Raw genomic sequence first — 114,054 nt, 5'->3', positions numbered from 1 at the left:
CGGCGACGGTGATGTTGACCTCCACGACCTCCAGGCCGGTGCCGTGCTCCACGGCACGGGTCACATTGCCGCGGATCTGCTCGGCGACGTCGACGACGGCGGCGCCGTACTCGATGATGATGGTCAGGTCGATCGCGGTCTGCTTCTCGCCCTTCTCCACGGAGACGCCGCCGCTGACCTGGGTCTTGGAGCCGGGGATGCGCTCGGAGATGGCGTCGAAGGTGCGGCGGGCCGCGTTGCCCATGGCGTACACGCCGGGCACCTCGCGGGCGGCGATGCCGGCGAGCTTCTGGACCACGGTCTCCTCGACAGTGGTGACACCGTGCTCGGTGACCAGCGGGCTCTTGATGTCCTGGGTCGGCTTCGTGGCCTGCTCACCCTGGGCGTTGCGGTTCTGGTTCTGCGTGGTGTTCTCAGCCATCGGGATCTCCTCCTGTGGGATCAGTGTCACGGCTTGGTGTCATTCGCTGACACCCCTACAGACGAGGCCGGTGGCAGGATCCTCACGGTCCTCACGTGAATTTTTTCGGAAGAATCTGCGCTCAGGTCCCTCCGGTGGTCTTTTCAGCTCATAACGTCCCAGGTCAGGTGTAGGCTGACGCCATGTACTCCCGTGCGCACGTAGGGGCTGAGGAGGCGCTGGACGACGTCACGCTCGTCTGCCGTGTCCAGGACGGCGATCTGCGTTCCTTCGAGGTGCTCGTCGACCGCTACGAGGCTCAGGTCACCGGGCTGTGCCACCTGCTGACCGGTTGTGCTCCGTTCACCGCTCTGTGCGACGGCGGCGGATCAGTTGTTCGATGCCTGAGCCGGCCAGCAGCAGACAGGAGAGCCAGACGGCTCCACCGGCTCCGAGCGGTGCGGCTGCTGCGCCGGCGGCCAGCGGGACGGCGACCTGACCGAGCCGATTGCCGCTTAAGCGCAGTGCCAGGGCTGAGGACTGCCAGCTGCGGGGCACGGACTCGACCACCTGAGACATCGTCAGCGGTTGGCCCAGGCCGAGGAAGAACCCGGCCAGCAGCATCATGATGACGGAGAGCAGTGCGGAGCTGATCAACGCCGGTACCGGTGCTAAGGCCAGGGCGGATCCCAGCAGTGCGGCGACCACCAGCGCGGAGCGGCCGGTGCGCCGCCGCAGGGCCGGAAGCATGAAGCGCGAGGTGATCGTCGCGGCGGCTCGGATGGCCAGCAGTACACCGATCCAGGCGGGTGAGACACCGGCTTCAGCGCCGATCAGCGGCAGGAACGCGGTGAGGATGTCGACGGTGGCGACCAGGCAGAGGGAGGCGAGCATGGCCGATCCGATGCCGGGACGGGTGAGGATGGAGCTGATGCGCGGCTTGGTGGTGTCTTCCCCGTCTGAGGAGCTGCGTGCTGTGGATGTGCTGGGCTGTGCGGTGGTGGCGATGGTGCCGGTGTCACCGCGGCGGTGAGCGGGGCGTCGCAGCCATATCAGGAGGATGATCGCCGGGAGGCAGGCGGCGGTGCCGATCCATAGCGCGAGGTCGATCCGCGGCAGGGAGCCGGGGCCCGCGGTGCTGACTCCGTCGAGCAGCAGTCCGCCGACCAGCGGGCCGATCAGCTGACCGCCGGCGAAGCCTGCGGTGAACCATCCGAAGCCCTTATCCAGTTCGGCGCCGACGGAATAGCGGGCCACTGCCGACTGCCCGGCGATGATGAAGACTAGCTGCCCCATACCCATGACAGTGTTGCCCAGCGTGACCCCGGTGATGTGCGGGGCGAAGGCGACGACGGCGGCGCCGAGGCCGGTGGCTGCGGTGCCGCCGAGGAGGAGCGGTTTGAGGCTGGGGAGGCGCTGGGCGATCGAGCCGAGGCTCATCGCGGCCAGCAACGGCAGCAGTGAATAGGCCGCGGAGACGAGCCCGACCGTGGCGGCATCGGCGTCCAGCGCGATGAGCTTATACGTGGTGGTGGGGCGCACCAGGTGGACGGTGACCTGGTTCAGCAGAGCTGCGCCGATGAGGATCCACAGCCAGCTGAGGGTCTGGGGGCGCGCAGTCACGGGCAACCAGTCTACGCCCGTCAGAGATGGAGGGCCTTTCGTGTCGTGTTGAGAAGGTCATCATCGAGGCGGTGCCGCCAGTAGCGCTTCAGTGGGCCAACTCGCTGATTTCACAGGCCCAGGACGCGACTGCTAGACTCTTTCAGTCGCAATCCTCCATAGCTCAACGGCAGAGCACTCGACTGTTAATCGAGCGGTTGCTGGTTCGAATCCAGCTGGGGGAGCTCTCTGAGGCCCTCGTCCGCACCGTGGACGGGGGCTTTCTCATTGACCAGCGCGTCTCCCAGCAACTCGTGAAGCGAGATATCCAGCCACATAGCGGTCCTCAGTATTTCCACCTCCGGGAGTGGGCCCGCTCGCTTGGTCAGCGAAGGCGGGGCCGGACGACGCTCCAACGTCTCGCTGGGCGAGGTCAAGCAGGAGCTTGGACCTCCAACACGAGGGGAACCGTTGACCGCCCCACAGGATCAGTGCAGATGCACGCGTGCTCAGGGCCGTCCTAGGATAAGCCTGTGGATGACACCCAATACCGTCCCGACCGTGATGATGGTTTCCAAGAAGAAGCCGACGAGGCGCCTGTGGCAACTGGCGCGCTCATCCGAGTGGCGGCTGTCGTGCTCCGTGACGAGCAGGGGCGCGTCTTGACGGTACGCAAGAGCGGGACGCGTCGCTTCATGCAACCCGGTGGGAAGCCAGAACCCGGCGAGGGGGCCGTTGACGCGGGAATCCGCGAGTGTCATGAAGAACTGGGTTTGAGGCTGAAGGCTGGGCAGCTTGACCATATGGGCACTTTTCGTGCGGCAGCGGCTCACGAGCCGGGCCACGTGGTGGAAGCAGAAGTGTTCTGCAGCACCGAGAGACTGACCGAATCTCCCCAGCCTCGGGCGGAGATCGCGGAAATCCGATGGGTGGAGCCGGATGAAGGCCTGCCACGGGATGAGTACGCTGACCTGTTCCTCGATCACATCATCCCCGCGCTGAGAAGAAGCACCTGATGAGACCACGCCTGACTGTCTTCACCGGCTCCCGGTTCGGAGCTGACCCGCAGTATGCCGATGCCGCGGCGGCGCTGGGCCACCGGCTTGCGCAACGCGGCGTCGGACTCGTCTACGGCGGTGGTCATGTGGGCCTCATGGGGGTCGTTGCCGATGCTGCGGTTGCCGCCGGGGGAGAGGTCATCGGTGTCATCCCTGAGCACATGGTTGAGGAGGAAGACGGCCATGACCGCATCACTCGGCTCGAGATCGTCAACGATATGCACGCCCGCAAGACACGCATGGCGGAGCTCGGCGATGCCTTTCTGGCCATGCCCGGTGGCATCGGCACCTTGGAGGAGCTCCTCGAGATCTGGGCCTGGCGCCACCTCGGCCTCCACCAGGGACAGTTCGGAGTCTACGACGTCGGCGATTTCTGGCAGCCTCTGCTTCAGATGGCACAGCACATGGTCGAGACAGGATTCCTGAGTGAGGCGGCGCATCAGGTCCTCCACGTGTTCACGACGCCCGACGACGTGATCGACGGACTTCTCAGCCGCAGATGACCTCCTGCTATCCTCGCCGGACAGAGACCGCCGGATAAGCCCTGAGAGTGTCCCCTCTGTCCTCAGACAGGGTCTTTTCCGGCGCACAGATACACTCTTCATCGGCTCTCCGTCCGACCTTCTTCCAGGAGTGATATGCCCTCGGCAGACACCTCAACCACAGACCTCGCCCGGCTGATCATCAGCTGCCCTGACCAGCACGGCATCGTCGCGGCAGTCTCCGATGCGCTGACCACACTCGGCGCCAACATCATCACCTTGGACCAGTACTCCACCGGTGTGGAGGACGGGCGCTTCTTCCAGCGCACCGTCTTCCACCTGCCTGGCCTTGCGGCTCGGCGCCCCGAGGTCGAAGCCATCGTCAGTGAACACCTGGAACCGCGCTTCGGGATGCAGTGGCAGCTCACCGAAGTCGAACGGCCCAAGCGTGTCGCGATCTTCGCCTCGAAGACCGATCACTGCCTGCTGGATCTGCTCTGGCGCCACCGGCGCGGCGAGATCCCCATGGACATCACTATGGTCATCTCCAATCACCCCGACCTCGCCGCGGACGTGCGCTCCTTCGGGATTCCCTTCTTCCACGTCCCGGTGGACAAGGCAGACCGCTCCACCGCGGAGAACCAGCACCTGGAGATGCTGCGCGGCAACGTGGACCTCATCGTGCTGGCCCGGTACATGCAGATCCTCACCCCTGAGTTCCTGGAGCAGGTGGAGGTTCCGGTGATCAACATCCATCACAGCTTCCTCCCGGCGTTCATCGGCGCCGGCCCCTACCAGAAGGCCAAAGATCGCGGCGTCAAGCTCATCGGCGCCACAGCTCATTACGTGACCGAGGACCTCGACGAAGGCCCGATCATCGAGCAGGACGTCATCCGTGTCTCTCATGAGGACGACGTCGCCCAACTGACCCAGTACGGTGCCGACGTCGAGCGCGCAGTGCTCTCTCGGGCCGTGAAATGGCACTGCCAGGACCGGGTGATCCGGCATGCGAACACCACTATCGTCTTCTAGAGGCCTCAGGTGCATACTGGCTGAGCCTCATCACCGGGCCTCACCGCTGAGGCCTCGACTGACTCCGACCGGAGGAACCCATGGCCGACGCCGCGAAACCACCACGCAAACCCCGCGTCCAGCATGTGCTGGAGGTCCAGGATGCTTACCAGCTGACCCCGCACCTGCGGCGAGTAGTCCTGGGTGGACAGGGATTCGATGCCATCGAGTTCAAAGACGCGACTGACCAGTACATCAAGCTGCTCTTCGCTGATCCCGCACTAGGCCTGGAGCGTCCCTTCGACCTCGAGGCCCTGCGCCAGCAGCTGCCGCAGAAGGACATGCCGGTCACCCGCACCTATACGATCCGCCACATCGACCGCGACGCCCGGCAGCTCTGGGTGGACATGGTCGTCCACGGAGATGAGGGGCTCGCCGGCCCCTGGGCTCAGCGGGTCGAACCCGGTGAGCCCATCAGCTTCTTCGGCCCCGGAGGAGGGTACGCGCCCCGGCCCGAGGCAGATTTCCACCTGCTCGCCGGGGACGAATCAGCCTTGCCCGCGATCGCCGCCGCCCTGGAGTCGCTGAACCAGCACACACCCCAAGCACGCGGAGTGGCGCTGATCGAGGTGCACGATGCCGAGGAGGAGATCTCGCTTCAGGCTCCCGAAGGCATCGAGATTCGCTGGCTGCACCGCGGCGGCCCCTTCAGCCCGCAACGGGCACGCCTGGTCGACGAGCTCAGCGCCATGACGATCCCCGACGGTGACGTCCAAGCGTTCATCCACGGTGAACGTGGGGAGATGAAGCGTCTTCGCCGACTCCTGGTGAAAGAACGCGGCATGGACCGCAAAGCGATGTCGCTCTCGGCCTACTGGGCTGCCGGTCGTATCGAGGACGAGTTCCAAGCCGAGAAACGCACTCCGGTCGGCGCGATCGACGAGGACTGAGACCGCGGGGCATCGGAGCCTGCCGTTCAGCCGGAGGTCACAGCTGAGGAGGTCCCGATGACCAGCCCCAACACCAGGGCCAGTGCCACGAGCAGCACCGTGGCGGCCGCACACCGGCCGGCGTAGCGGGTATAGCCCTCAAGGCGGCGGTCTTCACGGTCACGCAGCGTGCCGGAGAGCAGCAGGAACAGGTCGATGAGCACCCAGGCCCCGAGGCCCCCGAGGCTCACCAGCTTCACCACAGCCGAGCCGGGGCGGCCCAGATAGAAGCGATCCGCACCGAGGAGGCCGAGGAACAGGCTGAGCAGCCACGCAGTGAGGAACCGCCGGTCAGAGACCGGCTGGTTCTCGAACTGGTGCCGGTCTTCGTCGGTATAGGTATTGGCGTAGAGCTCGTCGAGGTCGTAGTTCTCAGCCATGCCTCCATAGTAGAACTCCCGGAGTAGACCCCCGGGGAGATACAAGAGCTGGCACCAGCTGAGCTTGGACAGTCCCGGAGTTGGGCAGCCTCGGAGAAGGTCACCATGCGGCCGGGGTGGTAGTTTAGGCAAGGGTCCCTGATCGGGGCCTGACCACGTACGACGAGTGTTTCGCAGGAGGCGCTGTGGCGGCACAGCAAGGCTCAGGGCAGACCCGCACCGACACCGGACAGCCCTCAATGCTGGACCAGATCAAGGTTCTGCTGCGGCTGGGACCGAAGCAGGTCGCGGACGAGATGCAGCTGGCCCTCGGCCAGATGAAGTCCAAAGGTGTGACCGCCGGTGTGGCCGCCGGGCTGCTGGTCGGCGGCCTGTTGCTGCTGACCCTGCTGGTCATCGCACTGGTGGTGGCCGCCGTCGGGGCTTTCGCCCTGATCTTCGACATCTGGGCTGCCGCACTCATCGTCGCCGGCATCTTCCTGGTGCTGGCACTGATCCTGGCTCTCATCGGCTTCCTCGTCCTGAAGCGGGCTCTGCCGCTGAAGCCGGAGGACGCCGTCCGCGGTCTCCGGATGGACCTGGGCGTGCTGCGTGAGGGCAGCTCCTTCGATCCAGCGTCCCTGGACCGCGCTGATGAGGAGAAGCGGCGCAAGAAGGAAGAGGCGAAAGCCGAGGAGGAGCGCCTGAAGAAGGAGAAGAAGCCTGGTGAGGGTACACCGGATCCGGTGCCCTACCGCGAGCTGCTGCGCCGCACCGCACTGCGCCGCGATCACCTCGGCTCAGTGGTCGACGGCATCCGCACGCAGTCCGATGAGGAGATCGACGCCCACGAGAAGGCTTCGGCCGATCGCGGCTCCGAGAAGCACGATGGCTCCGCGCAGGCCTCCGGCACCGCAGCTGGTGGTCGTTCGGGCGGTGCGGAGGACTCCACCCTCGACGAGGTCAGTGAGTACGTCTCCACGCGCTGGCGCCCCCTGGCTGTACTCGGCGCCTCCACCGCAGCCGGTGCCGTGTTCCTCCGGGAGCTCGTCAGGAAGTGACCGCACGGTGCCCCCGTTCTCAAGGTCTGCAGAACATGCCGCAGGCAGCAGGCCAGCCCGCGGCGCAGCCTGAGTCCTGCCGGTCGCCTCGGGCGGAGGGGCGGGCGTGAGGATCATCGGAGCGGGGACCCGCGACGGCGTGGTCCCCACTCTCCAAGAGACGTTCTGGACCGTCCCCAACGTCATCACCGCAGTCCGCTTCGCCCTGGTCCCGGTATTCGTCTGGTTCGTCGCCGTCGGGCAGGAATGGACCGCGTTCTGGCTCCTGGTGATCCTGGGCAGCACGGACTGGATCGACGGCTATATCGCCCGGCGGTTCGACCAATCCAGTGTGGTCGGCCAGTGGTTGGACCCGTTGGCGGATCGGCTGTCGCTGATCATCGTGACACTGTCCCTGGTGATCTTCTCCGACGCCCCGATGTGGGTGCTGGTGGTCATCGTCACCGCGGACCTCATTCTCTTCCTCTACTCGTCGTTCGTCTTCGCGGGATCACCAGAGCTGCCGGTCTCCGTGGTGGGTAAACTGCGCACGGCCGCACTGCTGATCGCCGCGCCCTTGGTACTGTTGGGCCGGACGCCGCAGCTGCAGGACACCGCGGTCACCGCTGTCGGTGTGGTGCTGCTGTCCATCGGCTGCCTCATGCATGTGGGGGCGGCGGTGGATTATCTGGTCACGGCTCACGCCAAGGCGAAGCGCCTGCGCGGGGAGGGTATCACCCCGCGGGACAGGCCCAGATGGTCTGCCGTGGCGGCCGGCTCAGGGGGCGCCGGCTGACCGGGAGGTCGCGCGCGTCGACGAACGCTGGATGACGATGCGGGGCCAGAGGCCCCAGGGGGAGAGTGGATACGCTGATGCCAACGGATGAGAAGCCGCTGCGGATTCTGATCGCGGCGGATACCTACCCGCCTGATGTCAACGGTGCCGCTGTGTTCTGCCAGCGTCTGGCTCGTCATATGACCGCCCGAGGTCACGAAGTCCATGTCGCCGCAGCCCGGAACGAGGCCGGCCCGGACACTGTGCAGCAGCTCGACGAGGCCACCGTGCATCGTTTCCGGTCCTTCCCTGCGCCGACGCATGAGTATTACCGGTTGTGCCTGCCGTGGCAGGTAGAGCCGGCGATGGATCGACTGATCGCTGAGATCCAGCCGGATGTGGTGCATGTGCAGTGTCATTACATGGTGGGTAAGGCCGCGATCGATTCCGCGGTCCGCCGGCGCATCCGGCTGATCGCCACCAACCACTTCATGCCGGAGAACCTCGATCCTTTCCTGCCGTTCCCGGCGTGGTTCTGCCGGATCGTGGCGAAGAACTCCTGGCGGGACATGCGGCGTCTGATGAGCCAGGCGTCAGTGGTCACCACGCCGACTCCTCTCTCGGCGCAGACGATGCAGCGCAGAGGCGGGTTCGAGCGGGTGCTTCCGCTCTCCAACGGGATCGATGTGGACCACTATCGTCTGCGGCCCGGAGAGCAGATCGAACCGGCAGACCGCCCGACTGTGCTGTTCGTCGGGCGGTTGGCGGTGGAGAAGCATGTCGATGTGCTCATCGAGGCGGTCGCGGCGACGGACCCGAGCCTGGGCATCGGTCTGGACATCATCGGCGACGGCGAGCAGCGGGAGCTGCTGCGCCGGAAGATCGCTGAGCACGGTCTCCAGGAGCGGGTCCGGATGCTCGGGCATCTCGATGATGAGCAGCTGCGTCAGGCCTATCTGCGAGCTGACGTGTTCTGCCAGCCCGGCACCGCCGAGCTGCAGTCTCTGGTGTCTTTGGAAGCGATGTCAGCCGGGAAACCGGTGATCCTCGCCGATGCCCTGGCACTGCCGCATCTGGTCGATGAGGGGCGCAACGGCCACCTCTTCCGACCGAAGGACCCCGCCGATCTGGCGGCCAAACTCGAGGCCGTGTTCCGGCTGAGTCCCCAGCAGCGTCAGCAGATGGGGGAGCACAGCCGTGCTCAGGCAGAGCGTCATTCCATCGCAACCACGATGGAGGCCTTCGAGAGGCTCTACCGCGGTGCCGATGAGGTGGCCCCCGCACAGGACGTCCTCGAGGAGCCGGTAGACTGAGCCGGTGCTCGGGGCGTTAGCTCAGCAGGTCAGAGCAGAAGACTCATAATCTTTTGGTCGCGGGTTCAAGTCCCGCACGCCCCACCACCTCACCCACGTTTATCCGAAGTCTGTGGGAAATCCGGTCCCAATAGACGACGGATTCTGCACAGACTTCGGATAAACGTGGGTGGCTGCGGGGAGGAAGAGGTCGGTGTGGTCGATCTGCAGGTGCAGCGCGCCGAGGTCCAGCTGATGCAGACGCCTCTGAAGCCAATCCTGCACCGTTGTGAGTCCGCGACGATCATCTCGATGCCGCAGCTCCTCACCGGCAGCCTCGGCGCGGTCCCGGAGGAGTCGCGCCATCAGCTCGGTCTGTTGCGCTGAGGCTGAAGCACTCAGTCTCCAGGGAGTCGGCACTGCCCGGACGGGTATGCCGCGTGCGAGGGCCAGCTGCTGAGTGCGCTCCACAGCGTCCGGGCCGAGCCGGTCACCGTGGCGCTGATGGGCATCGAAGGCCTCACGGATCAGCTCGTCGACAGGGTCGCTCGGTTCCGCCACGAGACCACCGGTCACGGTCAGCGCGGCGATCAGCGGCACCCTGCGAACGGCCACGACGTCGAGCAGATCAGCCAGCTGCGGCTCAGTCAGCAGATCCAGCAGAGCCGAGGTGATGACCAGCGCCGAGCCTCCTTCAGCGCGCACTTCGTCCAGCACGTCACCGAGGCAGGAGAGATCATCGAGCACTTCGGTGATCTCCGCCTCCACGCCCGCCCGGCGCAGGCCGGCCGCCGCCGTGCCCAGCAAGGCCTGATCATGGTCGATGAGCACCCAGCGTTCATCGCCGTCGAGACACGAGGCCACCCACCGGGCCCCGGCTCCGGTGCCGGATCCGACATCGATGATGACCTCCGGCCGGTATGTCCCCACCAGATCGCTGACATCGGCTCGAGTGATCTGCCGTGCCTGGGCATCCGCCGGCTCGCGCAGGCTTAACCAGTCCGCAGGGATCGGACGAGCCTCATCCATCGGTGTGCGCTCTGCTGCCATGTCGTGAGCCTACCGCGCCGCTCGTCAACCGCGGTGCGCAGGGTATCCCGCTCACCAGGGTCGCTCAGCCACCTGTGCAGGGCTGAATACCAGTGACGCGGCGAATCAGCGGGTACGACGAGACCGGCACCGTCCAGGGCTTCCACCGCACCGGTGCCAGCGGACACGACCGACGGTATCCCTCGGGCCGCCGCCTCGGTGACCACCATCCCGTAGGTCTCCGCCCGCGAAGGCAGCAGCAACAGGTCCGTGGCAGCCCACAGCTCTTCCAGCTCGGACTGCTCCAGGGAGCCGTGAGCGATGATCCGTCCGGGCAGCTCCTGAGCGAGTTCGTCGAGAAGCTCACGCCCGAACACCGTCTCGGCCCCCGGACCCGCCAGATGCAGCTGCCAGGGATGCTCGAGCAACGCAGCCAGCGCCGGAATCAGCACCCGATGGTTCTTCCGCGGAGTCAGGGAGGCGACGACGGCGAAGCCCGGCACCGGATCTGCCGCACTGGAAGGTATGGCGGGACCTCCAGCCGGAGCTGCCGGGTCCACGCCGGGGATGATGACCCCTGCGCCGTCGCGCCCATGGGCCGTGCGCACCTGAGCCGCGGCCCAGCGGCTGGTCACCACGACCGCCGATGCCGCCCGCACCGCCTGACCCTCCGCCTGGATGAGCCGTTCATCGGCGCCGTCGAGAGCCACCGGCAGGTGCCACAGCAGCACATCTGCCAGGGGGTCCTCGCCTGACTCCGGGCCCTGATCACCGCCAGAGGCCCCTCCGGCGAACAGATCCGGCACTGCGGCACCGAGGAGACCATCGACGATCACCACAGCCTGCCGATGCTGCGCGCGTGCGGACGCGAGCTGATCCCGCAGTGCCGCTGCCTGCTCGGCGGAAGGAGACGGCCAGCTGCCGGGGACATCGAGACGCACAACGGCGACCCCCAGGCCGTCCAGGGCTTCGAGTACGCGCCGGTTATACAGCGTGCCGCCGCTGGGCTGCTCCGCCGCCGGCCCGACCCAGATGAGCTCGGCTGCGCCGCTGAGCTCAGAGCCCCGGATCACCGCCCCGTCAGCTCCATGCGGACGGCGGCCCGCGCTCGCGGGTTCTCATCGGCTTCGACTTCCACGGCGCTGAGCCCGTGGCCTTCGGGAAGCTCTGCGATGAGTCGCTGCGCGATGTAGGTGATGATCACCTCGGTGGTGCTGAGCTTCTCGACGAAGTCCGGGTGCTCGTCGAGGTTCCGGTGACGCAAGGGGTCCAGCACACGGGAGAGCATGGCGCTGGCTTCCCCGATGTCCAGGACCACACCGTGTCTCTCCAGGCCCACCCGGTGGAACACCGCGCGGATGTGCAGCGTGGCCCCGTGCAGCTGCTGGGCCGGACCGAAGAACTCATCGTCCAGGCTGTGGGCAATCATGATGTGATCATCGACGGCCAGGCGATAGGTGGGGGTCGGTGTCATGTCTCTCCTCGGGGTCGGTGGTCGATGACGGGGCACAGCAGCCCCGGCGGAAGGTCCCCTCGATCCAGCTGCCGCATGAGCGCGGGCAGTTCCTCCAGAGCGATCGGCGGTGCGAGCAGCGCATCGAATCGGGCATCCAGCAGCTCCAGTGCGCAGACCAGGCGTTGCCGAGGGGTTCTGCGCAGCCTGCGCGGCTGAGCCACCGCGCCGACCTGACTGCCCACGATCCGCAGCCGTCGGGCATGGAAATCAGCCCCCAGCGGCACTTCGGGGGATTGCTCGCCGTACCAGGACTGTTCGATGAGCACGCCGTCATCGCCGGTCAGTCGCATAGCCTCAGCAAGGCCCTGTGCTGTGGCGGAGCTGTGCAGCACGACGTCGGCGTCGCCCTCGGTGTCACCGGGGGAGACGACCTGCATTCCCAGAGAGGCGACCAGCTCGCGTCGCTTTGGGTCCGGTTCCACTACGGTGAGCCGGCTGAGCCCCATCCGAGAGGCCAGAAGGGCAGTGCTGAGTCCGATCAGCCCACCGCCGACGACGATCACGCGGTCGCCCAGCAGCACCGGCGCCTCCCAGAGGGCATTGAGCGCCGTCTCCGCTGGGCCGGCCAACAGCGCACGGGATGCAGGCATGGCCTCGGGCAGCACATGACAGTCCTCGATCGGCACGGTGAGATGCTCGCGGTGCCCGCCCAAGGTGAACACGAGACGACCCTTGAGCTGATCAGGGCCCTCCACGACGTCACCGACGTTGAGATATCCGTGGCTGACCGGATGGGGAAGCTCGCCGAGCTGGAACGGGGCACGCATGAGGTGCTGCACCGATTCGGGCACACCGCCGCGGTGGACCAGACGTTCCGTGCCCGGTGAGACGGCGGAGTAGCGCGTCCTGATCAGCGCCTCACCGGGCTCGGGCCGGGGGACTGGTGCCGTGCGCAGCTCGCCGTGGCCGGGACCAGCGGTCCAGTACTGGCGGGAACGCGCGGAGGAATCTGCCATAGTCGTATCATGCCAGGTCAGCGCCGTATGGCCGAGGGGCCGCTGAGTGCCCTGCCGTGGGGCGCAGCTGCTGTGCGATCCGGAAGCACCGGTCAACCCCGTACGCTCAGCTCGACAGGTAGGCCGGGCAGATAAGCCCGGTAGGCAGGTCTGCCCGGTTTCCCGGGCAGGCACAATGGAGCTGTGCTGAGACTGTTCTTCGACGCCCGCTACACCCGCACTCGGGTCCATGACGGCATCTCCCGGTTCACCGCAAGCCTCGTCGCCGCAGCCGCAGGACAGGCGGAGGTGACCATGATGATCAGCGATGTTCAGCAGCTGCGGCTGCTCCCGGACCTGCCGTTTTTGCAGCTCAGCGCCCCGACGTCGCCGCGCGAGCCGTGGATTGCCCATCAGCTCAATCCTCACCGGCCCGACGTCGTCTTCTCGCCGATGCAGACCATGGGCGGTACCGGACGCCGATACCCGCTGATCCTCACCCTCCATGACCTCATCTATTACCAGCACCGCACGCCACCGCGTGATCTGCCTGCTGCGGTGCGGCTCGGCTGGCGTGCCTACCACCTGAGCTACCAGCCGCAGCGGTGGGCGCTGAACCGGGCGGATGCCGTAGCCACCGTCTCGGAGACCACCCGAACATTGATCCGCGAGCACCGGCTCACCCGGCGTCCGGTCACCGTGATCCCCAATGCGCCCCAGCCGGTCGCCGTCGCACGAGACCCGGACACGGCACCGCAGCCCGAACTGGTCTATATGGGCTCCTTCATGGAGTACAAGAACGTCGAGGCGCTGGTCCGGGGAGTCAACCGGCTGCCCGGCTACCGGCTGCATCTGTGCAGCCCGATCTCCACGGCGCGGCAGGCGCAGCTGAGCGCGCTCGCTGATCGCCCGAATCAGCTCATCTTCCACGACGGCATCTCCGAGGAGGACTACACCGCCCTGCTGCGCCGGTCTCAGGCTCTGGTCACTCTCTCTCGGGCCGAAGGCTACGGTCTGCCGGTGGTGGAGGCGCTGGCTCAGGGGACACCGGTGATCACCTCGGACCTGGACATCTTCGCCGAGGTCTCCGGTGGTGCACGGAACGGTCTCGGAGCCCAGCAGGTGCCGACTGACGACGCTGCGGCCTTTGCCGCCGCCGTCGCCGCGCTGGAAGCCCCCGGCGTCTTCGCAGGGGCTTCGCGTGCGGCGCGAGACCGCGCGAGGACATTCTCCTGGCCGGACTCTGCCGCTCGCCTCATCGGCCTGGCCGAGCGCGTGGCCACGGCCTACCAGCGGCGTCGTCACCCCTGGGACTGACCAGGGAATGACCAGGGGACTGACCTGGGACTGAGCAACCCAGCAGAGCGGGACTGAGCATGTCAGTCGCTCGCCGGCAGCAGCACTGAGGGTTCTAGGTCACCGAGGAGCAGCAGCGGATTGATGTACTCCCCGTGCAGACGCACGCCCCAGTGCACACAGTCGGCGCCCTCGCTCGCACAGTGCCCTCCGGTGATCAGCTCCCCGAGCCCATCACCGGTGCTCACGGTGTCACCTGCCGCCAGCTCGGAATCGACCGGTTCGAAGGAGCTGACGAATCCGCCGCCGTGATCCACCGAGAGCACCGGGCGGTCCACCACGGTCCCGACGAAGCTGACCGTCCCCTCCGCCGGAGCGCTGATCGTAGTGCCCTGCGCCGCGGCCAGATCCACACCCCGGTGGCCTGCTCCCCAGGGAGACGGCGGCTCGACGAAGGGCCGGGCGACCTCCGGGACCTCGCCCGGTGTGGGGGAGGACCACGTCCCCGAGAGGTCACGAAGGTCCGCGGCCTCAAGGGTCATCCCTGGTGCCGGAGGCTGTCCCGGCTTCGTCTGGACTGCCGCTTCCTGTGCGGGGACCACGGCCACGGCTCGAGGTGGTTCTGAGGTGGTCATGCCGAGCAGTACGGAGAATGCCACAGCGACTCCGCAGAAGCGCCGCATCAGTGAACGTCGTCCGGTGCGGGTCCCCGCCAAGGGGGAGCGCAGCACAGTGTAGGTCAGCCCAGGAGGTTCCCGCGGTAGGGAATTCGCTCTCGGTACAGGAGGCTCTGCCGCGGCGGGCTCTTCCACCGGCACCGCGTCACCCGGCGCTGCCATGGGAGCTGTCCGTACCCCGGAATCCAGGTCAGCCCAGCCCGGCTCGGCCCAGCCCGGTGGTGTGGAAGTCGAGAGCGTCGTCATAGAAGATGAGTCTGCTCGGTGTCGTGCCACGGCGCATCGGCTTACCGCTCTCCTGTGGAAAAGCTTGATCGGCACCCTGAGAATAGGCAGTTGTGGAGGAACCGGCCCGGCATCGCACCGGTGCTGTCCATGGGCTCGCACCATCGCAGATGGCCTGTGGCGGTGTGGTGGCTGGTGCGGCGGCTGCATCGGACGTAGTACACTGAACCGCAGCAGCATTCGCTGGACGTCTTCTTGTGCCCACTTCAGGGTAGAGCCGTGCGTGCGGTGAGCGCTGACTACGCGCAGAGCAGGTCGTCTCTCAGCTCCGGTCTCACCGGACTGTCAGGCGTACGGGCCCGTTCGGTCCGCAGAGCACACCGTCCGCGGTGGTCTCGGCGGTACGGGCCTGTGGGGTCTCAGCCTCCCGGCTCAGCCAGGAACCCCGGAGAACGGGGATGCACACCAATCAACCGAAGAAGCCGCCGGCGCTGCGCGGTCTGTGACGGACGCCCCGTGGAGGGGCCATGTCTCCGCGTCCTCTAAGCCCGGCATCGAAAGGAACACCCATGCCCGTCGTCACCATGCGCCAGCTGCTGGACAGCGGAGTCCACTTCGGACACCAGACCCGCCGGTGGAACCCGAAGATGAAGCGCTTCATCTTCACCGAGCGCAACGGCATCTACATCATCGACCTCCAGCAGTCGCTGTCCTACATCGACCGCGCCTACGACTTCGTCAAGCAGACGGTGGCCCACGGCGGCACCATCCTGTTCGTCGGCACCAAGAAGCAGGCGCAGGCCGCCATCGAGGAGCAGGCCACCCGCGTCGGTCAGCCCTACGTCAACCACCGCTGGCTCGGCGGTATGCTCACCAACTTCGCCACGGTCTCCAAGCGTGTCCAGCGTATGAAGGAGCTTGAGGAGATCGACTTCGACGACGTCGCCGGCTCCGGTCACACCAAGAAGGAACTGCTGCTGCTGCGTCGCGAGCTCGACAAGCTGCAGGCCAACCTCGGCGGTATCCGCAACCTGAGCAAGACCCCGTCGGCGGTCTGGATCGTGGACACCAAGAAGGAGCACCTGGCCGTCGACGAGGCACAGAAGCTGGGCATCCCGGTCATCGCTGTGCTGGACACCAACTGTGACCCGGATGAGGTCGAGTACCCGATCCCGGGCAACGACGACGCCATCCGCTCCGTGGAGCTGCTGACCCGCGTGGTCGCCGACGCCGTCGCCGACGGTCTGATCGCCCGCGACGAGAAGCGTTCCGGCGGCAACTCCGCCGCCGAGCCGATGGCTGAGTGGGAGCGTGAGCTCCTCGAGCAGCACAACACGGAGCAGCAGGCCGCCGAGAACCCCGGCGCCGGAGTGCCCCAGGAGGGGCAGACCTCCGTCGGCCAGGTCGAGGCTGCTGAAGCCGGCGAGCAGGCTGAGCAGACCGTGCAGGCTGAGCAGACCGAGCAAGCTGAGCAGACTGAGGCCCCCGCGGCCGACTGAGCCCCGCACCGACCACTCACCACCGCAACTGCCACCACTTGGAGGAGCAGACATATGGCGAACTACACTGCCGCTGACATCAAGGCACTGCGCGAGCGCACCGGTGCCGGCATGATGGACGTCAAGAAGGCCCTGGATGAGGCCGACGGCGACTTCGACAAGGCCATCGAGGCCATCCGCATCAAGGGCATCAAGGGTGCGGCCAAGCGCGAGGGTCGCTCCGCGGCCGAGGGCCTGGTGACCGCCAAGGTCGTCGACGGCACCCGCGGTTACCTGCTCGAGATCAACGCCGAGACCGACTTCGTCGCCAAGTCCGAGAAGTTCGTGGCTCTGGCAGACAAGGTCCTCGACGTTGCGGTGACCCAGGACATCGCCGAGGTCGAGGCGCTGCTGCAGGCCGACGTCGACGGCAAGCCGCTGGCCGACTTCGTCACTGAGGAGGCCGCCCTGCTCGGTGAGAAGGTCGTGGTTCGCCGCCTGGCCAAGGTCGAGGGCGCCTTCGTCGACGCCTACCTGCACAAGACCGCCAAGGACCTGCCCGCGCAGGTCGGCGTGCTGGTCGCCGTCGACGCGGACTCCGCTGAGGCGCAGACCGCGGCGCACGATGTCGCCGTCCACGCTGCGGCCATGAGCCCGCAGCACCTGACCCGCGACGAGGTCCCGGCTGAGACGGTGGAGAACGAACGTCGTATCGCCGAGGAGACCGCCCGGGCCGAGAACAAGCCCGAGCAGGCGATGCCGAAGATCATCGAAGGCCGCGTCAACGCGTTCTTCAAGGACAACGTCCTGGTCGACCAGCCCTTCGCCAAGGACCCGAAGCAGACCGTTGCTCAGGTCCTGCAGACGGCCGGCACCAGCGCACAGGGCTTCGTCCGTTTCCGCGTCGGCGCCTGAACGTGCCTGATGCCCAGTACACTGGGCACGACCAGGTGATCTGAGACCTTCAGGGGGTGGCCACTTCTTCTGTAAGTGGCCACCCCCTTCTCATGCCCGCCTGACCTGTGCCGCACGCCCGCCGCCGAAAGGACCAGGAGCCGATGTCGACCCAACCCGATCTCTCCTTCGCTTCCCAGGCCGAGGATCCGCAGCTCGACCCCGAGCGCAGCCGTCGCCGGGTGCTGCTCAAGCTCTCAGGAGAGGTCTTCGGCGGTGGCTCCGTCGGTGTGGATCCTGCCACCGTCCGCGGCATCGCTGAACAGATCGCTGCAGTGCGTGGGCAGGTGGAGGTCTGCGTCGTCATCGGCGGCGGCAACTTCTTCCGGGGCGCGGAACTCTCCAAGGCCGGTATGGACCGTGCCCGGGCTGACTATATGGGCATGCTCGGCACGGTGATGAACTGCCTGGCGCTGCAGGACTTCCTCGAGCAGTCCGGCCAGCCCACCCGCGTGCAGACAGCCATCACCATGGGCCAGGTCGCCGAGTCGTACATCCCGCTGCGCGCGGTCCGGCATATGGAGAAGGGCCGGGTCGTCGTCTTCGGCGCCGGCGCCGGGATGCCGTACTTCTCCACGGACACCGTATGTGCCCAGCGGGCGCTGGAGGTCGGGGCAGACATGATCCTGATGGGCAAATCCGGAGTGGACGGGGTCTACACCGCTGACCCGAAGGCAGACCCGCAGGCCGAGCGCCTGGAGCATCTGAGCTACTCCGACGCGCTGCTGCGCAATATTCGCGTGATGGACCAGACCGCGATGACCATGTGCAACGACAACGACCTCTCCATGCGGGTATTCGGCATGGAGGGCGAAGGCAATGTGACCCGCGCCCTGCTCGGCGAGGAGCTGGGCACTCTGGTGACCCCCTGAGGTCACCCCCTGAGACGGAGCCCGGGTACGCACCGGCACCCGTCACTGGGTGCCTCCCCGTAGACTGCAGAGACGACCACCCACTGGAGGAGATCGACGTGATTGATGAGACCCTGCTCGAGGCTGAAGAGCTCATGGACAAGGCCATCGAGGCCACCAGCGAGGACTTCGGCACCGTACGCACCGGACGCGCCAACCCGGCTCTCTACTCCAAGGTGCTCGTGGACTACTACGGCGCGCCCACGCCGTTGCAGCAGCTGGCCTCCTTCAACACCCCGGATGCCCGGACCATCCTGATCACCCCTTATGACGCCTCGGCCATGCGGGAGATCGAGAAGGCCCTCTCGGACTCCGAGGTCGGTGCGAACCCGTCGAACGACGGCAAACAGATCCGCATCACCATGCCGGAGCTCACTGAGGAGCGCCGCAAGGAGTATGTGAAGCTGGTCCGCTCCAAGGGCGAGGACCACAAGGTCTCGGTGCGCAATGCTCGCCGGAAGGCCAAGGAAGCCATCGAGAAGGCTGTCAAGGACGGCGAGGTCGGTGAGGACGACGGCGACCGCGCCACGAAGGAACTCGAAGCACTGACGAAGTCGCACACTGAGCGGATCGACGAGATGACCAAACGCAAGGAAGCTGAGCTCCTCGAGGTCTGATTCGGTGACCGACCCGCGCTCCGCCCCCGAAGCACCGGCACAGAAACCTCAGCGCACTCCCAAAGCAGGGCGTGATCTCCCGGCGGCGATCGCCACCGGGGCGGCCCTGCTGATCCCTGCGGTGCTGGGGATCATCTTCTTCCCCCTGCTGCTCATCCTGGTGGCCGTGGTGCTGCTGTGCATGGGGGTCTGGGAGGTCGCCCGAGCGATCGAGACGGCCGGGCGGCTGCGCCTGCCCAAGGCACCGCTGTACTTCGGGGCTGCGGCCATGCCGCTGGCCGCGCATTTCGGGGGAGCTGAGGCCTTGACCCTGGCGCTGATGGCCACCTGCACTGCGGTGGTCATCGCCGCTGCGGCCCGGCGGGTCCCGGACCCGGGCTCCTCGGTCATGGCCTCGATCTTCGTCGCCTGCTGGGTGCCGTTCCTGATCTCCTTCGCGGTGCTGCTGCTCAACCAGCCGGAGGGGCAATGGCGTCTGGCAGTCGTCGTGCTGCTGGTCGTCGCCAATGACACCTTCGGCTACATGGTGGGCGTGCTCTTCGGCCGCCATCCCATCGCCCCGCAGGTCAGTCCGAAGAAGTCCTGGGAGGGCTTCGCCGGTTCCTTGGCCGGTTCGGTGCTGGTGGGGGTGCTGGCCTCTGTGTTCATCTTCCAGGAGCACTGGCTGGTTGGCGCTCTGCTGGCTGCCGCCGTCGTGGTGGCGGCCACCGCAGGGGACTTCTCCGAATCCATGGTCAAGCGTGAGCTGGGGCTGAAGGACATGTCCCAGGTGCTGCCCGGTCACGGGGGAGTGATGGACCGGCTCGACTCTCTGGTCTTCGCCATGCCGACGGCCTACTTCGTCGTCGTCGGACTCACCGATGTCGCCGGCGGATCACCGTTCTTCTGAGCACATCCGGGTGGGCTGCCGGCGCGGTACGGGCTGAACATCATCCCTGCGGGTGATCTTTGGGCCTCCCCAGCGGCATACCTTCAGAGGTATGACCGATTCTGAGATCGACGTCGCGGCCTTCGCCCGCCGTGTCACTGCCTTCCTCGACCGCCTCGAGACCCTCGCCACCGATCAGGGCGAGGACTCCTTCGCCGCGGAATTCACTGCTCATCTGGGTTTCGACCCGCTGACGGCGGATCCAGTCTCCCGGACCTTCCCGCAGTGGCGGCACGCTGACCTCGATCAGGCGGTGGAACAGGTGCTCGGCCCCACGGCGAGCACTCTGGGCATCAGCGATGGGGATCCCGAGTACACTCTCACGGATCTGGTGGTGAACCGCGGCGGAATCTACCGGCCCTCGGCGGTAGCCCGTCAGAGTGTGCAGGTCGGTCCTCGTCAGCAGCGCCGGGTGGTCTCCGAGGCGGTCTATCTCTTCACCTGGGAACAGCGCCCCGTCGTGCTGCTGCAGCACAGTGCCGGTGACTACGGTGTGCCGGAGCTCCGGGTAGAGGTTCTGTGCGCTGACCCGGATTCTGCCCAGCGGCTGCTCGATGAGGTGGCCGAGAGGATTGATGCGCAGTCGGTGCTGCGGGGCCAGGTGATGACCCTCGGGGCACCCCTGTTCGAGCCGGTCGGCGCCTCGATGATGACTTTCCACGAGCGGCCGGAGGTGCCGGAGTCCTCCGTCATCCTCCCCCACGGACTGTTGGGGCAGCTCCACCGGCATGTGGTCGGGCTCTCCGCCCTGGCGGAACCGCTGCGCCAGGCAGGACAGCATCTGCGCCGCGGGGTGCTGCTCTACGGCGCGCCGGGCACGGGGAAGACGCACACGGTGCGGCATCTGATCGGTGCGGCACCGGAGGCCACAGTTCTCCTTCTGACCGGTGAGGCGCTGGTCTCGATCTCCCTGGCGGCACAGACGGCACGGGCGCTGCAGCCGGCCATCGTCGTCCTCGAAGACTGTGACCTGGTGGCTGAGGACCGCGAGCTCAGCGCGGACGGGCGTCCTCTGCTCTTCGAACTTCTGGACTGTCTCGACGGAGAGGGTGGTGACGCGGATATCGCGTTCGTGCTGACCACCAACCGGATCAGCGTCCTGGAGCCGGCGTTGACCCAGCGGCCGGGACGGATCGACCTGGCTGTGGAGATCCCTCGACCGGATCTCGCCGCACGGACTGCGCTCTTCGGTCTCTATGCCGCGGGGACGGGGTTCTCGGAGACGGCCCGACGTACGGCGGCCGAGCAGACCGAGGGGATCACGGCCTCATTCGTCCGGGAGGCTGTGCGGCGTGCTGTGGTCACCGCCCTGGCGGAGTCCCGCGATCCCGAGGACGCGGATCTGCTGAGCGCCGTCGAGCAGCTCAGCACGGACCAGGAGCACCTTGCAGCCGCGCTGTCCTCAGCCGAGGACGGGTTCGGCGGGGAGTTCGAAGCGGACTACGACGAGGAGCCCCACGGCATAGAGGGTGAGCACTGGGCCTGAGCGGGGCGCAGGCCCAGTGCTCCATGTCGCAGCAACAGTGCTCGGGCCGCCTGGTCTAGGCTGACAGCTATGGCCGAGACGAATGCAGGGCTCTTCAGCCGAGTCGCCGAGGACCGTCGTGGGTATGACCCCGAGGAGGTCGACAGGTTCATGGACCGTGCCCGGGGCATCTACGACGACGGCGGGCTTCTCCCGCTGGCGGAGATCCGTGGTCTTCGGTTCGCCACAGCGCCGGGAGGGTACTCGCGGCGTGAGGTCGACACTGCGATGGAACGGCTGATCGACGCCTTCGCTCTGGCCGAGCGTGACCAGTTCATCGACGCCCACGGGGAAGACGCCTGGTATGCCGAACTCGCCGCACGCGCAGAACCGCTGCGTCGTCGGCTGGAACGTGCGGAGAACCACCGGTTCCGGGAGCCGACCAACTCTGCAGCGCTGGGGTACCGCAAATCGGTGGTGGATGAGCTCTGCCATGAGCTGGAGGCCTATCTCGACGGGGCGAATCCGATGAGTGTCGATGAGGTCCGGCGGATCCGCTTCTCCGGGGCCCACGGCTCGGACGGCTATGACGAGGCCCAGGTCGATGCGTTCCTGGCCCGGATGACGGAGATCATGGCCGCGGTGGGCTGATCGAAGGACTCACCGCCGAGTCATAGCGTGCAGCGAGTCATAGCGTGCAGCGAGTCAGGGCCTGCAGCCTCTGTGTCACGCGCGCGGCGTCGTCGACAGAGACCGTGTATTCCCGGGCTAGCCGGTGGCCTTCGAGCGCGACCGGGCGGTGGCTTCGGGTCCGCGTGGTCCTGATGGTGATGGCCTCCGGCCCGGCCGCGTAGCCCACCCGTCCACCGCCGTACATCCGCCAACCGGCTTCCAGGCTGGGGCCCTTCAGCCCGACGGTGACAGCGTCCACCTCTTGCCAGGGGATGCTGCTGCGGATGAACTGCATCGTATGCAGGGTGATTCCCCGGGTGTCTGCGGTGAGGGTGACAGTGGCATGGCGGTGTAACCACCACAGCAGTGCGGCCTCGCACACAGCGATTCCCAGCAGCACCAGCAGGACAGTGCGGCGCTGGGGCGTATCCGGTTCGAGACGGACAAGGCGGCCACTGCCCCAGCGATGAGGCTGACACCCATCAGTGCGGCGATGAGGACGAAGGTGCCGGTGCCGGGCCGGGAGGTGCTGCGTACCGGTGCGGAATCAGTCCCGTGCACAATCACTGGCTCGTCCACCCGCTTGTCCATCCGCTTGTCCACCCGTTCGTCCACCGACTCGTCTACTCAGGTGTCAGGTCAGTCGAGCTGGAGGATCTGCTCGGTGACCACTTCGGCGCGGGCGTTGGAGAAGCTGCGCTCCTCACCGATGACCGTGAAGCCCAGGTCCTCCAAGATCTTGAGCATCCCGCCGTTGTCGATCACCACACGGGCCTGGACGGGCCGCCGCGGGAACTCATCGAGGAACAGCGCGGCAGCCTCAGTGGTCACCCCGCGTCCCCAGTACTGCTTGTCCGTCCAGAACATGATCTCCCGGACACCGTCGACGTCGTAGGCGGCCACCGATCCCACCGGCTCGCCGTCGAGATCGATGGTGCGCACGATGACGTCCGCCGACTGAGTCAACTGTGCCCAATGGTGGTCGAACACGCCACGGTCGCGCGGATTGGAGGGGGCGAAGCCGGCCATGTGGGCGGCGTCGGCGTCCTGCTGGAACAGAAAGAACTGGTCCAGATCACTGGGTTTGACCTCCCGCAGCGTGATCATGTGTGCTCCTCGTCCTCGACGTCGGCGTCGAACCGTCACTTCGTCCGCGCCGGGTATGGCGTCGGACACTGCCCACCAGCCTACCGACTCGTCACCGGCGGCGCTGATTCCGTGCCGACGGCGCCGTGGGTCGATAATAGAGCCATGCCCACATTCGGATCCGACGCTTGCGCGGCAGAAACCCTCCTCGCCTCCGCCGAGGCTCACCCCGCGCGGCCGCGCCGCGTGGCGATCCTCGGCTCCACCGGCTCCATCGGCACCCAAGCGCTCGCCGTCATCGACGCCCATCCCGAGCGTTTCGAGGTCGTGGCATTGGCCGCCGGTGCCGATACTGAGCTGCTGGCCCGCCAGGCAGCACGCACCGGTGCCGCCGTCGTGGGCATCGCCGCAGACGGCGGCACGGCGGGCAACCCGCACCGGCCGGCGCTGGGCAGCGCACTGGACGAGGCCTCCGGGCGGCACGCTGCTGCGGTGGAGATCCTCACCGGTCCGCACGCGGCCGAACAGATCGCCGGCGAGGTGGCCCAGGCCCACGACGTCGACGTCGTGCTCAACGGGATGACGGGGTCTGTGGGACTGCGGCCCACTCTGGCCGCCCTGCACGCCGGAGTCACCCTGGCACTGGCGAATAAGGAGTCGCTGGTGGTCGGCGGCGCCCTGGTGGCCGCGGCGCAGCGCCGTCCGGGCCAGGTAGTACCGGTGGACTCGGAACATTCAGCGGTGGCGCAGGCCTTAGCCTCCGGCCACCATGGACGGGGCATGTGCGCTGAACAGCTCAGCGGTGAATCCGAGGTCCGGAAGCTCATCATCACCGCCTCCGGGGGTCCCTTCCGCGGCTGGGATGCCCGTGCCTTGGCCACGGTGACCCCGGAGCAGGCGCTGAAGCACCCGAACTACTCCATGGGCCGGGTGGTGACCACCAACTCGGCCACATTGGTGAATAAGGCGCTGGAGGTCATCGAAGCCCATCTGCTCTTCGATGTGCCGCTGGAGGACATCGAGGCGGTGGTCCACCCGCAGCAGATCATCCACTCGATGGTGGAGTTCCAGGACGGTTCCACAGTGGCGCAGGCCGGGCCGCCGCGCATGATGGTCCCGATCGCGCTGGGGCTGAGCTGGCCGCAGCGTCTGCCGCGGGTCGATGCGCCCATCGACTGGACCCAGGCGATGAGTTGGGACTTCGCCCCGCTGGACCACGGCGCGTTCCCGGCGATCCGGCTGGCCGCTCAGGCGTCGCAGAGCTCACCGACCCATATGGCGGTCTACAACGCCGCCAATGAGCAGGCCGTCGACGCCTTCCATGACCGGCGGCTGAGCTTCCCCGGCATCCTGCAGGTGGTGGAAGACGTATTGGGCCGCCATCAGGGCCTCAGCGGTGAGCTCAGCTTGGAGTCCGTCTTGGACGCTGAAGCATGGGCGCGGCGTGAAGCCGATGCGCTGATCGCCTCCGGGTCCGTGACGAGGCCGGGGGGAGGCCGCTGATGGATGTGCTGCTGATGACGGGCGGGGTGCTCATCGTCGCCGTCGGGATCATCCTCTCCATCGCCCTGCACGAGGTGGGGCATCTGCTGCCGGCGAAGCTGTTCGGCGTGCGCGTGACCCAGTACATGGTCGGCTTCGGTCCCACCGTATGGTCCCGGAAGCGGGGAGAGACCGAGTACGGGGTCAAGGCGATTCCGCTGGGCGGGTATGTGGCGATGATCGGCATGTACCCGCCGCCTGATGAGCCTGCTGCGGAAGCTGCTGCCGACGGCGCGGCAGAGGACGCGGCAGAGAGCACAGAGTCCGCCGGATCAGAGCTTGAGTCCCGCGGTCCGGTCGATCCATACCTCCGTGATGTCGGTGCGCAGTACGCCGAGCCTGCGCCGAAGCCTGGGCCGCAGGTGTCGGGCGCGTCTGAGCAGTCTAGAGGCACCTCCGGCCGTGAGATGGTGCGCTCGCAGTCCACCGGACTGTTCCAGCAGATGTCAGCCGAGGCGCGGGAGGTCGCTGCTGAGGAGCTCAAGCCCGGCGATGAGCACCGGATGTTCTACCGGTTGGCCACGTGGAAGAAGACGATCATCATGCTCGGCGGTCCGTTCATGAACCTGCTGATCGCTCTGGGGCTGACCGCGGGGACGATCACCACTCACGGCACTGCCCAAGCCTCCACCACAGTGGAAGAGGTCTTCGAATGCGTGGTGGCGGTGGAGGACCAGCAGGGACAGCAGGAATGTACGGCAGATGATCCCCCCGGTCCGGCCTATGAAGCGGGGCTGCGGCCCGGTGATGAGATCCTGGCCTTCGGCGGCGAGGACGTCGAGGATTGGGAGGAGCTGACGGCTCTGATCCGTGAATCGGCAGGGGAGAGCCGGCAGGTCGTCTACGCCCGTGAGGGGGAGGAACACACCACCGAGCTGACTCCTCTGCTCACCGAACGGCCGGTGACCGATGGACTCGGCCGGGCTGAGCGCACGGCTGACGGCGCACTGGTGACGGAGCCGGTCGGCTTCATCGGCATGGGCGCGGCTCAGGAGCTGGTTCAGCAGCCATTCTGGGAAGCGGGCCCGCTGATGTGGGAACAGTCCAAGGCCATCGGCGAAGTCGTGCTGCAGCTTCCGGTGAGGATGTATGACGTGGCGGTGACCACAGTCACCGGTCAGGAACGTGACCCGGACGGGCCGATGTCGGTGGTCGGAGTGGGTCGCATCGCCGGTGAGCTCTCCGTGCAGGACCAGATCCCGTGGGAATCTCGGCTGGCGACGCTGATCTCCATGGTGGCCACAGTCAATATGGCGCTGATGGTGTTCAACCTGATTCCGCTGCTGCCGCTGGACGGCGGTCATGTGGCCGGAGCCATCTATGAGAGCCTGCGCAGGAGGGTGGCGAAGCTGCGAGGGCGCCCAGACCCCGGTCCCTTCGACATCTCGACGATGCTGCCGGTGACCTATGTCGTGGGCGCCCTGCTGCTGGGGATGGGTCTGATGCTCATCATCGCCGATGTCATCAACCCGATTCGATTATTCGACTGAGCTGAGCGCTTCGGGCCGACCTCACTGTGCCGAACTCGTTGTGCCAACCTCACGGTGCCGAACTCATCGTGTGAGGACGGCCCGAAGCTTCTCCTGCTCAGCGCGGCACCTCTTGCTCCGCGCGGATGTGCCCGCTGAACCCTCAGACGTCTCCGCGGCGACGGTGCCGCACGGCCACGAGCGCGGCGCCGGCAGCCATGACGAGCAGACCGATTCCGGCGATCCAGGCAGCTGCCGCACCAGTTGAGGCCAGGCCGCCCTGGTCCTCATCAGCATCGGCGGTCGTTTCTTCAGCCGACGGCTCCTCGGCGGTCTCCTCCGCAGAGGGTGCTGCATCAGAGGCGGTGCCTTCAGAGTCGCCATCATCAGAGCCGGGACCCTCTGATACGGGAGCTTCGGCAGTGGGCTGCTCCTCGGGGCTCTCCTCCTCAGCCACCGGGTCATCCGCCGGCCCTGTGCCATCCCCGGACTCTGTGGGTTCGGCGGAGGAGTCCTCAGTAGGCTCCTCACTGGCCGGGTCGCTGGCAGGTTCGCTGGGCTCGGAGTCGGTCGGTTCTTCCGTCGGTTCCTCCGTTGGCTCCGTGGTCGGCTCGTCGGTCTCGTCCGGTTCCTCCTCGCCGATCGGGTTGACCGTCAGAGTGAAGGTGACGCTCTGGCGGCTTCCGTCTTCACCGATCACGGTCACGGTGATGGGGAAGCTGCCGGTCTGGGTCGGTGTGCCGGAGATCGTGCCGGTCTCCGGGTCGAAGGTGACACCGTCCGGCAGCCCCGTCACGACGATCTCCCGCACCGGCCCATCAGTCACGATCTGGATCGGGGTGATCGACTCGCCCTCGTTGATCGTCTGGTCGTCGATGGGCTCGACGGTCACCTCACCGGCCGGGTCGCTGGGCTCGGGATCGGTCGGTTCTTCCGTCGGTTCCTCCGTTGGCTCCGTGGTCGGCTCGTCGGTCTCGTCCGGTTCCTCCTCGCCGATCGGGTTGACCGTCAGAGTGAAGGTGACGCTCTGGCGGCTTCCGTCTTCACCGATCACGGTCACGGTGATGGGGAAGCTGCCGGTCTGGGTCGGTGTGCCGGAGATCGTGCCGGTCTCCGGATCGTAGGCGACCCCGTCGGGGAGTCCGTTGACCTCCACCGAAGCAACCGGCCCATCGGTGACGATCTGGATCGGGGTGATCGACTCGCCCTCGTTGATCGTCTGGTCTTCGATGGGTTCGACGGTCACCTCACCGGCCGGGTCGCTGGGCTCGGGATCGGTCGGTTCTTCCGTCGGCTCGGGATCAGTCGGCTCAGGGCTCGGCTCTGGAATCTCCGGAACCTCCGGGCTGCCCGTCGGGGTCACCGTGATGATGAAGGTCTCCGTGACGGTGTTCTCACCATCAGTGGCTGTCACGGTGACCTCATAGGTCCCCGGGGCGGCCGGTGTGCCGGCGATCGTCCGGGTCTCCGGGTCGAAGGTCACTCCCTCGGGAAGCCCCTCGACGGTGATCTCCGCTTCTGGGTCGTTGACATCGACCTCGATCGAGTCGATCGGGGAGCCCTCCTCGACAGTCTGGTTGCCGATCGGGCCGATGGTCAGCTCACCGTCCTCATCGCCGTCGCCCGGATCCTCCGTCGGTACCACGGTGATGTAGAAGGAGGTGTTCGCCAGCGGGTTGCCGTCCTCGTCATAGGCGGTGACGATCACCGGGAAGGTGCCCAGTTCGGTGGGCGTCCCGGAGAAGCTGCCTGTCTCGGGGTCGAAGGTCACGCCCGGGGGCAGACCCTCAGCCTCGAGGCTGGAGTAGGGGCCGTCCACGGAGACCGTCGTCTCAGTGATCGGATCGCCGAGTGTGACCACCTGGTTCTCCAGCGGCCCCATCGTCGTGTCCTCGACCGGCTCCGGATCTGTGGGCTCCGGGTCAGTCGGTTCGGGATCTGTTGGCTCGGGGTCAGTGGGTTCCGGGCTGGGTTCTGGGTCCTCGTCTTCGGTGACGGTGATGGTGAAGGTTTCGGTCACGGTGGTGCCGTCTTCGCCGGTGGCGGTGACGGTGACCTCGTAGGTGCCCGGTGTGTCGGGGATGCCGGAGATCAGGTTGTTCTCCGGGTCGAAGGTGACGCCCTCGGGGAGTCCTTCGACGGTGACAGAGTCCACCGGCCCGTCAGTCTCCACGGTCACCGGATCGATGGCGCGGCCCACAGGCACCGTCTGATCCTCGATCGGACTCAGTGCGATGTCCTCGACCGGGTCGGTGGGCTCAGGGTCCGTGGGTTCGGGATCTGTTGGCTCGGGGTCGGTGGGTTCGGGGCTGGGTTCTGGGTCCTCGTCTTCGGTGACGGTGATGGTGAAGGTTTCGGTCACGGTGGTGCCGTCTTCGCCGGTGGCGGTGACGGTGACCTCGTAGGTGCCCGGTGTGTCGGGGATGCCGGAGATCAGGTTGTTCTCCGGGTCGAAGGTCACGCCCTCGGGCAGCCCGTCGACCTCGATGGACTCCACCGGCCCGTCAGTCTCCACGGTCACCGGATCGATCGATTCACCCACGGTGATCGTCTGGTCCTCGATCGGTGTGAGCGCGATGTCCTCGTCAGGTTCTTCCTCTGTGTCCACCACAGTGACGGTGACGTCGGTCGTGTCCTGGCTGCCGTCCGGGTAGGTGATGGTGACGGGTACGGTGATGGAGTCTCCCGGCTCAGCGTCCTCCGGCGGAGTAACCGTGACAGCGCCGGTCTCCGGGTCCACCTCGGCGGTCCATCCTTCAGGGACATCCTCTGGGTCGATGCTGTACTCGCTGCCGCCGGGGACGTTCTCATCACCGGTCTGTGGGACATCGACCGGTGTGCCGGGTGTCGTCTCTGTGGGCTCGTAGCTGGGCTCGTAGAACTCAGCCTGCGGCACCTCGACCACCGTGAACTGGGCGAAGGTGACATCAGAGGTGCCATCGGGGTAGGTCACCAATACCGGGACCGTGATCGTCGTGCCCGGTTCCGCGTCCTCCGGAGCGGTCAGGGTGACTGCGCCGGTCTCCGGGTCGATGCTCGCCTCGTATCCCTCCGGCGGGGTGTAGTCCTCCTGGATCGCGAACTGCGTACCCTCCGGGATGTCCTCATCCTGGTTCTGCGGGGAGGTGACGCTGGCGGCCGGAGTGATGGGCAGAGTGGTGTACCCCGGGTTGTGCACGTCGGCCTGCGGCGCCTCCACCACGGTGATCGTGGCATCGACCGTCTCGCTGGAGCCGTCAGCGTAGGTGACGGTGACCGGAATGCTCACCTCATCACCGGGCTGGGCGTCCTCGGGAGCGGTCGCGGTGATCAGCCCGGTGTCGGGGTCGATCTCGACGGTCCACCCCTCAGGTGCGTCCTCGGGGTCGATGCTGTAGGTGGTGCCCTCGGGCATCTCGTCGTCGCCGACCTGGGGGAGTTCGACGGTCCCGCCGGGCACTGTGACCGCCGGCTCATAGCCGGGGTCCTGCTGGTCGGAGAAAGGCTCCGGTGGTTCGACCACGACGGTCGCTTCGACGGTCTCGGTGGAGCCGTCCGGGTAGGTGAGCACCACCGGCACGGTGATGATGGTTCCGGGTTCGGCGTCGTCAGGGGCGGTGACGGTGACACTTCCGGTGTCCGGTTCCACCTCGACTTCGTACCCCTCGGGTGGTTCGTAGCCCTCCTCGACGGCGAAGGTGGTGTCCTGGGGGAGTTCGGTCTCCTGGACCTGCTCCACGGTGACGGATTCGCCGGGCTGGACGGTGCCGTTCTCGTAGCCCGGATCGTAGTCATCAGCGTCAGTGGGCACAGGCTCCAAGGGTTCGCAGGTCAGCTCCTCGCCGTAGGTGCCGGTCATCCCGGCCCACATCTGGGTCTGCAGCGGGGCGCTGAGCTCGCTGTCCGGCACGTGGCCGCGCAGCTGCAGGGTCACATTCGACTCCGCCGGCATCGAGCCGGTGATCACCGCGTATTTGTAGTCATCTCCGTCGACGATCTCCAGGTTCAGCGAGGAGGCCGCCAGCTGATAACCCGGGGCGTACCAGTTCCAGGAGTAGAAGTTCTCATGGATGACGATGTTCTCCACGCGAGGGTCCAGCTGGAGCACGACTCGGACATCGTCGACGGCGTGCTCGGTGGCCAGGCGCATGCGCAGGTGCGAGTAGTGATCGCGGATGCCCTGACGGATGAGGCTCGGCGGGATCTGCAGATAAGGGTCGATGGTCAGCGTGGTGAAGCCATCGGAGACCACCTGCACTCGGCCGTTGGCGTCGACTTCCGCCGGGTCGTCGGCGTCGGTGGCTGGGCGGGTCAGTACCGATCCGTCATCGTCAAAGGCCCCGTTGAGGTAGGGGTTGGCCATCGCTGGGGTGACCTGAACGGGACGGGGGCCGGAGGAGGCGGACCACTGAGTGCCGCTCAGGGTCAGGTCGCTGGTGTTGGCGCGCGCGAGCATACGGAGGTCACACTGGCCCTCGGGTCCGGCGGTGACGTTCATGCCGCTGACCGTGGCGGCGCCGTCGGGAACCTCCGGGTAGCTCACACCGTGGTCACTGGTGCCGTAGAGCAGATCCAGCAGGTTCTGATCGCCCTCTTCCCGGATGCGCTCGTTCTCCGCGCGGACTTCGGCTTCCGGGGCATCGCTCCACTGCATCGGCACGATCAGCGACTGCAGCGGGTTGACGGCGGCGGCATTCGGCAGACCCTGCCCCTGTGCTGACTGGCTCTGCACGGCTGTGCCCAGCGACACCGGTGGTGCGGCAGGTTCGGTGACCGCCGGGCTCAAGACCGAGGCTCCTGCGGGAACTGCCGTGCCGACGACGAGCGCGGAGGCGACAGCGGTACCGGTCACGGCGCGACGGAGGTGTCCGAATGACATGGTTGAGAGTCCTCTCGGCTGATCTCGCGAATGATGTCTGCCAGCGGGGTGATACGACAACTCCCTGCCGGCCGACGGTGGCCGAGAAGCCCTGCGATCTCTGCTTCCAGGAGATGAACACACATGTGTGCGCCCCTCGCCCCTGGACACTGACTGATGACAGTCTGACAGATTTTCTCCACGTCGTATATAGAAATAAACCGGTCGTTGGTCAGCATTGTGTTGAGCAGGGGATATGTGTTGTTACTGCTTGGTAAAAGGTGTGGCCCACACTCGTACGGCGGGCGATACGATGGGGGAGACATCATCGGTTCGGCAACCGATGTGCTGTGCACAGGCTCCGCGGAGCTGTTCACACAGCGATTCCGAAGACAGAAGGCAGGTCAAGTCAGTGACATCCGTCAACCTCGGTATGCCCTCCGCGCCGCCGCCCGTCCTCGCGCCGCGCCGCGTGACCCGGCAGTTCCAGGTCGGCTCCGTGGGTGTGGGCAGCGACCACCCCATCTCGGTGCAGTCGATGACGACCACGAAGACCCATGACATCAACGCCACGCTGCAGCAGATCGCTGAGCTCACCGCCTCCGGCTGCGACATCGTCCGTGTGGCCTGTCCTACGGATAAGGACGCCGCCGCGCTGCCGATCATCGCGCAGAAGTCGCAGATTCCGGTGATCGCGGATATCCACTTCCAGCCGAAGTACGTCTTCGCGGCGATCGAGGCCGGCTGCGGGGCGGTGCGGGTCAACCCCGGCAACATCATCAAGTTCGATGACAAGGTCGGCGAGATCGCCCAGGCAGCCAAGGACCACGGGGTCTCCCTGCGCATCGGGGTGAACGCGGGTTCCTTGGACAAGCGCCTGATGGACAAGTACGGCAAGGCCACACCTGAGGCCCTGGTGGAGTCCGCCGTCTGGGAGGCCTCGCTGTTCGAAGAGCACGATTTCCATGACTTCAAGATCTCGGTGAAGCACCATGACCCGGTGGTGATGGTCCAGGCCTATCAGCAGCTGGCAGAACGTGGAGATTGGCCGCTGCACCTCGGGGTGACCGAGGCCGGCCCGGCCTTCCAGGGGACGATCAAATCGGCCACCGCCTTCGGGGCGCTGCTGTCCCAGGGCATCGGTGACACGATCCGCGTCTCCCTCTCAGCGCCGCCGGCTGAAGAGGTCAAGGTCGGCAATCAGCTGCTGGAGTCGTTGAATCTGCGCCCGCGGAAATTGGAGATCGTCTCCTGTCCTTCCTGCGGCCGCGCCCAGGTGGACGTCTACACCCTCGCCGAGGAGGTCACGGCCGGTCTCGAAGGGATGGAGGTCCCGCTGCGCGTGGCGGTCATGGGCTGCGTGGTCAACGGGCCGGGGGAGGCGCGCGACGCCGACCTCGGTGTGGCCTCCGGAAACGGCAAGGGGCAGATCTTCGTCAAGGGTGAGGTCATCAAGACCGTGCCCGAGGATCAGATCGTCGAGACGCTGATCGATGAGGCCAACCGTCTCGCTGAGGAGATGGGCCTGGAAGCAGAGGGAGATGCCGAGACTCAGGGTTCCCCGGTGGTCTCCGTCAGCTGACGGACTCACCGCACGGATTGCCGAGGCCAGCGACGGCGAGGCCCGGGTCCTCCAAGCCCAGGACACTGCCGCCCTGCAGCGGCTGATCCTCCGTGACCCGGCCTCAGCAGCCTCGGTCTCTGCGCTGCTGGCTTCCCGGGGGACTGCCGCACCGGGGCAGGCGAGGAACCCTGCGGTCTTCGTCGGCATCGACGGTGAGGACGGGGAGCTCGCCGCGGCCTGCTGGATCGGCACGAACATCAATCCTCTGGGGGCCGACGCTGAGCAGGCGGAGACCTTCGGGCTCTGCGCGGCACGGCTGCGTCGCCGGGTCTCCTCCATCTACGGCCCGGATCAGGCGGTGCTGTCTCTCTTCGAGGCCACCGGATGGCGTCATGCCCGCGATGTCCGGGAGGTCCAGCCCCTGATGGTCATGGAGGAGCCCTCAGCCGTGGTGCCGCTGGAGGGCGTGCGGCTGGCTGTCCCGGAGGATTTCGACGTCGTCGAACCAGCCTGCGCGGCCATGTTCACCGAGGAGCTGGGGTTCTCGCCCTATACCCACGGGGTGTCACAATACCGCGAGCGTATCCGTGGGCTGATCAGTGCCGGACACTCGCTGGTGCTCACCGAGCCGGGCAGCGGGGAGGTCGTGTTCAAAGCCGAGTTCGGCGCGGTCACCCCGGAGGTCGTACAGGTCCAGGGTGTCTGGGTCCGCCCGCCGGACCGCGGCCGTGGACTGGCGGCCCCCGGTATGGCCGCCGTCGTGCGCCACGGGTTGTCGCTGGCGCCGGTGGTGAGCCTGTATGTCAACAGTTATAACGAGAGCGCCCTGCGCGCCTACCGGCGGGTCGGATTCCGTCAGGTGGGGACCTTCGCCACTGTGCTGTTCTAAGCGGCCTGTGTTGTTCCGGGCGGCGGCCTCGGTTCGGCCTCATACTGACAGGAGCAGCCCGTCACACCACGTCGTGTGAGTCCGCGTCGATCCGTCCAGGAGAATCTTCCGATGTCACCTCGCCGTGCCCCCAGGTCACGTCAGCGCAGGTCAGCGTACTCTGCTCGGCCCGGATGGCTGCGTCTCGGTTCTGTGGGCGTCATCGGGGCCGTCCTTCTGAGCGGCTGTGCGGATGCCCCGGAAGACGTCGATGGGGAGCCCGACGGCGACGTCGCCATCGGAGACCCGGGGGAGGGCATCGAGCGCTCCGCCCCCGAGCCGACCGGGGATCAGTTATCCCAGCAGGAGATGTCGGAGGTGCTCCAGGAGGAGCTGGACAACCCGCAGATCAGGACCACTGATGATCTGCTGGAGTCCTTGCGCGACGTCGAGACCGAGCTGCGCCGCCTCGAAGTGGACCCCATGGAGTGCCAGGCCCAGGTACTGGCATCGGGCACTCCTGTGCCGGACGGTGCGCTGGTCGTCAGCGGCACTGAGGGCCACGCTGAGGAAGACAGCGAGGATGGTAGTGAGGAAGACGGCGAGGAAGGTAGCGAGGAAGAGGAAGCAGGCGACGGCGAGGACGCCGGTGCCGCTGAGCTTCCGGAGCGTTCGCTCACCGCGACGCTCTACTCCTACCAGCAGGTCCCTGGGGCAGAGGGTTATATGCAGGCTGAGCTCTCTGGGCTGGAGAACTGCGAGGAATACACCGTCACGCGCACCATTGACGAGGAAGAGCTCGAGACCGAGGTGGTCTCAGAACTCGTGGAGGTGGAGACCGGCGCCGATGAGGCGCTCGCGCGGACTCTCAGCGCGGAGGACCTACACGGGGAACGGCACTCTCTGGCTGTGATGGTCCGCACAGAGGCGCAGATCATCACGCTCGTCGAGCCGTTGGAGGCCGCCCTCGGCGAGGACGAGGCTGAGGACCGCGCCCAGCAGCTCCAGGATCGCGCCGCCGAGATCCTCGGATCTTTGGTCGATGAAGACCTGGAGACCTCGGAGGATGAGGAGGAGGCCGAGGGCGAGGCCGACACTGACGGTGACACTGATGGTGAGGCCGCCGACGGTGACGGTACTGAGGATGAGGAGGCTGAGGAGGAAACTGCGGAGGACGACTGAGTCTGCGCCGTCGTCGGCTTGTAGACTCATCGCCAGCAGCCAGAACCCTACCGCCAGAACTCCACCAGGAAACGAGTGCTTCCGTGCCCCTAAGACTGTCCCGTCTGTTCTTGCGCACCCTGCGTGACAACCCCGCCGACGCCGAGGTCGCCAGCCACCAGCTGCTGGTCCGCGCCGGCTACATCCGCCGTTCGGCCCCCGGCATCTATTCCTGGCTTCCGCTGGGTGTGAAGGTGCTGCGCCGGGTGGAGGAGATCGTGCGCGAGGAGATGGACGCCATCGGCGCTCAGGAGGTGCACTTCCCGGCGCTGCTGCCGAAGGAGCCCTACGAGGCGACCAACCGGTGGGAGGACTACGGGGACAACATCTTCCGTCTGCAGGACCGCAAGGCGGCCGACTACCTGCTGGCTCCCACGCACGAGGAGGTCTTCACGCTGTTAGTGAAGGACCTGTACACCTCGTATAAGGACCTGCCGCTGTCCATCTACCAGATCCAGACCAAGTACCGCGATGAGGCGCGTCCACGGGCCGGGCTGCTGCGCGGCCGCGAGTTCATCATGAAGGACTCCTACTCCTTCTCCGTGGCTGAGGAGGACCAGCGGGCGGCCTACGAGGCCCATCGCGCCGCGTATCTGCGGGTCTTCGAGCGTCTGGGCCTTCCGGTGGTGCCGGTCGACGCCGTCTCCGGGGCCATGGGAGGTTCGGCCTCCGAAGAGTTCCTCTTCCCCTGCGAGATCGGGGAGGACACCTTCGTCGAATCACCGGGCGGCTATCGCGCCAATGTGGAGGCTGTCACCACTGTTCCTCCGGAAGCCGGTGACATCGATGGTCTGCCTGCAGCCGCAGTGCACCTGACTCCGGGTACCGACACGATCGAGACGCTGGTCGCCGCTGCGCAGGCCGATCATCCACGACCGGATCGGGCCTGGACGGCTGCGGATACGCTGAAGAACGTCGTCATCGCGGTCACGACCGCTGAGGGCGAGCGGCGTGTGGTGGTCATCGGTGTGCCCGGAGACCGCGACGTCGACCTCAAGCGCGTCGAGTCCACGATCGGCGCTCAGCTCGGGCTGGCCGGTGAGGCCACGGTCGAAGCCGCCGGGGAGGAGGACCTGCGCCAGCACCCGGGCCTGGTCCGTGGCTACATCGGCCCCGGGCTGGATCTGGAGCACCCGGTGCTCGGTCAGGACGCCTCCACCGGTATCCCGTACTTCGTCGACCCCAGGGTGGTCACCGGCACCTCGTGGATCACCGGGGCCAATGAGAAGGACCATCACGTCTTCGGTCTCGTGGCCGGGCGGGACTTCACCTGGGACGGTGTCATCGAGTCGGTCGTGGTCGAAGACGGCGATCCCGCCCCTGACGGCTCCGGACCGCTGAGCACCCGCCGCGGCATCGAGCTGGGGCACATCTTCCACCTGGGCGAGCGGTACGCCGAAGCCCTGGGCCTGCGGGTGCTCGACGTCAACGGCAAGCTGACCACGGTCACGATGGGCTCCTACGGCCTCGGCGTGACCCGTGTGCTGGCCGCGGTGGCGGAGGCTCATCATGACGAGCGCGGACTCATCTGGCCCGGTTCAGTCACCCCGGCAGATGCGCACATCGTGGCCACGGGCAAGGAAGCGGAGATCTTCGAGACTGCCGAGAGCCTCGCGGCTGATCTGGAGGCTCGGGGTCTGACAGTGATGCTCGACGATCGGCCGAAGGTCTCTCCCGGGGTCAAGTTCGGTGATGCCGAGCTGGTCGGGGTGCCCACCATCCTGGTGGTCGGCCGCGGCCTGAAGGACGGCGTAGTGGAGCTGAAGGATCGTCGCAGCGGCGAGGCCGAGCAGGTGCCGGTGGACTCTGCCGTGGATGCCGTGGTGGATGCCGTGACGGAACGCATCCGCTCGCTGAGCTGAGCCGCAGCCGCCATGGAGGTTCTGCTCGCAGAGTTCGAGGGCGTCTCGTGGTCGATGATCCTGCTGCTGCTCGCCGTCGGATTCGCCGCCGGATGGGTGGATGCCGTGGTCGGCGGCGGGGGCCTGCTTCAGCTTCCGGCGCTGCTGCTGCTTCCCGGGATGAGCCCGGTCCAGGCGCTGGCGACGAATAAGCTCGGCTCGATCTTCGGCACCACCACCTCGGCGCTGACCTATATCCGCCGGGTGCATCCGAGTCTGCGGACGGCCCTGCCGACGGCTTGCGCTGCGTTCTGCGCGAGCTTCGGCGGAGCGATCGTCGCGGCGGCGCTGCCGGAACAGGTGATCATGCCGATCATCGTGCTCGCGCTGCTGGCGGTGGGGATCTTCACTGCGTCGAAGCCGGATATCGGGCGTCTGGAGCGGCTCCGTCATGCCGGTCTGGGGCATCTGAGCCGTGCGGTGCTCATCGGTGCCGCCGTCGGCTTCTATGACGGAATGCTGGGCCCGGGGACCGGCACATTCCTGATCATCGGCCTGGTGACCATCCTCGGGTACTCCTTCCTCAACGCCTCCGCACACGCCAAGATCGTCAATGCGGCGACGAACCTCGGCGCCCTGGCGTTCTTCGCCCCGGCCGGCCACGTCATGGTGCTCACCGGCCTGGTGCTGGGTGCGGCGAATATGGTCGGCGGCTATACCGGAGCGCGGATGGCGATCGCCAAAGGCTCACGGTTCGTGCGCATCGTGTTCTTAGTGGTGGTCTTCGCCCTCGTGCTCAATCTCGGCTGGGACGTGGTCACCGATTGGATCCCCTGACAGCTTGGGAAGGGTGGCTTGGGAAGGGCGGCTTGGGACGGGTGTCTTGGGAAGGCCGGCGGCTAGACTGGCGGCGGATGAGAGTCGACGTCGTGAAGAGGAGCTCCGATGGCTGTGTCCCGCCGTGCCCGTGATGAGGAGAAGGCGCAGGATTCCCGTGCTGGCCAGCTGCTGCCGGTGATTGAACCTGTGGTCCTCGAACGCGGCCTCGTGCTCGAAGAGGCCGCTGTGCGAAGCTCCGCGGCGGGTACCACGCTGAAAGTCACAGTGGACTATGAGACCGGCACCGAACAGGTCGATCTCGACACCGTCGCCGCCGTTGCTGAGGCACTCTCCGAGGCTCTCGACGAGGCTGATGCGCTCGCCGAGGTCGATCAGTACGAGCTCGAAGTCTCCACACCCGGTGCCACCCGCCCGCTGACCGAGCCGCGGCATTTCGCGCGGAACGTCGGCCGCCTGCTCGAGATCGAACGCCCCGGCCTCCCGCTGCTGGTGGCCCGGCTGCAGGAGGCCTCAGAGACGGCGATCCGTGTGGCTGAGCAGAAGCAGCCGCCGAAGAAGGGCATGCCCGTGCGCTACGCGGACCCGATCGACATCGCCCTGGAGTCCCTCGGCCGGGCGCGAGTCCAGGTAGAGTTCTCTCACACGGAGTAGTCGAGCCGGCCCGAACCGGAACGTGCATACGGGAGGAACAAGTGGATATCGACATGAGCGCGCTGCGGATGCTGGTCCGGGAGCGCGACATCCCCCTGGACAAGCTGATGCCGGCGATCGAGCACGCGCTTGTGCTCGCTTATCACAAGTCTCCGGGCGCGTTGAAGCACGCTCGGGCGGAGATCGACGAGTCTTCCGGTCACGTGACCATCTGGGCCAAGGAGTTCGACGAGGACGGCACCGTGCTCGGGGAGTTCGATGACACTCCGAAGAACTTCGGCCGTGTGGCCGCCTCCACCGCGCGGCAGGTCATCATGCAGCGGATCCGTGACGCCGAGGACGATCAGGTCCTCGGCGAGTTCAAGGGCCGCGAGGGTGAGCTGATCTCCGGGCTCATCCAGCAGGGCCGCAATCCGAATATGGTGCAGGTCGACCTCGGCTCCGTGGAGGCCGTGCTGCCGCCGCAGGAACAGGTCCCCGGTGAGGACTACGCCCACGGCTCGCGGGTGCGTGCGTATGTGGTCGACGTCCACCGCGGCATGAAGGGCCCCTCGATCACGCTGTCCCGTTCGCACCCCAGCCTGGTGAAGAAGCTCTTCGAACACGAAGTCCCGGAGATCGCCGAGGGCACGGTGGAGATCACTGCCGTCGCCCGGGAGGCGGGGCATCGCACGAAGATCTCGGTGCGCAGCCATCAGTCGGGCATCAATCCCAAGGGTGCCTGCATCGGCGCGATGGGCGCCCGTGTGCGTGCGGTGATGACGGAGCTCAACGGCGAGAAGATCGACATCATCGATCATTCCGATGACCCGGCCGAGTTCATCGGCTATGCGCTCTCCCCGGCGAAGGTGACTTCCGTGGAGGTCCTCGACGAGAACACCCGCTCGGCGCGTGTCGTGGTGCCGGACTATCAGCTCTCCCTGGCCATCGGTAAGGAAGGACAGAACGCGCGGCTCGCGGCCAAGCTGACGGGATGGCGCATCGACATCATCTCCGACGCCGCCGAGTCCGACGCGGAGGCCGTCCGCGCCTGAACATGTGATTCCTCGGGCTCTTCTGGCCACGTGCCGGGGGATTCTTCCCAGGAGAAGACATGGAGGTAGACTGTCATGGTCCCTGTGCGCACCTGTGTCGGCTGCCGCCGGCGCGTGGAGCAGGGAGACGTCGTGAGATTCGCGCTCGCGCCGGAGTCTGAACAAGGCGATGGCGGAGCTCTTCCGCGTGTGGTGCCGGATCTGGCCCGTCGGCGTATCGGCCGGGGCGCCTGGCTCCACCCGCAGGAGGAATGTCTCGAGCAAGCGGTGCGTCGGAAGGCTTTCCACAGAGCATTCCGACGTCCGGTCAGCGTGGACGGCCTGGAGATGACCGAAGTCATCAGGCAGGTCGCCGCACGGCGTCCACTGCACGTATCGGATGAAAGCGGGTTCGAAAGTGATGGACACCCGATGAGCATCGACGGATGAGTACCCAGTGATGAACCAGCTGAGTGACTCCGTCTCGGAACTCGACAATGTTGACCGGTCCGTGTAGGTGACCTTCTGACATCAGCCCCGCTGATCTCAGCGGGGTGCCACGCGGGCCAGACAAGGAGCAAAGTGGCCAAGGCCCGCGTACATGAGCTCGCAAAAGAGCTCGGAATCACCTCGAAGGATGCACTCGCCAAGCTGCAGGAGATGGGCGAGTTCGTGAAGTCCCCGTCATCGACGGTGGAGCCCCCTGTGGCGAAGAAGCTCCGTGCAGCCTTCCCCGACTCCTCTGCTGCTGGGGATGCGTCCTCCTCAGCGGAGAAGTCCGCTAAGCCCTCGCCGGGCCGCAAGCCCGGTCCCAAGCCCTCCGCCGCCCGTCCCGGCGGCGGTCCGAAGCCCGGGCCCAAGCCGGCTCCGGGCAAGCAGGACGTCGGCTCCTCCGCGACCGAGGAGAAGCCCGCTCAGAAGCCGCAGCAGCCCGCCGATGACGCTGAGCGGACCTCCACGCCTGCTCAGGCATCGCCGGCTGCCGAGGCCTCCGAGCCCTCGGCGCCGAAGTCTGATGCGCCGAAGGATGCGCCGAAGTCCGGGGCACCGAAGCCCGGTGGTCCGCGGCCTGGCCCGCGTCCCGGCAACAACCCCTTCGCCACACAGCAGGGGATGGGTCAGCAGGAGCGCGGCGGCGGTCCCCGCCCCGGCGGCTCCGGCGGCCCTCGTCCCGGTCCGCGACCGGGCAACAACCCCTTCGCCGCGCAGCAGGGTATGCGCGGTGAGCGTCAGGAGCGTGGCGGCGGTCCCCGCCCCGGCGGTGGACGTGGTCGTCCCGGAGCCGGTCAGGGTGCTCCCGCACCGCGTCCCGGTGGTGGAAACCGTCCTAAGCCTTCGATGATGCCTGGCCAGGCTCCGGCGCCGGCCAATGCTGGCGGCGGCCGCGGGCGCCCGGGCGGCCGTCCCGGCGGTGGACCGGGTGGAGCAGGTGCCCCGGCCGGAGCCGGCGGGCCGAGCGGCGGACCTCCTCGGGGTCGCGGTGGTCGCGGCCGCGGCGGCACTGCAGGTGCCTTCGGCCGTGGTGGCTCCCGATCCAAGGCGCGGAAGTCGAAGCGTGCAAAGCGCCAGGAGATGGAGCAGCGGCAGACTCGCGAGATCGGCGGCGTCCGCGTTCCCAAGGGCGACGGCACCACGGTGCTGCGTCTGCGTCGCGGTGCCGCGCTGGCGGACTTCGCGGAGAAGATCGGCGCTGAGCCCGCAGCCCTGGTCACCGTGCTGATGAAGCTCGGTGAGATGGCCACGGCGAACCAGTCGCTGGACGAGGAGACCTTCCAGCTGCTGGGCGAGGAGCTCGGCTATCAGGTCCAGGTCGTCTCACCGGAGGATGAGGACCGTGAGATCCTCGAGTCCTTCGACATCGACCTTGAGGCTGAGGCCGAGAACGAGGACGCCGAGGCCATGCGGCCCCGCCCCGCGGTGGTCACCGTCATGGGTCACGTCGATCACGGTAAGACCCGGCTGCTCGACGCGGTGCGTAACTCCAACGTCACCGAGGGCGAGGCCGGCGGCATCACCCAGCACATCGGCGCCTACCAGGTCTACGTCGATCACGAGGGAGAAGAGCGCGGCCTGACCTTCATCGACACCCCCGGTCACGAGGCGTTCACCGCCATGCGTGCCCGTGGTGCGAAGGTCACCGACATCGCCGTGCTCGTCGTCGCTGCTGACGACGGCGTGATGCCGCAGACCGTCGAGGCGCTGAACCACGCCAAGGCCGCCGGTGTGCCGATCGTCGTGGCCGTCAACAAGATCGATAAGGAGGGCGCATCCCCGGATAAGATCCGTGGTCAGCTCACCGAGTACGATCTGGTGCCCGAGGAATACGGCGGCGAGACCATGTTCGTCGACGTCTCGGCCCGGCAGCACCAGAACATCGAGCAGCTGCTCGAGGCGGTCCTGCTCACCGCAGACGCCGCCCTGGAGTTGGAGGCAAACCCGGAGAAGGAAGCCCGCGGTGTGGCCATCGAAGCCCACCTGGACAAGGGACGCGGTGCCGTGGCAACAGTGCTGGTGCAGTCCGGTACTCTGCGGGTCGGTGACAACATGGTCGCCGGCAACGGCTTCGGTCGCGTGCGTGCGATGTTCGATGAGAACGGACAAGCGGTGGAGGAGGCCGAGCCCTCACGTCCGGTGCAGGTGCTGGGGCTCTCCACGGTCCCGCGCGCCGGTGACTCCTTCCTCGTCACCACCGAGGACCGCACGGCGCGTCAGATCGCGGAGAAGCGTGAGGCCGCCGAGCGTAACGCCAACCTGGCCAAGCGTCGCAAGCGGATCAGCCTGGAGAACTTCGACCAGGCTGTCGCCGAGGGCAAGATCGACACGCTGAACCTGATCCTCAAGGGCGATGTCTCCGGTGCGGTGGAAGCGCTGGAGGACTCGCTGCTGAAGATCGACGTCGGCGAGGAGGTCCAGCTGCGCGTGATCCACCGCGGCGTCGGCGCCATCACGCAGAACGACGTGAACCTGGCGACGGTCGACGACGCGATCATCATCGGCTTCAATGTCCGTCCGGCCGAGCGGGTCCAAGAGCTCGCCGATGCCGAGGGCGTGGACATGCGCTTCTACTCGGTCATCTATGCCGCCATCGATGACATCGAGAACGCGCTGAAGGGCATGCTGAAGCCGGAGTACGAGGAGGTCTCGCTCGGCTCCGCCGAGATCCGCGAGGTCTTCCGGTCCTCCAAGTTCGGCAACATCGCCGGTTCGATCGTGCGCTCCGGGGTCATCCGGCGCAACGCGAAGGCCCGCCTGGTGCGCGACGGCGCCGTCGTCGCCGACAGCCTGGCCATCGAGTCGCTGCGCCGCTACAAGGACGACGCCACTGAGGTCCGCGATGGCTTCGAATGTGGTATCGGCCTGGGGTCGTTCAACGACATCCAGGAGGGCGACGTCATCGAGACCTGGGAGATGCGCGAGATCCCGCGCGTCTGAGACGACGGCGGTCTGCCCAGTGATGACCTGATGCTGAGACCCCGGGGACCGGGCCGCAGAGAGACACTCACCGAAATCGTGTGAGAGTTCCTGCGGGCCGGTCCCCGGGGTTGTCAGTGCCCGCAGTACGGTGGTCACGTGCCGAGACGATCACCTGTCTCCACGATGAGCACGTGTATAGATGACGTGTATAGAGCACGTGTATAGAGGACTAAGGACGAGAGGGAGGATAAGCGATGGCAGATCCCGCACGCGCGGCCCGGCTGGCCAAGCGCATCCAGGTGATCGTGGCAGAGGCCCTGCGCAGCAGGGTCAAAGACGATCGCGCCGAGCTGATCACGGTCACCGATGCGCGGGTCACCAATGACTTGCAGCATGCCACGGTGTACTACACCGTGATGGGTGATCAGAACGCCCGTGCTGAGGCTGAGGCGCTGATCGAGCGCAGCCGTGGGGTGCTGCGTCATGAGGTGGGCCGCCAGCTCACCATCCGGCTGACCCCCACCTTGGACTTCGTCGCCGATGAGATCCCGGAAAACGCAGCCCACCTGGAGGACCTTCTGCGTCGGGCCCGGGAACAGGATGCGGAGGTCGCAGCCCTGCGGGAAAATGCGGCGCCGGCGGCTGAGGGGGATCCGTACCGTTCCCACGGCGAGCCGGACGATGGCTAAGCGCCAGCGCCCCGAAGAGATCGCCGTCGGTTCCGGGCTGGTCCTGGTCGACAAGCCGGCTGGGTGGACCAGCCACGATGTGGTCGGACGTATCCGCCGGCTGGCTGGCACCCGCAAAGTAGGCCACGCCGGGACTCTGGACCCGATGGCCACCGGCGTGCTCGTGGTCGGGATCAACCGTGCGACCCGTCTGCTCACCTATATCGTCGGCACCTCGAAGACCTATACGGCGACGATCCGTCTGGGGCTGTCCACCAGCACTGATGATGCGGAGGGCGAGGTGATCGAGACTCGTTTCGCCCATGCAGTGGACGCTGCTGCGATCCGGCATGCCGCTCAACGGCTCACCGGCGAGATCATGCAGGTCCCGGCGACGGTCTCAGCGATCAAAGTGGAGGGTCGGCGTGCCTATGAGCGTGCCCGTAGCGGCGAGGACGTCACCCTTCAGGCCCGTCCGGTCACCGTAGAGCGTTTCGATATCGGTGAGATCCGGCGCCTTGAGGGCGGCCGGGTGATCGACGTCGACGTCGAGGTCGAGGTCTCCTCCGGCACCTATGTGCGTGCCCTGGCTCGGGATATGGGTGAGCTGCTGGAGGTCGGCGGGCACCTGACCGCGCTGCGCCGCACCGCGGTGGGTTCCTACCGGATCGAGAACGCGCTGAGCCTGGACCAGCTGGCCGATGACTTCGGTTACATCGGTCTGGCTGAGGCGGCCGCCCTGATCTTCCCCCGGCGGGAGCTCAGTGCCGAGGAGGCGGAGAACCTCGGCCACGGACGGCGGATCACCGCTTCCCCTGCCGTCATGACGGCAGGGGAGCAGGATGCTGAGTCGGATGTGCTCGCTGAGGCGGATGTGTCCGCTGAGCCGGATGCTCCTCCCGAGCCGGAGCAGCTGACCGCGGCCTATGCTCCCGACGGCGAACTCGTCGCCCTGCTGAAGAACGTACCGGCGAAGCGGGAGGCCTCGGCCTCCGGTGACGCCGCTGCGGCTGCCCGGCAGCAGCGCATCCGTTGGCAGGCAAAGCCGGAGCTGGTCTTCCGTACGTCGGAGGAGGGCTCATGACCCTGATGTTCCTCGTCGGCGCCGTCGTCTGCGCGGGGTCGACGGTGATCTGCTGGGTGATGACCGCTCTGCGCAACCACCCGGCAGATTCCTCGATCATCTCCTTGGCGGCCGTGGAGCTCTACCTGCTCTTCTACGGGGTCTATGCTGCTGTTCGGCAGATGGGGTTCGCGGCCTCGATCGCCGGTGAGGGGTGGGAGTTCTGGGGCTATGTGCTCACGGCCCTGCTGCTGCCGGTCGGGGTGTTCGTCTGGGCGATGGTGGACCGGACCCGGTGGTCGAACCTGGTGATGGGCTTCGTCGGGCCGGTGGTGTTCGTCATGGTGTACCGCATGGAGGAGATCTGGTGGGGGAGCGTGCTGTGAAGGACCAGCAGCTGAGGCGCAGCGCCGCGGAGTCGCCGGTGCCGCGCAACCGCGGTGTCGGGATGCTGATCATTACCGCGTACGGGATCTTCGCCGTCTCTGCCACGGCACGTGCCCTATATCAGATGGTGTTCCATTTCGAGGAAGCCCCGGTGGCCTATCTGCTCTCGGCCTTCGCCGCGCTGGTCTACGTCTTCGCCACCCTTGCCTTGTCGCGGACCTCTGTGGCGGGGTGGCGGGCGGCCACAGCGGCCGTGCTGGTGGAGCTGCTCGGAGTGCTGGCGGTGGGGGCATGGACGGCGGCACAGCCTGATCTCTTCGCTGATGACACTGTGTGGTCGAATTTCGGCTCCGGCTACGGCTATGTGCCGCTGGTGCTGCCCTTCATCGGTGTGTTCTGGCTCTGGCGGCATCGCCCGGGCGGACCGCGCCCGGATCGCCGCTGAGCGGGGTAGAGGCGCTGGTACAGTCGGTCTGTATTCGTCTGCAAGGAGTGACGTGCACTATTGGAACGGCCTGGATGAGGTGCCGTCGGACCCGGGTCCGACGGCGGTCACCATCGGCAACTTCGACGGTGTCCACCGTGGCCACCAGGAGGTCCTTCAGCAGCTGGTGACTGCGGCCTCGGCACGTTCGGCGACCTCCGTCGCGCTGTCCTTCGATCCGCATCCGCTGCAGGTCCACCGGCCTCAGGACTGCCCGGAGATGCTCACCGGCGTGACCGAGAAGATCCGTCGGCTGGCTGCCGCCGGTGTGGACGCGATGCTGATGATCCCGTACTCGCTGGAGCTGGCGCGGCTTAGCGCTGAAGAGTTCGTCCGGACGTACCTGGTCGAGGCGCTGCAGGTATCGGTGGTAGTGGTCGGTCATGACGTCCGCTTCGGTCATGAGAACAGCGGATCATTCACCACGATGGTCGAGCTGGGGGAGAAGTACGGCTTCGAGGTGCTGGGAGTCGACGACTTCGGCCAGGACCGTCGGTGTTCCTCGACCTGGGTCCGTGAGGCGCTGGGCATGGGTGATGTCGCCGCTGCCCGTGAGGTGCTGGGGCGTCCGCACGCCGTCATCGGCACCGTGGTCCACGGTGAGGCGCGAGGGCGCGAGCTGGGTTTCCCCACGGCGAATCTCGCGTCTGATTCCGAAGGTATGGTGCCCGCCGACGGCGTCTACGCCGGCTGGCTCATCGATGCGCAGTTCAGGCGGTGGCCCGCGGCGATCTCCATCGGCTCGAATCCCACCTTCGAAGGGCTGACCCAGCGGGTGGTCGAGGCGCATGTGATGGACCGGCCCAAGGAGCGGATCGAGGATTTCGACCTCTACGGCCAGGTGGTGCGGGTGGAGTTCGTGGAGCGGCTGCGCGGCATGGTCGCCTTCGAGGGAATCCCGCTGCTGATCCGGCAGATGGAGATCGACGTGCTGCAGGCTCGTCAAGCGCTGGCCGCCGAGGACATCACGGCCCTGGACTCTCAGAACCGCCGAGCCGTGGAGGGCTGAGCAGTGTGCGCGGCACACGCTCCAGCTCAGCGTCCGAACCGTCCCCGGCCGCGGTCTGAGACCCAGGACATGATCGTTGATGACAGGCGACGCCGTCAGCTCGGTGAGGCCTTCTCTGAGGCCTCGGACATTGCTCAGGCCCGTGACTATGACGCGGTGCGTCCGCGGTATCCGCAGCAGGTGGTCCGCACGCTGCTCGAGCCTCTGACTCCGCAGGCCGCCGGTTCATCGCGGGTCGTCGAGCTCGGCGCCGGTACCGGAATCCTCACTCGTAGCCTGCTGGCCCACGGTGCCGAGGTCCGGGCGGTGGAGCCCAGCGCTCCCATGGTTGAGGTGATGGCCGAGCGCAGCGCCGAGGCCCTTAACGACGGCAGGCTGCGGATCAGCCGGACCAGCGCGGAGTCCACTGAGATCTCCAGTGGATGGGCGGACCTCGTGGTGGCGGCTCAGTCCTGGCATTGGTTCGATCCCGAGGCCGTGCAGCCCGAGCTGGTCAGGATCCTGCGTGCCGGGGGCTTCGCCGCGGTGATCGCCAATCATCTCGACACCTCTGTGCCGTGGGTGCACCGGCTCACACGCATCATGCGTGCCGGTGATGTCCGGCGTCCCGGGTGGCGTCCTGACTTCGGCCGGAGTTTCGGCGAGGTCACTACGCAGGAGCATTCGTGGGAGCGGAGAGTCACTCCTGAGGAGATTCACCGCCTGAGCAGGACGCTGAGCTCCTGGCTCACCGCCGATGAGCAGGAACGTGCGCGCCGTCGTGCGAACCTCGAGTGGTATCTCAGTGACCACCTTGGCCGGGCCTCGGGGGAGAACGTGGTTCTGCCGTACACCACGATGGTCTATGCTGCGCGGCTGCGGCAGAGGGGTGCAGGGTCATGAGTGTACGTGCTGCGGTGCGAAGGCATCGCGGAGAACTCGGGGAGGCCATTGCTGTCTTCCGAGATCGCCCGCCCCTCGGAGTCATACTCCTGGCGGTGACCGTATGGCTGCTGTGCTGTGGCATCTCGCTCATCAACCCGCCCGATACTGCCGTGCAGACGGTCTCACTCTTTGCGGTCTATGCCGTGTTCGTCTTCGGGTTCCTGGGGATGATGTCCGGAGAAGTCCTCATCGTGTGTGCACGCGGTCTCATCATCGGTTCGACGGCGCTGGGGCTGCGTCCCTATGTGGTGCGTTTCGAGCAGATGACCCCGGGAGGTGTGGTGCCGCTGCGCCGAGCACGTCGTCTGCCCCGTCAATTGGGCTTTCAGGGAGTGCGGTCCACCTTCCGTACGAATCCTTGGATAGACAGGGCCGTCTATCTGACCGGGCCCTCGGCTGCCCAAGCGCGGAGGCATCGGGCCCTCATCGCCCCCGTGATCGACGGGGGTGCGTGGACGGCGGATGACAAGCACATGTGGCTCATCGGAGTGAACCGTGCTCCCGAAGAGGCTGTGGCGGCGATCGCCTCTGCAGCCCGAGCCTCGGGACACACGGCGCTGGCCCGTGCCGCAGAGGAGGCCGCGCAGCAACCGGTTCGCACCCTGACAGGCCGGCCTCGCGACGCTGCTGAGCAGATCCCGGGGCTCCACCCCGGCATCGCTGAGGCGCTGCGACGCCGGGATTCATGAGGCGTGAGCATTGCGGAGCATGTGACCACGCTGTTGAGCAGCTTCTTCAGTGGGATGACGCGAGGACATCGATGGCGCGGCGCCCTAGGCTGCGCCTCACGTGGGTGAGCATCCAGCTCTCTGCGGCATCCGGCTCTCCACCGATGACGGCCTCGGCAATCTCCTCATGTTCGCGGTGGACTCGATTCCGGTCGGCGTCGTCGTCGCGGCGCGCCGCGATACCCACCTGACGATAGCGGTCAGCCTTGTCCCATAGGCCTTCCAGAGTGTGGATCAGGAGTGGGTTATGGGACGCTCGGTACACGGCGCGATGGAACTCGCGATGCGAGACCAGGGCGTCGAGGTCTTTCTCGTCCTGCAGGGGACGCATATTCCTCAGTGCCTGTTGGATGGAGACGACGTCGTCCTGCGTGCGTCGCACCGCGGCCAACTTCGAGGCCATCGGGTCGAGCTTCTCCCGCAGCTCGAAGAGGTGAGTCGCCTCCTGCGCTGACAGGGAAGTCACGCGCGCGTTCTTGTGCGTATCGATGACAACGAGACCTTCTGCCTCGAGCCGTCTAAGAGCCTCGCGCATCGGAGTCATGCTGATTCCGAACTCCTCTGCCAGTTGTGTCAGCGGCAGAGGCTGTCCCGCGTGCAGTTCTCCAGTCATGACGCGACGCCGCACCTGCTCATAGGCGTAGCCGGTCTTGGTCCAGCTCGGTGGGGTCACGAGTGATGGTCCTCTCTGCCGGCGCTGCGGCATGTCAATGCTTCCTTCCGTGCACCATACACCGCGGGTTCCCTCGGCGGGATCGTCAGGCAGGAAGCACGACGACCCCGTCTTCGTCGGCGACAAGCTGTCTGCCCGGAGTGAATACAGCGCCGCCGAAGCTGAGTGTCTCGCCGACGTGGCCGACTCCGTCTTTCCGGCTTCGCCGGGGGTTGCTCCCGAGTGCGCGAATTCCGATTGGAAGGTTGGCCAACGCGGTGACATCGCGGACTGCTCCGTTGACGACCACTCCCGCCCAGTCGTTGTCAGCGGCAAGGCGTGCCATATTGTCACCCAGCATGGCGACACGCAGTGAGGCTCCGGAGTCGACGACGATGACGCGGCCTTCCCCCGGTTCGCGGATGAGGTCTTTGAGAAGGAGATTGTCCTCGAAGGATCGCAGGGTCACGATCTTCCCAGTAAATCGGGTGTGAGTGCCGTAGCTGCGAAGTTGCGTGGCACATGTCTCGAGTTGATCTCCGTAGGTGTCGAACAGGTCGGAGGTCCCAGTGAAGATATTCATGGTCTTCCTTTCGTCATGGCGTCATGGTTGGGGGTGATTGAGGTGTGCAGAAGGTGAGGTGTTCATGGTCTGGGTTCCCGTGGATCCGTAATGTCGGTCGGGCCCGTGCTTCCCCGTGAGCTCTCTTCGAGGCCGGAGAGCATGAGCAGGAGCGTGCCCAACCAGATTGCTCCGGAAGCGCCTACTGGGCCTGCCACGGCTCCTGCAGTCAGCGGTATAAGGACCTGACCTAACCGGTTGCCGACCAGACGTAGCGCCAGTGCAGGAGAGCGCCATTCCTCGGGCACGGTACGTGTGATCATCGCCATTGTCAGTGGTTGCCCCAGACCGAGGAAGAACCCTCCGACGAGCATCAGCATCGCTGCTGTCCAGAGTTTGGCGACGGTCAGCGGAAGGATCGCGAAACAGACTGCTGAGACGAGCAGGCAGCAGGTTAGCAGGGTCGAACGGTGATACCGCGCGGCTAGGATGCCGAGAAGGAGCCTGGAGACGAGAGATCCGACTCCCCGGACAGCCAGCAGGACACCGACCGCAGTGGGGGACAGCCCGGCTTCGTGACCGATCAACGGAACGAAGGCCACGAGGATGTCGGTCAATGCCAGAAGCCCTGCTGAGGAGATGATGTAGGAACCTACTCTGGGACGGCGGAGGAGGTGCCGTGCGGTGATACTGTCCTCGGATCCTGTACCGTGTGCCGTCCTTTTCGTTGCAGATGTTTGTGAACTGCGGAGCGCGAGCAGTCCCAGCACGGCTACGCCGGGTGCGACGGCTACTGCACCGGCCCAGATCGCTGGATCGATTCCTGTCCCTGCATCGGAGTGGGGGCCCATGTCGATGATCACACCGGCGAGGAGCGGCCCCAGCATCTGACCGGCGGAGACACCGGCCGTGAACCACCCGAAGTTCGAATCGACGGTGTCTTCGGCAGATGCTCTACTGACAGCGCTCTGTCCCGCGATCGTGAACACTAGCTGACCGAAGCCCAAGAGGGCCGTTCCCCCGATGAGTCCGGACACTGCGGGGGACAGGGCGACTGCAGCGGCGCCGAGCGCCATGACGAGAAGTCCTGCAGCCATCAGCCCGGTCAGAACAGGCAGCCGCTGGATCAGGCGTCCGACGGACATGGCGCAGATCAACGGGATGACCGCATACGTCCCAGCGACGACCCCGACGAGTGTCGCGTCGCCTCCCATGGCGTCGACCTTGTACGTCGTCGCCGGACGCACCATATTGACCGTGAGTTGGGTGAGCAGCGCGCTGAAGGTCAGCACAGCGATCCACCATCGTCGTCCAGCGCCCATCACCCTCCTCCCGTCTGGTCTGCACTGCCAGAACTCTGGCAGTCCGAGTTCATAGGGTGCCTCAGAAAGTGATCACACCGAAGGCGACGGCGACCAGGATGAGTAGGATGCTCATGATCCACAGCGGGAAGAACGAGTAGCGGATGTGCTTGCCCATCTGTGCCCCGGCAAGTCCAACGGCCAACCACGTTCCCGCGGCGAACGGGCTGACGTAAGTGCCGGTCACGTTGCCGATCAGCATGGAGTGGGCGGTGGCGGTGGACTCGACTCCGAATTGACCTGCTGTGGCATCGACGAGGGGAAGCAACGAGAAGTAGTACGCATCTGTACTGGTCAGAAGGTCCAGAGGCACAACGAGGAACCCGACGATGAGGTGTAGGTGCGGTCCGACCGAATCCGGGATGACCAGCAGCGCTGAGGTCGCGATGGATTCCAACATCCCGGTCTCGTTGAGCACGCCCAGGAAGATCGACGCGGCGAAGAGGATCGACGTGGTCATCAGGGCGGCGGGTGCATGTGCTTTGACACGATCCATCTGAGCCCCAGCGGTCCGACAGTTCAGTGGCAGGACGACTGCGAGACCGAGGATGAACGCCAGTGCTGGAGGCACGATGTCAGCCATCATGACGAAGACCACGGTGAGAAGGACAGCGAGATTACCCAGAGTGACCGCCCAGTTGCTGCGCAGGTCCTCGCCAAGTAGCTCGCGCTCCGCTCGGCGAGTGGCTGAGAAATCGTCGGCTACCTCACGGATGGAGATGTCTTCTCGGGCTTCGATCTGGCCTGCTGTGACCAGGCGCTGGATACGGTGCTTTTCGCGGAAGCCAAAGAACACGGCGGCGCCCATGATGAGGAACACCGAAGCGATCTGGACTGCGATCAGCGGCTGGTACAGCTCGATGATTCCGGCGTCGACGACGCTGGCTGCGCGCCCCAGCGGTCCTCCCCAGGGGATCATGTTGAAGATCGAGGCGCTCATGACCACGAGTAGGAGGAGGAGATAGGGGCTCATGTTCAGTGCCTGGTAGAGAGGCAGCAGTGCGGGGATCGTTAGCAGGAAGGTGCTGGCACCTGCACCGTCGACATGAGCCACGATGGCGATCAGGGAGGTGCCCACTGCCACGAGGACGACTTTTCCCCGTGTCGCGAGGATCAGCCCCCGGATCAGCGGATTGAACAGGCCGCTGTCGATGATCACCCCGAAGAACATGATGGCGAAGATCAACATGATGGCTACTTCGATGACCTGTTCCAGTCCGGAGGAGAAGAATTCAGTGACCTGGGCGAAAGAGAACCCGGCGATGAGCGCACCGAGCACGGGGACCACGGCCAGGGGCACGGTCGGGTGGACTTTGCCCCAGATGAGCAGGGCCACTGTGACTCCGATGACGCCGAGCCCGGTGCTCGTGAGAAGGAGGGATGCTTCTTCCATGGGTAGGTTCGCTCCGTTCGTGAAGAAGTGGGTCGCAAGTTTCCGGGGAATCCCGTGAGGATGTGTGATCTGCGACACGGTGCCATAGAATATACAACATACTTTTCGCCGAGATCCACCAGATGGTCATATAGCTGTGGATGCGGGCGCCTGTGGCGTACGGAGAGGCGAAAGCTGCGCCGGAGTACAATATAGAATATATTTTAAGTCTGTTGAGTGAGAGGGGACGATCATATGGACTCCGCTGACGAGGACCTCTTCCATGGTTTTGAGCACGGAGGGCGAGTCTGGCGCGCGGCCAATGTGGCCGCTGCACTGGGTCACGAGTGGCGGCGCTGGCCGATGGTGCTGCGTCTGCTAACCGAGAACATCATCCGTTGTGCAGATCCTGGTGATCGTCGGCGGATGCTCGAAGCGATTCGTCGGTGGCGGGATTCCCGCAGAAGTTCTGCCGAGGTGACGTTTCGCCCGGGGCGTCTCCTCATGCACGACACCACGAGCACTCCAGCGCTGGTCGATATGGCGGCGATGCGTGATCGGGTGGCACGAACCGGAGGTTCTCCAGAGTTTCTCAGCCCGTCGCTCCCGGTGGAAGTCTCAGTCGACCACTCGCTTGCTGTCGAATCCTACGCGCGTCCCGATGCCGCTGCACTCAATATGAAAGAGGAGGTGCGGAGGAACTATGAACGTTACAGATTCCTGAAGTGGGCGGCGTCTCAGATGGACAATTTGCATATCAACCCTCCCAACACCGGGATCATGCATACGATTAACCTCGAGCAGCTGGCCACGGTCGTGGAGACCGATGATGACGCCGTCGGCGGCCCCCTCATCTACCCGGACATGATGCTCGGTACCGACTCTCATACGCCGATGATCAATGGGCTGGGAGTCCTAGGCTGGGGGATTGGAGGGCTGGAGGCCGAAACGGTCATTTTCGGCATGCCCACATCTCTGCAACTGCCCGACGTCGTCGGAGTCCGACTCACCGGACACCTCACAGGTGGTGCCACTGCCACCGACCTCGCCCTCGTCGTCACCCAACGGCTCAGAGCAATCGGAGCCACCGGTGAGTGCGTGGAATTCTTCGGTCCGGGGCTGGCTGGTCTGACTGTCGGTGAGCGTGCAGTAGTGGCGAACATGGCGCCCGAATACGGAGCGACGACCGGCTACTTCCCCGTCGACCCCAACGTAGTCGACTACCTGCGCCAGACGGGGCGTTCTGAAGAGCACCTGGAACTGGTGGAGGCATACACTCGTGCGGCAGGTTTCTGGCATGAACCTGAGGTGGAGCCGGAGTACACCCGGCAGCTCGAGATCGACCTCTCGAGCATCACGGCTAGTGCGGCCGGGCCTCAGCGGCCTCAGGACCTCCTCCCGATCAGTCAGGTTCCGCAGGCGCTGGAGGCGTTCCCGCCCCGATTCGCCCATGACGACGGGCCTGAGCTGAAGAGTTCTGAAGGCTCGCCTGTTCCCCGGCACCCGGTGGCGTTGGCCTCCATCACTAGCTGCACTAATACTACTGACCCTCGGCTACTCATCACCGCTGGCCTCTTGGCGCGCCGTGCCCGGAAGGCCGGCGTGCGGCCGAAGAGCTGGGTCAAGACATCGCTGGCTCCGGGGTCGCCGGCGGCGGTCTCCTATCTCACGCGCGCAGGGCTGACCGATGACCTTGCCGCATTGGGTTTCGATATCGTCGGATTCGGATGTGCCACATGCATCGGAAACTCGGGCCCTCTGTCGGTGGAGATGGAGGAGATCCACCGATCCGAGCGGGTGCGACCTGCTGCTGTCCTCTCCGGGAACCGGAACTTCCCGGGCCGAGTCCACCCTGACCTGGACATCGGGTTCCTCGTCAGCCCACCCATGGTGATCGCATATGCGCTCACCGGAGACGCCGGGACTGACCTCTGGCAGGTATCATTCGGAGAAGGCTCGGCTGCTGTCACGCTGCGTGATCTTTGGCCGAGCCCGGGGGAGGTCGATCAGACTCTGAGTCGCGCTCTCCATCCGGAGGACTTCGGTAGAGACTTCCAGGTCGCCTCCAGGAATCCTCTCTGGGATGCCATCGACGTGCCAGACACTGCGCAGTTCCCTTGGGATGCTGACTCAACGATCCTGCGTCCTCCCCCCTTCGCAGAGGACGTTGTGGAGGACCTCCCGGAGTCGTTGTCCGCGCATCCACTGCTGACCCTCGGTGATGATGTCACCACTGACCATATCTCTCCGGCCAGCGCCATCCCGAAGGACAGCTTCATCGCTGATTTCCTCGTCGAACGAGGAGAGGATCGCGAGGACCTCAATGTCTTTGCCTCGCGTCGTGGCAACTGGGAAGTGATGGCCCGTGGGGCTTTTTTCAACCATTCCTTGGTCAACGGACTTGCTCCGGAAGCTCCTACCGCACACACCAGGCATGCCTCTTCCGGGGAAATTGTCACTCTCTGGGAAGCCGCGGGACGCTACGCACAACAGAATCAGCCCGTCCTCGTGGTGGCAGGGGAACGTTTCGGCATGGGATCGTCACGTGATTGGGCAGCGAAGGCGCAGAAACTCCTGGGCGTCAGAGCAGTTTTGGCGAGTAGTTTTGAGCGGATTCACCGGACCAATCTCATCGGCATGGGAATTCTCCCTTTTATCAGACTCGATCCCCACCACGACGGGCTTGATGAGCTGGTGGCCGCGGACAGAGTCGAGATACCCGTCAGGTCGGTCCTGGAGGCCCGGGACCCGGTGGTCTCTCTGTCGGTTGTCAGTGTCGAGGGTTCCCGACGAGAGATACCTGTGCGGCTGGCGGTGGAGACGGTGGTTGACCGTGAGCTTCTGGTCAGTGGAGGAGTGATCCCGTCCCTCATGCGGTCCTTTGAGTCGGGGAGTACGAGGAGCGACGCAGCACTCTGGTAAGCTGTACCAGTTGTCTTCTTCAGATGACGTATGCCCTGCTGCAGTCCGCGGTGGCGGGCACCTGAACGTACGGGTATGACCCGGGCCGTCCAGGCACTGTTCGCGGTACACGACTCAAGGAGCACTTCCATGGCTTTGGATCCCGCTGTCAAGCAGGAGATCATCAAGGAATACGCGACCGTCGAAGGCGACACTGGCTCGCCCGAGGTCCAGGTCGCGGTCCTGACCCGTCGCATCACCGACCTGACCGAGCACCTCAAGGAGCACAAGCAGGACCACCACACTCGTCGTGGCCTGATGATCCTGGTGGGTCGCCGTCGTCGGCTGCTGAAGTACCTGGAGCGCAAGGACATCGAGCGGTACCGTTCGCTGATCAAGCGCCTGGGTCTGCGTCGCTGACCAGGTCCGCACATAAGAGTCGACGCGGCGTACCCGCCGTTCGTCGACTGTTCACACAGGTGGCTCCATGCACGGTCGTGTCAGACCGTGGGGGCCACCTGTCGTGTATGGGAGACTGTTCCCTGAGGCTCTCGCCGGATGCAGGGAGAGGCGTGGCACCGCACGTGCCCCGGTCCTCGGTAGTGGCCTACGGAAGCCGCGCCGGTCATCAGCAGATCCCCGCGGGGATCGCCGACCGGCATCGTCCGTGGGCTTCGATCGAAGACCGCCATGTGCGTCGATGCCCCTCTCTGACCCGGTGTGCCCGTATGTATATCGAACACCGAACAGAGAGGAGTCCCTGAGAATGCAGGGTCCTGAGGTTCACACTGCCGAGGCTGTCATCGACAACGGCCGCTTCGGCTCCCGCACTATCCATTTCGAGACCGGTCGGCTGGCCAAGCAGGCCGCCGGATCGGCGGTCATCACCCTCGACGGTGAGACCACCATCCTCTCGGCCACCACGGTCGGCAAGCACCCGCGCGAAGGCTTCGACTTCTTCCCGCTGACTGTCGACGTCGAGGAGCGGATGTACGCCGCCGGGCGTATCCCCGGCTCGTTCTTCCGCCGCGAGGGCCGCCCGACCACTGACGCGATCCTGGCCTGCCGCCTGATCGACCGTCCGCTGCGCCCGGCCTTCACCAAGGGCATCCGCAACGAGGTGCAGGTCGTCGAGACCGTGCTCTCCATCGATCCGGATGACCTCTACGACGTCGTCGCGATCAACGGCGCTTCCATGTCCACCCAGCTCTCCGGCCTGCCGTTCTCCGGCCCGATCGGTGGCGTGCGCGTCGCGCTCATCGATGACGGCCAGGGTCCGCAGTGGGTGGCGTTCCCCAAGCACTCCCAGCTCGAGGACGCCGTCTTCGACATGGTCGTGGCCGGGCGCAAGGTCGACGGCGACGTCGCAGTGATGATGGTCGAGGCCGAGGCCACCGACCACGCCTGGAAGCTGGTCAAGGACCAGGGCCGCACCGCCCCGACCGAGGAGATCGTCCACGAGGGTCTGGAGGCTGCCAAGCCGTTCATCGCAGCACTGTGCGACGCGCAGGCTGATCTGGCCCAGCGTGCCGCCAAGCCGGCCGTCGAGGTGCCGATCTTCACCGACTACGAGGACGACGTCTTCCAGGCCGTGCAGGCTGAGGCTGAGCAGCGGCTCACCGAGATCTACCAGATCGCCGATAAGCAGGAGCGCGAGGCGGCCGATGCCGCGCTGAAGGCTGAGCTGGTGGAGAAGTTCGCCGCTGAGGGCCAGCAGTTCGAGGGGCGCGACGCCGAGATCGGCAAGGCTCTGGGCTCGGTGACCAAGCAGGTCATCCGCCAGCGCATCCTGCGTGATCAGGTCCGCATCGACGGCCGCGGCCTGGCTGATATCCGCCAGCTGACCGCCGAGGTCGAGGTGCTGCCGCGAGTGCACGGCTCGGCGATCTTCGAGCGCGGCGAGACCCAGATCATGGGTGTCACCACGCTGAACATGCTGAAGATGGAGCAGACCATCGACAGCCTCTCGCCGGAGACCACCAAGCGCTACATGCACAACTACAACTTCCCGCCCTACTCCACCGGTGAGACCGGCCGGGTGGGAAGCCCGAAGCGCCGCGAGATCGGCCACGGCGCGCTCGCCGAGCGTGCCCTGGTCCCGGTGCTGCCCTCCCGTGAGGAGTTCCCCTACGCGATCCGTCAGGTCTCCGAGGCGCTGGGCTCCAACGGCTCGACGTCGATGGGTTCGGTCTGTGCTTCCACGCTGTCTCTGCTCAACGCCGGTGTGCCGCTGAAGGCGCCGGTGGCGGGCATCGCCATGGGTCTGGTGTCGGACCAGGTCGACGGTGAGACCCGGTACGCCGCGCTGACCGACATCCTCGGTGCCGAGGACGCCTTCGGTGACATGGACTTCAAGGTCGCCGGCACCGGTGAGTTCATCACCGCGATCCAGCTGGACACCAAGCTCGACGGTATTCCGGCCTCTGTGCTCGGTGCCGCGCTGAAGCAGGCCCGTGAGGCCCGTGTCCACATCCTCGAGGTGATCACCGCGGCGATCGACACTCCCGATGAGATGTCCCCGTTCGCTCCGCGCATCATCTCGGTGATGGTTCCGGTGGACAAGATCGGTGAGGTCATCGGCCCGAAGGGCAAGATGATCAACCAGATCCAGGAGGACACCGGTACCGATATTTCCATCGAGGATGACGGCACGGTGCTCATCGGCGCGACCAACGGTGAGGCCGCCGAGGCCGCTCGTTCGGCGATCAACGCCATCGCCAACCCGTCGGTCCCGGAGATAGGCGAGCGCTACCTGGGCACTGTGGTCAAGCTGACCAGCTTCGGAGCCTTCGTCTCGCTCACTCCGGGCAAGGACGGCCTGCTGCACATCTCCGAGCTGCGTAAGCTCAACGACGGCAAGCGCGTCGATGACGTCGAGGACGTCGTCGGTGTGGGCCAGAAGCTGCAGGTGGAGATCACCAAGATCGACGACCGCGGCAAGCTGTCCCTCTCCCCGGTGACCGAGGACGAGGGCTCCGGCGAGGAGAAGCAGTCGGTGAACCAGGTCGTCGACGGTGAGTGAGTCCTGACGACGGCTCGGTGAGCACTCGAGATCGAGCACTCTGAGGCCGGCGGTCGAATCCGGGTATGGATTCGGCCGTCGGCCTCAGCTCGTAGTCCAGAGGTTGATGTGGAGTCAAACGCCTTCGGCCGTTCTGGCCTCTGATTGGGCTTGTGAATTTGAGTTTCCGGTCAGCCATCCCCAAGCCAGCAAGATGGCAGCGAACGTCGCGAACAAGGCTTCGGTAAGCACGACGTTGGGTGGTCGGAAGGTGTGTGCGTGAATTCGAGCTGCCCCCATTCTGATCGTTGTGGCGATAGGTACGAGAAACAGCATCCACATGTTTGGGTGTACCTGTAACAAGAGCGTCAGGCCGAGCAGCTGAGTCGAGGCGGTCCGGCTGACGTAACTGTCTCTGACGGTAAGCGTGCCTAGAGTAAGGAGAGCCCCACCTACGACACTTATCTCGACTGCGGACTCAGTTGACCAGGTGCTCACAGTGACTACCCACTCTGCAGGAATACCGAGATGCTCGAGGGTGAGATGAAACCCTACCAGAGGTTCTCTTCTCGCTATGATGCTCAGCGCGCTGATGATGAATGCGAATGACACGAGTACTCTATACAGGCTGTCGAGGAACTGACCTTTCGACAGGAAGTTCAAGAAGTCTGACATTGGTGGCTCCTTCATTGTTTCGTCGGACCACTTATCAGACTGCACGAACCCTCTGACATAAGATGAGTTTGGCTTGAGGGAGAGCGACTGAGGAAGCAGGTGCTGTGCGTATGTCGGCAACCGGGTACGTCTGGGAGACCACCTACGGCTGGGCGGACCTGGGGACCGGCCCGATGATGCCGGCCCACGCGGCGGCCGGCATCCAGCCGATCACCCACCACGTCGCGCATCCGGATACTAAGCGCCGGATGCATGAGCTCATCTCAGCCACCGGACTCATCGACTCACTGACCCCGGTCCGCGCACGTCCGGCCTCGCGTGAGGACATCCTGCGGGTCCACGAGGAGGAGTATTACGAGCGCATCGCGGCCCAGAGCCTACTGCCCAAAGGCGGAGACGCCGGCGACGGGGAGACCTCCTTCGGCCAGGGCGGCCTGGACATCGCTCTGCTCGCCGCCGGGGGAGCCCTGGCGGCCGTCGACGCCGTAGTCTCGGGGGCGGTGGAGAACTGCTACGCATTGGTGAACCCTCCCGGGCACCATGCCGAGCGCAATATGGGCCGCGGGTACTGTCTCTTCGGCAATGCCGCCGTCGCGGCGGCCTATGCCCGTGAGCAGCTCGGGATCTCCCGCGTGGCGATCGTCGATTGGGACGTCCACCACGGCAACGGCACCCAGGACATCTTCTGGGAACGTGACGACGTGCTGAACATCTCGATCCACCAGAACAGGTGCTTCCCCCCTGATTCCGGCTTCATCGAGGAGCGTGGCGCCGGGACCGGTGAGGGATACACCATCAATGTGCCGCTGCCTCCGGGAGGAGGGATGGGGGCTTATGAGTACGCCTTCGACACTGTGGTGATCCCGGCGCTGCGCCGCTATGCGCCGGAGCTGATCATCGTCGGCAGCGGGTTCGACGCTTCCATCATGGACCCTCTGGCGCGGATGATGCTGCGCGCCGCGGATTACGCCACGTTGACTCGGAAGGTCATGGACCTCGCCGCGGAGGTCTGTGACGGTCGCCTCGTCTGTGTTCAAGAGGGTGGGTATAACCCGTTCTATCTGCCGTTCTGCGGTCTGAAGGTTCTAGAGGAGCTCTCGGGGGTCAGCTCCGGCATCGATGACGCCTTCGCGGAGACCTTGAGCGGCAAGGGCGGTGAGGAGCTGATGGGCCACGAGCGTGAGGCCGTGGACCATGCGGCGCAGCTGGCCGCTCTGTTGAGGTGACTCAGCCGTCCTCGGCCGAGTCCTGCGCGAGCACCATTCCCAGCGACGGGGAGACGTCGGTGAAGCCGTAGTTCGTGTAGAGCCGTTGCCCCGGAGGGTCGCCGATCAGCGTGATGTAGGGGTTCTCGGGTGCCCGCTCGAGGATCTCCCGCACCAGCGCGTCCAGCACCGTCCTACCGATCCCGTGGCCCTGGTGTGCGGGGTCAGTGGCCATATCAGCCAGGTGGAAGTACCAGCCGCCGTCACCGATCACTCGGCCCATCGCGATGACGCGGCCGTCAGCATCGGCCACATGGCGCCAGGCCCAGGAATTCCGCAGCGCCGGCTCGGCCTGTTCGGGTGTCTTCGGCGAGAGGCCGCTGTCGCGGCGCAGGCGCAGATAGTCCTCCCGGGCGGGAGGGGTGCGCTGGCTGGTATACCCTTCAGGCAGTGTCACAGGACCATCCGTTCAGACGGCGGGGGAGTCGAAGTAGGTGATGCGCAGCAGCGCCCGTAACGCGCCGTCGTCCTCACGTCGGTAGTCGATGAAGTCGGCGAATCCCACCTCGACGTCAGTCCCGTCCTTGAGCCGACCGGTGAAGCGGCCACGCACGGCCACACTGCCGCCGCTGTGCTCCGGATCGCTGTGCTCCGCCTCGACGATCAGTGCATCGACTGTATGGCGACCGGACTCGATGACCCGGGTCCCGCTGTAGAAGGCTTCGAGCTCTTCAGTGCCGCGCATCGGGGCGTAGCCGGGCCGCCGGTACTCCGCATCATGGGTGAACCAGTCGAGAATTCCCGTGACATCTCCGGAGTCGACGAGTGAGTAGTACTCCAGAGTGCGTTGGCGCACCTGATCGCCGATATTGTGCTGCGACGTCATGGACCCTCCCGGCGGTGGCGTTCGGTGATGCGGAGTGCTGTAGAACACACTACCGTCCTGCAGTGTACTGGTGCCCTGCTTCGGTGCCGCAGCGGTGCCGGAGAGCCTGCAGCGCCAGGGCTCCGATCACGGTGTTGGCGTTGCGGACCGCGCCGGAGAGGACCGCCTCGACCAACTCGGCGGTCGGCACCCATCGGGTGATGATCTCGGCTTCTTCATGCTCGCGGGGATGACGTGCGTCCTCGGGCACCTCTGTCAGTCCCTCAGCCAGGTAGATGCGTACGGTCTCATCCGTCGAGCCCGGGCTGGGCAGGTGATCGATCAGCTGTGACCATCGTTCAGCCTGCAGATCAGCTTCTTCGTAGAGCTCCCGCTTCGCGGTCTCCAGCAGCGGCTCACCTGCGATGTCGAGCAGCCCGGCGGGAATCTCCCACAGCTGGGCGCCCACCGGATGCCGATATTGGCGCAGCAGCAGGACGCGACCCTGCTCATCCACGGCGACGATCGCCACAGCCCCCGGATGGCGCAGATAAGCCCGAGTCACGGGTTCGCCACCCTCCTGCAGCACCACCTGGTCCTCGACCACGTCGAAGATCGGTGTGGAATGTACCGTCTCAGAGTTGTGAACGGGTCGGGGAGCAGGGTGGTCTTCGATGCTCATGCTTCACGATATCTGCCATGTCAGGAACAGCGGGCACATCAGCTGCGACTGTGTCCGGTTGTCCGCCGTGACCTGCTGTGACAGGTTGGAGGCATGCAGAGGACGGTCACCGCGCACCTGGACATCACGGTGAAAGCCCCTGCCCAGCTGACCTTCATCGTCGCGGCCGCGAAGACGGCGGGCCTGTATCTCGATGAGGCGCTGACCGTGCGCCACGACGGCGCGCCGGTGGCCTTGAGGGAATGGGATGATGCGCACGGCACCCGTATGCATCACCTGCGCACAGACGCGGGCCACCTCACCCTGGACTACACCGCCAGCGCCACCGGTGATCCTGTTCCCGAGCCGGTGTCCCCGGCGGACCTCATCCGCTATATGCGTCCCAGCCGGTACTGCCAGTCCGATGAACTGTGGCCGACCGCGGCGGCAGAGTTCCGCGGTCTCGCCGGACGCGCACTGACCGATGCGGTGACCACCTGGGTCCGTGATCGACTCAGCTACGTGCCGGGTTCCTCAGTACCCACTGATGGTGCCACGGAGACCATGTTGGCTCGCCGTGGCGTCTGCCGTGACTACGCCCATCTGGTCATCGCCCTGCTGCGTGCCCGCGACGTCCCCGCCCGGCTGGCCGCCGTCTACGCGCCCGGACTTTCCCCGATGGACTTCCACGCCATCGCCGAAGCCTACGTCGACGGGGCCTGGCACGCGCTCGATGCCACGGACCTGGCCCCGCGCCAGTCGATGTTGCGCATCTCCACCGGCCGGGACGCCGCCGATACCGCCTTCCTCTCGAACGCCGGGGGAGAAGTGCTCCTCAACCGGATCGCCGTGACCGCAGTGGCTGAGCAACTGCCTTCCGATCAGAGCGAGCAGCTGGTCCGCCTGCCCTGACGCCTACCGGCGATCAGGAGCCGGCGCCGCCGTAGAGCGCAGCCCATTCGGAATCCAGCATCGCCATGACGTGCGCGTCATGCCACTGCTGATCACTCCAGATCGCCTCACGCAACGTCCCCTCATGGACGAAACCGAGTTTCGTGTAGAGATACCGGGCCCGGTGGTTGAAGTCATAGACCTCCAGGTCGATCCGGTGAACAGCCTGCTCCTCGAAGGCGTAGCGTAGCGCGAGCAGGCTAGCCTCCGTTCCCAACCCCTGGTCACGCCTCCGCGAGATCCAGATGCGGAAGCTGCAGGACCGGGAGCGAGAATCCAGGTCGGTGAGAAAAGCCTCACCGACGACCTGTTCTGTCCTGGTATCGATGATGACCCAGACCTGGCGGTGGTCGTCCTCAGCCCACCATTCGTAGATCTCCTCAAGACGGTGCAGCGAGAAGTACTCGAGATCATCCTCGGTCGGTGTCGATGAGTGCACCTTCCCCGTGAGGTACAGCACTTCCGGATCGATCAGCAACGGCCGGATCGTCCGCGCATCCTCCCGCCTGATGGGACGCAGCATCACTCGCTCACCCCTCAGGGTGGGGGTGGTGCCGAACTCGGGTGATCCGACTGCCACAGTGCTGGCCTCCTGGATGGTCCTACATGGTCCTACCGGGACGGTCCCCGGTACTGAGGTGACTGTCTCCTAACTATACGAGTTCTCAGGTCACCGGGCCAGGCTGACCAGGGTTTTCAGGTGCGCAGGGCATCGAGCAGCCGTCGGCGCAGCACAAGATACTCGGGATCGTTCTCGATGGCTTCAGCGCTGCGGGGCCGAGGGAACGGGACGTCGAAACCGTCCTCGATCCGTGCATTGGGCCCCTGAGACAGCGCCAGGATACGGTCCGAGAGCAGCAGGGCCTCATCGACGTCATGGGTGACCATCACCGTGGTCTGACGCCGACGTTCGGTCAGCTCCAACAGCTGCTCCTGCAATGTCCGGCGGGTCAGCGCATCCAGTGCCCCGAGCGGTTCGTCCAAGAGCATCACATCGGAGTCCAGGGCGAAGGCCCGGGCCAGACCGACGCGTTGCTGCATGCCTCCGGAGAGCTCTGCGGGGAATTTCTGTCCGTGGCGGCCCAAATGCACCGCTTCCAGATGCTCGTCGGCCAGGCGCCGCCGCTGCCCCCGGCTCAGACCAAGACCGCCGGCAGCTTCCAGGGCGAAGAGCACATTGCCCCGTGCCGTGAGCCAGGGCAGCAGCACATGCTGCTGGAACACCACCGCGATCTGTCGGCTCGGCCCGGTGACGGGGGCATCATGCAGCAGCACCCGCCCGCCACTGGGCTGGTGCAGCCCCGCCAAGACCTTCAACAGAGTGGATTTTCCAGAACCCGAGGGCCCGATGACGGTGAGGAACTCACCGGCCGGCACGTCGAGGCTCACCCGGTCCAAGACCAGCGAGGGTTGCTCAGAGCCGCCGAAGCCCACGGAGATCTCTTGCGCGCTGAGAATCGGCTGATCCCGGGAGCCCCGGTTCGTCGCTGGGGACGCTGTGGACCCTGTGGCCACCGTTGCCGTGCTCTCGTCAGTGTGCTCTGCCAGGGCCTCTGCCGTGAGCTCGGAGGTGTCTGGCTGCGGCGTCATGTGCTGCGGCGTCATGTGCTGTGGCGTCATGTGCTGTGGTGTCATACGGCGCTCCGAACTCGTGCAGGGGTGACGCGCCGCGTGCTCTTCTGCGGGGAACCGCGGCCTCGGGCCCCGGGGATCAGGCGTCCCACGGCGAGGATGCCGCGGTCCAGCAGCAGCCCGATCACGCCGATGAGAAGAATCGCGACGACGATGCTGTCGGTGTTCATCGCATTCCATTCCGTCCAGACGAAATGACCGATGCCCCGGGAACCGACGATCATCTCTGCGGCGACGATCACCAGCCACGCCGTGCTCAATGCGGTGCGCAGCCCGGTGAGAACGGCGGGCAGCGTGGCAGGCAGCACCACCCGCGTGGTTCGCTGCCACCAGGTGGCCTCCAGAGTGCGGGCAAGATCCAGGTGCAGCGGGTCTATCCGATGCACGCCGTCGATGGTGTTGATCAGCACCAACCACAGCGAGGCCATGAAGATGACGAAGACCGCAGTCGCCTCAGAATCGCGCAGCACCGCCAGCCCCAGAGGCAGCCAGGCCAACGGAGACACCGGCCGCAGCACCTGGATATACGGATCCAACGCGGCCGCCAGAGTGGGCCGCATCCCCAGCACTAGACCCAGCGGCACGGCCAGCAGCACTGCGGCACCGAAACCGGCGAGCACACGCTGCAAGGAGGCCGCAGCATGGAAGGCGATCCCCACCGAATTCGGCCCCTCGACGGTGAAGGCTCCGGAGAGGATCTCCACCAACCGGTTCCAGGTGCCTGTCGGCGTCGGCGCCATGCCGCCGGGATCCACCAGCACGGTCCACAGCTGCCATACGCCCACTGCTGACGCACCGATCAGCAGGCACAGCGTCAGACTCCAGAGCCGGTTGCTGTGGTCAGCGGTTCTTCGCACCGTTGTTCCGCTCATGCCGCCTCCTCAATGTTGCCGTCCAGTGCTGCCACCAGAGGTCGAGAGGTATCGGGATCGAAGACCTCATCGACTGCCAGCTCACGCTGCTGGGCGGTGGCGAAACGGGCACTGCCGGTCAAGCCCCGCTGCTGCAGATGATCGAGGATCCACACGCCGAAGGACTGATGCGGGTATGGCTGGAACCCGATACGGTCCGGATCGCGACGACGGCGGCCCGTGCCGTCCTGGTAGTCCCCGGTGAGCACGGCGTCGAGGACAGGTTGGGGAGTGTTCAGCCGCCCGGCCGGGCTGAGCAGTTCCGCACTGGCGGCGCGGTTGTCTTGGGCGTCAGTCCACAGAGCAGCGTCCACCAGGGCACTGACCAGTGCCGTATACGTCGTAGGGTGTGAGGTGGCGAAGTCCTCAGCCACGCTGAAACAGCAGCAGGGGTGGCCGGCCCAGATCTCTGCCGTGGAGGTGTGGATGACGCCGACCTCTTCGGCGACTGCCCGCTGGCTGAACTGATCCGGCAGGCAGAAGGCGTCGATCTCTCCCACGCTGAGCGCAGAGACCATATCCGCCGGCCGCATGATCCGCAGATCCACATCCGCGGTGGGATCGATGCCAGCGCCGGCGAGGTAGTCGCGGGTCAGCAGATTATGCATGGAGTAGTCGAAGGGTAGGCCCAACCGCAGACCGGCGAAGTCCTGCGGACCGGCGATCTCACCGTGGAGCTCTCGGGAGACGGTGATGCTGTTGCCGTCGGTATTGGTCACCAGCGGCACCCGGGTGTCCCGCTGCCCAGAGGCGAACCCGTAGTGGATGGCCAAAGGCATGGGCGCGAGCATCTGGGTGGCATCCAGCTCCCCGGCGACATACGCGGTCCACAGCTCGGCCCATCCGGTGTACCGCCGCAGCGTGACATCCAACCCGTACTGGGCAAAGACCCCCAACGCGGCGGCATTGACCAGGGGAGCCGCGCAGGTGATCGGGACGAACCCCACGGTCAGCTGCCGGGTCTCCAGAGGAGCGGGGACGTCGAGACGCGCCGTGAATTCCGCCGTCGTCGCCGAACCCACCCCGGGCGGTGAGGTAGGCGCCCCGCAGCCGGCCAGCCCGGCCAGCAGGGCAGCCCCGGCGGTGGAGAACCCCAGCCCCAGGGCCCGACGCCGGGAGAATGGCTGCTCAGCCACGTGCCAGTTCCCAACGCAGCTGTCCTTCAGAGGGCGACTGCACGGGCAGGAACGCAGACTCACGGAAGCGTCGGTTCGCCGCCGACCCATGGACGAACGCGCGTCCACCGGCAGTGCGCAGCTCCAACCCGGCGGCCTGCACGGCGAGCAGGCCCGCGGCATGACGGGTTTGAAGCACCTGGGCCGGTGTCGGCGGTGTGCCGGTGCCGACGGTCGCGGCCACGGCATCGAGCTGCCCACGCACCCGTCCGAGTTCATGCTGAGCCTCAGCCAGGTCGGGCGCGAAGGTGGTGAGGAACGACCCCTCAGCGGCTTTGCCCAGGGATACTTCAGTCTGGGCGAGAGATTCTGCGGCAAGACCCAGGCACAGGGCCGACTGCAGCGCGGCGAAGGTCGGCCGGACCGCCCTGAGCAGACCGGTGAAGTCACGGCTGAGCACCTGTTCGCCAGGAACCCGCACAGCGTTCAGGCGCACTGAGGTCGACCGTGTGCCGCGCAGTGCGAGCAGATCCAACGGAGCTCCGACCTCCACACCCTGCTGATCCAACGTGAAAGCCAGAAGCAGAGGATCACCCTGTTCATCGACGGCGGCACTGACCACCAGAGCCCCGGGGTAGAGGTTCGTGGCCCAGGGCACGGTGCCGTCGATGAGCAGGTCCTCGCCGTCGGCGCGGGCGGTGAGATCGACCTCCCCAGCGCCGACGAAGCGCCGGAACGCTGAGGCCATTCCTGAAACCCCGGGAACGGCCCCAGCTCTGAGCCCGGGCAGCACACGGTGGGCGTACGGGGTGTCCGCGGCGAGGAGATATTCGATCGCCATCCGGTGGCCCCACAGGGCGAACGCCGAGCTGAGCGAACGACGCGCAAGAGCCTCGACGGCACCCACCAGGTCAGGCAGCCCGCCCTGGCCACTCTGCTGTCCCGGCCTGCCTTCTGTGTCTGAGACGGACCCCAGCGTGGTCAGCCCGGCCTCACCGAACGCCACCAGCTGCTCCAGAGTCTCGGCATCCCCACGGTCTACGGCCTCGGCCTCTGCCGTGATGCGCTCCAGCAGCGCGACAGGGACATCAGTGCCTGCCGGGGTGCTGCCGTGCGGTTCTCTCGTCTGGCCGACCACGGGCTCAGGCCACCGTCAGCGAGGCCGTCAGGCCGACCGGGCGGGTGAAGGTGTTAACCACCGGAGACCACGCGATGGCCTGGTCGGTGATCTGCTGCAGCGTCTGCTCATCAGCATCACCTGCGAGGGTGACGTTGACGCGGACATCGGTGATGCCCAGCGCCTTATCCGGGGCCAGGTCGCCCACACCCCAGACCGCACTGATGTCGATGTCGCCTTCGAGCTCGACCTCGATCGTGGTCAGCGTGACACCGCGGTGGGTGGCGTTGGCCAGCAGCCCGACATTGATGCAGGAGCCCAGGGCGCTGAGCGCCATCTCAGTGGGGTTGGGTGCTTCGTCATCGCCGAGCAGCTGATGCGGTTCCGAGACGAGCACCGGCGCGTGAGAGCGCACGTAGTTCTGGTTGCGGAAGCCGCTCTCCCACACGCTGCGCGCCCTGACGACCTTATGGCCGGTGCTGGGGTCGGACTGTGCCGCATCGGCGAGCCGGGTCAGCCCCTGAGCATCGATGCCGCGGTCCTGAGAGGTCTCTGACATGGGTCTGCTCCTCACACTGAGTCAACGGTGAAATGTTCTCTGAACATTACAAGTTCAGGTGGGGCAGCTGTCAGGACACGTCATCGGAGGTCATCTTCACTCCGCATCATCTCTGCTGTCCTGAGTCCTCAGCCGCGCAGGCCCAGAGCGAAGGGCAGCACACTCTGGGCGCCGGCTGCGCGCAGCTGCTGTGCGGCCACTGTCATCGTCCACCGTGAGATGATCTCGTCATCGACGAGCAGCACCGGCAGACCGGCGACGGCCTCGGCCAGCTGATCGGAGACTCCGAGGCGACCCACCAGCCCGGCCAGTCGGTAGGCGCTGTTGGACTCCGGTGACCCGGCAGGCCCACCGGAGACAGGCTCCAGCATCCCGGCATAGGGGAGCCGCCCGATTCCTGCGATGCCGCGGGCCAGGGAGTCCACAAGGAGAGGCCGGCTGCGGGAGGGGACAGCGACGACCACCTCGGGACGGTGCTCCCACTCCCATTCGGCCAAGACCCTGACGACACCGTCGAGAAGCCGCTGGTCCACTGAGGTATCCGGGGCATTCAGCGCGTCATGGACCACGGGCCCCCAGCCCAGGTCGCTGACACGTGCCAGCACACGCCCTTCAGCAGCCTGCTGCTCAGCCGGAATCCTGCCGCGCAGGGACAGTCCGAGGGCTTCGAGCCCGGCAGGCCACTGCCGCCGAGCAGGCACTGCCACGCCGACCCGGTCCAGTCCTGTTGTCGCTTCGGTGAGCACCTGATCGCTGATATGCCGTGGATACCACGCACCAGCGCAGGTGTCACAACGCCCGCAGTCAGCCGCTGCCGGATCGTCGAGGGCCTCAGCGAGGACCCGCATCCGGCACTGGCCGGTGCTGAGCCGTTCATAGTCGAGCATGGCCCCCTGCTCGGCCCGGCGCAGCTGAAGAATCCGCGTGTAGCGTTCGGCGTCGTAGATCCAACCGACCCCGGTGGAGAGCCAGCCGCCCCGCACCCGACGGACCGCACCATCGACCTCGAGCACTTTCAGCAGCAGTTCCAAGGGGCTGCGCCGGACCTCCACCATCGCTTCGATCTTCGCCGTGGAGAGCGGCTCATCACCGACTGCTCGCCGATGCTCGTCAAGCACCTCAAGCACCGATTCCGCCCGCTCCTGGGTAGGCAGAGAGGCCTGTGCGAAATGCTCCCAGATCCGCGCATCCTCCCGGCCGGGAAGCAGCAGCACATCAGCGCTGTCCACCGCGCGGCCGGCACGTCCGATCTGCTGGTAATAGGACACCGGAGACGACGGAGCCCCCAGGTGGATGACGAAACCGAGATCCGGTTTGTCGAACCCCATCCCCAGCGCACTGGTGGCGATCAGCGCCTTGACCCGGTTCTCCTTCAGCGCGGCCTCGAGCTCCTCGCGCTCCTGCGGGTCCGTGCGCCCAGTGTAGGCGGCGACCTCATACCCTTGGTCACCCAGATGCCGCGCCAGATCCTCCGCCTGCGAGATCGTCAGCGTATAGACGATCCCGCTTCCGGTCAGTGAGCCCAGGTGTTCACTCAGCCAGGCGATGCGATGGGCCGCATCCGACAGACTCAGCACACCCAGGCGCAGCGAATCCCGGGCGAGCTCCCCGCGCAGCACCAGGACCTCATCGACTTCGGAGGTCCCGGCGGCCACGCTCCGGGAAGCCGCAGACTCAGACTCCGGGGCCAGCTGCGCGGCGACATCCTCGACGACGCGTGCATTGGCCGTGGCCGTGGTGGCCAGCACCGGCACCTCGGCAGGCAGCGAGCGTACGACTTCTGCGATGCGTCGATAATCCGGGCGGAAGTCATGCCCCCAATCGGAGATGCAGTGAGCCTCATCGATCACCAACATGCCCAGCCGGCCGAGCAGCCGAGGCAGCACCTCGTCGCGGAAGGTGGGATTGGCCAGCCGTTCGGGTGAGATCAGCAGCACATCCAGCTCATCGGCGTGCAGGGCCGCAGAGATCTCCTCCCATTCATGGGCATTGACCGAATGCACCGCCTGGGCGCGGATCCCCGCCTGCCGGGCGGCGGCGATCTGATCACGCATCAGCGCCAGCAGCGGTGAGACGATCAGGCTCACCCCGCGCCCGCGACGCCGCAGCAGGCTGGAGGCGAGGAAGTACACCGCAGATTTGCCCCAGCCGGTGCGCTGGACCACCAGGACTCGCCGGCGCTGTTCCACCAGCGCGGAGATCGCCTCGAACTGGCCCGCGCGGAAGTCCACCTGCCGTCCGGCCAGCGCGCAGAGCTGTTCCCGGGCTTCCGCGCGGAAGCCCGTTTTCGGCAAGTCCTCAATGGTCGGCAAGTCCTCAGTCGCCTCGCTGTGACTGGCCCCGTCGCTGTGATTAGCCCCGTCGCTGTGGCTGGTGTCCGTGCTCAGTGGCTCGCCTCCGTTCTCATCGGTGACCACACTGCCACAGACCTCTGACAACGGGCCGAGTCCGGTGCTGACCCCGGTGCTGACCCCGGTGCTGATCCCGACGCTGACTCCGGTACTGACACAGGTACAGGCACCGGGCTCTGATGCCTCCCGATTGCTCTCCCGATGAACAGCAGCGTGACGGGCCGTTAGGCTGAATCATCGGCGCCGGACCTCATGCGCCACACCGATCTGATGTCCAACCGATACTGACCAGGAGCCCACCGGCACTATGCGCGTGACCATCGAACCCCACACCCATGGCACCCTCAACGCGGATGAGGGCTCCACCGTCCGGCGGACTGTGCTGCCCTCCGGCGTGCGGATCCTCACCGAGGAGATGCCGGGCCAGCGCTCGGTCACCGTCGGATTCTGGATTGCCGTGGGGTCGCGGGACGAGGCGGCCCACCAGCACGGCTCCACCCATTTCCTCGAGCACCTGCTCTTCAAAGGCACCTCTGCGCGCAGTGCGCTGGACATCGCTGCCGCCTTCGACGGCGTCGGCGGAGACTCCAACGCGATGACCGGCAAGGAATCCACCTGCTACTACGCCCGTGTGCTCGATGCCGATCTCCCTCTGGCCGTCGAGGTCCTCACCGATATGATCACCTCGGCGAGCCTCGACCCGCAGGAGATGGAGACCGAACGCGGCGTGATCCTCGAAGAACTCGCCATGGACCTCGACGATCCGGTTGATCTCGCCTACGAACGTTTCGCCGCACAGGTGCTCGACGGCCACCCTCTGGGCCGGCCCATCGGTGGTACCCCGGAGGACATCCGTGCTGCCGCCCGCGACGACGTCCACGCTCACTACACCCGCTGGTACCGCCCCGAGGAGCTGGTGATCACCGCCGCCGGAGGCCTCGACCACGACATGCTCTGTGACCTGGTGCAGCAGTCGCTGGAGCGCTCGCCGTGGCACCTCGCCACCGCCGGTGAACCGGCCCGGCGCCGTGTGGGCGAGGAGCAGGAGATCCCCGTGCGGCAGGGCCGGGAGACCGTGGTGAAACCGGTGGAGCAGGCCCAGATCATTCTCGGTGGTCGAGGGCTCTCCGCCTCGGACCCGGATCGCTTCTCGCTCTCGGTGCTCCACGCCGTCCTCGGCGGAGGAATGTCCTCGCGCCTGTTCCAGCAGGTGCGGGAACGCCGGGGACTGGCCTACTCCACCTATTCGTTCTCCGGGGCCTATACCGATGCCGGGTATTTCGGACTCTACGCCGGATGCCTGCCGGAGAAGGTCGACGCCGTCGTCGAGGTGATGACCGCCGAACTCGAGCGGTTGACAACAGAACCGATCACGCAGGAGGAGCTGATCCGGGCCAAGGGTCAGCTGCGCGGCGGCACGGTGCTGGGCATGGAGGAGACCTCCTCACGGATGTCACGGTTGGGCTCCGCGGAGCTGGTCCGCGGTGAGTTCGTCGACGTCTCAGAGGTCTTAGAAGCCATCGACGCGGTCACTGCGGACGATGTCACCGCGATGGCCCAGCGCCTGGCCGGATCTCCACGGGCGGTCACCGTCGTCGCTCCGTCCTGATCAGCCCGGGTGTTCTCCTCGGTTTTCTCGTCATCGCCGCAGGTCAGTGGTACCTTCACCACTGTGCGACCCGTGCGGAACGGCCGTCTGAGGAGCCTCCAGCAGGGGCGCACGCGATGAGGAGAGGTGAGAGACGATGCCCACGTTCCACTATGAGACCCGGCTGCCGTTCGCCCGTCAGGACGTCTTCACCTGGTACACCCGTCCGGGGGCGCTGACCCGGCTGCACCCTCCCTTCGCCGGTGCTGTGCTCGAGGCCCCCGACGACGGGATCGGCGTCGGCGCCTCCTCGACCATCGGGATCAACCCGCCCGGGATCATGGGCACGGCGCTGGCCGCTGCCGTGGGATTCGCCGACGGGATGCTGCCGGTGCGGCTGCGCCCCTGGGTGCGATGGGTCTCCGCGCACACGGAGTACGAGCCGGACCGTCGCTTCACCGACGAGATGATCTCCGGTGCGGCCTCCTCGTGGCGGCATGAGCGGGTCTTCGAAGACACCGACGACGGCGGCACCGTCATCTCCGAGACCGTCGACTACCGCCTGCCGGCCACCTCCCGGCTTCCCGGTGCCGTCCACGAGGCGGTGTCCCGGCGTTTTGAATCCGAGCTGCGGCGCCTGTTCATCCACCGGCAGAGGCAGATGGCGGAGGACCTGGCCTTCCACCACGATCACGGCCCCCTGGCCTCCCAGCAGCAGAACCAGCCAGGGATGATCGTCGCGGTCACCGGGGCCACCGGGATGATCGGCGAGCAGGTCTGCGCGCTGCTGGGTGGCGCCGGAGCTGAGGTGCGGCGGCTGACCCGCTCCGCACCCGTCGCCGCCGATCAGATCCGATGGGACCCGGAGAACGGCGAACTGGACCCAGAGGCGCTGCGGGAGGTCGACGCCGTGGTCCACCTGGCCGGCCACCCGCTGGCGGCACGGTTCACCGAGTCCCATAAGCAGAATGTCCTCGACTCCCGAGTCCGTGGCACCCGGCTCATCGCCGAGACGCTGGCGGCGCTCGAGCGCGAGGATCACCGCGGCCGGGCGCTGATCAGCGGCTCGGCGGTGGGCTACTACGGGGCGACCCCGCAGCACAGACCGGCGGAGGTTCCGGAGCTCCTGACGGAGGACGTCGCTGTCGGTGAGGATTTCCTCGCCCGAGTCTGCCGGGAATGGGAGGCGGCGACCGCCCCGGCCGAGGACGCTGGAGTGCGAGTGGCCATGATCCGCACCGGCATCGTCCAGAGTCCCTCCGGCGGTGTGCTGCAGCAGATGCTGCCGCTCTTCGCCGTCGGTGCCGGGGGTCCGCTCGGCCGTGACCAGTGGCAGCCCTGGATCAGCCTCGATGACATCGCCGGCCTCATCGTCCATATGGTCCTGGACTCAGGTGTGTCCGGTCCGGTCAACGGTGTGGCGCCGCAGCCGGTGCGTGCCCGGGAGTACGCCAAGACCCTGGGCCGGGTGATGCGCCGGCCGGCGGTGCTGCCCGTGCCGTCCTTCGGCCCGCAGCTGCTGCTGGGCGCCGAAGGCGCCGAGGCGCTCGCCGAGGCGGATCAGCGGGTCAGCGCGGCCCGAGCGGAGAGCCTGGGGTACAGGTTCCGGCACCCTGACCTGACCACGGCGCTGCGGCACGTACTGGGCAGGGATGGTCGGCGCCGATGACCGAGGTATTGGTGTCCCGGGCTGAGCTGGGCCCGGGGCAGCGGCCGATCGTGCTGCTCTCCGCCGAGCTCGACGCCCCACGGCCTCCCCGGACGTCCGGAACCGCCCTGCCGTGAGATCTGCACCTGTAAGCTGAAGACGTGGATCACCAGCAGCAGGAGCACCGCGCAGAGACAGCATCGACAGAAGAACCCCCGGCTGAGTACACGCAGGCCCGCGAGGCCGAGCGGATCATCGCCCCCGTCATCGTCTCCACCCGCGCGGCCACCGGACAGCGCGAGGACATGAGTGCCCCGATCATCGCCGAGTTCGCCGAGCAGCTCGGCTTCGGCTGCCGCCCGCCGGTCATCATCCCTGACGGAGAAGGCGTGCTCGCCGCCCTGTCCGAGCTGCTCAGCGCTGTGGCACCCGCCGTCATCATCACCTCCGGCGGTACCGGGCTGACCCCGGACGATCTCACCCCGGAGTTCACCGAACCGCTGCTGGACAAGCAGATTCCCGGAGTGATGGAGGCCGTGCGCGCCCACGCCCGGCAGACCCGTCCCATGGCCGCGATCAACCGAGGCATGGCCGGAGTGGCGGAGGGCACGGTGATCATCAACCTTCCCGGCGCACCGCAGGCGGTTCGAGAGGGGATGGAAGTGCTCGTCGATCTCTTGCCGGGTCTCTGCGATCAGGTCGCCGATCTGCGTCCGCCTCATGAATGGGGCGAGCTTCAGGACCGTCCCTCAGCCTCCGGGCCGTAGGCACCGTCCGGCGCCACCCGTTCCATGCGGATGGCCCGACGCATCATCGCACGGCCCCGACGCCGGTCGGAGGCGATGTCATAGGCGATGGCCAGCCGGAACCAGCTCCGCCAGTCCTCGGGAGCCTGCTCCGCCTCGGCGGCGTAGCGGGCGAACTGCTCATCGGCCTGGCCCTTATCCGGACGTCCTGCCGGAGAGCGTTCCACGGTGTCCTCGGGCAGGCCACCCTCAGCCTCAAGGATCCGCCCTAGGCGTTCCGAGCGGAAGGCCAGGGACAGCTCACGGTAGAGGTACCAGATGCCCACCCCAACGATCACCAGCACCGCCAGGCCGATCACCCGGGCGATGGGGTCATCGATGCGCAGGAAGCGCCAAGCCGAGGTGACCGCCCCGCCGAGGAAGATGACCAGCACGCCGACGAACAGCCAGACCCAGATCTTCGAACGCATGCCCTCAGAGCCCGAGATCCAGATAGCCGTCGAGCCCGTGGGTCAGCCCGGGACGCTGGGCCACAGTGCGCAGCCCCAGCAGCACGCCGGGCATGAAGCTGGCACGGTCGAAGGAGTCGTGGCGCAGTGTGAGCTGTTCCCCGGCCGAGCCGAGAAGAACCTCCTGGTGGGCCACCAGTCCGCGCAGCCGCACCGAGTGAACAGGGATGTCCTCGACGACGGCGCCGCGGGCACCTTCCAGGCAGGTGGTCGTGGCATCGGGGGAGGGGGCGAGGCCGGCCTCGCGGCGAGCCGCGCCCATCAGCTCAGCGGTCCGCACCGCCGTGCCCGAGGGTGCGTCGACCTTCTGTGGATGGTGGAGCTCGATGATCTCCGCCGACTCGAAGAACTGTGCGGCCTTCGCGGCGAACGCCGTCGCCAAGACGGAGCCCAGGGCGAAGTTCGGGGCGATGAGAACCCCGACCTCCGGATGGTCGGCGAGCAGTTCCTGAAGCCGCTCCAGCCTCTCCGTATCCCACCCGGTGGCCCCGACGACGGCATGCACACCGTGCTCCACAGCGAAACGGACATTGTCCTGAGTCGCCTCGGGGACCGAGAGGTCGACGATATGGGTCGCCCCGGCGTCGAGGATCTGGGTCAGCGAGTCCTGGCGTCCGATGCGGGCCACCAGCTGCATGCCCTCGGCCTGATCGACCGCGCGCACCGCCTCAGAGCCCATCCGCCCGGAGGCGCCGAGAACGGCCACGCGGATGTTGTGTTCAGTCATGGGACCAGGGTATCGGCCCGCTGCTGCTGTGATTGAATAGCGCATGATGAAGATCCTGGTCACCGGTGGCGCCGGGTATATCGGCAGCGTCGTCGTCGCGCGTCTGCTGGAGCAGCGCCATCACGTCGAGGTTCTCGACGATCTCTCCACCGGACATCATGACGCCGTGGCCGGTGAGGCCGTGTGGCATCGCCGTCCGCTGCGGTCTGCCGGGGAGGTGCTCGACGGCTCCTTCGACGCCGTGGTGCATCTGGCCGCGCGCTCCCTGGTCGGTGAGTCGATGCAGCATCCGGAACGGTACTGGCACGGCAACATCGTCGAGACCTTAGCCCTGCTCGATGCGATGCGTCACCATTCAGTGCCGCGCCTGGTGTTCTCCTCGACTGCCGCCGTCTACGGTGATGCCGGCTCAGACCCGATCACCGAGATGACTGCCACCCAACCGACTAACCCGTACGGGGCGAGCAAGCTGGCGATCGATCACATGCTCACTGCCGAAGCGACAGCGCACGGTCTGGGCGCGGTGAGCCTGCGGTACTTCAACGTGGCCGGGGCCTACGGGGCGCTGGGGGAGCACCACGACCCCGAGACCCATCTCATCCCGAACCTGCTGACCGCCGCCGAGCACCACCGGGACGGCCGTGACTACGCCCCGGCGCAGATCTTCGGCACGGACTATCCCACACGGGACGGTACCGCTGTGCGGGACTACATCCACATCACTGAGCTGGCTGACGCCCATGTGCTGGCCCTGGAGCACGCGACTCCCGGAACCCACGAGATCCTGAACCTGGGCACCGGGGTGGGCACCTCAGTGCGTGAGGTCGTCGACGCCGTCCGGCAGGTGACCGGTGTGCCGATCCAGGTGCGAGAGGCCGACCGCCGCCCGGGGGATCCTCCCGTGCTCGTGGCCTCCGGTGCCCAGGCCCGGCGGCTGCTGGGCTGGGTACCGGAGGCCCGGGTCACCGCGATGATCCAGGATGCGTGGACTGCCCGCTCGCAGCATGCACCAGGGCCTCCAGTGGTCCGCGACGCCCCAACGCCTGCTGGAGGGCACCTGCGGCCAGGCAGCCGATCACCAGAGCTGCCGCCATCGTCGTCGAGCTGAGGCCATAGAGCGGCCACCCCTCCACATGCCAGGCGTGCAGCACACCGAGGTGCCCCACGTAGAGGGTCAGCGGCATGGCTCCGGCGCCGATCAGCGGGCTCAGGCACCTGCCCAGCACAGAGGGTGAGTGGGAGGCGATCAGCAGGCATGCTCCCAGGATGAGCAGGCTGGTGCCGACGGTATGCACCAGATCAGCGGTGGAGCCCGAGTGCGGCGTCGCCAGCAGGAACCAGCGCGGGTCTGCCTCCACCGGCAGCAGTGTGCCGGTCAGCAGCTCCCCGCGCACGGCCAGATCACCCTCACCGTAGTAGTCCAAGGTGGAGGTGAGGTCGGTGCCCAGCAGCACCGTCCAGCTCACTGCCGCACTGAGCATCGCCAACCCGGCTCCCAGACCCAGAAGACGCCAGGCGGTGGCCCGGCGGTGGAGCCGACTGCGCCCCACCGCCATGCCCACCAGCAGGTACGCCGGCCAGATCAGCAGCGGATAGTAGCCGGTCACCGTGAGGTCCCAGGCCGTGAGCCCGGGGGTGTCGATGACATCGGTGAATCCGGGGGAGTGCCACAACCGCATCTCAGACGGGTAGCTCGGATCACCCATCAGCGCGACGATCATCTGCTGGAACATCACCGGAGCGGCCAGCACCCATACCGCGGCGAGCACACTGAGCGCACGGGCACTCCAGCGCAGCAGCGGCAGCGCGAGCAGGAACAGCACTCCGTAGTGGACCAAGATGATCGCCACCTGGGACTCCCAGGAGGCCACGAGAAGCCCGATCACGATCACCAGCAGGGCGCGTACAGTGATGCTGCGCCGGTGCCTGCTGACGCGCTCGGCGTCCCGGTGCGGCTGCGCGCCGCCTGTCATCAGGGCCAGGCCGACCCCGGCCAGCAGCGCGAACAGTGCGGAAGGGCGCCCAGTGGCCACCAGCCCCAACGCCGTCGCCTCACCGGTGGAGGGATCGGTGGTCGGCAGCACATGGACCAGCATCATGCCGATCAGTGCCAGGGCGCGTGCGATATCGACCCCGACGACTCGTGCCGCGGGGCCGGTGCTGACGGTGCTGCTGCGGTCCACAACCGGTAGGCTACGACGTATGACCACCGAGAACGAGCACACCCGCGACTTCGACCCGTACTTGGCCGAGGGCGAGGTCAAGCATCCGGACCAGACGGATCCGCAGTTCGGACATCTGATCACGGCGATGGTCACGCCCTTCACCGATGATGACCGGGTGGACTACAAGGCCTTCGAAGCCCTGGCGCATAAGCTCGTCGAGGAGGGCAACGACTCCCTCGTGGTCTCCGGCACCACCGGTGAGACCTCCACTCTGGAGGACCACGAGAAAGAAGGTCTGGTCCGTGCGGCGAAGTCCGCGGTGGGGGATCGGGCGAAGGTCATCGCCGGCACCTCCACCAACCACACCTCCCATGACCTGGAGATGGCACGCCGGGCCGAACGCGCCGGCGCCGACGGCCAGCTCGTCGTCACCCCTTACTACAACAAGCCCAGCCAGGACGGCGTGCTCGCCCACTTCACCGCAGTGGCCGATGCGATCGATCTGCCGCTGATGGTCTATGACATCCCCGGTCGCTCCGGCATCTCGATCAGCACGGAGACCATGCTCCGTTTGGCCGAGCACCCGCGCATCCAGTGCCTGAAGGACGCGAAGAACGACATCACCGCGACCACCGAGGTGCTGACCAAGACAGATCTGGAGATCTACTCCGGAGACGATCAGAACGTCTTGGCCTGGATGGCGATGGGGGCCTCCGGCGTCGTCTCCGTCACCTCGCATGTGGCCTCCGGGCACTTCCGGCGCATGATCGATGCCGTGCTGAACTATGACCTGCGTGAGGCGCGTATCTATCACTCGGAGCTGGGGCCGGTGATCCGCGCGATGATGACCCGCATCCAGGGCGCGGTGTCCTCGAAGCTGGTGCTCAACTGGCTGGAGTTCCCGATCCGCACCGATGTGCGTCTGCCCCTGGTCCAGGCGAATGAGACGGAGAAGGAACTGGTGCTCGGCGATCTCCGCGAGGCCGGCTGGAACCTCTGACCTCTGACGCTTTCCCACAACCTGACTCTGTCTGAATGCCCACTTAATGCCCCGCGTGTCACCGTGTCACTGCCGGTGAGGCGCACCGACGAGACGATCACATCACCCACCGCTGAGGAGAACCTGTGGCAGCTCACCGACTGATGACCCCGCCGAAGCTGAAGGACGGCACCCTGCGTGTCGTCCCCCTCGGTGGGCTGGGTGAGGTGGGCCGCAACATGGCGGTCTTCGAGATCGGCGGCAAGATCCTCATCGTCGACTGCGGTGTGCTCTTCCCCGAGGAGGAGCAGCCCGGGGTCGACCTCATCCTGCCGGACTTCAGCTATATCGAGGACCGCCTCGACGACGTCGTCGGCCTGGTGCTCACCCACGGCCACGAGGACCACATCGGCGCCGTGCCGTATCTGCTGCGCCGCAAGCCGGACATCCCGCTCATCGGATCTCAGCTGACCCTGGCGCTGATCGAGGCGAAGCTCAGCGAGCACCGGATCACCCCGTACACGCTCTCGGTGACAGAGGGCGATGTCGAGCAGTTCGGCCCCTTCGAGTGCGAGTTCGTCGCGGTCAACCACTCCATCCCCGATGCCCTGGCCGTGCATATCCGCACTGAGGCCGGGTCCGTGCTGCACACCGGGGACTTCAAGATGGACCAGCTGCCGCTGGACGGCCGGATCACGGACCTGCGTCATTTCGCCAAGCTGGGCGAAGAGGGCGTGGACCTGTTCATGACCGACTCCACCAACGCCGACGTCCCCGGGTTCACCACCCCGGAGAAGGAGATCGGCCCGGTCATCGATCAGTACTTCGGCCGTTCCCGGCGCCGGATCATCGTCGCCTCCTTCTCCTCCCACATCCACCGTGTCCAGCAGGTCCTCGACGCCGCCGAAGCCCATGGGCGTCGGGTGGCCTTCGTGGGCCGATCGATGGTGCGCAATATGTCCATTGCCGCGAAGCTCGGCTACCTCGATGTCCCCGAGGGCATTCTGGTGGACATGAAGAAGGTCGATGACCTGCCCGATCACGAGATCGTGCTGATGTCCACCGGCTCTCAGGGCGAACCGATGGCCGCTCTGTCTCGGATGGCCAACGGTGACCACCCGATCCAGGTCGGCGAGGAGGACACGGTGATCCTCGCCTCCTCACTGATCCCGGGCAACGAGAACTCGGTCTTCCGAGTGATCAACGGGCTGCTCAAGCTCGGCTGCGAGGTCATCCATAAGGGCAACGCGAAGGTCCACGTCTCCGGTCACGCCTCCGCCGGTGAGCTGCTCTACTGCTACAACATCATCCGGCCGAAGAACGTCATGCCCGTCCACGGGGAGACTCGCCACCTGATCGCCAACGGGCGGCTGGCTGTCGAGACCGGTGTGGATCCCGACCGGGTGCTCCAGTGCGAGGACGGCACCGTGGTCGATCTGCGCGACGGCGTGGCGGAGATCACCGGGCAGATCGAATGCGGCTATGTCTACGTCGACGGCTCCTCCGTCGGCGAGGTCACCGACGCGGACCTGAAGGACCGTCGGGTCCTCGGTGAGGAGGGCTTCATCTCGGTGATCACAGTGGTCAACCGGCAGACCGGGCAGATCGTCTCCGGCCCTGACATCCACGCCCGAGGTGTGGCGGAAGAGGATCAGGTCTTCAAGGACATCAAGCCGAAGATCGCCCGCGCGCTGACTGACGCCATCCAGGACAATAAGGAGCACACCACTCATCAGCTCCAGCAGATCGTCCGGCGCACCATCGGCACCTGGGTCAACCGCCGACTGCGGCGCAAGCCGATGATCGTCCCCGTCGTCGTCGAGACCTGAGGCCTGCAGGTGTGGCCCTGACCGGGTTCTGCGGTGATCCGCGGTAGGTTGGAGACCATGGCGACACGTACTTCCCCCTCGCGCGCCGCCTCCGCCGACGGATCCACCAAGGCTTCGTCCAAGAGTTCCGGCGGCCGCGCGAAGACGTCCACACGCGGCTCCACAGCGGCTGAGCCGCCGCAGAGTCCTCGCGGAAACCTCCTGCTCACTGCCCTGCGAGGTATGTGGATGGCGGTGGCGACCCCGGTGGCCACCGCCGTGCGGTCCGTGGGCCGGCGTCAGGAGATCCCCGTGGCGGAGCGCCGTGACGGCGCCGCCCTGGTGTTCATCGTGCTGGCTGCGGTGATCGCCGTCGTCGAGTGGTGGGGTGCGCGGCAGGTGGACCACGTCGCCGTGGACCTCGTGCATGCGGCGGCTGCGGGCACCTTCGGCTGGGCGGCTGTGCTGCTGCCGGTGGCGCTGAGCATCACCGCGATCCGTTATATCCGTCACCCCCTGGACCACGACGCCAACGGCCGCATCGCCATCGGCCAGGGGCTCATCCTGCTCTCCGCCGCGGCCATCGCCCATCTGTCCTACGGCCTGCCCACGCTGCACTCCGCATTCGAGGAGATGCTCACCTCCGGGGGCATCGTCGGCTACCTGATGACAGTGCCACTGGCTTCTCTGATCACCGCCTATCCGCTGTGGCCGCTCTTCGCCCTGCTGCTGCTCGCCGGAATTCTCGTGCTCACCGATACTCCGCTGCGCAGCATCCCGGACCGTCTGCGCGTGGCTCAGGACTATGTGGTGGGAGAGAAGCGCGAACCCGCTCTGCGCCAGGATCCGCCCGCGTCCGCAGCCGCTGCGAAGCGACCGTCCGCGGCACCTCGTGCGGAGGAGCCCGGCGCTGAGACGCTCGGTGCCGGTGAAGCTCGTGCCGGTGAAGCCCGTGCCGAGGAGGCAGGGCCGCAGAAGCGCCGCGGGGGAGTGTTCTCCCGGATGTTCGGCGGCCGGCCGGAGGACGCCCAAGATCATCAGGATCAGGAGTCCGGCGAAGAAGAGGCCTTCGGCTCTGGTGAGTCCCAGCAGGCCGCTCGCGCCCAGGCCGGAGCCTTCGATGAGGTGTTGGAATCGGAGGGTGACACCGCCGCCGGGGCAGAGCCGAGACCCCCGCACGCCCGCGACGTCCCTCCCGGTGTGAAACGGCCCACCGCTCAGGAGGCGGCTATCCGCCGCGCTCGTGAGCGCGCCCAGCCTCAGCCCGGCGCCGATGACTCCGGTTCGGCCGAGACCGCCGCCACTGAGGTGGTGGCGGCCGGTGCTCCAGCCACGGCGGCGCACACTGCGGCCCGGCCTGCGGCCACTGCCGCGCCGGAGCGCCCCGCACCGGCGGCTGATATGCCGGTACGCTCCGAGCAGCTCGAGCTTGCCGGTGAGGTCACCTACACTCTGCCGGATCAGTCCATGCTGCCGGCCGGTCCGCCGCCCAAGGAGCACACCAGTGCCAACGACGACGTCGTCGCCTCGCTGAACCACACCCTGCAGCAGTTCGGGGTCGATGCTGAGGTCACAGGTTTCTCCCGGGGGCCGACGGTGACCCGCTATGAGATCGAGGTCGCGGCGGGTACCCGCGTAGAGAAGGTCACCAAGCTGGAGAAGAACATCGCTTATGCGGTGGCCTCCACCGACGTCCGCATCCTGTCACCGATCCCCGGTAAGTCCGCGATCGGTGTGGAGATCCCGAACTCGGACAAGGAAGTGGTCGCACTCGGTGATGTGCTGCGCTCCAATGCGGCACGCAAGACCGAACACCCCATGGTCATGGGGGTGGGCAAGGACGTCGAGGGCGGCTACGTCGTCGCCAACCTCGCCAAGATGCCGCACCTGCTCGTCGCCGGTGCCACCGGCGCCGGTAAGTCCGCCTTTGTCAACTCGATGGTCACCTCAGTGCTGATGCGTGCGACGCCGGATGAGGTGCGCATGGTCATGGTCGATCCCAAACGTGTGGAGCTCACCGCCTATGAGGGTGTGCCGCATCTGGTGACCCCCATCATCACCGATCCGAAGAAGGCTGCCGAGGCGCTGCAGTGGGTCGTCAAGGAGATGGATAACCGCTACGACGATCTGGCCCACTTCGGGTACAAGCACGTCGACGACTTCAATAAGGCGGTGCGCGCCGGGAAGATCCAGCTGCCGCCGGATTCACAGCGGGAGCTGCGGCCCTACCCGTATCTGTTGGTGATCGTCGACGAGCTGGCCGATCTGATGATGGTCGCCCCCCGGGACGTCGAAGACTCCATCGTTCGGATCACCCAGCTGGCGCGTGCCGCCGGCATCCACCTGGTGCTGGCTACTCAGCGTCCTTCGGTGAACGTGGTCACCGGTCTGATCAAGGCCAACGTGCCCTCGCGGATGGCCTTCGCGGTCTCCTCGGTCACCGACTCTCGGGTCGTGTTGGACTCGGCCGGCGCGGATAAGCTGCTCGGCCAGGGTGACGCCCTCTTCCTGCCCATGGGCATGGCCAAACCGATGCGTGTGCAGGGTGCCTGGGTCAATGAGTCGGAGATCCACTCAGTGGTCGAGCACGTGAAGTCGCAGCTGAAGGCGCAGTACCGCGATGACGTCATCCCGGAGAAGGCGAAGAAGGAGATCGACGAGGACATCGGCGATGACCTCGACCTGCTGCTGCAGGCCACCGAGCTGGTCGTCACCACCCAGTTCGGTTCCACCTCGATGCTGCAGCGTAAGCTGCGCGTGGGTTTCGCCAAGGCCGGCCGGCTGATGGATCTCATGGAGTCCCGCGGCGTGGTCGGGCCCTCCGAGGGGTCCAAGGCGCGTGACGTGCTGGTCACCGTGGAGGAGCTGCCGGGCGTGCTGGCCACCATCCAGGGTGAGGACCCTCCTTCGGCGGCACCGTCTGAGGATGCGCCGGAGGCCTATGAGCAGGACGTGGTCAAGACCTCCGGTGAGGAGAGCGGTGAGATTCCTGCCACGGTGCCGCGTGCCGATGCGCCGGCACCGCAGGGAGGCTCCACCGTCTCGGGGCTCTCAAGCGCTGACCTCATCGCCCGGGACGTGGCCGAGCGTACCCAGGCACTGCCTGAAGTGGACAGCTACTATGACGGTCATGACAGTTCCCCGACCGGGGACTACGACGCCTGGCAGCTGACCGGCCGCTGAGCCGCTGAGAGGACCGATCCGTGAGCACGCCGACGCCGGAACATCACGTTCCGCTGTTCAATATCGCCAATGTGCTCACCATGGTGCGCATCATCATGGTGCCGCTCTTCGTGGCGCTGCTGCTTCTTGATGCCGAGAGCACTGGTCCGGGCGGCCTGGAGGCACAGAACGGCGGCTGGCGCTGGGCTGCTGCGGGTGTCTTCGCCGCGGCGATGATCACTGACAAGATCGACGGTGATCTGGCGCGTTCGCGGAACCTCATCACCGACTTCGGCAAGATCGCCGATCCGATCGCCGATAAGCTGCTCATCGGCTCAGGGCTTGTCATGCTCTCAGTGCTCCAGGAGCTGCCGTGGTGGGTGACCATCCTCATCCTGGTTCGAGAGCTGGGGATCACCGTGCTGCGGATGGTGGTGATCCGCTACGGCGTGATGCCGGCCTCGCGTGGTGGCAAGCTCAAGACGGTGCTGCAGAGCGCCGGGCTGCAGCTGATGCTGCTGCCGCTGGTGGTCATCGCTGACTGGTTGGCCGCTGTCGCGTTCTGGATCATGATCGCGGCGTTGGTGGTCACCCTGATCACCGGTGTCGATTATGTGGTCCAGGCGGCGCGGCTGCGCAGCAGCGCGCGGGTGTCAGAGCAGCGGGACACAGCCTCCGGGGATGCGGCACCGGGGGACGCAGCGCCGGGCAGTGGGGCATCACGGCGAGCTGATGCTGCTGATCTCCGCGGTCCCACCGATGCCGCTGGCCCCGACGAAGAACCTCCTCGATGACCTCGCATCCGGTCGATGACGCGGCATTGGTGGCTCGCTGTGAGGCGCTCGGCCTCACCGTCGCCACGGCCGAATCTCTGACTGCGGGGGGCCTCTGCTCACGGTTCGCCGAGGTTCCCGGGGTCTCCTCGGTGCTGCGTGGGGCGGTGGTCTCCTATACCAATGAGGTCAAGGCCGAACTGCTCGGCGTGGATGCTGAGGTACTCGGCACCTCAGGTGCGGTGGACCCCGAGGTCGCCCGGCAGATGGCCTGCGGAGCGGTGTCCAGACTGCGTGCCGATGTGGGTCTCTCCACCACCGGCGTCGCCGGCCCCGAGCCGCACCAGGGCAAGCCGGTGGGCACAGTGTGGATCGGCGCAGCGCTCCGCCGGGAGAGCGCAGACGGTCACAGCAGGCTGTCTCTCCCATCTGATACGCCGGCCGGGGCCACCTGGCAGTCGCGGCGCCTCTCGGTCCCGCCGGCTCCCGGCCAGGGCCTGCACGGGACGTCACAGCACCTGTCGGTGCAGTACATAGCGGTGCAGTACATAGCGGTGCAGTGCATAGCGGTGCCCTGTCATCTCAGCGGTGACCGCGCGGAGATCCGGGCTGGCGCCGTCGAGGCCGCCCTGAGGCTCTTCAGAGATCTCCTAGGTGGCATCGCGGCAGAGACCAGCACTGTTCAGTAGGGTGGGAACAAATCCGCCGCCCGCTCGGTTGTTCTGCCCAGCACGGCGGAGTCGGCTCCCGTCTTCAGGTGCATGAGAAACCCCTCATCCTCCACGAAAGTGAGTGTTCATGGTGAGACAGCCAGTGACCATCAACGGCGTGACGCGGTGGAAGGACGTCGCCGAGGACGCCGTCTCCGGTGTGGAATCTCCGGAGGCCAAAGGCGTGGTGCTGCGCCAGGAGATCGGCGATGTGCTGCGCAGCATCCGTCAGGCCGAAGGCCGGACTCTGCGTGATGTCTCGCACGGGGCCCGCGTCTCCCTCGGGTACCTCTCCGAGGTCGAGCGTGGCCAGAAGGAAGCCTCTTCGGAGCTTCTGGCCTCCATCTGCGTCGCCCTGGACGTACCGTTGTCGGCCATGCTCGGTCAGGTGGCCGAGCGCATCGCACTGGCAGAAGGCGTGCCGGACACGGTGCCCACCGAGCTGCAGCGCGAATTCGGCCAGGCCGTGGTGCCCGATGGTGTTCCGGATGAGCTCACCCAGGCGGAGTTCGCTCGCAGCAGCTGAGCCTGATCCTCGCGCCCGGCGCTGACGCCGGCGCCCGGTACGTGTTGACAGGGGTGCGATCGGCTCTGCGCCGGTAGCACCACCGATGTCGAAGGCCCCGGTCGTGTTGACGCTCCGGGGCCTTCGTATGTCTGGGAGCTACGACGATGCCCGGGGAACGCTCTGGGTCCGCCGAACGGCGCAGCTCGGCAGCGGGTGTCTTGATCCGAGGAGGGCCGCGGGAGGACTACGATGAGAACTATGGGCAGTGACGCCAGACGCCAGACAGTCAGTGCATTGGAATACGAGTTCAATCGGCTGTTCATCCGCCGCCGATCCAACGCGCTGCAGCTGACCCGCGCCATCGATCCGGAGATCGAGCCGGCGTCCTACACGTTGCTGGCGACTCTGCAGCATCAGGGCCCGATGCGGATGACGTCATTGTCCCGCCACTTAGGCGTCGGCAAGCCTACGTTGTCTCGTCAGCTCAGCGTGCTGACCGCACGCGGTTGGGCGAACAAGACTGCAGATCCCGATGACGGCCGGGCCCAGCAGCTGGATCTCTCGGCTGAGGGCCGGCGTCGTCTGGAGAGTGCTCAGGCGGAACGGACCGAGCAGTACTTGGCGATGCTCGAGACCTGGGATGACAGGGAGATCGCTGAGCTCCGTGCGCTGGTGGAGCGGCTGAACGACACCTACGTCGCCTTCGATGCCGACCAGCAGGCTTCCCGTGGCGCCGCGGCGGATACAGCATAGGGCGGCTACGGCATAGGACGGCTGATCGGATGCGACTGAGTCATTTCTGGTGGCTCATGGAGGGAGAGTTCGGCGCCTCCTACGCCCATGTGCTGGCGGACACTCTCGTGCTGAGCGCCCACCAGCTCACCGTCACCCAGGCCCTGGACGCCGGAATACCGGCCCGGGAGGTGTGGGAGTCCGTCTGCGATCAGCAGGACGTCCCGGCCGAGCGCCGTTTGGGCAAGGACGTTCCGCCGCGCCGTTGAGGCGCCACGGTGCAGATGCTGTGCAGACACGCCGTCGATCCTTCGAAGCTATGTTCGACTGCCTCGGGTAGGCTCTTCCACAGGTCACTTGCGGACAGGGTCTGTCAGCGAGTTCTCCACAGAAGCAGCTCCGAGTGCTCCCGATGTCAGAGGTTCCCCGTAGTCTCGGGAGCGGAAGGAAGCAGAGTCCTCTGTCGCAGTCTGGTCACCAGACCGGTTCGTGGTGCGATGCGGGGATGCTTCGGCAGATAACGACGTCATGTGAGGTGTGAAGATGGCAGTGAGCCAGGACCGGCAGAAGGCGCTGGAAGCAGCGCTGGCCCAGATCGATAAGCAGTATGGCAAGGGCTCGGTGATGCGCCTGGGCGATGAGACCCGCGCACCTATCGAGACCATCTCGACCTCCTCCATCGCCATGGACGGTGCTCTGGGCATCGGCGGGTTCCCGCGCGGCCGAGTCGTAGAGATCTACGGCCCGGAGTCCTCGGGTAAGACGACGGTGGCTCTGCACGCTGTGGCCAATGCGCAGAAGAACGGCGGGATCGCCGCGTTCATCGACGCTGAGCATGCCCTGGACCCGATCTACGCGGCGAAGCTGGGCGTGGACACCGATTCCCTGCTGGTCTCCCAGCCGGACACCGGTGAGCAGGCCCTGGAGATCATGGACATGCTGGTCTCCTCGGGCTCCTTGGACATCGTGGTCATCGACTCCGTCGCCGCGCTGGTGCCCCGCGCTGAGATCGAGGGAGAGATGGGGGACAGCCACGTCGGCCTTCAGGCGCGGCTGATGTCCCAGGCTCTGCGGAAGATCACCGGACGGTTGGCACAGTCCAAGACCACGGCGATCTTCATCAACCAGCTCCGGGAGAAGGTCGGTGTGTTCTTCGGTTCCCCGGAGACCACCTCCGGCGGTAAGGCGCTGAAGTTCTACTCCTCGGTCCGTGTGGACGTGCGGCGCATCGAGACGCTGAAGGAAGGCGCCAACGCGGTGGGTAACCGCACCCGGGCCAAGATCGTGAAGAATAAGATGGCCCCGCCGTTCAAGCAGGCCGAGTTCGACATCCTCTACGGCGAGGGCATCTCGCGTGAGGGAGGGCTCATCGACGTCGGAGTCGAAGAAGGCCTGGTCAAGAAGTCCGGGGCCTGGTTCACCTACGACGGTGACCAGCTCGGTCAGGGCAAGGAGAAGGCCCGGCATTTCCTCAAAGACAATCCGGACCTCGCCGATGAGATCGAACGGCGCATCAAAGAGAAGATGGGGATCCTTCAGCCGGCCGAATCGCAGGATGAGGCACCTGAGCTCCACGCCGTCGACGGCACTGCCTGAGCTCTGTGATGGCACAGGAGAGCCACCACGCGCCAGAGCCTGCCCAACAGGGGACGATCTCCGCGCTGCGGGAGGCGATGGCCCGTATCGAGGCCGAACCGGCAGAAGGTCATCACTCGCTCTCCGGGAGTTCTTCACCGTCGGAGGCGACGGACGTGGTCGGCGCAGAGAGCAGCCGTGCCTCGGACTACGACGCCGCACGTCAGGTTGTGCTGCGCAAGCTCACCGGCTCGGCGAAGAGCCGTCATCAGCTGGCTGAAGCTCTGCGTGAGAAGGAGTTCGATGAGGCGACCTCGTCCGCGGTCCTGGACCGGATGGAAGAGGTCGGCCTCATCGACGACGCCGAATTCGCGCGGGTCTGGGTCCGCACTCGTCACCAGACTAAGGGCCTCGGTGCCACCGCACTGCGGCATGAGCTGGCGGGCCGGGGAGTCGCCGAGCCGCTCATCGAAGAGGCTGTGGCCCAGCTCAGCGCTGAGGATGAGGAGGCCGTGGCACGAGAGTTGCTGGAGAAGAAGCTCGGAGACACGGTGATTCCGGCCGGACACAACCCTGAGGATCGCCGCGAGAGAGAGCGGCAGTCTCGGCGGCTGGTCTCGATGCTCGGCCGCAGGGGTCATTCCCCCTCCACGGCGCTGCGCCTGGTCCGTGAGGTGATGGAGGAGCGGACGGCCTGACAGCACCTGAGCCTGAGCCCTGTGCAGAAGGCGCGTACAATCGACTGCGCAGATGACGCATTTCCACGCACCCGCAGGCAGATCAGCGAGTATCCCGATGACTGAAACCCGTGACCGCACCTACCAGGTGCGCACTTTCGGCTGCCAGATGAACGTCCACGATTCCGAGCGGATCTCCGGTCTTCTGGAGGAGGCCGGATACCGGCCACACCCGGATGAGTCCACGACGCCGAACCTCATCGTCTTCAACACCTGCGCAGTGCGGGAGAACGCGGACAACCGGCTGTACGGACATCTCGGTCAACTGCGCCCGGTCAAGGACGCCCACGAGGATCTGCAGATCGCCGTCGGCGGGTGTTTGGCGCAGAAGGATCAGCGCACCGTCCAGGAACGGGCGCCCTGGGTGGACGTGGTCTTCGGCACGCACAACATCGGTGCACTGCCCACGCTGCTGGAACGTTCTCGGCACAATGAGGCCGCCGAGATCGAGATCCTGGAATCGCTGGAGACCTTTCCCTCGACCTTGCCCACCAAACGCGATGCGGTCTATTCCGGGTGGGTGTCGATCTCTGTCGGCTGTAACAACACCTGCACCTTCTGCATCGTGCCCTCCCTGCGCGGTAAGGAGCGCGACCGCCGTCCGGGGGAGATCCTGGCCGAGGTCCAGGCACTGGTCGACGACGGCGCCGTCGAAGTCACACTGCTGGGGCAGAACGTCAACACCTACGGCGTCGAGTTCGGCGACCGCGGCGCCTTTGCGAAACTGCTGCGGGCCTGCGGTGAGATCGAAGGGCTCGAACGTGTGCGGTTCACCAGTCCACATCCTGCCTCGTTCACCGATGACGTCATCGAAGCCATGGCAGAGACTCCGAACGTGATGCCGCAGCTGCATATGCCTCTGCAGTCCGGATCGGACACGGTGCTGAAGGCCATGCGCCGGTCCTATCGTTCCCGCCGGTTCCTCGGCATCTTGGAGAAGGTCCGTGACCGGATCCCGGAGGCGGCGGTCACCACGGACATCATCGTCGGCTTCCCGGGTGAGACCGAGGAGGACTTCGAGCAGACCATGCGTGTCGTGGAAGCCTCCCGGTTCTCCTCCGCGTTCACCTTCCAGTACTCGCCACGGCCCGGCACCCCGGCAGCCGAGATGACCGAGCAGATTCCCAAAGACGTGGTGCAGCGGCGCTTCGAACGCCTGGTGGCCTTGCAGGACCGGATCACGGCCGAGGAAAACGCCGCCCGCATCGGCAGTGTCCAGGAGCTGCTGGTGACCGCGGACTCCGGTACCAAGGGCGGGCAGACCGGTCGGCTCAGCGGTCGGGCCCCCGATCACCGGTTGGTGCATTTCTCGGTGCCGGACGGTGCACCGGTGCCCCGGCCCGGGGACTTCGTCACCGTGCCGATCACCGAGGCGGCCGGCTTCTACCTGCTGGCGGATCCCGCACCGGAGCAGTACACGCTGCGACGCTCCCGGGCAGGTGAGGCCTGGGACCGGTCACAGGCGGAGTCCTGCGCAGTGGGCACCACCCAGGTCGGCGGAGGTGCGCCGGGGGCGGTCTCCCTGGGCATGCCCAGTCTGCGTCCCGCCGTCTGAGGCTCTCAGGTGACGTCGCAGCCGCCGATGGTCGTCGTGGTGGGTCCCACGGCCTCGGGGAAGTCCGCCCTCGGGATCGCGCTGGCTCAGCGGTTCGACGGCGAGGTGATCAGCGCCGACTCCATGCAGCTCTACCGGGGCATGGACATCGGCACAGCCAAGGTGACCTCCGCCGAGGCTCAGGGCGTGCCCCACCACCTCATCGATGTGCTCGAGGTGCGTGAAGAAGCCTCCGTCGCGGACTATCAGCGCCGTGCCCGCCAGCTCGTCCACCAGATCCGCGGCCGCGGCCGAACCCCGATCATGGTCGGCGGGTCGGGACTCTACGTACGAGCTGCCCTGGACGAGATCGACTTCCCACCCACCGATCCCGATCTGCGTGCCCAGCTGAGCCGTCGCTGCGCCGAGGAAGGCCCCGACGTGCTGCGCGCCGAGCTGGCCCGCCTCGATCCCGACTCCGCACAGACCGTGCGCGATGATCGTCGCCTGATCCGGGCACTGGAAGTGGTCACCCTCACCGGACGCAGCTTCGCCTCGTTCATGCCCCGGCGCGTTCATCATGAGTCGATGACACCGGTGGTCCAACTGGGGCTGCGCCTGCCACGCGAACTGCTGCACTCCAGGATCGCCCATCGCGTGGAAGCCATGCAGGCGCAGGGCCTCGAGGCCGAAGTCTCCCGCCTGGTGGAGCAGGGCCTGCGGGAGGGGAAGACGGCCTCGGAGGCCATCGGCTATCAACAGTTCCTCGCAGTCCTCGACGGCGAGCTGAGCCGTGACGAGGCACGTGAACAGACCGTCATCGCCACCCGGCGTCTCGCTCGCCGCCAAGAGACCTGGTTCCGCGCGGATCCGCGCATCACCTGGATCGACGTCGATGACCACCGTACTGCGGAACAGATCACCCAGGCTGCGCTGTTGCACCTTGAAGGCGCACTGCCCTGAGGGTTGTGCCCTGATGACCACTGGCCTGAAGACCACCGCCCTGAAGACCTCCGTTGCTCCCGAGGAGACTCTGTGACTGACCCTGTGGCCGCGTCCCAGCCCCACCACCAGCAGGCTTTGGATGCGCTGACCGGACTGCGTGCGGTCAAAGCCCACGCGACCGGCAATGACTTCGTGATGTTCGTCGACCCCGACGGTCAGCGCCCCCTGAACCCTGAGCAGGTCTCGGCCCTGTGCGATCGGCACTTAGGCATCGGAGGCGACGGCGCGATCCGTGCCGTACCGGCCGATCAGGACGCCGACGGGCGTGAGCTGCTCAGCCGCTGGGAATCGGAGATCGCTGACTCTCCGGCCCATGAGCCCGGGGAGCGGATCTGGTTCATGGACTACCACAACGGTGACGGGTCCATCGCTGAGATGTGCGGCAACGGGGTGCGTGCCTTCGCCCATCTGCTGGTGACCCAGGGATGGGTGGAGCTGGAGCAGGGCGAGGAGCTGCTCATCCTCACCCGGGCCGGGGTGCGTACCATGCGCAAGGTGCCGGAGGGCTACGCCGTCGGTATGGGAGTCTGGTCCTTCATCGATCCCGAGCTCGCCCGTACCGAGGCCTCAGATGCTCTGGTCATGGCGGCGGGTCTGGAGGACCCGCGTCCGGGGCTGTCCATCTCGCTGGGTAACCCCCATACCGTCGTCGCCCTGCCGGATGATCGCGCCCTGGAGCAGCTGGACCTGGCTCAGGCCCCCACCGTCGACCCGGCTCCCGGCAACGGGACCAATGTCGAGTTCGTGGTGCCTTCGGAGCCGCTGGTGGACCAGGGCATCGGCGCAGTGCGGATGCGTGTCCATGAGCGCGGGGTGGGGGAGACGATGTCCTGCGGCAGCGGTGCCTGCGCCGCCGCGGCCGCCGTGCGTGTCTGGGCCGCCGGCGACGGCGTCGACACCTGGGACGTCGGTGTGCCCGGCGGAGTGGTGCGGGTGAGTTTCTTGGCCCGTCCTGACGGGGCAGAGAACGTGGAGCTCTCCGGTCCGGCGGAGATCGTCGCGCATCTCACCCTGGCCTGAGACCTCTGCTGCGGCTCAGCCCCTGGACTGTCTGCTGACCCGCAGCAGACGGTACCCCTTGTCCGTTTCGGGCCGGTCAGCGGTGAAATCCTCGCCCACTGAAGCGAGCATCGACCGGACCCAGGTCAGCAGCGAGTCGGCGCCGAGGTTCTTCTGGACCACCAGCCAGGCTTCGGCGTCATCGGCAAGCCGGGGAAGCCACAGCTGCAACAGATCGTGGAGCACCTGCTTGCCCACACGTATCGGCGGATTGGACCAGATCGTCTCGAACCGTACCCCTGAGGGCACCTGCTCCGGTGCCATGACCTCGATGTTGTCCAGGCCCAGCCGCGCCGCGTTCTCCGCGCAGAGCAGCCTTGCCCGTTCATTGACGTCCACCGCCCAGACGGTGGCCTCCGGGGAGCGCAGCGCCAGAGTCAGAGCGATCGGCCCCCACCCACAGCCGATGTCCAGCAGGTGTCCCGCAGCAGCGGGATCTGGAGCGTGACGCAGCAGCACCTGCGTGCCGCGGTCGATCCCCTCCGGGGAGAAGATGCCTCCGGCGGTCACCACGGTGCGTCGGTGTCCTTCGAGGACGACGTCGATATCACGCCGTCGCATCGCAGAATCAGGAGAAGCGGAGAAATAGTGCTCGGAGCTCACGATGTGATCGTATCGGCTACGATGAGGTGCATGTGGCTGCACTGGATCTGAGACCCCCGCAACGGTCCCGCCTCGCGGAGTGAGGCCTCGGGGCCGGCGTCGACCCTGTCCGTGACGATCAGCAGCCTCTTCCACAGCCTTCCCGTACTCCACAGAGACCTCAGCATGCGCTGATGACGCCCGGGCCGGCTCGTAGAATGGAGCGACGCCCTGCTCAAGGGCCCGCTGCCTCGGCGAGAGGCCCCCAAGGAGACTATGACCGAGAACCACCACACCCCAGAACCGGCAGATACCCCGGACTTCACGGAGAGTACGGATCCACCTGCCGCTGGTGACTCCGCCGCCGGTGCTGATCAACCAGCGGATACTGCCCACTCCGCTGATGATGCTCAGCCTGCTGAGACGGGGCAGCCTGCCGATGCGGTGCAGTCCGACGATGCGGGGCAGTCCGACGACGCGGTGGACGCGGTGATCGAGCGGATCCTCGCCGCTGAGGGCAGCCGACGCTCCGGCCCCCTCGATACCCAGGCCCGGGAACTGCAGCAGGAGCACACCGGCTTCACCGAAGACGACGAGCAGCTCGACCTCTTCGAACGTCGCTCGCTGCGCCGCGTCGAGGGGCTCTCCACCGAGCTTGAGGACATCACCGAGGTCGAGTACCGCCAGCTGCGCCTGGAGCGGGTCGTTCTGGCGGGACTGTGGATGGCCGGCCCGGTGGAGGAGGCTGAGCATTCCCTGCGGGAGCTCTCCGCGCTGGCCGAGACGGCGGGCTCGACGGTCCTCGAAGGGTTCATCCAGAAACGAAGCCTGCCCGATCCGGGGACCTACTTCGGCTCCGGTAAGGCTGAGCAGATACGTCATGCGGTGGCTGAGCTTGGCGCTGACACCGTCATCGTCGACTCAGAGCTGGCACCGTCCCAGCGGCGTGCGCTGGAGGACATCGTCAAGGTCAAAGTCATCGACCGCACCGGCCTGATCCTCGATATCTTCGCCCAGCACGCCAAGTCCCGCGAGGGCAAAGCACAGGTGGAGCTGGCCCAGATGGAATACATGCTGCCCCGGCTGCGCGGTTGGGGTGGCTCGCTGTCCCGTCAGGCCGGTGGTCAGGTCGGTGCCGCGGGCGGTGGAATCGGCTCCCGCGGGCCCGGTGAGACGCAGATCGAGCTGGACCGGCGTCGCATCCACAAGCGCATGGCCAAGCTGCGGCGCGACATCGCGGCGATGAAACCTGCCCGGGAGGCTAAGCGCGCCAACCGGCGGCGCCACGCGGTGCCCTCTGTGGCCATCGCGGGCTACACCAACGCGGGGAAGTCCTCGCTGCTCAATCGGCTCACAGACGCCGGTGTCCTGGTGGAGAACGCCCTGTTCGCCACACTGGACCCGACCGTCCGGCGGGCGAGCACTCCTGACGGCATCGGGTACACCCTCTCCGACACCGTCGGGTTCGTCCGTCAGCTGCCCACTCAGCTGGTGGAGGCCTTCCGTTCGACTCTCGAGGAGGTCGCGGAGTCGGACCTGATCCTCCACGTCGTCGACGCCTCCCACCCTGAGCCGGAGGCGCAGATCCGTGCGGTGCGCGAGGTGCTCACCGAGGTCGAGGCCCATCTGGTCGATGAGATCATCGTGCTCAACAAGGCTGATATGGCCGAGGACCACGTCATCGAGCGGATCCGCCGCCGCGAGCCTCACACGGTTCTGGTCTCGGCCCGGACTGGTGAGGGCATCGATGAGCTGCGTCAGCTGATCAGCAGCTCCATCCCGCGGCCGAATGTGGCGATGGAACTGCTGGTGCCCTACGCCGACGGCGATGTCGTCTCGCGTCTGCACGGTGAGGACGCGGAGATCTTATCCTCCCAGTACCTGGCCGAGGGGACACGGCTGAGTGTGCGGGTCCGTCCGGAGCTGGCCGCTGAGATCGAGAAGTACCGCGTCGCCGTCCCCGCTGATGAGTCCGCCACCAGGGGCGACGTTGCCGTCAGCGATGCGTCTGCCCAGCGTGATGAGGAGCGTCGCTGATATGCCGGCCACAGCCTCCACTGCTCATCTGCGCTCTGCTGAGCTCTTGAATCACGCAGTGGCCGCGATGGGTGGAGTGACACGCCCCGGACAGCAGAAGATGACCGCTGAGGTGGCGACGTCGCTGCGTCAGCAGCGGCACCTGCTCGTCCAGGCGGGCACGGGGACGGGCAAATCACTGGCCTATCTGGTCCCGGCGGTGGTCCATGCACTGGAGTCTGAGAAGCCGGTGCTGATCTCCACGGCGACTCTGGCGCTGCAGGCTCAGATCATGGGCCGCGATCTTCCACGGCTTCTGGGCAGCATCGGCGATCAGCTCGACCGCACAGTGGAGGTCGCGCTGGTGAAGGGCCGTGCCAACTATCTGTGTCGGCATAAGCTCGACGGCGGATTCCCTGAGGAAGACGATCACACCCTCTTCGCCTTCGGCACCGAGCCGGGGGAGCCGGCCGCAGCGGCAGGACCGGGGACGGCATTGGGCCGTGCGGTCACCCGGCTGCGCGAGTGGGCTGAGGAGACGGAGACCGGGGACCGCGACGATCTCGAGGAGGGTGTCTCTGACCGTGCCTGGCGGCAGGTATCGGTCAGCGCAGTGGACTGCCTCGGTGCGCGGAAGTGCCCGTTGGCCGCCGAGTGCTTCTCCGAATTGGCCCGAGAGCGAGCCCAGGACGCCGACGTCGTGGTGACCAATCATGCGATGCTCGCGATCGACGCCTTCGAAGGTCTTGCCGTCCTGCCGGAGCATGATGCGGTCATCGTCGACGAGGCTCACGAGCTGGCCGAACGAGTGACCTCGGCGGTCACCGAACAGCTCTCCGGGCAGGCCATCCGCGCGGCCGCGACCTCTGTGCGCCGCCATACCGACGCCCAACCCGATGATCTCGTCTCGGCTGCGGCGGTCCTCGATGCCGCTTTCCATGGACGTCAGTCCGGGCTTCTGACGCGTGGCCTGGACCTGCAGCAGCGCCAGGCCTTGGAGCTGACGCGTAACGCCTCCCGGACGCTGCTCTCAGACACTCGGCAGTCGAGCGAGTCAGAGGCCGATGCCGGTCGGACCACTGCGCGGTCGCGGTTGCAGGCCGTGCATGACACTGCCGCACGGATGGTGGAGGCTGAGGACACCCCGGACGTGATCTGGCTGAGCCGACCGGGTCGGTTCACCCCGGGGATCGGCTACCGGGAGTCTGATCCTGAGGAGCCGCCCATCATCTACGTCGCTCCGACCACAGTGGCCGGCCGGCTGCGCGAGGGGCTGTTCAACGATCGCACTGTGGTGCTGACCTCGGCGACTCTGACTGTGGGGGAGAGCTTCGATCCGGTGGCAGGCTCGCTGGGCCTCTTGGGGGAGAAGGCCCCGCGGTGGCAAGGCGTCGACGTCGGCAGTCCCTTCGACTATCCCCGGCAGGGCATGCTCTACGTGGCCTCCCACCTACCGGCCCCCTCAATGACCACGGCCTCGCAGCAGCGGGAGGAGCTGGCAGAGCTCATCGAGGCCTCTGGTGGTGCGGCGCTGGCCCTGTTCTCCTCGCGCCGGGCTGCAGAGGAGGCTGCGCAGGAGCTGCGCGAGCGCCTGGATGTGCCCATTCTTTGTCAGGGGGAGGGGACGATGTCGGCGCTGGTGCGTCAGTTCGCCGAGGAGGAGAAGACCTGCCTGTTCGGCACGCTCAGCCTCTGGCAGGGTGTCGATGTGCCCGGACGAGCCTGCCGTCTGGTCGCCATCGACAGGATTCCCTTCCCGCGGCCGGACGATCCGCTGATGAGCGCTCGGACCCAGGAGGTCTCGCGGGCCGGCGGCAACGGGTTCATGCAGGTCTCGGCCACTCACGCGGCCACCCGTCTGGCCCAGGGCGCGGGCCGACTCATCCGTACCGCGGAGGATCGCGGCGTCCTGGCCGTGCTGGATTCCCGCCTGGCCACCGCCCGTTACGGTGGGTTCCTGCGCCGTTCCATGCCGGATTTCTGGTCCACGACGGACCGCGACGTCGTGACCGGGGCGCTGCGTCGGCTGTCTCAGGTGCAGTGAAGCTGTGGACCGCAGGTGAGGCAGGGCGCAGCCTCTGACGAGTAGTTCTCCTCAGAGGCTGCGCAGCACAGTGACGACCTTTCCCATGATGAGAGCCTCATCACCGAGGATGGGTTCATAGGCACGGTTCTGCGGCAGCAGCCACTGGTGTCCGTCCCGACGGCGCAGGGTCTTGACCGTGGCCTCCTCCTCCAGGAGCGCAGCGACGATGTCGCCGTTCTCGGCGCTCTGCTGACGCCGCACCACCACCCAGTCGTCTTCGAAGATGCCGGCCTCGATCATCGAGTCTCCGCGGACCTGCAGCATGAACAGCTCACCTTCACCGGTGAGCTGTCGTGGCAGCGGCATGATGTCCTCAACATGCTGCTCGGCGAGGATCGGCCCACCGGCGGCGATGCGCCCGACCACCGGAATCTCCGACAGTCGGGAATCTGCCTGCTCGCGGTAGGGATCGAGGTCCACCACGGTGGTGTCCTCAGCGGCCGCGCGGGTCCGGCCATAGCCGCCGGAGCGGTTCTCGCTGCGCTCCTCGTTCTCTCCCTGAACGTCCTCCTGGGCGAGCAGGCGGCCCGAGGAATCCCGGATGACCTCCATGGCCCGCGGGCGCCCGGGCACACGACGCAGATAGCCCAACTCCTGCAGGCGGGCCAGCTGGTGGGTCACCGAAGACAGTGAAGCCAGACCGCAGGCGTCACCGATCTCTCGCATCGACGGGGGATAGCTGCGTTCAGCCAGGGACGTCTGAATGATGTCCACGATGCTGCGCTGCCGCTCGGTCAGCGGCTTGCCTGTCGTCTCCTGCGGCTCTGCCGACGCCATCTTCAGTACCTCTCCTCCGGGTGGGGCAGAACTGATGGACGAAGGCTGTGGCCGAAGAGATGTCAGAGGTCCCTGGTGGAGTGGTCCTCGGGATGCGGAGCCAGTCTCAAGGGGCTGGTGTTCGCCGACCCGGTGGATCCGCACCTGTTCGGTCACAGCATCCGAACATCGGTTCGAATGATGCCCTCAGGCTACGGGAGATTCCGGGCATGAGACAGCAGATTCGAACGTGTGTCTGGATATCCATCGAATATATGTGCTAGAAATAGAACACAACTTCGAACTTCGGGTCGGTCTGCCGGCCCATGAGAGAGGTGCTTCCCCATGCGTCATTCGCATTCCTCCGCAACGACGGCGGCGACGGCCGTGATGCCCGCACGCCTCACCCTGACCCGGCGGGGTCGTCTGCTGTTGATCGGCATGCCGATCCTGCTCACCGCCGTTCTGGGGCTGATCGCTCTAGGTCTGGTGGCAGGTGCCGCGGCGAATCAGGTGCAGGCCTCCGAAGGCGCTCCAGTAGGCGTCGAGGCCGAGGTTGTCGACGTCTCTCACGGCGATACGCTCTGGAGCGTGGCATCACGGGTGGATTCTGAGGAGGATGTTCAGACGTTGATCACCCAGATCGCTGAGCTCAATGATCTCGACTCCTCAGAACTGCAGCCGGGTCAGCAGCTCTACATCCCCGTTCAGCCGTGATCTGTGTGAGGCGTCCCACCGTGATGGCCTCATCCGCCTAGGTCCTCGCTAGGATGAGGCCGTGACCTCTCCATCTCGCGACGACCTGAACCCGCCCGTTGACGTGCCAGCAGCTGAGGATTCCTCTGAGCAGCGGTGGCAGGCGCTTCCGCTGCGGGACGAACTGCGCGGCCAGCATCCCTACGGTGCCCCGCAGCTGAGTGTTCCGGTGATGCTCAACGTCAACGAGACCACCTACCCCATGCCGCAGGAAGTGGTCGAGGCGGTCACCGCCGGTGTTCGTAAGGCCGCAGCTGGCCTCAACCGCTATCCGGACCGGGAGTTCACCAGTCTGCGCGAGAAGCTCGCTGGCTTCCTCGGCCACGGCCTGAGTGCAGAGAACATCTGGGCCGCCAACGGTTCCAACGAGATTATGCAGCACATCCTGCAGGCCTTCGCAGGCCCGGGGCGCTCAGTGCTGGCCTTCCCCCCGACGTACTCGATGTACCCGCTCTATGCGCGCGGTACATACAGTCAGTACATCGCCGGCATCAGGGGCGAAGATTTCGTTCAGACACCGGAGAATGTGGCCGACCAGATCCGAGAGCACCGGCCCCAGGTGGTGATCCTCTGCTCCCCGAATAATCCCACCGGCACGGCTGTGGGTCTCGACGTCGTCGAGGCGGCCTATGAGGCCGGGGACGACTCCGCCACCATGATCGTCGTCGACGAGGCCTACGGCGAGTTCCGCCAGGCCGAGACCCCCTCGGCTCTGGAACTGCTTCCCGGACGGCCCCGGCTGATCGTCTCGCGGACGATGAGCAAGGCCTTCGCCCTAGCGGGGGGACGGCTGGGATATCTCGCCGCCGCCCCCGAGGTCGCCGACGCTCTGCGTCTGGTGCGCTTGCCCTATCACCTCTCTGCGCTGACTCAGGCGACGGCGGAGGCGGCGCTGGATCACGCATCGGCGCTGATGGCCAATGTGGAGCGCATCAAGGCTCAGCGTGACCGCATCGTCACCGAACTGCAGCAGATGGGGCTGACTCCGGCCCCGTCGGATGCGAACTTCGTCTTCTTCGGTGGGCTGGATGATGCCCACGCCGCCTGGCGGCACCTGCTCGATGACGGCATCCTCGTCCGCGAGATCGGCATCGATGGTCACCTGCGGGTCACCGCCGGGACGCAGGGCGAGACCACAGCCTTCCTGGAGTCCCTGCGCCGATATCTCAGCTGAGCACTGAGCCCGCGGAGACCGCGTAGAATCGTCTGCGCATATCCGACACCCTGAGGACATCACCGCACCCCGCATGAGCAGGAGCCATGGCAGCAGAACTCATCTCCGACCGCATCGCTCGGATGGAGCGTGTCACCAGCGAATCCTCCGTGGCGGTCCGCATGGATCTCGACGGCAGCGGCCGTTCGGAGATCTCCACCACAGTGCCCTTCTACGACCACATGCTCACTGCGCTGTCCAAGCACTCCCTGATCGACCTGCAGGTCGAGGCCACAGGAGACACTGACATCGATGTCCACCACACTGTGGAGGACACCGCGATCGTCATCGGTGAGGTGCTACGCACGGCCCTGGGGAACAAGGCCGGCATCCGGCGCTTCGGGCAAGCCAGTGTCCCCCTGGACGAGGCCCTGGCCGAAGCAGTCGTCGACGTCTCCGGACGGCCGTACCTGGTGCATTCTGGAGAGCCCGAAGGCCAGCAGTACCACCTGATCGGTGGCCACTTCACCGGATCCCTGACACGTCACGTCTTCGAATCCATGACCTACCACGCCGGCATCTGCCTGCACATGCGGGTGTTGGCCGGACGCGACCCGCACCACATCGTCGAAGCGCAGTTCAAAGCCTTCGCCCGGGCGCTGCGTCAGGCTGTGGAGCCTGATCCGCGTACGGACGCGATTCCCTCGACCAAGGGAGCGCTGTGATGGCGCAGCCTGAGGTTGTCGTCCTCGACTACGGATCGGGCAATGTGCATTCGGCGCTGCGTGCGTTGGAGCACTCCGGTGCCTCCGTCTCGCTGACCCGGGACACCGATGCCGTTCTCGCCGCTGATGGTCTGGTGGTGCCCGGTGTGGGTGCCTTCGGTGCGGTGATCGAGGCCTTGCGCGCGATCGATGCGCCCCGGTGGATCGGCCGCCGGATCGCCGGTGGGCGGCCGGTGCTCGGCATCTGCGTGGGCCATCAGGTGCTCTTCGACCGCGGAGTAGAGCATGGAGAGACAGCCGAGGGTATGGGGGAGTGGCCCGGTGAGGTCACCGCACTGCCTGATGACGTGGTCGTCCCTCATATGGGGTGGAACACGGTGCGGCCCCCGCAGGGCACGGTGCTCTTCGACGGGATCGAGGACGAGCGTTTCTACTTCGTCCACTCCTATGCCGTGCAGTCCTGGGATTTCGATCAGCAGTCCACGGCGATGCGCGCACCTGCGGTCACCTGGGCCCATCACGGCGCAGATTTCATCGCTGCTGTGGAGAACGGTCCGCTCAGCGCCACACAGTTCCACCCCGAGAAGTCCGGTGAGGCCGGCCTGCGGCTGCTGCGCAATTGGATCAGCACACTCTGAGGGCAGCCTCGCACGAGCCTCTGAATACTTGTGTCTGTGTACCTGTGTCTGAGCACCTGTGATGGAGCCAATCCGCGGTATTGCACAGAACCTGAGAACAAAGATCTTGAGAACACAGAGCTTGAGATTATAGACCCCGAGACCACACAGCCTGAGCCGCCCCGGCTCGTGAACGTCCCCCGTCAGCCTATTCCGTCCTCCACCCCGCAAGGAGTCCCCGTCCATGTCTGATAGCGCTACTGGTTCTGCCCCTGAGCCGCGCCCGGAATCTGCCGCTGTGCCGGCCCTGGAGCTGCTGCCCGCCGTCGACGTCGCCGGTGGCCAGGCGGTGCGCCTGGTGCAGGGCGAGTCCGGTTCTGAGACCGGCTACGGAGATCCTCTCGAGGCGGCCCTGACCTGGCAGGAACAGGGGGCAGAGTGGATCCATCTGGTAGACCTCGACGCAGCCTTCGGCCGCGGTGACAACCGTGCGGTGATGAACCGGGTGGTCCGTGACCTGGACATTCGTATCGAGCTCTCCGGGGGGATCCGCGACGACGAGTCGCTGGAGCGCGCCCTTGAGCTCGGGGCGAGCCGGGTCAACCTCGGCACAGCGGCCTTGGAGGATCCCGAGTGGACCGCGCGGGCGATTGAGCGTCACGGCGAGGCCATCGCCGTGGGCCTCGACGTCCGTGGAGAGACCTTGGCCGCCCGCGGCTGGACACGGGAGGGTGGCAATCTGTGGGAGGTGCTCGAGCGTCTCGAGGACGCCGGGTGCCCGCGCTATGTGGTCACCGACGTGACCAAGGACGGCACGCTGCGCGGCCCCAACACCGAACTGCTGGCGCAGGTCTGCCGACGCACGGCGAAACCGGTGGTCGCCTCGGGCGGGATATCCTCCCTCGAGGATGTCGCCGCGCTGGCTCAGCTGGTCTCGACCGGTGTCGAGGGTGCGATCATGGGCAAGGCGCTCTATGCAGGACGGTTCGACCTGCGGCAGGCGCTGCGCGTGGCCGCCGATTCCGCCTGAAGCAGATGCCGGAGGAGCAACACGAGGAAGTGGCAGGAGCCGGGCAGCAACGCGAGCTGCCCGGCCATATCGCCGCTCTGCTGGCTCGCTCCGCGAAGGACGAGCACGGCCGCCCCGCTGATTCTGCCGGGGTCGCCTGGGCTGGCCGGGATCTCTCCGGAGCCGGGAATCCGCTGCACACCTTCGACGGCGACGACGGTCTCATGACCGCACAGATCGCTCAGGCCCGGGAGCTGCTTCTTGGGGGCGCGCTGACCGAGGCGGGGTTCGTCGAAGCTCTGCGCGGACAGCGGCTGTTCGTCCCGGTGATCGCCACCCGCGCCGAGGAAGGGCAGCGGCTGGACGGCCCAGAGGCGCCCGTGGGCGATAAGCAGGCCGATATCGCGCTGATCTCACTCACCTCCTCCTCCGGACGCAGGACGATGCCCATCTTCACCAGTGTGCAGGCACTGACCCAGTGGCACCCCGAGGCGCGGCCCGTGGCCGCGGAGACCGAACGGGTCATGCTCGCCGCCTTGGACGAGGGCGCTGAACTGGTCGTACTGGACCCGGGCAGTGAGGTCGACTTCGTCATCCGGCGTCCAGCCATGACGGACCTGGCACAGGGTGTCTGCTGGACCCCCTCCTACGACGACCCCGAGATCGCCGCGGAACTGGAGGGGATCCTCGACTACTGCCCGGGAGTGCAGCGCCTGATCGTGACCGCGGGGACCGGGGTCGGTACGGTCAGTGCGGCAGGCACCGCGATCGCCGGGGGAGGAGCCGGCCCCGAGCTGCGGATCGTCGTCGTGACCGAACCGGGCCTGGACGAGGTCGACGTGCGGATGGCGGTGGCCAGTGTCCGGGCAAGTCTGACCGAGCTGGAGCTTCTGCGCGAACGCGCCGATTCGGTGGAGCTGACGGCAGGATCAGCCTGAGCTGAGCGAGGCGTTGCGCTGGATCTTTAGACAGATCCTCTGGAGCTCTTCGGCCTCCTGCTCATCGACTACGGCGTGGAAGAGCTCCTTGATATGAGCCGCATGGACGTGAGCGGCGCGGCGGAACGTGTCACGGCCCTGGTCAGTCAGCCGGGCCATCATCCCACGCCGATCGTGGGTGTCAGGGCAACGGGTGATCAGGCCACGGGCCTCGAGCACCTTGGCCTGATAGGAGAGCCGTGACGGTGAGAAGACCATCCGCTCGGCAAGATCTCCCATGCGCAGACAGCCGTCCTCGGCCTCTGCCAAGAGCAGCAAGAAGTTGTAGTCGGAGAGCTTCAGCCCGGTGTGGGACTGCAGGTGCCGTTCCAGGTTGCTGCTCACCACAGCCGAGGTCTCCAGGAAAGTCCTCCAGGCGCGGGCGCGAGGTGAGACGCCGGTGCGATCATGCGGACCTCGGTGCTGCCAGGGGTTCTCGCCAGCGCCGTCCGCAGTGTTCTCGGCGCTCTGCACGCCCTCGGCGGCGGTCACAGCGCCTCACCTCGCTTCTCATCGACTGCGTGGTCTTATCAGCGGTGGCCGGTCTCAGCCGGTACCCATGATCTTGACCGGTACCATGATACCGCTGAGGGGAGGAGTCAGTCGGTCTCCTCAGCGACGACCTCGCCGGAGGCTACGTCGAGATCGATCTCCGTGCCGTCGGCCAGTTCGATCTGCCAGACGATCGTGCCGCCCTCGGTGTCGAGCTGGACCTCGTCGACAAAGGCCCCCGAGGGGTCTCCGGCGCGGTCCTCGACAGTGCGCAGCGCCTCCTCCAAAGTGACCTCGATGGCGTCGATCTCGGACTGGTCCTCGGCGTCGGGGGCCTCGTCCTGGGAGGTCTGCACGATCTCCAGCGACTGCTTGTCCACATCGACCTGCTGCACCGCTCCGTCGACGTAGACGTCCCATTCGTAGCTGGAGTCGTTGTCCTCGACCTCGAAGACCACGCCCTCGGGGTACTCGGCCTCTACGGCGGCGAGACCGCCATAGACCGGGTGGTTCTCCACATCCTCCTCGGTGCTGGCGTCCTCGGAGCTCTCTGAGCCCTCGCTCGCCTCATCGTCGGCGTCGTCAGTGGTGTCCGGCTCTGCCTCCTGGTCTGTCTCCTGACCTGCCTCCGGGCTCGCCTCTGCGCTCTCGCCCCCTCCGGAGTCCTCGCCGCCGGACTCTTCGCTGCCGGAGTCCTCCGCACCGACGGTCACATTGGACTCGGGCTCATTGTCCTCACCGGCGTCCAGAGCCTCATCGGCTGAGTCGCAGGCGGTCAGGGTCAGCGCGGTGATCGCCGCGAGGGACAGGGCAGCGGCTCCGCGGCGGCGGATGGTGGTCTCCATAGGGGCCTCCTCAGTCGGGGTGCCCGAGCCCGTGTGCTCGGGTCAACAGCACCTTCAGTCTCAAGCAGGCGGATGAGAGCTCGATGAGAGTGTCCCCGATCAGCCGTCAGTGTCCGGGTCACCGCCGATGTTCTGTTCCTCGACGGGGTTCTCACCCTCCGGGACCACCGCACCATTGCGCGCGTCGATGATCACCGTGTTCTCTGTATCCGGGCCCTGCATGGTGACATGCCAGACGATCAGGTCACCGTCGCGGTCCTCCAGCTGGGCCTCGACGACCTGCCCGGCGGAGTCTCCCCGGGCGATGTCCATAGCCCGCAGCATCGGCACCTCGACCTCGGGTGCCAGCTCACGGACGGTCTCCTCCGCCTCACCCTCTTCGAGGGTCTCCACCACGGAGGTGCCGTCCTGGCTGGTGACCACCACATGCAGATCGGTCTCGTCGACGAGGATCCCGGTATGCATGCCGGCCTCATCGCCGCCGTCCTTGTCGAAGGAGACGGCCATCCCCTCCTCGGCCTCCACGGCGGTCTGCACCCCGCGCAGCGCCACGTCGAGCGTGGTGTCCACCCCGTCGATGGAGGTGACGTTCTCGGCAGTGGGCTCGTTGGAGGGGACGGCCTCTTCGGTGGCCTCCTCGGAATCGCCGGAGACGATGCCGTCCTGAGGGTTGCAGGCGGTGACTAGTCCGGCGGAGAGCAGGATGGCAGCCACAGTGGCGGAGGGTCGGGACCATGAGTTCATGACATTCATTCCTACCGGTCTGACCTTCATCTCAGCTGGACATTCGCTCGGTGTGGCGCAGTTCCGCTCGCGGAGTCGGCATCAGACGGTCCAGCCCGGCCAGCAGCAGGCCGATGAGGTAGTAGGCGCCGAGGATGGAGATCACATAGACCACGATGCCGTCGTAACCCAGCCGGGGGACGTCGAGGATCGTATAGGGATACCAGTCCATGAGCATCCCGCGGGCCAGGGTGAAGGCCAGCCAGCACAGCGGAATGAAGGAGGAGATGAACACCAGAGCGGGCGTGGCCTGGCCGCGCGGGCCGAAGATCAGCCACAGCACCGGAGCGAGGACGGGCAGCGCGATGTGCTGCAAGACGTCATTGGCGTGCTCCACCGGGGGCAGGGGGACGTCCTCGCGCAGCAGCACGTTGAACACGATGCCGGTGATCATCATGGACACCACCCCGGCCAGCCGCACGGCACGGAAGATCTCGGAGCGCCGATGCAGCCGCACGGCGAGCATCAGGGATGTCACCGCCACCATGGCCGTGGAGAGGAAGGTGAAGAACGCCGGTTGGTTGAGCAGGTTCGGCCAGCCGGCGGAGAACACGTGCCGATAGCCAGCGTCGAACGGGAGCTCGGAGTCCTTGTTCCAGCCGATGACGAAGGAGGTGATGACACCGGCGCTCGCGGCCAGCCCCAGCAGCAGGAAGCTGATCCGTGCGGCCTTCTCGAAGGTGGTCTGTGATGTGGCCTTCATGGTCTCCATCATGCCTCAGGGGCTCGTGCCCACTGGATCATCTCCGGGCCGGTGGTGCGCAGGTGGACCCCCCGGCCCGGGACCGGACGGTCCAGCAGCGGCACCGGAGTGGCGAAGACGTCCGAGTGGCTGCGCTGGGTCGGGCTCAGCAGCAGATGCTCCCCGGAGGTCCGTGCGTGGTGTGACCACGGTAGGCGGCTCCACAGCGCCGGAGTCGGGGCGGCCGTGGCGACGACGGCGGCGCCGGCTCCGATGCACTGCTCGATCAGCCGGTGATGCTCCGGTGCGCACTGATCGGCGTCGTCGACGAGCACCAGCGTCGGTGCGGCGTCCAGGCTGCTCGGCACCGGCGTCGTCGGCGTCACCCAGAGTGCATCCGAGCGCTGGTGGCCGATCAGATGCAGCGCATTGCTCTTGCCAGTGCCTGCTGTGCCCAGGACGAGCAGGATCCCATGCAGCGTGGCAGTGGCGGTGGTGAGACTGAACTGGCGGACTCCGAGCAGGATCTCGTGTCCTGCGCTGACGTGCGAGGCCGCGCCGGGCATCGCGTCCCAAGAGAGGTTCTCGGGCAGGGGTCTGACCGTCAGCGCCGGTCCGTGATGCGCGGCGGCGCAGGTCTCATCCGGGGCCTCGGCCGGTGCGGTGGTCAGCTGGATCTCGCTGCCGGTGGCCGGTTCTTCCGGGCTCAGGTGGATTCCCCGGCCGGGCGCGGCATCGATCTGGCGCATCTTCGGCCACAGGAAACGGGTGTCCTGGGAGACGCCGAAGGGCAGGTAGATGCGCCGCGGCAGCCGTGCTCCGAGCTTGCCGGAGGCCAGTTCCCGTCCGCCGGAGATGATCACCGTGATTCCTGCCTCGTGTCCCTCGGCGATGAGTGTGCCCAAGAGATGATCCATGCTCGAGGCGCCGAAGGAGGTGCTCAGCGCGTGCCACTGGGCATGTCCGCTCATCAGCACCACCAGGGGAATGTGCGGGCCGGGGTGGCTGCGTCGACGGGTGAGTTCGTCTTTCAGTCTCAGCAGGAGGTGATCGACTTCAGCGAGGTGCTCTTCGCCCAGCAGCGCGCCGATGCGTCGATGCCCGGCGAAGCGGGTGAAGGAGTCGTCGCCGTCGAGCAGGTAGAGATGACAGGGCGCCGGAGAGGACAGCAGCTGGTGGGCGATCGCTACGACGGCTTCACGTCCACCCGAGGAGCCTTCGCCGATCAGTCCGAGGCTGGTGCTGGTAGTGGGATCGAAGAGGAGGTCCTGCTGCTCCTGACGGCTGGGTCGGTCGACGCGCCCGATGACCGCGCCGGGGATCTGGGGCCGCTCATCGGCGAAGAGCTCGGCCGGCAAAGGCGGCAGCACCGGCGTGTGGCTGCGCGTCACGGTGCTCTGTGCGATCTCCTCGATCAGCTGGTCGTAGGCCGCTGTCGAAGCCGTCCGCACCTGGTCCGGCGCCGTTGCCCCGCCCGCTGTGTCCGCTTCCTCCGGGACCACGGAGGCAGCCGTGGCTGCTCCTGGCCGCCGGTGTGCGCCCTCGCGCAGGGTGGTCACAGCGAGCTCCTGACGGGAAGGGGCCGGCAGCGCACTCTGGAAGAGCACCGGTGGTTCGCCGGGCCTGGCAAGCACGGCGCGTCCGGGCAGATGCCGGGAGATCTCACCGGCTGTGGGAGCCCCCACCAGTTCTTGGGACTCATCGGTGCTGCGCAGTCGCAGCGCCACCACGGCGCCGATGTTCGCGCGGATGTCGGCGGTGACCACACCCTGAGGACGCTGGGTGGAGAGCACCAGGTGCAGACCCAAAGAGCGGCCGAGGGTGGCCAGACGCATCAGCTCATCCATCGTCTCGGGCAGCTCGTGGGAGAAGATGCGGAACTCATCGATCACCACCAGGATGCGGGGGAGGGCCAGTTCGGGGTGCTTCCGACGGTAGTCGGAGTAGTCATCGGCTCCGGCGTCGAAGAAGAGCCGTTCCCGTCGGGTCAGCTCAGAGCGGATCCCCTCCAGCGTGCGTTCGGCCTGGGCCTGCGAGAGATCGGTGACCAGACCCAGAGAGTGTTCCAAGGCGGCGAGCTGTCGGAAGGTCGATCCGCCCTTGAAGTCGAAGAGCATGAAATTCAGCTCATCGGGTGGATAACGGGCGGCCCACCCCAGCAGCAGGCCCTTGAGCAGCTCGGACTTACCGGAGCCGGAGGTGCCGGCGATGAGGATATGAGGGCCGTCGTCGACGAGATTCAGCTGCTCCGGCCCCGCTGCCGAGGTGCCCAGCGGTGTTTCCAGCGCAGTGGTGGCACAGCCGGTCATCAGCCGTTCCGGAAGAGGCTCCTGGACCTGCGCAGGAATACCGCCGGAGCCGCGGAGATCAGTGCAGGACGGCAGGGAACGGCGCAGCATCTGCGCGGCGGTGGAGGAGCTGATGCCGTCTGCGGCGACCTCCTCGGCATCAGTGATCCAGGTGCCACTGGCGTCACGCACCTGGCGAGTATCGCCGCTGAGGTCGATCCGCACCGACGCGTTATAGCTAGGAAAAGAGCCTATGCTGCCGTCCGGGGCCAGGATGAGCACATGCCACCCTCGTGCCAGGGCGTGCTGGGTGTGCCGGCCCAGTGCTGAGGCCGTGATGTCACCTTCTGGGAGATCATCGAGACTGAGGACGAGTACGGGTGTGACAGTATCGTCTGAAGATACGTCGATGTCGTCTGCGATGACGGCGCGGTGAAGTTCGGCGAAGTCCCTGAGCTCAGCTTCGACCAAGGACGCCGCGTGAGCTCCGGCGAGCAGCACAGTGGCGCGCTCCTCGGCGGGGCGGATGAGAAGCTGTGTGAGGATCCACCGGGCTGTGCGCATCACCGCCCGCCGTGGACCGCCGATCTCGGTGACAGCCTCTGGCCCCGTCCCCAGGATGATCGGCGCGCGGACCACAGTGTCCCGCGGCATCTCCACCCCAGAAGACAGGGCGAGTTCCGGGGTGATCACTCCGGTTCCGCAGCGCACGGCGCGGAACGGGGCTTCGTCACTGCGCCGTCCCGGTGCCCCGGCGCCGAGTCCGCTCGGCCGCCCGCGGGCCTGCTGGGCGGCGAGGCCGAGCTGACCGGGCGTGGCTGCGGCCTGTTCGAGCCGTTGGGACCACTGGGCTGCGGCTGCAGCGATCGCCGCAGAGAACGCCCGACGTCGCCGCCGGGCGTCGATGACTGTGGCCAGAGCCACGAGCCCGGAGACCGCGCTGAAGAGCAGGAAGAACCACATACCGGTGACCGTGACCAAGACGATCCCGATGACCAGAGGCACCAGGGCCATCAGCAGCATCATCCGATGCCGGCCCTCCGGTGGCTTCTCGCTGACAGGCTCGGCCGTCACCGGCCATGGGGTCCGCGGGGGCACTGGGGCAGGGCCGTTGAACAGTCGCAGCGTGGAGCTGCCGACTCTCAGAGGATCTTGTGCTGACCAGGGGCGGCTGGTGCGGCGGGCTTTACCGCGTGTGTTCTGGTGGATCTGCACCGCGCGTGCGCCGACGTCGAGGCTGAGGTGATGCCGTGCCAGGGCGGGATCGGTGATGCGTAGCCGTGGTGCCGCGCGGCCGAGTTCGTGGATACCGCGAGGCAGGGGGAACACTGCTCCGGCGTCCGGTCCCTGGTCCACGCAGAGGCGAAGTCCCAGAGGCCCGGCGGACGACGCTGATGTGGTGGTCGATTTCGGGGTCAGCAGCACCACCATGCCGTGGTGTATCTGTGCTGATCCTGAGGGGATCTCTGCCAGCTGAGCCTCGGCGACACGCAGGTCCAGAGGCCCCGGTGGGGTGTCTGCGAGGGTGTTGCGGATCCATCGACTGAGGGCTTGGGCCAATTCGGCGCCGGAGGGACTGTGCCCGCCGTCGAGGATCAGGCGCAGTTCATGGTCGTGGTCTCCCGGTGCCTGGTGCCGAAGGCGCTGCCAGAGCCTCTGCGGGAGGGCGTCAGGCCGGTGGACGACGGTGACGGACAGAGCCAAGGGAACCTCCGGGTAACGGGCCTGCGCGTAAATGATCAGGTGCTGCGCAGCACAGCGTAGAGGTGTGATTGCTGCTCACGCTGCGGGAGCGGGGAAACCTGTGGATAACTCGGTGTTGTTGGCCTCGAACAATGAGTTCTCCACAGGCTGAGGAGGGCGTTTTGCGACCGAGGGTTCTCCCATGGTTTTCTAGCGGTCGCCGTCGGAGGCCTCGGCCCTGCCGATTCTGGTGGTCCGGCGGGTTGTTGTGTCACTGACACCACCGATGAGAGCAGCTGAGAAGTAGATCGTTATAGGAGTTGCAGGAGGGGAGAGGGCCCGGTGGAAGCTCTGGCCATCGTCGAGGGAGAGGTCCGCGATCAGATTCGTCGGCGCGGACTTGACCCGCAGGATCATCACGCGGATCTCCAAGAGCTCGTCGAATCAGCAGTCGTGGAGTACGACCGTCGGTCGATGACGACGTCGCTGCCGCTCATCGGTGAGGTGGAGCGCGCGATCAAGCACATCCTCGACTCCGTGGCCGGATTCGGTGAGCTGCAGCCGCTGCTCGACGACGAGACGGTTGAGGAGATCTGGATCAACGGGCCGCAGGAGATCTTCGTCGCTCGACACGGTCGGTCTGAGCTGACCTCCATCACGCTTTCAGAGGAGCGGATCCGTGACCTGGTGGAGCGGATGCTCAAGACCTCCGGGCGTCGGCTGGACCTGTCTTCCCCGTTCGTCGATGCGGCGTTGCCAGACGGTTCTCGGCTGCATGTGGTCATCCCCGACATCACGCGACGCCACTGGGCGGTGAACATTCGCAAGTTCATCAGCCGGGCCACCGGGCTGCAGGACCTGGTGCGCCGGGGGTCGCTGAGCGACCAGGCGGCGGCTGTGCTCGAGGCCTGCGTGGCCTCCGGATTCAATGTTTTGGTGTCGGGTGCGACACAGGCCGGGAAGACCACGATGCTCAACTGCCTCGGCGCCGCGGTGGGTCCGCGCGAACGGGTCATCACCGTGGAGGAGATCTTCGAGCTCCAGCTGCCGCTGCGTGATGTGGTGGGGATGCAGTGCCGCCAGCCCAATCTAGAGCAGGAAGGTGAGATTCCGCTGCGCCGCCTGGTCAAGGAAGCGCTGCGGATGCGTCCGGACCGGCTCATCGTCGGTGAGGTGCGTGAGGCCGAGAGCCTGGACATGCTGATCGCGCTGAACAGCGGCCTGGGCGGGATGGCCTCAGTGCACGCGAACAGTGCGCAGGATGCGCTGACCAAGATCTGGGTTGTTCTCGGAACTGAAAACGAGCCGCTGACTGGGGACGATGTGCGTCTGAACTGAGGTCTCCCAACGGCCTTCCCAACTTTCTGCTGGCATTCTCCCAAAACCTCTGCCGTCATCTACCTACGCCGGTTGCGATCAGCAGCAACAGTGATGAGCACGGCTCGGCTTGATCGTGGGGGAGATGCCCCTTGGCCGAGAGGAAGTGTGAAGCAGAGCGAGGCACGTGATGTCTGATTTCAAGACCACGGGTGAAACAACAGTTGCGTTGACGACTGAGCACACCGGGCGGTGGTTGGTCACCACAGACCATTCCCGGCATCTCTGGGATCTCGACGAGATGACCTACATCCGGCTCCCCGAATACCCTGATGCCCAGCCTCACGAGCACGATGGGGCAGTGGTGGAGATCGAGCGGGTCGTTCGATGGCCCGAGGTTGGGACCAGGCCGCTCCTGTGGTTCTACGAGCCAGGGTTGCCGAGGCATTTCAAGGACTGTCGTATGAACACCGCTGTGGTGAAGATTGAGCGCCTGGCCGATGAGGATGGTGATCAGGCATGATCGCTCGCGCCCTCACCGAGCATGAATGCACCACCGTCCAGCAGGGCCTGGAGTACCTGAGCCACTACTCGGCCGATGGCGAGGTCCGCCACACTGCTCGGCTGCTGATCGGCCTGTTCTCCCAACCGGACAGGATTCGGTTCCGCACCGCTGGGTCTGAGGAGTTTGACCCTGCCCCTCGTGTCAATGAGATCCGAGATCTGCTGGCCTCAATTGGCCGAGAGTTCGATGCCGGCTGGGAGCACTTCCGCCAGGACTACCACGTGGGCGTGCTGGCCAATATGGCTCACATCTCGGAGCTGGCGTTCCCAGTCATCGACCAGTTGGAAATGAACTTCAGCCACATCCCGTGGGGAAAGATCGACCAGTTTGCAGTCAGGTACACCTACGCAACACCTGAGGGCCGCCCCAGCGCCGAAGAGGTCTGGGAGATGCTGAGCGGCATGGACTTCTCCGGTGACCCGCTGAAGGCTCCTGATGTGTGAGCTTCAGTGCCCACAGTGGTGCGCCTCCCTGCATGATGAGGCGCTGGTAGAAGACCGGCGTCACGAGTCCGAGATCCGCCCGGTCGCTGTGATCACACGAGTCACCAACGATGCCCCTGCGGCGGAGGAGATCCATGCGGCTCTCTTCCAGTTCCTGAATGAAGACGAGACATGGGTCGGTATCGAACACCTCCAGATCAGCCCAGAGTCTGCACGCCGACTCATCCGAGCGCTCACCGCCCTACTCGCCAAGGAAGGAGAAGCCGATGACAGCCACACTGAGTGGGATTGCCCTGCCGGAACTGGTTGAGAAGCTGCCTTGCGAATGTGTCTCTCCTGATCACGGGGAAGGAGGTTGTGACGGTGAGGCGTGGTTCTCTGTGGTGTTCCCCTGTGGGCACTTCCACGAGCTGCTGTGCCGATCCTGCACGGACCTCTACCTCGAAAGCATCGAAGCCGGATGTGAGAACTGCGACCTCTTCGCCGACCTCGACGGTCTCCACGTCATCGCCGTGGAACGCCCACCCACTGCCGGGCTGCTGCGCGTGGTCGTCGAGTCAGCAGCAGAACCGGCGGGCTGTCCGGACTGCGGAGTCATCGCCACCAGTGCTGGCCGCAAGAGCGTCGAGCTCATCGATGCTCCGGTCTATGGCCTCCCGGCGAGGCTTGGCTGGCGTAAGCGCCGATGGCGCTGCGCCGACCCCGACTGCGACCGCGGCGTCTTCACCGAGCAGAACCCGGCGGTGGCCGCCCCGAGGGCGCTTTTGACCCGCCGGTGCATCAGCTGGAGCATCGCCCAGATGCGCCGAGAGAACGTCTCGGTGGCGGGCCTGGCCCGTCAGCTGGGGGTGGACTGGCACACCGTCTGGAACGCGATCGCCCCAGTGTTGGAGGCCGCTGCTGACGATGAGCGCCGGTTCGCCGGGGTGGTCACCCTGGGCGTTGATGAGCATCTCTGGCACCACGTCAGCCCTGTCCGGCGGGGTCCGAAGGAGCTGACCGGGATGGTCGACCTCACCAGAGACCGCCACCGGCGGGTGCAGGCGCGGCTGCTGGATCTGGTGCCCGGCCGCTCCGACACCGTCTACGCCGACTGGCTGAAAACCCGCAGCCACGACTTCCGCACCGGGATCCGGATCGCCCCGCTGGATCCCTTCGCCGGGTACAAGAACGCCATCGATGCCCACCTCGACGAGGCCACCGCGGTGCTCGACGCGTTCCACGTGGTCAAGCTCGGCACCGCCGCCGTCGACGAGGTCCGCCGCCGGGTCCAGCAAGAGACTCTGGGCCACCGAGGCCGTAAGGGCGATCCGCTCTATGGGATCCGGCGGCTGCTGCAGACCGGGATCGAGCACCTCAGTCAGAACCAGTGCCGGCGGATCGAGAAGGTCATCACCGCTGACCCCCGCCATGAACAGGTCTTCATCGCCTTCCAGTGCGCCCAAGAACTCCGCTCGGCCTATCAGCACCATGACCTGCGCGCCGGACGGCGCATCGCACTCAAGGTCCTCGAGTCGTTCCGGTCCTGTCCGGTGGCCGAGATCGCGAAGCTGGGCCGGACCCTGCGCCGGTGGCGCAGAGAGTTCTTGGCCTACTTCACCACCGACCGGTCGAACAACGGAGGCACCGAGGCGGTCAACGGGCTCATCGAGCTGGCTCGCAGGATCGCTCGTGGGTTCCGGAACCGAGGCAACTACCGGCTACGGATGCTGCTGATCGGCGGAGGCCTGGATGGGCACCTCCCCACCTGAACTCCGAAGAGCCAGATTTTTCTTCCTAGCACCGAGTTCCTCGATGGACTGACCATGGGGCTGAGTGTCGGGGCCATTGTCATCTTCGGCTATTACTTCACCCTCCTCGTTCGGGATGCCCACACACGCCCGAGTCGGCAGTCCGCAGGCCGGTAACCCCTGCCCTTCCGAGGTCACCCCTAGGCTCACCTCAGCCCCAGTTGACCCGCTGTTCATCTCACCGGTCCACGCTGGGCGGCATGGTCACCATCGGCACATGGAATCTCGAGAACCTTTTCCGCCCCGGCGAGGACTCCGGCCGCCAGACTGATGCCGAGTACGACACCAAGCTTGACGCGCTGGCCGCCACGGTCGCTGAGCACTCGCCTGATGTGCTCGCCGTCCAGGAGGTCGGCGACCCTGAGGCACTCGAGGATCTGACGTCCCGGCTCGACGGCAGCTGGAACACCGCGCTGGCCGACCCCGACGGCCGCGGCATCCGGGTGGGCTTCCTCGCCCAGTCCGCGCTGACCAAGGTCGATCAGATCACCGAGTTCCCCGAGCAGCTGGGCCCAGTCCAGGTCGACGACGAAGGCAGCACCATCACCGCGATGGGCCGGCCGGCGCTGACGGCACGCATCCGCAAGGCCGGCACCACCATCGACCTGGTCTCGGCGCACCTGAAGTCGAAGCTTCTGACCTATCCGGGCGGCCGGTTCTCCCCGCGCGACGAAGGAGAGCGTGCACGCTATGCGGTCTATGCGCTGCACCGGCGCGCGGCTGAGGCCGCCGCCGTCCGCGCCGGGGTAGATGACCTGCTCGACGGCGACGGGCGAGAGAACGCTGTGATCGTCGCCGGCGATCTCAACGACGAGCCGCAGGCGGCGACCACCCAGATCCTGTTGGGCCCCGGCGGCTCCGAGTTCGGCACCGGCGGCTATGAGCGCGAGGACCAGGGCGATGCCGCACGGATGTGGAACCTCGCCCCGCTGATCGACGAGGAACAGCGCTTCACTCGTGTCTACCGGGGTCGCGGCGAGCTCATCGACCATCTGATGGTCAGCCACGCGCTCACCGAGGCGGTCGAGTCGGTCACCACCGGTGGCGTCGACGTCAGCTCGGTCGCCGACTCACCCGGCGGGCGCGACAACAGCGAGGCCTCGGACCACCGGCCAGTGGTCGCGACGTTCGCGCTCTGACAGCTGCGGACGGGAGCTGCCTGCCCTGCTTCCCGACACGAGTGGGCGGGGCGAATGTCAAGACGGTTCACCAGTTGCGATGCGCGACGGGGGTACGGAGGAACGTCGAGAGCCAAGCGCTAGGGCATGTCTGAAAAATATATAGCGCCCGTCCTGCGAGACTGGCCAGATGTC

105 protein-coding genes, 2 tRNA genes and 2 pseudogenes (1 of these 109 only partly in view) are annotated in these 114,054 nt (G+C 66.4%); 72 read left to right on the top strand and 37 right to left on the bottom strand.

Translation table 11 applies throughout. The features are described from left to right. The 3 genes from RIL96_RS00540 to RIL96_RS00530 form a co-directional block, all read right to left on the bottom strand. On the bottom strand, window positions 1–421 hold the 5' portion of the coding sequence (locus tag RIL96_RS00540) for an Asp23/Gls24 family envelope stress response protein (protein WP_310547045.1). Its footprint begins 65 nt before the window's first position; only the first 421 of its 486 coding nucleotides appear in the window; its start codon is at window positions 419–421; the stop codon falls past the left edge of the window. Between the two features lie 143 nt (window positions 422–564). Further along, window positions 565–741 (bottom strand): hypothetical protein, encoded by a 177-nt coding sequence (locus RIL96_RS00535; RefSeq protein ID WP_310547044.1) that lies wholly within the window; start codon window positions 739–741, stop codon window positions 565–567. 22 nt (window positions 742–763) lie between these two features. Further along, window positions 764–2,023, bottom strand: a complete 1,260-nt coding sequence (locus RIL96_RS00530; RefSeq protein WP_310547043.1) for an MFS transporter — start codon at window positions 2,021–2,023, stop codon at window positions 764–766. A 152-nt stretch (window positions 2,024–2,175) separates the two neighbouring features. Here RIL96_RS00530 and RIL96_RS00525 point away from each other — a divergent pair. From RIL96_RS00525 to RIL96_RS00505, 5 genes are all read left to right on the top strand, one after another. After that, window positions 2,176–2,247, top strand: a tRNA-Asn gene (locus RIL96_RS00525). Between the two features lie 288 nt (window positions 2,248–2,535). Further along, entirely contained in the window at window positions 2,536–3,018 is a 483-nt protein-coding gene (locus tag RIL96_RS00520) for an NUDIX hydrolase (protein WP_310547042.1), read from the top strand. Beyond that, window positions 3,018–3,563 (top strand): LOG family protein, encoded by a 546-nt coding sequence (locus RIL96_RS00515; RefSeq protein WP_310547041.1) that lies wholly within the window; start codon window positions 3,018–3,020, stop codon window positions 3,561–3,563. The genes RIL96_RS00520 and RIL96_RS00515 overlap by 1 nt, the downstream gene beginning before the upstream one ends. A gap of 135 nt (window positions 3,564–3,698) precedes the next feature. Then, entirely contained in the window at window positions 3,699–4,574 is an 876-nt protein-coding gene (gene purU / locus RIL96_RS00510) for a formyltetrahydrofolate deformylase (RefSeq protein ID WP_310547040.1), read from the top strand. An 80-nt stretch (window positions 4,575–4,654) separates the two neighbouring features. Next, window positions 4,655–5,503 (top strand): siderophore-interacting protein, encoded by an 849-nt coding sequence (locus RIL96_RS00505; RefSeq protein WP_310547039.1) that lies wholly within the window; start codon window positions 4,655–4,657, stop codon window positions 5,501–5,503. Between the two features lie 26 nt (window positions 5,504–5,529). On the opposite strand, the gene RIL96_RS00500 is transcribed toward RIL96_RS00505, so the two are convergent. Then, window positions 5,530–5,922 (bottom strand): TM2 domain-containing protein, encoded by a 393-nt coding sequence (locus RIL96_RS00500; RefSeq protein WP_310547038.1) that lies wholly within the window; start codon window positions 5,920–5,922, stop codon window positions 5,530–5,532. Between the two features lie 185 nt (window positions 5,923–6,107). On the opposite strand from RIL96_RS00500, the gene RIL96_RS00495 reads away from it, so the two are divergent. From RIL96_RS00495 to RIL96_RS00480, 4 genes are all read left to right on the top strand, one after another. Continuing rightward, window positions 6,108–6,962, top strand: coding sequence for a phage holin family protein (locus tag RIL96_RS00495; RefSeq protein WP_310547037.1), 855 nt, complete (start codon window positions 6,108–6,110; stop codon window positions 6,960–6,962). Window positions 6,963–7,068: 106 nt separating this feature from the next. Then, window positions 7,069–7,737, top strand: a complete 669-nt coding sequence (locus RIL96_RS00490; protein ID WP_310547036.1) for a CDP-alcohol phosphatidyltransferase family protein — start codon at window positions 7,069–7,071, stop codon at window positions 7,735–7,737. Between the two features lie 77 nt (window positions 7,738–7,814). Further along, the gene (locus RIL96_RS00485; protein ID WP_310547035.1) at window positions 7,815–9,029 is read left to right on the top strand and encodes a glycosyltransferase; all 1,215 of its coding nucleotides are present in this window, start codon (window positions 7,815–7,817) and stop codon (window positions 9,027–9,029) included. Window positions 9,030–9,039: 10 nt separating this feature from the next. Beyond that, a tRNA-Ile gene (locus RIL96_RS00480) sits at window positions 9,040–9,116 on the top strand. Window positions 9,117–9,128: 12 nt separating this feature from the next. On the opposite strand, the gene RIL96_RS00475 is transcribed toward RIL96_RS00480, so the two are convergent. From RIL96_RS00475 to RIL96_RS00460, 4 genes are read right to left on the bottom strand one after another with little or no spacing between them, the layout of a single operon-like run. Beyond that, window positions 9,129–10,058 carry a small ribosomal subunit Rsm22 family protein gene (locus RIL96_RS00475; RefSeq protein ID WP_310547034.1) on the bottom strand — a complete coding sequence of 310 codons (930 nt, stop codon included), beginning with the start codon at window positions 10,056–10,058 and terminating at the stop codon, window positions 9,129–9,131. Further along, the gene (locus RIL96_RS00470) at window positions 10,001–11,110 is read right to left on the bottom strand and encodes a glycosyltransferase family 4 protein (protein WP_310547033.1); all 1,110 of its coding nucleotides are present in this window, start codon (window positions 11,108–11,110) and stop codon (window positions 10,001–10,003) included. The genes RIL96_RS00475 and RIL96_RS00470 overlap by 58 nt, the downstream gene beginning before the upstream one ends. Next, window positions 11,107–11,511 carry a 6-pyruvoyl trahydropterin synthase family protein gene (locus tag RIL96_RS00465; protein WP_310547032.1) on the bottom strand — a complete coding sequence of 135 codons (405 nt, stop codon included), beginning with the start codon at window positions 11,509–11,511 and terminating at the stop codon, window positions 11,107–11,109. Before RIL96_RS00465 ends, RIL96_RS00470 begins: the two co-directional genes overlap by 4 nt. Further along, window positions 11,508–12,509: an FAD-binding protein gene (locus RIL96_RS00460; RefSeq protein WP_310547031.1), complete on the bottom strand. Its 1,002-nt coding sequence runs from the start codon at window positions 12,507–12,509 to the stop codon at window positions 11,508–11,510. Before RIL96_RS00460 ends, RIL96_RS00465 begins: the two co-directional genes overlap by 4 nt. Before the next feature lie 186 nt (window positions 12,510–12,695). On the opposite strand from RIL96_RS00460, the gene RIL96_RS00455 reads away from it, so the two are divergent. Beyond that, entirely contained in the window at window positions 12,696–13,805 is a 1,110-nt protein-coding gene (locus tag RIL96_RS00455) for a glycosyltransferase (RefSeq protein ID WP_374761827.1), read from the top strand. 62 nt (window positions 13,806–13,867) lie between these two features. Here RIL96_RS00455 and RIL96_RS00450 read toward each other — a convergent pair whose 3' ends face one another. After that, on the bottom strand, window positions 13,868–14,623 hold the full coding sequence (locus tag RIL96_RS00450; RefSeq protein WP_310547029.1) for a M23 family metallopeptidase: 756 nt from the start codon (window positions 14,621–14,623) through the stop codon (window positions 13,868–13,870). A gap of 632 nt (window positions 14,624–15,255) precedes the next feature. Between RIL96_RS00450 and rpsB the strand changes: the two genes are divergently transcribed. The 7 genes from rpsB (at window position 15,256) to RIL96_RS00415 (ending at window position 21,690) form a co-directional block, all read left to right on the top strand. Then, the gene (gene rpsB, locus RIL96_RS00445; protein ID WP_310547028.1) at window positions 15,256–16,185 is read left to right on the top strand and encodes a 30S ribosomal protein S2; all 930 of its coding nucleotides are present in this window, start codon (window positions 15,256–15,258) and stop codon (window positions 16,183–16,185) included. A 54-nt stretch (window positions 16,186–16,239) separates the two neighbouring features. After that, the gene (gene tsf, locus RIL96_RS00440) at window positions 16,240–17,079 is read left to right on the top strand and encodes a translation elongation factor Ts (RefSeq protein ID WP_310547027.1); all 840 of its coding nucleotides are present in this window, start codon (window positions 16,240–16,242) and stop codon (window positions 17,077–17,079) included. A gap of 143 nt (window positions 17,080–17,222) precedes the next feature. Continuing rightward, a complete protein-coding gene (gene pyrH, locus RIL96_RS00435; RefSeq protein ID WP_310547026.1) occupies window positions 17,223–17,990 on the top strand; it encodes a UMP kinase in 768 nt (255 codons plus the stop codon). Window positions 17,991–18,088: 98 nt separating this feature from the next. Continuing rightward, the gene (gene frr, locus RIL96_RS00430) at window positions 18,089–18,646 is read left to right on the top strand and encodes a ribosome recycling factor (protein ID WP_310547025.1); all 558 of its coding nucleotides are present in this window, start codon (window positions 18,089–18,091) and stop codon (window positions 18,644–18,646) included. A gap of 4 nt (window positions 18,647–18,650) precedes the next feature. Then, the gene (locus RIL96_RS00425; RefSeq protein ID WP_310547024.1) at window positions 18,651–19,535 is read left to right on the top strand and encodes a phosphatidate cytidylyltransferase; all 885 of its coding nucleotides are present in this window, start codon (window positions 18,651–18,653) and stop codon (window positions 19,533–19,535) included. 91 nt (window positions 19,536–19,626) lie between these two features. After that, complete coding sequence (locus RIL96_RS00420) at window positions 19,627–21,060, top strand: AAA family ATPase (RefSeq protein ID WP_310547023.1); 1,434 nt, start codon at window positions 19,627–19,629, stop codon at window positions 21,058–21,060. A 69-nt stretch (window positions 21,061–21,129) separates the two neighbouring features. Next, window positions 21,130–21,690, top strand: a complete 561-nt coding sequence (locus RIL96_RS00415) for a DivIVA domain-containing protein (RefSeq protein WP_310547022.1) — start codon at window positions 21,130–21,132, stop codon at window positions 21,688–21,690. Between the two features lie 37 nt (window positions 21,691–21,727). On the opposite strand, the gene RIL96_RS00410 is transcribed toward RIL96_RS00415, so the two are convergent. Together RIL96_RS00410 and RIL96_RS00405 are read right to left on the bottom strand one after the other, a co-directional pair. Next, the gene (locus tag RIL96_RS00410; protein WP_310547021.1) at window positions 21,728–22,111 is read right to left on the bottom strand and encodes a hypothetical protein; all 384 of its coding nucleotides are present in this window, start codon (window positions 22,109–22,111) and stop codon (window positions 21,728–21,730) included. A 239-nt stretch (window positions 22,112–22,350) separates the two neighbouring features. Then, complete coding sequence (locus RIL96_RS00405) at window positions 22,351–22,818, bottom strand: GNAT family N-acetyltransferase (protein ID WP_310547020.1); 468 nt, start codon at window positions 22,816–22,818, stop codon at window positions 22,351–22,353. A gap of 144 nt (window positions 22,819–22,962) precedes the next feature. On the opposite strand from RIL96_RS00405, the gene dxr reads away from it, so the two are divergent. Both dxr and RIL96_RS00395 read left to right on the top strand, forming a co-directional pair. Then, window positions 22,963–24,300 (top strand): 1-deoxy-D-xylulose-5-phosphate reductoisomerase, encoded by a 1,338-nt coding sequence (gene dxr, locus RIL96_RS00400; protein WP_310547019.1) that lies wholly within the window; start codon window positions 22,963–22,965, stop codon window positions 24,298–24,300. Further along, window positions 24,300–25,829 carry a M50 family metallopeptidase gene (locus RIL96_RS00395; protein WP_310547018.1) on the top strand — a complete coding sequence of 510 codons (1,530 nt, stop codon included), beginning with the start codon at window positions 24,300–24,302 and terminating at the stop codon, window positions 25,827–25,829. Before dxr ends, RIL96_RS00395 begins: the two co-directional genes overlap by 1 nt. Window positions 25,830–25,971: 142 nt before the next feature. Here the strand turns inward: RIL96_RS00395 and RIL96_RS00390 are convergent, their stop codons facing one another. Further along, window positions 25,972–30,666, bottom strand: coding sequence for a Rib/alpha-like domain-containing protein (locus tag RIL96_RS00390; RefSeq protein ID WP_310547017.1), 4,695 nt, complete (start codon window positions 30,664–30,666; stop codon window positions 25,972–25,974). A 391-nt stretch (window positions 30,667–31,057) separates the two neighbouring features. On the opposite strand from RIL96_RS00390, the gene ispG reads away from it, so the two are divergent. The 16 genes from ispG to RIL96_RS00310 all read left to right on the top strand — a co-directional run bounded on the left by ispG (window position 31,058) and on the right by RIL96_RS00310 (window position 47,281). Next, window positions 31,058–32,227 (top strand): flavodoxin-dependent (E)-4-hydroxy-3-methylbut-2-enyl-diphosphate synthase, encoded by a 1,170-nt coding sequence (ispG, locus tag RIL96_RS00385; RefSeq protein ID WP_310547016.1) that lies wholly within the window; start codon window positions 31,058–31,060, stop codon window positions 32,225–32,227. Then, on the top strand, window positions 32,187–33,098 hold the full coding sequence (locus RIL96_RS00380) for a GNAT family N-acetyltransferase (RefSeq protein ID WP_310547015.1): 912 nt from the start codon (window positions 32,187–32,189) through the stop codon (window positions 33,096–33,098). Before ispG ends, RIL96_RS00380 begins: the two co-directional genes overlap by 41 nt. A 111-nt stretch (window positions 33,099–33,209) precedes the next feature. Continuing rightward, window positions 33,210–34,259, top strand: a complete 1,050-nt coding sequence (locus tag RIL96_RS00375) for a hypothetical protein (protein WP_310547014.1) — start codon at window positions 33,210–33,212, stop codon at window positions 34,257–34,259. Window positions 34,260–34,342: 83 nt separating this feature from the next. Beyond that, the gene (locus RIL96_RS00370) at window positions 34,343–36,160 is read left to right on the top strand and encodes a proline--tRNA ligase (protein ID WP_310547013.1); all 1,818 of its coding nucleotides are present in this window, start codon (window positions 34,343–34,345) and stop codon (window positions 36,158–36,160) included. 12 nt (window positions 36,161–36,172) lie between these two features. Further along, on the top strand, window positions 36,173–36,976 hold the full coding sequence (locus RIL96_RS00365; protein ID WP_374761812.1) for a TSUP family transporter: 804 nt from the start codon (window positions 36,173–36,175) through the stop codon (window positions 36,974–36,976). 108 nt (window positions 36,977–37,084) lie between these two features. Then, window positions 37,085–37,630, top strand: coding sequence for a ribosome maturation factor RimP (rimP, locus tag RIL96_RS00360; protein ID WP_310547012.1), 546 nt, complete (start codon window positions 37,085–37,087; stop codon window positions 37,628–37,630). A gap of 41 nt (window positions 37,631–37,671) precedes the next feature. After that, window positions 37,672–38,664, top strand: coding sequence for a transcription termination factor NusA (gene nusA / locus RIL96_RS00355; RefSeq protein ID WP_310547011.1), 993 nt, complete (start codon window positions 37,672–37,674; stop codon window positions 38,662–38,664). A 75-nt stretch (window positions 38,665–38,739) separates the two neighbouring features. After that, the gene (locus RIL96_RS00350) at window positions 38,740–39,093 is read left to right on the top strand and encodes a YlxR family protein (RefSeq protein ID WP_310547010.1); all 354 of its coding nucleotides are present in this window, start codon (window positions 38,740–38,742) and stop codon (window positions 39,091–39,093) included. Between the two features lie 132 nt (window positions 39,094–39,225). Further along, the gene (gene infB / locus RIL96_RS00345) at window positions 39,226–42,075 is read left to right on the top strand and encodes a translation initiation factor IF-2 (RefSeq protein ID WP_310547009.1); all 2,850 of its coding nucleotides are present in this window, start codon (window positions 39,226–39,228) and stop codon (window positions 42,073–42,075) included. A 236-nt stretch (window positions 42,076–42,311) separates the two neighbouring features. Next, window positions 42,312–42,746, top strand: a complete 435-nt coding sequence (gene rbfA, locus RIL96_RS00340) for a 30S ribosome-binding factor RbfA (RefSeq protein WP_310547008.1) — start codon at window positions 42,312–42,314, stop codon at window positions 42,744–42,746. Further along, window positions 42,739–43,809 (top strand): tRNA pseudouridine(55) synthase TruB, encoded by a 1,071-nt coding sequence (gene truB, locus RIL96_RS00335; protein ID WP_310547007.1) that lies wholly within the window; start codon window positions 42,739–42,741, stop codon window positions 43,807–43,809. Before rbfA ends, truB begins: the two co-directional genes overlap by 8 nt. After that, window positions 43,806–44,174, top strand: a complete 369-nt coding sequence (locus RIL96_RS00330; protein ID WP_310547006.1) for a hypothetical protein — start codon at window positions 43,806–43,808, stop codon at window positions 44,172–44,174. Before truB ends, RIL96_RS00330 begins: the two co-directional genes overlap by 4 nt. Then, on the top strand, window positions 44,156–44,620 hold the full coding sequence (locus RIL96_RS00325; RefSeq protein WP_310547005.1) for a hypothetical protein: 465 nt from the start codon (window positions 44,156–44,158) through the stop codon (window positions 44,618–44,620). The genes RIL96_RS00330 and RIL96_RS00325 overlap by 19 nt, the downstream gene beginning before the upstream one ends. Before the next feature lie 52 nt (window positions 44,621–44,672). Beyond that, complete coding sequence (locus RIL96_RS00320; protein ID WP_310547004.1) at window positions 44,673–45,668, top strand: bifunctional riboflavin kinase/FAD synthetase; 996 nt, start codon at window positions 44,673–44,675, stop codon at window positions 45,666–45,668. 69 nt (window positions 45,669–45,737) lie between these two features. Beyond that, window positions 45,738–46,550: a class I SAM-dependent methyltransferase gene (locus RIL96_RS00315; protein ID WP_310547003.1), complete on the top strand. Its 813-nt coding sequence runs from the start codon at window positions 45,738–45,740 to the stop codon at window positions 46,548–46,550. Between the two features lie 95 nt (window positions 46,551–46,645). Then, window positions 46,646–47,281: a hypothetical protein gene (locus tag RIL96_RS00310; RefSeq protein ID WP_310547002.1), complete on the top strand. Its 636-nt coding sequence runs from the start codon at window positions 46,646–46,648 to the stop codon at window positions 47,279–47,281. A gap of 46 nt (window positions 47,282–47,327) precedes the next feature. On the opposite strand, the gene RIL96_RS00305 is transcribed toward RIL96_RS00310, so the two are convergent. The 4 genes from RIL96_RS00305 to RIL96_RS00290 form a co-directional block, all read right to left on the bottom strand. Next, entirely contained in the window at window positions 47,328–47,993 is a 666-nt protein-coding gene (locus RIL96_RS00305; protein ID WP_310547001.1) for a GntR family transcriptional regulator, read from the bottom strand. 85 nt (window positions 47,994–48,078) lie between these two features. After that, window positions 48,079–48,555, bottom strand: a complete 477-nt coding sequence (rraA, locus tag RIL96_RS00300; protein ID WP_310547000.1) for a ribonuclease E activity regulator RraA — start codon at window positions 48,553–48,555, stop codon at window positions 48,079–48,081. Between the two features lie 62 nt (window positions 48,556–48,617). Then, window positions 48,618–49,856, bottom strand: a complete 1,239-nt coding sequence (locus RIL96_RS00295) for an MFS transporter (RefSeq protein WP_310546999.1) — start codon at window positions 49,854–49,856, stop codon at window positions 48,618–48,620. Window positions 49,857–49,917: 61 nt separating this feature from the next. Continuing rightward, complete coding sequence (locus tag RIL96_RS00290) at window positions 49,918–51,288, bottom strand: CitMHS family transporter (RefSeq protein WP_310546998.1); 1,371 nt, start codon at window positions 51,286–51,288, stop codon at window positions 49,918–49,920. Window positions 51,289–51,522: 234 nt separating this feature from the next. On the opposite strand from RIL96_RS00290, the gene acnA reads away from it, so the two are divergent. From acnA to RIL96_RS00275, 3 genes are all read left to right on the top strand, one after another. Further along, complete coding sequence (gene acnA, locus RIL96_RS00285) at window positions 51,523–54,189, top strand: aconitate hydratase AcnA (protein WP_310546997.1); 2,667 nt, start codon at window positions 51,523–51,525, stop codon at window positions 54,187–54,189. 129 nt (window positions 54,190–54,318) lie between these two features. Beyond that, on the top strand, window positions 54,319–54,588 hold the full coding sequence (rpsO, locus tag RIL96_RS00280) for a 30S ribosomal protein S15 (protein ID WP_261623202.1): 270 nt from the start codon (window positions 54,319–54,321) through the stop codon (window positions 54,586–54,588). A gap of 346 nt (window positions 54,589–54,934) precedes the next feature. Beyond that, complete coding sequence (locus RIL96_RS00275) at window positions 54,935–57,190, top strand: polyribonucleotide nucleotidyltransferase (protein ID WP_310546996.1); 2,256 nt, start codon at window positions 54,935–54,937, stop codon at window positions 57,188–57,190. A gap of 114 nt (window positions 57,191–57,304) precedes the next feature. Here RIL96_RS00275 and RIL96_RS00270 read toward each other — a convergent pair whose 3' ends face one another. After that, window positions 57,305–57,844, bottom strand: a complete 540-nt coding sequence (locus RIL96_RS00270; protein WP_310546995.1) for a hypothetical protein — start codon at window positions 57,842–57,844, stop codon at window positions 57,305–57,307. A 110-nt stretch (window positions 57,845–57,954) separates the two neighbouring features. Between RIL96_RS00270 and RIL96_RS00265 the strand changes: the two genes are divergently transcribed. Further along, complete coding sequence (locus RIL96_RS00265) at window positions 57,955–59,070, top strand: histone deacetylase-like amidohydrolase (RefSeq protein ID WP_310546994.1); 1,116 nt, start codon at window positions 57,955–57,957, stop codon at window positions 59,068–59,070. 1 nt (window position 59,071) lies between these two features. On the opposite strand, the gene RIL96_RS00260 is transcribed toward RIL96_RS00265, so the two are convergent. Genes RIL96_RS00260 through RIL96_RS00250 form a run of 3 tightly spaced genes read right to left on the bottom strand, consistent with a single transcriptional unit; the run spans window position 59,072 to window position 60,596 of the window. Further along, a complete protein-coding gene (locus RIL96_RS00260) occupies window positions 59,072–59,506 on the bottom strand; it encodes a GNAT family N-acetyltransferase (RefSeq protein ID WP_310546993.1) in 435 nt (144 codons plus the stop codon). Between the two features lie 12 nt (window positions 59,507–59,518). Beyond that, a complete protein-coding gene (locus tag RIL96_RS00255; protein ID WP_310546992.1) occupies window positions 59,519–59,935 on the bottom strand; it encodes a nuclear transport factor 2 family protein in 417 nt (138 codons plus the stop codon). A 49-nt stretch (window positions 59,936–59,984) separates the two neighbouring features. Continuing rightward, window positions 59,985–60,596, bottom strand: coding sequence for an NUDIX domain-containing protein (locus RIL96_RS00250; RefSeq protein ID WP_310546991.1), 612 nt, complete (start codon window positions 60,594–60,596; stop codon window positions 59,985–59,987). Between the two features lie 93 nt (window positions 60,597–60,689). Here RIL96_RS00250 and RIL96_RS00245 point away from each other — a divergent pair, with 93 nt between their 5' ends. Continuing rightward, on the top strand, window positions 60,690–61,487 hold the full coding sequence (locus RIL96_RS00245; protein ID WP_310546990.1) for a transglutaminase-like domain-containing protein: 798 nt from the start codon (window positions 60,690–60,692) through the stop codon (window positions 61,485–61,487). A 13-nt stretch (window positions 61,488–61,500) separates the two neighbouring features. Here RIL96_RS00245 and RIL96_RS00240 read toward each other — a convergent pair whose 3' ends face one another. The 7 genes from RIL96_RS00240 to RIL96_RS00210 all read right to left on the bottom strand — a co-directional run bounded on the left by RIL96_RS00240 (window position 61,501) and on the right by RIL96_RS00210 (window position 69,172). Next, entirely contained in the window at window positions 61,501–62,106 is a 606-nt protein-coding gene (locus tag RIL96_RS00240; RefSeq protein WP_310546989.1) for a GNAT family N-acetyltransferase, read from the bottom strand. Between the two features lie 116 nt (window positions 62,107–62,222). Continuing rightward, a complete protein-coding gene (locus tag RIL96_RS00235) occupies window positions 62,223–63,161 on the bottom strand; it encodes an ABC transporter ATP-binding protein (RefSeq protein ID WP_310546988.1) in 939 nt (312 codons plus the stop codon). Further along, window positions 63,158–64,030: an ABC transporter permease gene (locus RIL96_RS00230; RefSeq protein WP_310546987.1), complete on the bottom strand. Its 873-nt coding sequence runs from the start codon at window positions 64,028–64,030 to the stop codon at window positions 63,158–63,160. Before RIL96_RS00230 ends, RIL96_RS00235 begins: the two co-directional genes overlap by 4 nt. Next, the gene (locus RIL96_RS00225) at window positions 64,027–65,205 is read right to left on the bottom strand and encodes an ABC transporter substrate-binding protein (RefSeq protein ID WP_310546986.1); all 1,179 of its coding nucleotides are present in this window, start codon (window positions 65,203–65,205) and stop codon (window positions 64,027–64,029) included. Before RIL96_RS00225 ends, RIL96_RS00230 begins: the two co-directional genes overlap by 4 nt. Next, a complete protein-coding gene (locus tag RIL96_RS00220) occupies window positions 65,198–66,322 on the bottom strand; it encodes an acyl-CoA dehydrogenase family protein (RefSeq protein WP_310546985.1) in 1,125 nt (374 codons plus the stop codon). Before RIL96_RS00220 ends, RIL96_RS00225 begins: the two co-directional genes overlap by 8 nt. A gap of 4 nt (window positions 66,323–66,326) precedes the next feature. After that, a complete protein-coding gene (locus RIL96_RS00215) occupies window positions 66,327–66,860 on the bottom strand; it encodes an OsmC family protein (RefSeq protein ID WP_310546984.1) in 534 nt (177 codons plus the stop codon). A gap of 128 nt (window positions 66,861–66,988) precedes the next feature. Beyond that, entirely contained in the window at window positions 66,989–69,172 is a 2,184-nt protein-coding gene (locus RIL96_RS00210) for a RecQ family ATP-dependent DNA helicase (RefSeq protein WP_445482781.1), read from the bottom strand. A 97-nt stretch (window positions 69,173–69,269) separates the two neighbouring features. Between RIL96_RS00210 and RIL96_RS00205 the strand changes: the two genes are divergently transcribed. From RIL96_RS00205 to RIL96_RS00190, 4 genes are all read left to right on the top strand, one after another. After that, window positions 69,270–69,416: a hypothetical protein gene (locus RIL96_RS00205; protein WP_310546983.1), complete on the top strand. Its 147-nt coding sequence runs from the start codon at window positions 69,270–69,272 to the stop codon at window positions 69,414–69,416. 102 nt (window positions 69,417–69,518) lie between these two features. Continuing rightward, the gene (locus RIL96_RS00200; protein WP_310546982.1) at window positions 69,519–70,820 is read left to right on the top strand and encodes a M16 family metallopeptidase; all 1,302 of its coding nucleotides are present in this window, start codon (window positions 69,519–69,521) and stop codon (window positions 70,818–70,820) included. A gap of 136 nt (window positions 70,821–70,956) precedes the next feature. After that, on the top strand, window positions 70,957–72,468 hold the full coding sequence (locus tag RIL96_RS00195; protein ID WP_310546981.1) for a TIGR01777 family oxidoreductase: 1,512 nt from the start codon (window positions 70,957–70,959) through the stop codon (window positions 72,466–72,468). Window positions 72,469–72,608: 140 nt separating this feature from the next. Continuing rightward, window positions 72,609–73,214 (top strand): MogA/MoaB family molybdenum cofactor biosynthesis protein, encoded by a 606-nt coding sequence (locus RIL96_RS00190; RefSeq protein WP_310546980.1) that lies wholly within the window; start codon window positions 72,609–72,611, stop codon window positions 73,212–73,214. Here the strand turns inward: RIL96_RS00190 and RIL96_RS00185 are convergent. Next, window positions 73,184–73,663 carry a hypothetical protein gene (locus RIL96_RS00185; protein ID WP_310546979.1) on the bottom strand — a complete coding sequence of 160 codons (480 nt, stop codon included), beginning with the start codon at window positions 73,661–73,663 and terminating at the stop codon, window positions 73,184–73,186. The genes RIL96_RS00190 and RIL96_RS00185 overlap by 31 nt on opposite strands. Before the next feature lie 4 nt (window positions 73,664–73,667). After that, a complete protein-coding gene (gene dapB, locus RIL96_RS00180) occupies window positions 73,668–74,429 on the bottom strand; it encodes a 4-hydroxy-tetrahydrodipicolinate reductase (RefSeq protein ID WP_310546978.1) in 762 nt (253 codons plus the stop codon). A 43-nt stretch (window positions 74,430–74,472) separates the two neighbouring features. Between dapB and galE the strand changes: the two genes are divergently transcribed. Continuing rightward, entirely contained in the window at window positions 74,473–75,537 is a 1,065-nt protein-coding gene (gene galE, locus RIL96_RS00175) for a UDP-glucose 4-epimerase GalE (protein WP_310546977.1), read from the top strand. A 415-nt stretch (window positions 75,538–75,952) separates the two neighbouring features. Here the strand turns inward: galE and RIL96_RS00170 are convergent. Next, window positions 75,953–76,612: pseudogene (locus RIL96_RS00170) on the bottom strand (heparan-alpha-glucosaminide N-acetyltransferase domain-containing protein); the annotation flags it as partial. A 19-nt stretch (window positions 76,613–76,631) separates the two neighbouring features. Between RIL96_RS00170 and dapA the strand changes: the two are divergent. From dapA to dapF, 13 genes are all read left to right on the top strand, one after another. Beyond that, window positions 76,632–77,594, top strand: a complete 963-nt coding sequence (dapA, locus tag RIL96_RS00165; protein WP_310546976.1) for a 4-hydroxy-tetrahydrodipicolinate synthase — start codon at window positions 76,632–76,634, stop codon at window positions 77,592–77,594. A gap of 143 nt (window positions 77,595–77,737) precedes the next feature. Then, complete coding sequence (locus RIL96_RS00160; RefSeq protein ID WP_310547421.1) at window positions 77,738–79,402, top strand: ribonuclease J; 1,665 nt, start codon at window positions 77,738–77,740, stop codon at window positions 79,400–79,402. 57 nt (window positions 79,403–79,459) lie between these two features. Continuing rightward, complete coding sequence (locus RIL96_RS00155) at window positions 79,460–82,564, top strand: FtsK/SpoIIIE family DNA translocase (protein WP_310546975.1); 3,105 nt, start codon at window positions 79,460–79,462, stop codon at window positions 82,562–82,564. 20 nt (window positions 82,565–82,584) lie between these two features. Beyond that, a complete protein-coding gene (gene pgsA / locus RIL96_RS00150) occupies window positions 82,585–83,337 on the top strand; it encodes a CDP-diacylglycerol--glycerol-3-phosphate 3-phosphatidyltransferase (protein ID WP_310546974.1) in 753 nt (250 codons plus the stop codon). Next, the gene (locus RIL96_RS00145; protein WP_310546973.1) at window positions 83,334–84,005 is read left to right on the top strand and encodes a CinA family protein; all 672 of its coding nucleotides are present in this window, start codon (window positions 83,334–83,336) and stop codon (window positions 84,003–84,005) included. The genes pgsA and RIL96_RS00145 overlap by 4 nt, the downstream gene beginning before the upstream one ends. A gap of 109 nt (window positions 84,006–84,114) precedes the next feature. Continuing rightward, window positions 84,115–84,552 carry a helix-turn-helix domain-containing protein gene (locus RIL96_RS00140; RefSeq protein WP_310546972.1) on the top strand — a complete coding sequence of 146 codons (438 nt, stop codon included), beginning with the start codon at window positions 84,115–84,117 and terminating at the stop codon, window positions 84,550–84,552. A gap of 240 nt (window positions 84,553–84,792) precedes the next feature. Next, entirely contained in the window at window positions 84,793–85,287 is a 495-nt protein-coding gene (locus tag RIL96_RS00135) for a MarR family winged helix-turn-helix transcriptional regulator (RefSeq protein ID WP_310546971.1), read from the top strand. A gap of 29 nt (window positions 85,288–85,316) precedes the next feature. After that, window positions 85,317–85,535 carry a DUF3046 domain-containing protein gene (locus tag RIL96_RS00130; protein ID WP_310546970.1) on the top strand — a complete coding sequence of 73 codons (219 nt, stop codon included), beginning with the start codon at window positions 85,317–85,319 and terminating at the stop codon, window positions 85,533–85,535. 274 nt (window positions 85,536–85,809) lie between these two features. Then, window positions 85,810–86,862 carry a recombinase RecA gene (recA, locus tag RIL96_RS00125; protein WP_310546969.1) on the top strand — a complete coding sequence of 351 codons (1,053 nt, stop codon included), beginning with the start codon at window positions 85,810–85,812 and terminating at the stop codon, window positions 86,860–86,862. 8 nt (window positions 86,863–86,870) lie between these two features. Further along, a complete protein-coding gene (locus tag RIL96_RS00120; RefSeq protein ID WP_310546968.1) occupies window positions 86,871–87,539 on the top strand; it encodes a regulatory protein RecX in 669 nt (222 codons plus the stop codon). Between the two features lie 97 nt (window positions 87,540–87,636). Beyond that, window positions 87,637–89,133, top strand: a complete 1,497-nt coding sequence (miaB, locus tag RIL96_RS00115; protein ID WP_310546966.1) for a tRNA (N6-isopentenyl adenosine(37)-C2)-methylthiotransferase MiaB — start codon at window positions 87,637–87,639, stop codon at window positions 89,131–89,133. Between the two features lie 27 nt (window positions 89,134–89,160). After that, window positions 89,161–90,075: a tRNA (adenosine(37)-N6)-dimethylallyltransferase MiaA gene (gene miaA / locus RIL96_RS00110; protein WP_310547420.1), complete on the top strand. Its 915-nt coding sequence runs from the start codon at window positions 89,161–89,163 to the stop codon at window positions 90,073–90,075. 72 nt (window positions 90,076–90,147) lie between these two features. Further along, window positions 90,148–91,137 carry a diaminopimelate epimerase gene (dapF, locus tag RIL96_RS00105; protein WP_310546965.1) on the top strand — a complete coding sequence of 330 codons (990 nt, stop codon included), beginning with the start codon at window positions 90,148–90,150 and terminating at the stop codon, window positions 91,135–91,137. 15 nt (window positions 91,138–91,152) lie between these two features. Here the strand turns inward: dapF and RIL96_RS00100 are convergent, their stop codons facing one another. Continuing rightward, a complete protein-coding gene (locus tag RIL96_RS00100; RefSeq protein ID WP_310546964.1) occupies window positions 91,153–91,779 on the bottom strand; it encodes a class I SAM-dependent methyltransferase in 627 nt (208 codons plus the stop codon). A 255-nt stretch (window positions 91,780–92,034) separates the two neighbouring features. Here RIL96_RS00100 and hflX point away from each other — a divergent pair, with 255 nt between their 5' ends. Both hflX and RIL96_RS00090 read left to right on the top strand, forming a co-directional pair. Beyond that, entirely contained in the window at window positions 92,035–93,795 is a 1,761-nt protein-coding gene (gene hflX / locus RIL96_RS00095) for a GTPase HflX (RefSeq protein WP_310546963.1), read from the top strand. Window position 93,796: 1 nt separating this feature from the next. Next, window positions 93,797–95,818: an ATP-dependent DNA helicase gene (locus RIL96_RS00090; RefSeq protein ID WP_310546962.1), complete on the top strand. Its 2,022-nt coding sequence runs from the start codon at window positions 93,797–93,799 to the stop codon at window positions 95,816–95,818. Window positions 95,819–95,869: 51 nt separating this feature from the next. On the opposite strand, the gene lexA is transcribed toward RIL96_RS00090, so the two are convergent. Continuing rightward, on the bottom strand, window positions 95,870–96,637 hold the full coding sequence (gene lexA, locus RIL96_RS00085) for a transcriptional repressor LexA (protein ID WP_310546961.1): 768 nt from the start codon (window positions 96,635–96,637) through the stop codon (window positions 95,870–95,872). Window positions 96,638–96,961: 324 nt separating this feature from the next. On the opposite strand from lexA, the gene RIL96_RS00080 reads away from it, so the two are divergent. From RIL96_RS00080 to RIL96_RS00055, 6 genes are all read left to right on the top strand, one after another. Beyond that, window positions 96,962–97,333: a LysM peptidoglycan-binding domain-containing protein gene (locus RIL96_RS00080; RefSeq protein ID WP_310546960.1), complete on the top strand. Its 372-nt coding sequence runs from the start codon at window positions 96,962–96,964 to the stop codon at window positions 97,331–97,333. A gap of 103 nt (window positions 97,334–97,436) precedes the next feature. Next, complete coding sequence (locus RIL96_RS00075) at window positions 97,437–98,546, top strand: histidinol-phosphate transaminase (protein ID WP_310547419.1); 1,110 nt, start codon at window positions 97,437–97,439, stop codon at window positions 98,544–98,546. 86 nt (window positions 98,547–98,632) lie between these two features. Then, the gene (hisB, locus tag RIL96_RS00070; protein WP_310546959.1) at window positions 98,633–99,250 is read left to right on the top strand and encodes an imidazoleglycerol-phosphate dehydratase HisB; all 618 of its coding nucleotides are present in this window, start codon (window positions 98,633–98,635) and stop codon (window positions 99,248–99,250) included. Next, entirely contained in the window at window positions 99,250–99,888 is a 639-nt protein-coding gene (gene hisH, locus RIL96_RS00065) for an imidazole glycerol phosphate synthase subunit HisH (protein ID WP_310546958.1), read from the top strand. Before hisB ends, hisH begins: the two co-directional genes overlap by 1 nt. Before the next feature lie 223 nt (window positions 99,889–100,111). Next, window positions 100,112–100,897 (top strand): bifunctional 1-(5-phosphoribosyl)-5-((5-phosphoribosylamino)methylideneamino)imidazole-4-carboxamide isomerase/phosphoribosylanthranilate isomerase PriA, encoded by a 786-nt coding sequence (gene priA / locus RIL96_RS00060; protein ID WP_310546957.1) that lies wholly within the window; start codon window positions 100,112–100,114, stop codon window positions 100,895–100,897. A 5-nt stretch (window positions 100,898–100,902) separates the two neighbouring features. Continuing rightward, entirely contained in the window at window positions 100,903–101,814 is a 912-nt protein-coding gene (locus RIL96_RS00055; RefSeq protein WP_310546956.1) for an SseB family protein, read from the top strand. Here the strand turns inward: RIL96_RS00055 and RIL96_RS00050 are convergent. From RIL96_RS00050 to RIL96_RS00030, 5 genes are all read right to left on the bottom strand, one after another. Further along, window positions 101,806–102,345, bottom strand: coding sequence for a MarR family winged helix-turn-helix transcriptional regulator (locus RIL96_RS00050; protein WP_310546955.1), 540 nt, complete (start codon window positions 102,343–102,345; stop codon window positions 101,806–101,808). The two genes, RIL96_RS00055 and RIL96_RS00050, sit on opposite strands and share 9 nt — an antisense overlap. A gap of 107 nt (window positions 102,346–102,452) precedes the next feature. Next, window positions 102,453–103,190 (bottom strand): PepSY domain-containing protein, encoded by a 738-nt coding sequence (locus RIL96_RS00045; RefSeq protein ID WP_310546954.1) that lies wholly within the window; start codon window positions 103,188–103,190, stop codon window positions 102,453–102,455. A 99-nt stretch (window positions 103,191–103,289) separates the two neighbouring features. Continuing rightward, on the bottom strand, window positions 103,290–103,934 hold the full coding sequence (locus RIL96_RS00040) for a PepSY domain-containing protein (protein WP_310546953.1): 645 nt from the start codon (window positions 103,932–103,934) through the stop codon (window positions 103,290–103,292). A 31-nt stretch (window positions 103,935–103,965) separates the two neighbouring features. Then, the gene (locus RIL96_RS00035) at window positions 103,966–104,676 is read right to left on the bottom strand and encodes a Pr6Pr family membrane protein (protein ID WP_310546952.1); all 711 of its coding nucleotides are present in this window, start codon (window positions 104,674–104,676) and stop codon (window positions 103,966–103,968) included. An 8-nt stretch (window positions 104,677–104,684) separates the two neighbouring features. Continuing rightward, entirely contained in the window at window positions 104,685–108,647 is a 3,963-nt protein-coding gene (locus tag RIL96_RS00030; RefSeq protein WP_310546951.1) for an FtsK/SpoIIIE domain-containing protein, read from the bottom strand. Window positions 108,648–108,968: 321 nt separating this feature from the next. Here RIL96_RS00030 and RIL96_RS00025 point away from each other — a divergent pair. From RIL96_RS00025 to RIL96_RS00005, 6 genes and pseudogenes are all read left to right on the top strand, one after another. Beyond that, a pseudogene (locus RIL96_RS00025) lies at window positions 108,969–109,904 on the top strand (TadA family conjugal transfer-associated ATPase); the annotation flags it as partial. Between the two features lie 229 nt (window positions 109,905–110,133). Next, window positions 110,134–110,466, top strand: coding sequence for a hypothetical protein (locus tag RIL96_RS00020; RefSeq protein WP_310546950.1), 333 nt, complete (start codon window positions 110,134–110,136; stop codon window positions 110,464–110,466). Further along, a complete protein-coding gene (locus RIL96_RS00015; RefSeq protein ID WP_310546949.1) occupies window positions 110,463–110,951 on the top strand; it encodes a hypothetical protein in 489 nt (162 codons plus the stop codon). Before RIL96_RS00020 ends, RIL96_RS00015 begins: the two co-directional genes overlap by 4 nt. Next, window positions 110,944–111,261 carry a DUF6907 domain-containing protein gene (locus RIL96_RS13415; RefSeq protein ID WP_510186584.1) on the top strand — a complete coding sequence of 106 codons (318 nt, stop codon included), beginning with the start codon at window positions 110,944–110,946 and terminating at the stop codon, window positions 111,259–111,261. Before RIL96_RS00015 ends, RIL96_RS13415 begins: the two co-directional genes overlap by 8 nt. Beyond that, a complete protein-coding gene (locus tag RIL96_RS00010) occupies window positions 111,218–112,702 on the top strand; it encodes an ISL3 family transposase (protein ID WP_310546948.1) in 1,485 nt (494 codons plus the stop codon). The genes RIL96_RS13415 and RIL96_RS00010 overlap by 44 nt, the downstream gene beginning before the upstream one ends. 239 nt (window positions 112,703–112,941) lie before the next feature. Continuing rightward, window positions 112,942–113,880 carry an endonuclease/exonuclease/phosphatase family protein gene (locus RIL96_RS00005; protein ID WP_310546947.1) on the top strand — a complete coding sequence of 313 codons (939 nt, stop codon included), beginning with the start codon at window positions 112,942–112,944 and terminating at the stop codon, window positions 113,878–113,880. Window positions 113,881–114,054: the final 174 nt, after the last annotated feature.

Source organism: Nesterenkonia aerolata, assembly GCF_031470965.1.
GTDB lineage: Bacteria > Actinomycetota > Actinomycetes > Actinomycetales > Micrococcaceae > Nesterenkonia > Nesterenkonia aerolata.
Note: the sequence above shows the minus strand (reverse complement) of the source record. Positions and strands in the feature narration are given on the sequence as shown.

Excerpts from the sequence above, each read along its gene's own strand:
- RIL96_RS00515 (WP_310547041.1), top strand. The coding sequence starts at position 3,018 with ATGAGACCACGCCTGACTGTCTTCACCGGCTCCCGGTTCGGAGCTGAC.
- purU (WP_310547040.1), top strand. The coding sequence starts at position 3,699 with ATGCCCTCGGCAGACACCTCAACCACAGACCTCGCCCGGCTGATCATC.
- RIL96_RS00505 (WP_310547039.1), top strand. The coding sequence starts at position 4,655 with ATGGCCGACGCCGCGAAACCACCACGCAAACCCCGCGTCCAGCATGTG.
- RIL96_RS00500 (WP_310547038.1), bottom strand. The coding sequence starts at position 5,922 with ATGGCTGAGAACTACGACCTCGACGAGCTCTACGCCAATACCTATACC.
- RIL96_RS00485 (WP_310547035.1), top strand. The coding sequence starts at position 7,815 with ATGCCAACGGATGAGAAGCCGCTGCGGATTCTGATCGCGGCGGATACC.
- RIL96_RS00475 (WP_310547034.1), bottom strand. The coding sequence starts at position 10,058 with ATGGCAGCAGAGCGCACACCGATGGATGAGGCTCGTCCGATCCCTGCG.
- RIL96_RS00465 (WP_310547032.1), bottom strand. The coding sequence starts at position 11,511 with ATGACACCGACCCCCACCTATCGCCTGGCCGTCGATGATCACATCATG.
- RIL96_RS00460 (WP_310547031.1), bottom strand. The coding sequence starts at position 12,509 with ATGGCAGATTCCTCCGCGCGTTCCCGCCAGTACTGGACCGCTGGTCCC.
- RIL96_RS00450 (WP_310547029.1), bottom strand. The coding sequence starts at position 14,623 with ATGGCAGCGCCGGGTGACGCGGTGCCGGTGGAAGAGCCCGCCGCGGCA.
- rpsB (WP_310547028.1), top strand. The coding sequence starts at position 15,256 with ATGCCCGTCGTCACCATGCGCCAGCTGCTGGACAGCGGAGTCCACTTC.
- tsf (WP_310547027.1), top strand. The coding sequence starts at position 16,240 with ATGGCGAACTACACTGCCGCTGACATCAAGGCACTGCGCGAGCGCACC.
- pyrH (WP_310547026.1), top strand. The coding sequence starts at position 17,223 with ATGTCGACCCAACCCGATCTCTCCTTCGCTTCCCAGGCCGAGGATCCG.
- RIL96_RS00420 (WP_310547023.1), top strand. The coding sequence starts at position 19,627 with ATGACCGATTCTGAGATCGACGTCGCGGCCTTCGCCCGCCGTGTCACT.
- RIL96_RS00415 (WP_310547022.1), top strand. The coding sequence starts at position 21,130 with ATGGCCGAGACGAATGCAGGGCTCTTCAGCCGAGTCGCCGAGGACCGT.
- RIL96_RS00405 (WP_310547020.1), bottom strand. The coding sequence starts at position 22,818 with ATGATCACGCTGCGGGAGGTCAAACCCAGTGATCTGGACCAGTTCTTT.
- dxr (WP_310547019.1), top strand. The coding sequence starts at position 22,963 with ATGCCCACATTCGGATCCGACGCTTGCGCGGCAGAAACCCTCCTCGCC.
- RIL96_RS00395 (WP_310547018.1), top strand. The coding sequence starts at position 24,300 with ATGGATGTGCTGCTGATGACGGGCGGGGTGCTCATCGTCGCCGTCGGG.
- RIL96_RS00390 (WP_310547017.1), bottom strand. The coding sequence starts at position 30,666 with ATGTCATTCGGACACCTCCGTCGCGCCGTGACCGGTACCGCTGTCGCC.
- RIL96_RS00380 (WP_310547015.1), top strand. The coding sequence starts at position 32,187 with ATGCCGAGACTCAGGGTTCCCCGGTGGTCTCCGTCAGCTGACGGACTC.
- RIL96_RS00375 (WP_310547014.1), top strand. The coding sequence starts at position 33,210 with ATGTCACCTCGCCGTGCCCCCAGGTCACGTCAGCGCAGGTCAGCGTAC.
- RIL96_RS00365 (WP_374761812.1), top strand. The coding sequence starts at position 36,173 with ATGGAGGTTCTGCTCGCAGAGTTCGAGGGCGTCTCGTGGTCGATGATC.
- rimP (WP_310547012.1), top strand. The coding sequence starts at position 37,085 with ATGGCTGTGTCCCGCCGTGCCCGTGATGAGGAGAAGGCGCAGGATTCC.
- RIL96_RS00350 (WP_310547010.1), top strand. The coding sequence starts at position 38,740 with ATGGTCCCTGTGCGCACCTGTGTCGGCTGCCGCCGGCGCGTGGAGCAG.
- rbfA (WP_310547008.1), top strand. The coding sequence starts at position 42,312 with ATGGCAGATCCCGCACGCGCGGCCCGGCTGGCCAAGCGCATCCAGGTG.
- truB (WP_310547007.1), top strand. The coding sequence starts at position 42,739 with ATGGCTAAGCGCCAGCGCCCCGAAGAGATCGCCGTCGGTTCCGGGCTG.
- RIL96_RS00330 (WP_310547006.1), top strand. The coding sequence starts at position 43,806 with ATGACCCTGATGTTCCTCGTCGGCGCCGTCGTCTGCGCGGGGTCGACG.
- RIL96_RS00315 (WP_310547003.1), top strand. The coding sequence starts at position 45,738 with ATGATCGTTGATGACAGGCGACGCCGTCAGCTCGGTGAGGCCTTCTCT.
- rraA (WP_310547000.1), bottom strand. The coding sequence starts at position 48,555 with ATGAATATCTTCACTGGGACCTCCGACCTGTTCGACACCTACGGAGAT.
- RIL96_RS00295 (WP_310546999.1), bottom strand. The coding sequence starts at position 49,856 with ATGGGCGCTGGACGACGATGGTGGATCGCTGTGCTGACCTTCAGCGCG.
- RIL96_RS00290 (WP_310546998.1), bottom strand. The coding sequence starts at position 51,288 with ATGGAAGAAGCATCCCTCCTTCTCACGAGCACCGGGCTCGGCGTCATC.
- acnA (WP_310546997.1), top strand. The coding sequence starts at position 51,523 with ATGGACTCCGCTGACGAGGACCTCTTCCATGGTTTTGAGCACGGAGGG.
- rpsO (WP_261623202.1), top strand. The coding sequence starts at position 54,319 with ATGGCTTTGGATCCCGCTGTCAAGCAGGAGATCATCAAGGAATACGCG.
- RIL96_RS00275 (WP_310546996.1), top strand. The coding sequence starts at position 54,935 with ATGCAGGGTCCTGAGGTTCACACTGCCGAGGCTGTCATCGACAACGGC.
- RIL96_RS00270 (WP_310546995.1), bottom strand. The coding sequence starts at position 57,844 with ATGTCAGACTTCTTGAACTTCCTGTCGAAAGGTCAGTTCCTCGACAGC.
- RIL96_RS00265 (WP_310546994.1), top strand. The coding sequence starts at position 57,955 with ATGTCGGCAACCGGGTACGTCTGGGAGACCACCTACGGCTGGGCGGAC.
- RIL96_RS00255 (WP_310546992.1), bottom strand. The coding sequence starts at position 59,935 with ATGACGTCGCAGCACAATATCGGCGATCAGGTGCGCCAACGCACTCTG.
- RIL96_RS00250 (WP_310546991.1), bottom strand. The coding sequence starts at position 60,596 with ATGAGCATCGAAGACCACCCTGCTCCCCGACCCGTTCACAACTCTGAG.
- RIL96_RS00245 (WP_310546990.1), top strand. The coding sequence starts at position 60,690 with ATGCAGAGGACGGTCACCGCGCACCTGGACATCACGGTGAAAGCCCCT.
- RIL96_RS00235 (WP_310546988.1), bottom strand. The coding sequence starts at position 63,161 with ATGACACCACAGCACATGACGCCACAGCACATGACGCCGCAGCACATG.
- RIL96_RS00230 (WP_310546987.1), bottom strand. The coding sequence starts at position 64,030 with ATGAGCGGAACAACGGTGCGAAGAACCGCTGACCACAGCAACCGGCTC.
- RIL96_RS00215 (WP_310546984.1), bottom strand. The coding sequence starts at position 66,860 with ATGTCAGAGACCTCTCAGGACCGCGGCATCGATGCTCAGGGGCTGACC.
- RIL96_RS00200 (WP_310546982.1), top strand. The coding sequence starts at position 69,519 with ATGCGCGTGACCATCGAACCCCACACCCATGGCACCCTCAACGCGGAT.
- RIL96_RS00195 (WP_310546981.1), top strand. The coding sequence starts at position 70,957 with ATGCCCACGTTCCACTATGAGACCCGGCTGCCGTTCGCCCGTCAGGAC.
- RIL96_RS00185 (WP_310546979.1), bottom strand. The coding sequence starts at position 73,663 with ATGCGTTCGAAGATCTGGGTCTGGCTGTTCGTCGGCGTGCTGGTCATC.
- dapB (WP_310546978.1), bottom strand. The coding sequence starts at position 74,429 with ATGACTGAACACAACATCCGCGTGGCCGTTCTCGGCGCCTCCGGGCGG.
- galE (WP_310546977.1), top strand. The coding sequence starts at position 74,473 with ATGATGAAGATCCTGGTCACCGGTGGCGCCGGGTATATCGGCAGCGTC.
- dapA (WP_310546976.1), top strand. The coding sequence starts at position 76,632 with ATGACCACCGAGAACGAGCACACCCGCGACTTCGACCCGTACTTGGCC.
- RIL96_RS00160 (WP_310547421.1), top strand. The coding sequence starts at position 77,738 with ATGACCCCGCCGAAGCTGAAGGACGGCACCCTGCGTGTCGTCCCCCTC.
- RIL96_RS00155 (WP_310546975.1), top strand. The coding sequence starts at position 79,460 with ATGGCGACACGTACTTCCCCCTCGCGCGCCGCCTCCGCCGACGGATCC.
- RIL96_RS00145 (WP_310546973.1), top strand. The coding sequence starts at position 83,334 with ATGACCTCGCATCCGGTCGATGACGCGGCATTGGTGGCTCGCTGTGAG.
- RIL96_RS00140 (WP_310546972.1), top strand. The coding sequence starts at position 84,115 with ATGGTGAGACAGCCAGTGACCATCAACGGCGTGACGCGGTGGAAGGAC.
- RIL96_RS00135 (WP_310546971.1), top strand. The coding sequence starts at position 84,793 with ATGGGCAGTGACGCCAGACGCCAGACAGTCAGTGCATTGGAATACGAG.
- RIL96_RS00130 (WP_310546970.1), top strand. The coding sequence starts at position 85,317 with ATGCGACTGAGTCATTTCTGGTGGCTCATGGAGGGAGAGTTCGGCGCC.
- recA (WP_310546969.1), top strand. The coding sequence starts at position 85,810 with ATGGCAGTGAGCCAGGACCGGCAGAAGGCGCTGGAAGCAGCGCTGGCC.
- RIL96_RS00120 (WP_310546968.1), top strand. The coding sequence starts at position 86,871 with ATGGCACAGGAGAGCCACCACGCGCCAGAGCCTGCCCAACAGGGGACG.
- miaB (WP_310546966.1), top strand. The coding sequence starts at position 87,637 with ATGACTGAAACCCGTGACCGCACCTACCAGGTGCGCACTTTCGGCTGC.
- miaA (WP_310547420.1), top strand. The coding sequence starts at position 89,161 with ATGGTCGTCGTGGTGGGTCCCACGGCCTCGGGGAAGTCCGCCCTCGGG.
- hflX (WP_310546963.1), top strand. The coding sequence starts at position 92,035 with ATGACCGAGAACCACCACACCCCAGAACCGGCAGATACCCCGGACTTC.
- RIL96_RS00090 (WP_310546962.1), top strand. The coding sequence starts at position 93,797 with ATGCCGGCCACAGCCTCCACTGCTCATCTGCGCTCTGCTGAGCTCTTG.
- lexA (WP_310546961.1), bottom strand. The coding sequence starts at position 96,637 with ATGGCGTCGGCAGAGCCGCAGGAGACGACAGGCAAGCCGCTGACCGAG.
- RIL96_RS00080 (WP_310546960.1), top strand. The coding sequence starts at position 96,962 with ATGCGTCATTCGCATTCCTCCGCAACGACGGCGGCGACGGCCGTGATG.
- hisB (WP_310546959.1), top strand. The coding sequence starts at position 98,633 with ATGGCAGCAGAACTCATCTCCGACCGCATCGCTCGGATGGAGCGTGTC.
- hisH (WP_310546958.1), top strand. The coding sequence starts at position 99,250 with ATGGCGCAGCCTGAGGTTGTCGTCCTCGACTACGGATCGGGCAATGTG.
- priA (WP_310546957.1), top strand. The coding sequence starts at position 100,112 with ATGTCTGATAGCGCTACTGGTTCTGCCCCTGAGCCGCGCCCGGAATCT.
- RIL96_RS00055 (WP_310546956.1), top strand. The coding sequence starts at position 100,903 with ATGCCGGAGGAGCAACACGAGGAAGTGGCAGGAGCCGGGCAGCAACGC.
- RIL96_RS00045 (WP_310546954.1), bottom strand. The coding sequence starts at position 103,190 with ATGGAGACCACCATCCGCCGCCGCGGAGCCGCTGCCCTGTCCCTCGCG.
- RIL96_RS00040 (WP_310546953.1), bottom strand. The coding sequence starts at position 103,934 with ATGAACTCATGGTCCCGACCCTCCGCCACTGTGGCTGCCATCCTGCTC.
- RIL96_RS00035 (WP_310546952.1), bottom strand. The coding sequence starts at position 104,676 with ATGAAGGCCACATCACAGACCACCTTCGAGAAGGCCGCACGGATCAGC.
- RIL96_RS00020 (WP_310546950.1), top strand. The coding sequence starts at position 110,134 with ATGTCTGATTTCAAGACCACGGGTGAAACAACAGTTGCGTTGACGACT.
- RIL96_RS00015 (WP_310546949.1), top strand. The coding sequence starts at position 110,463 with ATGATCGCTCGCGCCCTCACCGAGCATGAATGCACCACCGTCCAGCAG.
- RIL96_RS13415 (WP_510186584.1), top strand. The coding sequence starts at position 110,944 with ATGTGTGAGCTTCAGTGCCCACAGTGGTGCGCCTCCCTGCATGATGAG.
- RIL96_RS00010 (WP_310546948.1), top strand. The coding sequence starts at position 111,218 with ATGACAGCCACACTGAGTGGGATTGCCCTGCCGGAACTGGTTGAGAAG.
- RIL96_RS00005 (WP_310546947.1), top strand. The coding sequence starts at position 112,942 with ATGGTCACCATCGGCACATGGAATCTCGAGAACCTTTTCCGCCCCGGC.